This is a genomic window from Paraburkholderia sp. GAS206C (assembly GCF_050435645.1).
GTDB lineage: Bacteria > Pseudomonadota > Gammaproteobacteria > Burkholderiales > Burkholderiaceae > Paraburkholderia > Paraburkholderia phenazinium_B.
The window spans coordinates 574,527-689,589 of record NZ_JBNDKR010000003.1; the positions used below are offsets into that span (position 1 = coordinate 574,527).

The window sequence follows — 115,063 nt, forward strand, 5'->3', positions numbered from 1 at the left end:
TGTGCGGCAGTCTCGTCGGGTGTTCCGATGGTCGCGCAGGCCCAGAGCAGCGTGACGTTGTATGGCGCTATCGATAATGCGATTGCCTACAGCAGCAACCAGAAGGGCAACCACAACATCTACCTGACCCAGGGCGCCCTGAACGCGAGTAAATTCGGCTTCCTCGGTTCGGAAGATCTGGGTGGCGGCCTGTCGACGATCTTCCGGCTCGAAGCCGGCTATAACTCGTTGACGGGTGCCTCCGGCTCGTCAGGCTACATATTCAACCGCCAGGCCTACGTGGGTTTTAACGATCAGCAGTACGGCACGCTGACGGTAGGTCGCCAGTACACTCCGTACTTCAACTTCGTGGGCGCGCTAGGTCCGACGGGTTATCTGACGGGGGCGACCGGCGCACATCCGGGCGACCTCGACGCACTCGACACCACCTTGCGCTTCAACAATTCCCTGACCTACACGTCGCCGCTGATCAGCGGTCTGCAAGGCAGTGTGCAGTACGGTCTGGGCGGTGTGGCGGGCGATTTCACGGAAGGCAATACGCTGAGCGCGGCGCTCAAATACGAGATGGGCGGTTTCAGGGCCGCGGTGGGCTACATCCGGCTGAACGATCTCTCCACCAGCACGGCGCTGGGTACCGTCGCCGACAACTCGCCTGTCAACGTTGCGTACGCAAGCGCCGAAAGCAACCAGATGCTAGCCGCGGCGGCCACGTACAAGTTCGGTGGTGCGATGGTCGGGTTGAACTACTCGAACGTGGTGTATCGCCCGGGTACCGTGTCGGCTTTCAAGCAGACGGCCGTGTTCAACACCTACGGCGCGATCGCAACCTACCAGCTGACGCCAGCAATCGCCCTGGCAGGCGGGTACAGCTACACGCGGGCCAGCGAATCGAACGGCATCTCGGATTCGGCGCGCTATAACCAGGTCTCGTTCGAACAGACCTATTCGTTCTCGAAGCGGACCTGCATCTACTTCCTCGAGGCTTATCAGCACGCAAGCGGGGACGCGCTGGCGTCGAACGGCACTTCGATTGTCAGCGCGGTGGCAGTGGTCGGCGATTCGCAAAACACCACGCCTTCGTCGGGACCCACGCAGTTTGTCGGGACTATCGGCCTGCGTCATTTCTTCTGATTGGAATTTGAGGAAGTGCGCATGAAGTGACCGGATCGGCGCCATCTGTCTGTGCTCCCTATCCGGGACTCACGTAGGTATCGCCGACCATCAGGTGCACGATCTCATCGCCATTGGTCTGCCCGACCTGACGCTCGCCGGCCACTTCGCCACGCCGCAGCACGACGATGCGATCCGCGATTGCAAAGATATCGTGCAGATTGTGCGAGATCAGGATCACGGACACGCCTTGCGTCTTCAGCGTCGCAATCAGTTCCATGACCTTGCGCTGCTCGGGCACGCCGAGCGCGGCGGTGGGCTCATCCATGATAAGCACGCGGGCGTTCCAGTAAATGGCCCGGCCTATTGCAATGGCCTGGCGCTGGCCGCCTGAGAGCATCTTCACAGGACCGCCGAGCTTGCGTTCGGGAATCACGATGTCGAGGCGCTCCAGCACCTCGCGCGCGACCTGCGCCATGCGAGGGCGGTCGATCACGTGGAAGCCGAGTTGCCTGCGTGTCGGTTCGCGTCCAAGGAAGATATTGCTGCCCACGTCGAGGTTGTCCGCGAGCGCGAGATCCTGATAGATCGTCTCGATCCCTTGAGCGCGCGCGTCTTGCGGATCACGCAATTGCAACGGCGCGCCGTCGAACAGCAGCTCGCCCTGATCGGCCCGGTACACGCCCGAGATGATCTTGATCAAAGTCGACTTGCCCGCGCCGTTATCGCCGGCAAGCGCCAGTACTTCGCCCGGCATCAGCTGCAGCGACACGTTCCTGAGCGCCTCGACACCGCCAAAGCGGATCGAGATGTCGCGTACCTCAAGGATGGGCGTGCTCATTGCGCACCTCCGAGACGGTCCTTGTACTGATCGATCAGCACCGACAGGATGATGACGATGCCCACCACGATGAATTGCCAGAACGCGTTGACGTCGATAAACACCAGGCCGAACTGGATCACCGCGATGATCAGCGCACCGATCAGCGTCCCGACAACATTGCCCGTCCCACCGAACAGGCTCGCGCCACCGATCACCACTGCAGCGATCGAATCGAGCAACATCGGCTCGCCGGCGTTGGCTGCGCCTGCAGCAAAACGCGCCGTATAGATGATCCCACCGACCGCGGCGAACGCTGCGGCGATCACATACACCACGAGCAGATGACGTTTGACATTGATCCCCGCCCGCACCGCGGACTGCGGATTGCCACCGATCGCGTACGTATACTGACCGAAGCGCGTTTTCGAGAGCAGCAGATGCATGATGACCAGCAACACGGCAGTGAGCAACACCGGCGTCCAGCCGGCGCCGAGCCAGACGAGGCCGGGGTTGTCCACTGAGACCGTCATGCCGCTGCCGGCAGCGAGAAAGCCTGCACCGCGCGCCACGCCGTACATGCCGAGCGTGCCGATAAAAGCCGGCACGCGCAGCCACGCAATCAGCACACCGTTGACGAGACCTGGAATCAGGCAGACCACAACGGTGAGCGGGATAGACAGGAGCAGGATCCATGGCGAGCCGTTGCCGAACAATGTGAACTGCGCGACGCAGACGGCCGCGAGTCCCATCACGAAGCCCGCGGACAGATCGATGCCGGCCGTGATGATCACGAAGGTCTGGCCAATGGCCAGAAGCAGCGGGGCAGCGGCGGCGAGACCGATCGATTGCAGGTTGTAGGCGTTCAACACAAACGACCGATGTGCCGACACCTGCGCATACACCTCGAAAAAGACCAGCAAGGCGGCGAGGAACAGCCACGGCCATAGCTTGGTGATCAGCGCGATCCGGTCGAGACGCGAGTTATCCATGAAGTGATCCGCTTTATCAGGAGCAATGCCAGGAGCAAAAACCCGCATGCGCTGCAGCGCACGCGGGACGATCTACGACTCCAGCCGGCCTGCTTTGGCTAGTTCGAATAGATGTATTGCTGCATGTCGGGCTGGTCGATATTGTTCTTGTCGAGAACTTCGAAACCCGTGCTCTTGAGGGTGGGGATTTTCTTGCCGTGAATCACGTCGGCGGCGAACTTGACGCCGTAATAGCCGATCTCGTCCGGGCGCTGGGCAATCGCGATGTCGACGAGTCCGCTCTTGATCTGCTTGTCGATGCCCGGAACCGCGTCGAATACGACGACTTTCACCACGCCTTGCTTGCCGGCTGCCTTAACGCCTTGGGCCGCACCGCTGCCCGAGAAGGTGTTGGCGCCGAACACGCCGGCCAGACCCGGATTGCGCGCCAGAACCGCGGCGACGTGAGCAGCAGCCTGGTTCGCGTCGTCTTCGTTATAGAGGGTTTGCAGCACGGTGATATTCGGGTGCTTCTTCATCTCGTCCGCGAAACCTTCAGCACGCGCGTCGGTGCTTGAAATACCCGGCTTGTTGTTTTCGCAATAGACCGTGCCCTTGTCGCCGATTGCTTTGGCAAGTGCGCGCGCAGCCACGCGGCCGCCTTCCAGATTGTCCGAAGCGATATAGGACAGCGGGAAATCCGCATCGCCCTTGCCGGTCTGGTAATGGCCATCGCCGATATAGGTGTCGACGGTAATCACCTTGATGCCGGCGTCGGCGGCCTCTTTGAGCGGTCCGATCAGCTGTTGCTTGTCGACTGGGGAAATCAGCAGGACATCAGGATGCTTGGCGATAAATGCCTTGAGAATCGGCACCTGCTCACTGGTGTTCCATTCTTTGGGAACCTGAAACAGCAATTCGACGTTCTCTTCCTTGGCGGCCCGCTCGGCGCCGCGATGCATTGTGAAGTAGAACGGATCAACCACGCCGGGCAGGAGCGCCACCACTGGATGGGCAGCATCGGCGTGCGCCAGTCCCGACAGCGAACAAACGATGATCGTTGAGACGGCAACCATACAGCGGGAAACGAATCGCTTCATTTTGTCTTCCTCCAGTTTTTTTGAGTCCGACTTGCGACGCCCGAGTTCTTTTGACGCTCCATGGCGACGTTGATCGGCTGTTCGGCAGTATAGGCCCGGGGGATGCCGGTGGCCATGCGAATGACAATGTTGTTCGCGCGGAATCGGCATTGCAGGGCATGGGTCCGACGGGCACCCGGCGTCCGGCAGATGAGCCACGCAGCGCTCGCGGGCAAGGGGGGCTGCCCCAGCGTCGGCGGCTTCGAGCAAGGAAGTGAAGAGGTTCTAACCGTTGATCGGTGGTTGCCTGCGCGTAGTCATTGTGTTGACTTCGCGCGGGCAAGCGCACCTTCCGCCTACGACTTCGAGTTTTCGTAAAGCGTGTCGCGCGGGAAGAACATGCGCGGTTCGAAAGCAGGCATGATCACCGTCGCGCCTCGTGCGGTGACGTTGACATTGCAGGTCTGGTCAATCTGCTTGCCGCGCCGGTAAATGAACGCGCCCGGGCCGCCATCGCATTCGCTGGTGTGCTCCAGCAGGCGCAGTTCGCGTCCGTTCGAAATGGATCTCGTGATGACGAACCCGTCGGCATACGCTGCGGTTACACCGACCAGGGCGGCTATTCCGATTACGACTTTCGCAATCTTCATGATGGGATCTCCGGATTCGGCTGCGTGGCGCCGATGCCAATTTAACTATTTTAGACCGTCCCGCTTTCAAAATCCCACCTTCGATCCACGGCCGGGAGCCTTCAACGTCAGCGGCTGACGGACGTCCCGCAAGCGCTCGTTGTACGATATCGACCCAGAATCATGGGCAACGTCAGAGCGCTTTGCGCATGACGGCCCTGATCGCCAAGGCACCCACCGCTAACGAGGAGACAGTCGCATGATACGTACGAGAAAGCGCACAGCAGGTCTGATTGGCACAATCCTCGTTGCGGCCGCATGCGCCGTAGGACTGGTTGCCTGCGCATCGTCTCCGGTCAATCGCGCCGCGGTGCTGTCCGGCCCGATGTCGATTGCGAAACAGGGCAGCTTTTTCATAGGCGGACGTGACGTGCATTCGGACACGCTTTCGACGCTGCCGAACTACGTGGCCTCGGGCACCGTCACCGTCGACCAGATGTATGTTCATTACCAGGTTCCCACGAGCGCCAAGCCGGTGTCGCTGACGCTAATACATGGTTGCTGCCTGACGGGCATGACATGGGAGACGACGCCGGACGGGCGGATGGGGTGGGAGGAGTATTTCGTCCGGAACGGCTATCCGACGTATGTGATCGATCAGTCCGACCGCGGACGTTCGGCGACTGACATCAGCGCGATCAATGCCGCGCGCAGCGGCAAGGCGCCGGCTTCCCAGCTGCCGAACGTGTTCGCAGCGTCGCACGAATCGGCGTGGGCCATCTTCCGTTTCGGACCGAAATATCCGGAGACCTTCCCCGGCGAGCAGTTTCCCGTCGATGCGCAAGCGGCCCTTTGGCAGCAGATGGTGCCTGACTGGAGCCCGTCGGTCGGCGTGCCCAATCCGACCGTTCCGGCGCTTTCGCAACTTGCGATCCAACTCCGTCATACGGTGCTGATCAGTCACTCGCAGGCTGGCATTTACCCGTTCCAGACGGCGGCTATCAGTACGCAGGGTATTGCTGGCATCGTGTCCATCGAACCCGGCGAATGCCCGTCTGCGACCGGCGATCTCGCGCCGTACACCCGGCTGCCCATCCTCGTGCTGTTTGGTGACTATGTCGACCTGTCTCCTCGCTGGGCTCCGCGGCTCAAAAGCTGCCAGGTTTTCGTCGACGCGGTGGACCGTGCCGGCGGCCGCGCGCAGCTCGTGCTGTTGCCGAACGAAGGCATTCACGGCAATACGCACATGATGATGCAGGACCGGAACAACCTCGACGTCGCGGACTGGATCCTCAAGTGGATCGATACGCATGTGAGTGCGGCGGGGGCGTAAGGGGACGGGGACCGGGTCTTCGACGCTATTTTTTTAGGCGGCATATGCTGCGTCAATCGACTTCCACCTCAAGGAGTATCGCGATGACGCAATCCCTACACAGCCCGGCATCCCGTGAAGCGTTGACCGACACGATCATGGACGCGAAGCTGCGCAAAAACCTGACGTTCGAGCAGATCAACGAAGGCACCGGCCTCAGCCTCGCATTCGTTACCGCGGCGCTGCTCGGCCAGCATCCGCTGCCGGCCGATGCGGCCAAGGTGGTGGTCGACAAGCTCGAACTCGGCGAGGACGCGCTGCGTCTGCTGCAGGCCATTCCCGTGCGCGGCAGCATTCCGGGCGGCGTGCCGACCGATCCGACCATCTACCGCTTCTACGAGATCGTGCAGGTATATGGTTCGACGTTAAAGGCGCTGGTCCATGAAAAACTCGGCGACGGGATCATTAGCGCGATTAACTTCAAGCTGGACTTTCAGGTAATCGACGATCCTGAAGGCGGCAAGCGTGCCGTCATCACGCTGGACGGTAAATATCTGCCGACCAAGCCGTTCTGAGGGCCGCCCTAGCCGTCTTTGGCCAGACGGCTTTCCTCGTATTTATCGGGAGTGCGCGTTGCACCGCAATGCCACGTACTCCCCGGAATTCAGCCGTTTCGACCGAGTATGATACAAATGAGGGTTACGGGCGGTCAGGCACCGCTGATCCTTTCACGTCGCCCAGCATTCTCTCTAACTCGATTTAACGGTTTTTCCACATGAGCACAATCCTTGAAAGTCTTCCGACCGGCCAGAAAGTTGGCATCGCGTTCTCCGGCGGACTCGACACGAGTGCCGCGTTGCACTGGATGCGGATCAAAGGCGCCGTCCCATACGCGTACACGGCTAACCTCGGCCAGCCCGACGAAGACGACTACGATTCGATCCCGCGTCGCGCGATCCAGTACGGCGCAGAAGGGGCGCGGCTCATAGACTGCCGGGCTCAACTGGTCGCGGAAGGAATCGCCGCGCTGCAAGCCGGCGCGTTCCATATCTCGACCGCCGGCGTGACCTACTTCAACACGACGCCGATTGGCCGGGCTGTAACCGGCACGATGCTGGTCGCCGCAATGAAGGAAGACGGCGTCAACATCTGGGGCGACGGCAGCACCTATAAGGGTAACGACATCGAGCGGTTCTACCGCTACGGCCTGCTCGTCAATCCGGACCTGAAGATCTACAAGCCGTGGCTCGACCAGGCGTTCATCGACGAACTCGGCGGCCGCGCGGAAATGTCCGAGTTCATGCGCCAGTCGGGCTTCGAATACAAGATGTCGGCGGAAAAGGCGTATTCCACCGACTCGAACCTGCTCGGTGCGACGCACGAAGCGAAAGATCTCGAAAGCCTCGAAAGCGGCATCAAGATTGTCAATCCGATCATGGGCGTTGCATTCTGGCGCGATGACGTGCAGATCGCGAAAGAAGAAATCACGATCCGCTTCGAAGAAGGACGTCCAGTCGCGCTTAACGGCGTTCAGTACACGGATGCAGTCGAATTGCTGCTGGAGGCGAATCGCATTGGCGGCCGTCACGGTCTCGGCATGAGCGACCAGATCGAGAACCGGATCATCGAGGCGAAGAGCCGCGGCATCTACGAAGCACCGGGCCTCGCGCTGCTGTATATCGCGTACGAGCGTCTCGTTACGGGCATCCACAACGAAGATACCATCGAACAGTACCGCGAGAACGGCCGGCGTCTCGGGCGCCTGCTGTATCAGGGCCGCTGGTTCGACCCGCAGGCGATCATGTTGCGCGAAACGGCGCAGCGCTGGGTGGCACGCGCGATCACCGGCGAAGTCACGATCGAACTGCGCCGTGGTAACGACTACTCGATCCTGAGCACGAAGTCGCCGAACCTGACGTACCAGCCGGAGCGGCTTTCGATGGAGAAGGTTGAATCGACCTTCTCGCCGCGCGACCGGATCGGTCAACTGACGATGCGCAATCTCGACATCACGGATACGCGTGCGAAGCTGCTTATCTATTCGGACGTGGGGCTGCTTACGCCGGGTGAGGCGTTGGCGCTTCCGCAACTGAAGGACGATAAAGAGTAAGGCGGTATTGATCGCGGTCGGCCGGATGAGGATCCTCCTTCGTTCAGCCGTCTTTTGTGATTGGCAGGGCGCGACGAGTTACGCGTCGCGCCTAGCGAGGCCTTCAGGCTTGCAAGCCATCCAGAAGAGGTTGCAACAACACCTCAGCCGGGCGCCAACGCTGCAATGACGATCTGAAAAGCGGTTCGCGAACCTGCCGCGCACTCATGGTCAGGACCTGACGCCTCGTTTGATGAAACGCCATGCAGCGTTCATCCCATTCGAGCCCGCAATGGGCAAGCATCCGCCGCACGTTGCGCTCGAAATCATTGACCAGGTCCTCGTACTCCACTTCGAGCATGACGCCTTCGGGCAAGATGCTTCGCCAGTGCGCCATCAGTTCCTCATAAGCGCGGTAATAGCGGCCAAGTTCACCCAGGTCGTAGGCAAACGGAATACCGCCGAATAGCTTCGAATAGATCGATAGACAGTTTTCCACCGGGTCTCTGTGGATATGGATAAATCTGGCGTTCGGCAACGCGAGATGAATCACCCCCAGATAGATGAAGTTAAACAGGTATTTGTCGGTGATCCGCTGATAGTCTTGAGGATTACTGATAACTGCCTGAATACGGCGCAGGTAGTCGTGGCCAATTGAAGTCAATGGTGTGGCTGCGATTGTGCGCAGGGCGTCGATGTCTATCTTGCTGCCAGGGTGAATCCGTGTCTTCAATGCTTTTTCGAAGTCGGGACGTTCGCCGACTCCGAACACCTGCGGATGGCTGGCCAGGATCTGTTCGATCAGCGTTGAACCCGAGCGTGGCATGCCTACGATAAAGACCGGGGAGCGGGAGAGGGCGCCTGTGCCGCGATTGGCTTCCAGTAGCTCGGACGTTATCAGGCTCGGGATGCGTCTGAGCAGGTCGAGCGCGCCTTGTTCATCGTAGTCGATGCTGGCGCGATATAGGGCATTGGCGCGCCGGAAGTGTTCGAACGATTCCTCATGGTTGCCGTTGTCGTCCAGCGCCTGTGCGAGTGCGAAGTGCAGGTGCATCTGGTTAGTTGGCGATAGCGGGTCAACGCTTTTTACCCGAGCGGCCATGGAGACAACGCATGGATCGGTGACAGACAGACGCTTGCTCTGAGTCAGAAGCCGGTAATAGGAAAAATTCTCAGGGTCTATCGCGATGGCGCGCCGGAAATGCAGTTCCGCTCCGTCCATATCGCCCAACGACATGAGCGTTTTGCCTAGGTTGTTGTGTACCGCCGGAACGTCTGGCGCGAGTTCAAGTGCTTCGCGGACATGCTGCAGAGCCGCCTCCGGATCCCCCAGGTCATTCAGGACAGTCCCAAGATTGTTATGCGCCTCGGAATTGCCCGGATCAAGCTCAATTGCGTTGCGATAGTGGAGGGCAGCGTCCGATAGATTCCCGTCGAACTGAAGGGCCAGTGCCAGATGGTAATGCAGCATGGCGAAATCCGGCTGCCGCGCCAGTCCTTCGCGCGCGGTTTGAGCCGCGGCTGTGAACGCCTTCATCGTCAACTGGACGATGCACAGGCTGTTGTAGAACGCCGGATTGGGGAAGACGTTGATTGCGTGCGAAACCCATGCTTCGGCAGAAGCCTGCTCGTTCGCGTTGAAGGCGGCCAGGCCGCGTAGATGCAACGCGTCGGCATGTGAGGGATTGACGGCGATCAGACGCTCAAGCAACTGCGCTGCGGTGTTCAGGTCGCCGGACTGGTACGCCCGTTGACCTTCCTTGAACCAGACTTCGCAATATTGCTGTATCGAAACGGAATCCATGTCGAAGGCGTCGTCATCGTTTCGGTGGTTGAGGGGAAACGGACGGCACGATGGGGATCGTGGCCGCGATTGGTACGTGTTGGGAGTATATGAGATTGCTCACGCCGGGGTGATATAAAGCACCTGTCCGAGCGGCGTGATGGCAGCCAGAAACCAGTACAGGAAACAGGATGACTACCTCTATCAAACCTGCAGGTTGTATCGCCAGTAGTGTCTTGCTCGCATCGTTACTGAGCGCGTGTGCTACGGACCAGCCGCCAGTCTCTGTGCCCGGCCAGTACAGTGCGCAATCGCCGTTTCCCGGTGCTGAATGGACCCGTGTCGATCCTGCGACAGCAGGCTTCTCACAGGAAGGAATCGACCAGGCCGTCGCCTATGCAAAGCGGGAAGGATCGACCTCCGGCATGATTGTCCAGCACGGCCTTGTCGTCGCCCAATGGGGCGACGTTTCAAGGAAGTCGAATCTTCATTCAGCGCGCAAGAGTTTCGCGAGCGCCCTGATTGGCATTGCAGTCGCACGGGGCCAGATAAATCTTGACGAGACGTTGGCACAACTCGGTGTCGACGACAGCGAGCCATCCCTGACGCCAACCGAGAAGCAGGCAACCGTGCGTATGCTGCTCGAAGCGCGCTCGGGCGTTTATCACCCGACGGTGTATGAAACCGCTGGTATGGAGGCGTCCAAGCCACCGCGCTATAGCCATGCGCCGGGCACGTTCTGGTACTACAACAACTGGGATTTCAACACGGTTGGCGCGATCTACGAAAAGGCCACCGGACAGCGCATCTTCGACGCCCTGAAGACTGAGATCGCAAATCCGATCGGCATGCAGGATTATCGTCCTTCGGATGGGCACTACGTATCGGGCGGCCTTGCCACCCGGTATCCGGCTTATCCCTTCAACATGAGCGCTCGCGATCTGGCGCGCTTCGCCCTGCTGTATCTGCATGACGGCCGCTGGCGCGACCAGCAGATTGTTCCGGCAGCGTGGGTTGCCGAATCGACAGCCTCGTACTCCAACACCCCGACCGGCGGCTACGGATACATGTGGTGGACAAGTACGCCCGCAAGCGGCCCGCGTGGTCCGAAGGTGGCGCTGCTCAGGCCAACCTACTGGGCCGATGGTAGCCACGGCCAATATGCCGTCGTGGTGCCCTCGCTCGACCTGGTTGTCGTCAATCTGGTCGACGACCGGCTGACTTCAAAGAGCATGCACCAGCACAATATGGAGGAACTGGTGTGGCTTGCCGAATCCGCAGGCGGCGCGACGGACATTGGGCCGGAGCCGAGGGACGGCAAGCGCGACCTTGGAGCAGGAAGTGGAGCCTAAGGCGCAGGCTCGCTTTGTTCCGCGTGTCCCTCGGGCGCCGCGGCAGCCGGTGCTCAAGCACGACTGGAAAGCGCAAAGCCGCTGGGATGGAATCGCGGCGGCCATCGCCAGGATGGCGCCGTACCTGTCTCAGCCTGTCCGCCATTCTGGTCAGAGCGGCGGGTTGGTCAGGTGGTTATTTCAACGGCTTATAGCCGTCCTGAGACGCACTAAGCATCCGCTCCACGTACCGTGCGATTATGTTGAGTCTGGCTTGAAACGCTTGCCTCGCAAAGGCGGTCTCGCGAAAAGTCGTCAGTATACCGTCAAAAATACCGTCACTTAACGGTGTCTGTAGCGAGACGCCGGTGGACGGTAATGGATTGACGTCTCCGCTCGAACGCCGGTAGGGGTGACGGAGCGGTGAATCGCTTTGGGCCATGTCAGCCGGCTCATGTCGACCCGGAGCCGCCACAGGCGTTCAGCGAAAGCGGACATCCGAGAGCCATACAGGAAGAGCGGTTGCTTCGGTGAGGCAACGGGGAAGAATCATCCGCGACGGCTTTGCCGCGTAGTCACGAGCTCTCGTCCCCTCTGTGCTCGTAATCAAAGCACGCTGACCGGCGATCCGTGCACATATCGCGAACGCTATTGACGATGGGGCAGACGCACAACGAACACGGTTTCCGTCTCGTCGGAGCGCGCTTCGATGCCGCCCCCATGGGCCTTGGCAATCTCCCGCGCGATATACAGTCCGAGCCCTAGGCTGCTGTCATTATTTCTGTCCTGATAGTCCGGGCCACGCTGCAGCGGATCAAAGATCCTGTCGAGGGTTGAGCGCTCAATGGCAGTCCCACTGTTTTTCACCTCCAGGATGACTTCCGCCTCCTCGCCGGTCAGCGTTACACGCACCGGCGCATCGGGCGACCCGTATTTGATCGCATTCAGGACCAGGTTACCAAGTAACTGCTGCAGCCGGCGGCCGTCCCAAACGCCCTGACAGTCGCCAACGATGTCCAGCGCGAGCTCCCGGTCCGGGTGCACAGCTCGCAACAGGTCCAGTTCATCGGCAAGTTGTTTTGCCAGGTCTCCCTCGGTTGGCGCGATATTGACACCCAAACCCAGCCGGGTTCGGTTGAAATCAAGCATGTCGTCCAGCAGCGCCTGCATACGCCCGCCACTTCTGATTAGTCGGGACGCAGCCATCGACACTTTCTCACCGGCATTCAGCGCTGCGAGGTACGAAGCCGTCATCTGGATAGTCTGGAGCGGACTGCGCATGTCGTGGCCCAGCATTCCAAGCAACAGGTTACGAGCCTGGTCTACCTGCGCACTGAAAAAGGCAATTGATTCGGCAATTGCCTGGTCGATGGCCTCATTGAAACGGATGATGTCCTCCGGATGGGCGGCATCGGGTCGACACTCATCCATCCACAGGCGGAGCACGCTGGCACGCAGAGCCCGGTACTCGGCAGCCAACTGGTTGATGTCAAACCCACCTCGCGCGCGCAGAAGGGCATGCGATTGCGCCGCGGTTTCCTGTGCCCCGGCCGGCTTGAGCGCCTGCCCGATCGATTTCTCGAACTGGGCCTCGCTTGTCTGCGAGGTCGACAGGTCTTTTGCTATGGCCTCCATAATCTGTTGCGCGTGGTCGCGCAAGGCCAGCGATTGCATATGAGCTGCTGCCGGCAATAGCGTACTGGCGAACGCCTCCCACTGCACCAGAATGGCTTCCATGTCACGTAGGATGAAGTCAGCCAGTCGCATGCGTGCCCCGACGTTTCGAAACGAGTCAATGTAGTTCATTTTTGCGGAATCCGTCGCCACACGCAAACTAATTGCGCCATCCCATCTGGGCCCGGCAATTGCTGCTCGAAGAGATCGCCATTGGAGGATCCGATGCCTGCTGGGAACGCAATGCGCATACTTATCGCTGACGACGACCCGAATTTGTTGGATGCATATGTGTTGTTCTTCAATGCGCAAGGCTACGACATTCGAACGGCCGGAGACGGTGTCGAAGCGCTTGACGCATATCGCGCGTGGCGGCCTGGTGTCGTTCTTCTTGATATCCAGATGCCTCGCATGGACGGACGCGCGGTAGCACGGGAGATCCGGCGCTTGCAATCCACACCTTTCCCGCTACTGGTAGCTGCCACCGCGCTGGCATCTTCCGTTGAGCAGGCTGAATCGATCAGGTCGGGGTTCGATCACCACCTTGTAAAACCTATCAACCTGCGCCTCCTTTTGACCACTATTGCGACGGGCCTTCAATCCGGTAAAGACTTATCCCCCTAGGCTGGCGTCTGGCAGTTAATGCTCTTTGCGTTTCATCGTTACCACGCAGCGCAAAGTCCGCGAGCGCGGCGACAACGGCAGTCCTCACATGTTTCGGAACGCATTGCGGTGGCTATCGTTGCAAATTGTTGACGATTGAACTGCCATCGTCGACCGGCGGCTCATGGCCGGTAGTACGCGGTTACGCAAACCGCCGAAAAGCTGCCTATTGAGAATTCCAACATCCTCGCGGCGGCGCGTTTATCGAATTGGAGCTATCGGCGAGGAGTAGTCGCTCGTGTGCCGTGGCTGGGTGACTGCCTTAGCGTCAAGCGGATCCTTGGAGTATAGGCGGCGATAGCAGAAAATTTTGCGGCGCGAGGTGCCACGACTGCCAAGTTACCGTACATAGCAAATCGAAAGGGCCTGCCTGCTAGAGGCGAGGGTCTCCGAAGAGGCGAGGACGTCAAACTCCACGGCTCGACCCGAGGATGGGTCCATAGCACGACTACACTCGAAACCAGTGGCACGCTATCGCGAGGGCTGTTCTTATCTCGACATTCCTCACTCAAACGCGGCCGCGAAGGATCGCGCTTGAAGCACTACGGCATGCGTCACTAAGCGCTCGTACAGAATGTTAAACTCTATTGCAAAAGTCGTTCAATCTGTTGGCGAAGTTCTGGCGCCAGTTCATGCCCCGTTGACACAACGAATCTATCAAGTTTTTTGTCATCGAAGCCATTTGCTTTGACGATGTTTTTAAGCGATTTGTGAAGAGTCTTCCCGAGGATGTTTTTCGAGATATTTCCCACCTGGGCATTCCAGAGTTTCTCTGACTCGGGAGACCCTCCGTCCTCGTAGATAAGTCGATTGATGATTTTCCGTTTTTCGAAAAATACTTTCTTGCCATCGGTATATGATCGCGCCGCGACATCAACCCATCCACTGGCGGTCTCCTCAGAAACGGCATAGAGCGCGGACAGATATGCCGGCGTGCAAAAGTACGCCTCTGCGTCCGAATCCGTCGTAACCCACACCGCTACACCACTAGCGCTGTATTTCTTTCCCCATTTCTCGCTTTCCTGCTCCGTCATAAAGTCGCGATCACGATGTATCACGATTTTAAGATCAAAAGCTTTCCCTCCTAACAATCCTTTCAACAATGCATTCTTGGGTAAGTTGTCGACGCCAAAGCAGCGGCAGATGGTGATTTGCCGGTTTAGTCGTGGCCACTGCCTCAGTAGTGCTCGAATTGCTTGATCATTCTCATCTTCAACGAAGAAAAGAATTTTCCTATCGAGTCCTCCCCATCCCAACAACGAACGGATCGCCTCGTCCTGCTCTTCAACTACTTGACCATTGTTCACCCATAGCAAGCTTGCTGCGGGGGAAGCTGCTCTCGCAATGTGGGGACTGTGGGTCGTCAAAAGCACTTGGACATCAAATTCGTCCGCGGCAAGTTCCAAGGCTTCAATCAGCCGCTCTTGTTTGTCCGGGTGCAAGTGTGCATCAGGCTCGTCGATAAGGATCAGCTTCGGTCGAAACAGAACAAGGTAGGCGAAAATCTGAACGATCTGCAGGACACCAGTCGCGGCAGCCTCGAGCGGGCGCTTGGCACCGGATAGCATCTGATCATCGAACGATGCCTGGATGTGCACGTCCTCCCGCTCATCGAAACTTACCTCGACTCGCACATTAGGATGCACCATCTGGACGAGGCGGTTCAGGTGCTGGAGACGCTCTTCGGCCATGCGATTGTCCGGCTCGGCGGCTTGGCGGCTGGCGATGTTAAACAGCACATTTCGCAAAACGCCCCCAGCATCGCCGCCAGCTGCCTGCCGCCTTAGCAAGGGCTTCACGAGAATAGTTTCCTTCTCGGACAAACCTGCTAATCCCGGAATATATGTCGTAATCAGCTCCTCGCGCTGCTTGAAAGGGGTGACGGCGCTACCGCCCTCAATATGCACCGAGATCCCTCCGCGATTACGCGCTGCCCAAATTCTGACCGTAGCGGTCGAAGACGTTTCGTCCTCGGCTCCGGTGTGCGTGAATGCGACCGAAGTAGGTTGACTCGATCGTTCGGGTGACAGCTCTCCTCGGTGCGCCGTCGTCAAGGGCTCGCTAGACGGCGAATAATCCAGTCTCTCGAACGAGACGACTTCAGATTGGCTCTGCGGAGGAATGTAGCTTGCGGCGCGGGTTGCCCAATGGATTGCCTGGAGTACGGATGATTTGCCCGATCCATTCGGGCCAACCAAGATGGTCACGTCCGAAAGCGGCACGCGAAGGTTTTTTACCGCCTTGAAGTTGGAAATCTCGACGGATGCAAGCTTGCTCCAACGTATCTTCTTAGTCCGCGAGTCTATCTGTGGACTAAGCTGGTCGACAGAGATGTTGGTCACTGCTGCGGGAGCGGGGTCCTGCACTTGCTCGGGCGATTGCCTCCTGACAAAGGTCCTTTTTTTGCGCACTTCGACTTGTATCGTGCGAGGTTTGCCATTAGCGTCTTTTTGAGAAACCTCCGAAACATGTCGCCTGGTCAAGCTTATCTTTCGGCCGGAAGTCTCTGACGAGGCGCGGAAATAATCAAGAAATTTTGCTTTCTCTTTCTCTGAGATGACGTCGTCGGCAGATTCTTTTGCCATATCTGCGGCTCGCATCTGCTCGAGCAAAAGCAGCGCAGGCATCTTCAATTCCGCAGCAAATTGCCCCACCGTTTGACCACCCATTTCTCAGCACCATGTTTTAATAATTGAAAGGGCCTTGCATGTCTCGAACTGATACAACTGATCGCAATAATATCTGTGGCGTGCAGTATAGCGGAGTTCATGTCACGGATTCCTTCGGCGCCCGGACGTGGATCACTCGACACGCGCGGCTGGCGTAAGCGGCCACCCTTACAGTTAGACGTCGTTCGAGTGACGAGCCAGCTTCTCAATATCTCTGAGAATGGCTTTGATGCAACTCTGCAGAGTGGAAGGCGAGTGAAACGATGTGACCTTGGGACAGGTTTCGTACGTCTTGTGGGAGTACTCTAGCTTGATTGGCGACTTCTGAGGGACACGGCTATGCACTCGGTACGACAAACAGCCAGCAAACCAAGAAGACTCACCAACTAATCGCCACCGGCGAGCCCTCGCAATTGCGGAAAATGTACGAATAGCCGGATCAAACTCCACAAAGTGGACTCCGGGAAGTAGCGAGAGCGCCGCATTCACAATCTCGCGCGCACAGCCATTGCCGCGAAGCTTTACCGGAACACGTAGTTCGATCCACACATAGTACCCGCACATCGGCTCGTAAATGACGACCGTGCCGGCAGTGTTCAATCGTATTTGGTGGAACTGGGCTACGTGCGAATCCATCGCCCAGTTCCAGCTATAGTTTCAGCGGTTTCTGGGCTGATGTATAGAAACTGACCTTGCCATGTATGGCCGTTCCCGTCGAGTTGGTAGAAGAAGCTTCCGCAACGGCGCCGTTCGGGCTTGCCAGTTTCAGTGTAGTGACCAATCAAGAGTCTGTTGTTGACAATGAGCCCGGAGCCCTCCAATTTCATGTCTCCATCTTCCAGCCTTAGTTTGACAGGGACCCCTCCCCGATCGGGGGCTAATGGCGAGAAGAGGATAGTAGCTTTGCCGTAGGGCGTTACGATATCGCCATCTATTTGGAACGCATTGTACTCACCGGAGAGCCTCGCTCGCGCGAGATGACGAAAGAACGAAAGAGCAAGAAGCGCCAACAAAAGTGCAGTAAGAACGTTCGAGATAACTCCCAATAACAGTGTGGTTCCGACTGAGTTGGATGTCGCTGCGCTGAGTTGCTTTGCCACAGGTAGGAGTAGGTGATCTAGAAGCGCAGAGCGAAAAATGATTATCAGTAGCAGGAAGGCCGCCAGCAATGGTAGGTCAACGTAAAAGCGGAACAGGCTGGAAACGAACTTCTTCATCTTTGATCCTTCCGGCTGGTGAAAAAGGCGAATGATGATGCCTAGTTATCGTCTTTGTTTGAAAATTCCAAGAATTTGAGTGCCCTAGATGCTGTTGCGGAAGCGGAAATTCTTGCTGGCCCAGTGTCAAAGTGTATATATATTACCGCGCTGTCGGGGCGTTCGTGGATTCGAGCGTTGCCTGATGGATCTGCCGGCGGATGTAGCTCTTGACAGGCCGCGCTTCGCAGCGCCAGAAGGCCACTAGGCGAAAATTCGATTTTTTTGACGTGCCTGGCCAAAGTTATTTGGTCGTTGAGAGGGCGAGTTACCCCTGATAAAATGTCGATACGACTGAAAAACCGACGAAAAGCGGGTTTTCGGCTCGCCGCTCGCGCCGCAGCGCATGCCTGAGTAAATCCGCCGGAAGTTTCGCCGGATTTCGCTTCGAATTTCTCTCCCTGCTTCACCCAAAATGTCCGATGCCGCCAGGCAGGCGTCGCTGCGCGTTTCATTTTCATAAGGATTCCTCTATGCCTGCCATCACCATTCCAATGACGCTCGAGAGCACCCCGACCACCTTTACGCCTGCGTTCACGTTTGTCGCGCAGACCAATGACTTCGACGACGTCTTCGCATGCGCCGCGATGCTCTCGGGCAAGACAATCGAAGAAGTGCGGGATATCGCCATCGCGAAAACAAAGCATCCCGCGCGAGGTCCTTACTACCTTGGCGAGTTGCAGATCGCAGCGCTGCTTGCCCAGCTAGGGCTCGTGGCGACCGTGTACAAGGAGATCGGTCGCGTGGCCGACATTCCCGATGTCGCCTTCCTGATGGTTGACTACAACGCCGACATGGAGGTCGGCCGGCACATCCTTTTCCATCGGGCGAAGGCTAGCCACGCGTCCGGTACGACAATCGAGTACGCACTCGATCCGGCGCCATGGTGCAAACCCGCCGACCGTGTTCGAACCAGCTTCAAGAGTGTTGCCGGTCACTGGGCGATCGGCATCCACGCCATGAACGTCAAGGCGGCCAGCAAGTAGTCGCGCTGCCAGAGCCAAAGTTACCCATCGCGTCATGGGCCAGTGTTGAACGCACTGGCCTTTCGCATTTCTGGCGGTCACTACAGGCGCCCCCAGAAAGCATTCAAGGAGAACCAGATGAATACCGACAATCAGAGTCCCGAACCTGGCGACGCACCGAGCCGCACTTTGCAAAAGCCGCCGCCGCTGTTCCGGCTGGGGCGATTAGTAGCGAGCAGAGGGGTACTCGCGCATCTCGAGCATCATGGCGTTGTGGCCGACCCGTTTCTCAGACGGCACGTAACCGGCGACTGGGGTGACGTGCCGCCCGAAGATGCGAAGGCGAACCGGCTCGCGGTCGTGCACGGTGCACGCATCCTGTCGTCGTACGAAGTCGCAGGTGAGCGGGTATGGCTCATCACCGAGGCTGATCGCAGTTCGACAACCCTGCTGTTCCCGTCGGAGTATTGACGATGCCGGCTATCCCCACCACGGTCACCATGATCGGCGCCGGCTTCGTGCCAGCGTTCCGACGCGTGCAGCAATGCGGCGACTTCGATTGTCCGTTCGCGGTCATCGCCATGATCTGCGGCACGAGCCTTGAAGCCGTACGCAACGTAGCTATCAGGCGGTTTCGGCACCCGGTGCACGGCCCTTACTGGATAACTGGCGACTTCATCGCCCAGTTGCTTGCGCACCACGGCTACAACACGGGCATGTATGAAGAGCCGGCGTCGGTCAGTGAAATACCCGATCTGGCGATTGCCCTCGTCGACTACGACGAGCTCAGCAATCTTGGCCGGCACGTGCTGTTCCACCGCGCCCGCGCCAGCCAGGACCCAGGCGTCAAGGTTGAGTACGTGATCGACCCGGCTTACTGGATCGAGCCGCACGATTACGTGCGAACGAGCCTGCCGGACATCCACTGGTTCATGGAGGTGTATCCGATGGGCGAGCATGGGAGCAAGGTAATCACATTTCCCGGATACGCGGCGAAGGCGACGACTGACAGGCCCGATACCCTCGCGAGTGGTTCGTTGTCGGACGGTGTGCCGCGTCTATGAGCGCGATCGGGACTGGCGAGGTAGCGTTTTGATAGGCGCGGCCCGAACCTGATCGATGAAGTCGTGCGGATCCGCTTCGAGCGCGCCGAGGATGTCAAGCAGCTCCGCGAGATCGACCCGGCGCATCCCGCTCTCGTACTTCGACACAAATGACTGTGGACGCTTTAACCGCGCCGCCACTTCTTCCTGAAGAAGGCCGCGTTGTGCCCGGATGCTCGCGAGCAGCGCGGCGATACGCTGGTTACGGGGATCGTGTATAGGATGGGTCATTGCCATATTCTAGATCTGCATACACAATATCCCATATTGGGATATAAAATATGGCGACGATGCTGGCGTTAACAATGATCTGGCTGCTGACAGCCACGGGGATAGCTGCGGCATTGATAGCCGACATGCGGCGGTTGTGCGTGCATCGCATGGGCCTGTCCCCGGTTGGCTGGTTTTTGGTGTGCCTCTGTACGGGGCCATGCGCGATCGCGGCCTACCTGGTCTGTCGGCGGGCAGCCTGGCGAAGGCTGGTCGATTCGGTCTGGCAGATCGCCGGCGACGCCTCACACCCGACCGATGTCCGCCGAAGGCGTCTGATCACCTTACGACAGAACGGGCTCATCGGCACGCCAGTCTTTCTTGCGTGTATGAAAGCGCTCAACACCCGACAGCGGCGGCATGACTGATTGCCGGGGATAGCGCATCGGTAAAGCTGTGAACAACAGACGGATCGCGAGCGTTGGAGTGCCCACCCGGCGATTCGCACTCGTATCAGGGCAGTGGGTTGAGGTAGCGCATGACCCACAAAACCAACTGACAAGAACATGCAAGCTAAAAAGTCACTAAAGAGTTTCTGCTTCGTTGCGCCCGCTTTCTTCCTCGGCGCGCTGCTGGGCGGTTGCAATGACGGGGATCATTCGACGCCTAATCTGGACGACGTCAAGGCCGCATTGCATGAGCGGTATGGGGAATGTCCGCTCTGGACACTCAGCGGCGTTCGCCGGATCGACGGGGCGCCTAACCAGAACGGATACGAAATCTCATACTCGTTCGTCCTGACGCTGAAAGATATCGGCACGCTGAACCAGCCCGGCGCTTCCGGCGAACTGGTCAAACGTGCCCGCGCATCATTGCTCGGTAATGATCCCTGTTCCTATGGCGCTGCCCTGCTGGCGGAAGAAGTGCTCAGGGAGCAGCAGCCGGTCACCCGCAGCTACCAAGGGAGTGGAGACCGGATATTCGTGCACAGCGAGCGGGGCTGGCATCTGGTCACCTCGCCGACCGATTCACTGAACCCGGCGACCTATGACCCGCTTGCGCCGCTCGACGACGCCACGGCCGCTGCAATGCAGACCGGCTCAGGCGATGCGGATTCGGATAGCTCGGGCGGGAATGACACTTCCGCAGGGCAGCAAAGCATTTTTCATCGCCTGAACCTGATGGTGATGTCGCTGTTCCGTACCGGCTCACACCCGGGTGAACCGGCCAGTGGCGGTAGTCCGGTTGCCGCTGCGGCAATGTTGGCCAGCAGCGAAGCGGTTGCGCCCGACAGCGACGCCGAACAAACGGCGGCTAGCGCGACGACTACCGACGACGCCCCTGCGCCAGCGCCGCTCGTGAGCAGCGATACAGCGGCCGCATCCGCGCCGGTGGCACCAGTATCACCAGCACCGGTGGCGGTTCCGCCAGCGGCCGCCTCGACGGTTATGCCTGCGGTTAATACCGGCACGCAGCCGCCAGCGCAGGGCACCGCAAACACCGATCAGGACACGCCCGCGCCGCCGCCTTCTGCACCTGCCATTGAGCCTCCTGCAGCGCAGCCACCAGTTGCTCGCCCACTGGCCGCAGCAGACCTCGACGGCGACTGGCGGGGCACCTATCAGTGCGGCCCCTACATTGGTTCGGGCTCGGTATCTGACCCGGACGCGTGGACGCGGCACGTCACCCTGACCGTTCGCAACGGTCAGGCGACGCTGGTACGACAGTCTGACGGCGAGCGCGCCTTTCGGGAGGTTCTTTCAGGCAACCTCCTGCCCGACCTGTCGCTGCATCTGGGCGGCACCGGGCAGCACGTTGGGGCGAAGCATCCGTGGAGCGCCGATTTCATGGGGCGCTTCAACGGTACCGGCGACACGGTGACGTTTGAGGCCAGCGGCACGCTGTCGGACTGGCATCGAGAGGAGTTTCGCGCCTGCCGCCTGGCGCTCAGCCGTTGACCTAGCCACTTTCTCTTTCATGGTGCGCGGCTGTTCGGCAGCGCCCAACAAACAATCGGGGGATCACCATCATGGCATTTTGCGACCAGTGCGGCGCGCAGTTGAGCCCGGCAGCCGCCTTCTGTAGTGGCTGCGGCAAACAGGCAGGCTCACCATCGGCGGTTCCGCTGGCGGCTCGGCAAAGCGCTTTCGAGCCGGCGAGCGTACCGGCGGGTGCACCGCCAGCCGATGACCAGGTGGGACTGCCGGAGAAATGGCGGCAGCGCTTTGCGGCTATCGAAAAGGCGGGCGGCGAACGCACCCGCTGGTGGCGATGGCCGCAAGCAAAGCAGTTGACCGGCAAAGAGAAGAGACTGATTACCTCGAACCTGTGGGCCTTCGTGTTCGGGCCGCTCTATTACCTGTACCTGGGCCTGTGGAGAAAGGCGATCACCCTGACGCTCGTGGCGCTGGTGATTGACCTCATCCTCGGCACGGCTGGCGACGCGCTGAACCTGCCCATAGATAACTTCCTCTGGATCGTGTCGGCGGTCATGTTCAGGCAATGCGCGAACGTCGACTACTACCGCAAGACCGTGCTGAACCGGCGCGAGTGGTGGTAGCTGTCGCGATACCCCATAACCGTGTTCATTCGCAGGAGAGAATTCAGATGAAGGCAGCAGAAGAAGTAGCACAGATCGTAACGGACCGGATGAGGGAATCCGGGTTTCACCATGCCGTGCGGATCGAACGCAGCGAGATTGCGCGCATAACCGGTGTTCTTCCGGCCGTTCTGGTCGAGGAAATCCGGAAGGAACTGGCGATGGCGTCACTTGTGTTCGTTGAGGCTCCGGCTGGCGGCTTTATCGTGGCTAGCCCCGCGGTATTCGCAGAAGCGCCGATTTTGACGTTGACGCAGCCGCGCAGGGCGGTTTGAGTGGGTGCTGTGTCGTCTGCGGCCTGACGGTGATCCCACATCGACAAGGAAGTATGGGTTCGGCGGGCAGGGGGCGTTCGTGCGCCGTACGTTCGGGCCGTGCTTTATGGTCGGGGTAGACGCCGTCTTTACGGTCAGCTGCCAGTTTTTCTCTGCGCTATCGGCAAAAATTATTTGGCCTCGCTATCCCACTCATTCCCGAACCCTCCGGCTGGTTTGATATCCAGCGCATTGTGCGTTTCTGGTGCAGGCGTATCGGGACGGGCACATTGTCGCCACGCGCGGTAATCTGGGTACATCGGAAGACCTGGCGGTCACGGCGCGTGTATATGAACGTTGTCCGTGAGTGAAACAGGATGCGCAGTTGTTTGCAGGGCGGCCATATTGGCACGTCTGTCGCCCAATGCTCATCGGTAGATCCAGCACCTGTCGTTCAGGTAACCAGTCGCGATTGGGACATTCATGGTAATTGCTATCCGGAATCTGATTTACGTCACACGCGATCCATGCGCGCAATTGAAGGCGCGTTTCGGTGAGGCTGGTTGGCACGTCACGATAGCGGGTTCTCCGCGCGAAGTGCGGCAAGCTGCGCGAGCCGGTTCGATAATGGGCGGTCTGCTGGATCTGTCGGGCGGTTTCCTGCCGGAGGACATAGCCGCCCTCGAACCCTGTCTCATCATGCCCAACGTTGGCTGGGTCGCAATCGCGCAAGCCGGTCAAATGGACGGCGTGCACACACGCCGACTGGTCCACGACTACTGCTTTGACTACATCACCCTTCCGTGCGCCAGCGAGCGGATCGTCGACGCGCTCGGTCATGCCTGCGGTATGGTTTCGCTGGACGAACCGGCCTCCGATGAGACAACGCTGCTGGGTGCGGAAGTGGAGATGGTCGGATCGAGCGATGCCATGCTGGCGCTGTTCCGGATGATCCGCAAGGTGGCATCAACCGATGCACCCGTGTTCATCTCGGGCGAATCCGGCACCGGCAAGGAACTCACCGCGGTGGCCATCCATGAGCACTCGCCGCGCCACGATGCGCCATTTGTCGCCATCAACTGCGGAGCAATTCCGCCGACCCTGCTGCAATCCGAACTGTTCGGCTACGAGCGCGGCGCGTTCACTGGCGCGAACCAGCGCAGGATCGGCCGGGTCGAAGCCGCGAACGGTGGCACCCTGTTTCTCGATGAAATAGGCGACCTGCCGCTCGACAGCCAGGCGAGCCTGCTGCGCTTCCTGCAGGAGCGCAAGGTCGAGCGCCTGGGCGGGCACGATGCGATTGATGTGGATGTGCGCATCATTTCGGCCACCCACGTCGACATCAACGCCGCGATGGCCGATGGCCGCTTCCGCAGCGATCTCTACCACCGTCTGTGTGTCCTGCAGATCGACGAGCCACCATTGCGCACACGGGGAAAGGACATCGAACTGCTCGCGCTATACATGCTCGAGCGCTTCAGAAAGGACGCTAGCCGGAAGTTACACGGCTTCATGCCCGATGCAATTGCGGCCATGCACAACTACAGCTGGCCCGGCAACGTGCGCGAACTGATCAACCGGGTACGGCGCGCGATCGTCATGGCGGAGGGGCGGCGGATTACGGCCGCGGATCTTGAACTGGCCGGACACGTCGATATCGTTCCGGTGACACTCTCCAGCGCCCGCGAGGCAGCGGAACGCCAGGCCATTGAGCTCGCATTGCTACGGCACCGGGGACGTCTTGGGGATGCCGCCCGTGAACTCGACATTTCACGCGTCACGCTCTACCGCCTGCTCACCGCGCACGGCATGCGGCATGCAGAGGGTGACGTTCCGACGGACGCCGAAGATATCGCCGGGTCGACCTGAACGCTCAGTCCTGAAGTTGACGTCGTTCTCGTCGTGAGCCGACCCGCGTTCCCGAAAACCCTCACCATGACCCCGAAGCCGAGACGCGACGCCTTGGCTTTCTGCGTTTGATAGGTGAAACGGGACTGCACTAAAACCACCGCTGAATTGCCATGTGTATGCTGCATACCCTACACGGTCTTCGCGCGCCAACGCGTACCCCTGATACCGCTAGCGGCTTCGCTCTATGGCATGCCGCGCAGTGAGCCTTAGACGTTGATCAGGAATTTATCGCGGTTCTTCGCATTCTTGATCCAGGCTGGCGCGCGACCCCGGCCAGACCATGTCGTTCCCGTCTTCGGGTCACGATACTTCGCCGCGACGGCCTGCTTTTTCGGACGGCCCGGACCATGTCCGAAAATATCCTTCGGCGTTATCCCATACTCGACGACCTTGATGCGGATGTCGGCGATCACCGCCTCAAGCTCCGCAGCGCGTGCGGCTTCGGCCTGCTCTTTTAGTGAGGCAATCTGAGCCTGAAGTTCCGTGTATGTCGGCATGGTGTATTTCACGTGTCATGGATAAGGAACTGATGATAGCGCCATTCAGGCCGTGCAATTCCACGTCACCAGCGAATGGCTCGTTGAACGCGTCCGGTGTTCTGGAGGGGGTGAAGTGGATATTCGGGCAACAGGCGATGTTGTCGGCGTCGCTGGCATAGCACGCCGGTGGAATTCCCTTTTCTCTACAGCCCCAGGCGATCCGGACGCACGATGGATGGACCAATGAATGCGAGCTTGCGCAATGACGAATTCGGTCCATGTGGCTGCATTCTGAAGTGTGGTCGGCGCCAGTGCCCGCGGACTTCGTGACGTGCTTCATCCGTCAACGATGAATTCATCGAATCCCCGTCGAGAATTGCAGGACCTACAACATGCCGGTCGTACAGTAGCTCGATCTGTGCGAGACGCTCAGCACGTTTGCGTTTGCCGAGGCCGCTAAATTCGCGCGGAGCCTGCGTGTAGGCCCTGTCGTGAACAACGTGCGCTTCGCGAGCGGTCAGATAAAGCAGCATCTTGATCGCGTAATCGAGTGCATGCCGCCAGTGCTGCCGGATTTCACTGTCACCCGGTTGGGGTTGGCTGAACGCGTCATCGAGCAACTGGCGAATCGTTTTGTCGGGATCATCCAGAGACAGGTCCAGCGCGTCAACCACCAGCGACCGTCTGGCATCAACGCGCCGTGAGCAGGTCACGAAGCTGATGATCTGCGATGCACCGCTGGCGGTTCGTTTGGTGCCCCGGAACAGCGCAATCGCCTCGCTCTCACCCGGTTGCGCCCAGCGCGACGGCTCGGGAATGATGCACAGGGTTTCGACCGGTAGTTCAAGCACGCCGATGGGCACGTCGTCTGCGATATATGCCCTGTCCAGCAGTCGATGCAGGGCAGCGGTTGGTTCGTACAGCGCCCCGCGTCGTTCGTCGAACGCCTGCCAGACGACGCTCTGCGATGCATGCACAGCAAGGTCTTCCGGCGACACGCCTTCAACACCATGCGGCAGGAGCCCTCGGGTGATGTCCGCATAGTCCCGAACGAGCGTTGTGGGTGGCGCGGTTTTCAGCATGGAGGTAAGGCTGGACGCTGCGAATGCCTCGGCCTCCTGGCGAAATTCACGCCATGCCGCAAGTGCGCCGGTCGCGCGGTATCGCACAGAGGCGGGCAGACGGGCGTAGAGGACGTCATTGCTCTGAATGCTTTTCTCGAGTGCGGTGACGAGCACACCGCGCAACTGCGTTTTCTGCTGACGCGCCTGGTCGCCCGGTTCGGGTGATCGCTCGACGAGTGGATGCTGTCGACGCCGTTTCGGGTACGCGACCGCAAACACGGGATCGTGCTCGACATCGATCTGCATGGCGCCATCGCGCACGCGATGCCGGTCGTCCCAGCCAAATTCGAGACGGATGTCGGAACCCAGCGCCATCGTCACTCCGGCCGGCGACGTCCGCATGGTCAGCCAGTCGACGAGTCCCGGGCGAATCTTTCCCCAGATATCGTCGATAAGCTGATCCGCCTCGTCGCCATCGCGGGAGCGAAGTACACCCGTGCTGACGAGCAGCGTGACGCCGGGGACCACTCCCGAGCATCGGACGGGCTTTCCGGCGAGCGCCATCGAGCCGAGAATCGCGATTGAGATCACGCCCGCCGTGCTAAGGCTGGAGCCGTCGCGAACAGTGACTCGCTCGCCCTCACGGAACTCTATGCCGTCGTCATCGACAATCCGGGCAGGCTGGTCACGTGTCTTGTGGGTGAACTGCGCCGCGTCGGTCAGGAACGTATCCTGCATGAAACCCTCTATACACACGTGCTGCGATTCCAGTCGGCCGCGCCATACGCGCAGATACCGGGTTGGGCGTGGCGTTACCGGGTTTGGTCTCTACCCGATCGAGAGTGTCGTACCACGACTCACGAGCGTACACCCGCACGCGGCGTGGTGGCCTTGCAGGGCGACCGGCTGGCCGTCGAGCAGGCACGATTCGTCGCCTTCCGAGATGGTCTGCTTGCCGTGCTCCTTGCACTCGACCGTGTCCCCCTTGCGAGAGATCGGTTTGCCATCCACGATGTCGGCATTCGATCCCGTGGTGACAGTTCCTCCGTGCGGGGATAGCGTATCGCCCACTACTATTACCTGACGGACCATCTGTTCACTCCACGAAAAAATGCCCAATGTTGATGCAACCCCGCTATCAGTATTCTCCTGCAAGCGATACATCAACCGCAGGATCCTAGACATTGGACAGAAGACATCGCGATAGCGAAATAGGCCAACCACGCACAGCCTATCGCTGCGACCACAATCACCGGTATGCTGACCACGCGTGGTACGCGCAACAGTCGGATTGCAGCGACCAAGCTGACAAACAAGAGGAAAAGAATTACCAGCTTGCCAATCATGGGCGCCTCCAGTGAGGCGTACTATCGGGCTGTCTCACAAGACAATCTCACGTACGCCGGACATGCCAGTTTCTGCATTCGGGCTACCCAGATATGTCCATTGCACCTCATCGATTGCGACATCAACAAATCGTTCGCCGGGCTTCGGAAAAGCCTGCCCTTTCTCAAGGAAAGCCTGCTGGTTCCAACGGTTGTACAACGCGGCCATCGGGTGGTCGCTAGTAATATGGCCTTCCCAGATGCCGGTCCTGGGACACTGCCGCAGGCCATCGCATTGAAGCGGGGATGGGAGATCCGGAACCTGACGCAGCCAGCCTGCGTGCAGCGCTATCTTCAGAAAATCTTCGCGAACGGGGGAGACGGGGTAAGGTTCACCGAGATAATGCCATTGCACCTGGTCGGCGCTTAACCAGTTCATAAAAGGTGCCTCGAAACGCTCTCCAGTTTTGTAGCGCTCGGGGGTGTTCGCACGTGCCGGGATCAACTCGTTCTTTGGCGTCGATGCCGCACCGTAGAGCGCCAGCCAGTAACCATCGCGGGGCACCACCTGGTTACCGGTGACAGCAAGCGAATTCTGCGCGAGAGGCAGCACGGCGTAGCCGTGCGGGATGTATTCGCGTCCTTGCAGCGCTGTGCCTTGTTGTGCTGTGGGAGGCGGTGTCACGGCCTTTGCAGCATCAATCAACGTTTGCACGTTGCCATCCCACTTTGGCAACGGGGCGGGCGGCAGCGGTAGCACCTTGTCGAGGTTCGGGAGTTTGAGGCGACCTTGGTAATGCTCAAGCGCATCTCCGATTTTGCTATATCGGACAGCGCGTGCTTTGTCTATGGTAGGGGCCAAACTGGTACCATCCGTGAGGTACATGCCATTGAATTCCACCGACAATTTGTTTGCGCACTTGTCGCATCCGAGTTTTACTCCCTCTTGAAGCACGTTAAGGGCGCGGAGTTTGTCTTCAGCGGTATTAGACCGCGCATAAATGAAACCTAGCTTATACGCCGCCGAGCCATAACCTTGTGCTATTGCGCATTCCAACATCTGGGTCGCAACTGGGAGATTCCCCCAAAAATCCCCTTCCGGATCATCATACGTACCGGCGAGCTTTCCCCCCAGGAACGTCATCGCTGAGGGACTACCCATGTCTGCTGCGTGTTGGAAGAACGCATACGCACTCGTTGCGTTGCCGCCTTTGATCATTCCGTTCTGGTGATAGGTACCCATCATGTCATATGCATCAGGTACGCCCAATTGCATCGCTTTCTCGACCCAGCCAATTGCGACTTCGGGGTCGTGCTGGGGCACGCCTGGGTACCCACTTAGGATAAGAGACGCAAGGTTGAGCATGGCTTTCCAGTGACCGCGCTCGGCGGCCTGGACATAGAGCTGGTAAATCTTCGGATAGTCGCGCTTCCGGTAGTACACATCAGGGTCGTCGAGCGCGAGTGCCTGCTGAAACAAAAGTTCTGCCTGAGGATCAACCGGCGGCAGATGCTGATTCTGGTAGACACAGGTGAAGCTCTTCCGGTGTGGATCGAACAACGGCAATTTTTGATTACGAGGCAAATCAGACATAGCGACGGTAAGCCTATTGGTCAATGAGGTAAGCGATCCTGCTTGCACGTTCAGCGTTAGCAAACTCAAAGCTAAAACTAACGTCCAGCGGAAGATTGCGACAGGTGTCATAGCGCGTCTGTTCATGCTGTCTCGGTATTGGAAGACGAGGGCACATCGATAGAAGCGTGCAGAACCGTCTTGGCTCGCTTATCAATAAACGGAAGTAAGAAGCCCTCCATCGGCTTTTTGCTCTGCCGCAGATCGTCGTTACGATTCATGAGGTCGTTCCATGCCTTGAAGACGTCAGCAATCTGATCTCGATCGCCGGTGCCACTAACCTTGCCGTTGGACAACAAGGAAAATACTCGCTCGCGAAGACCCGAAACCCACATCGGTCCCGTCGCTGCAAGATTGATCTCACTGTCGACGGACATGCTGCGCTGGTTCATGTTCGCGCTGCCGACCGTCACAAAGACGTCGTCGATAAGCATCAGCTTCGCATGGATGTAAATCTCGCGATATGCCATCACCTGGTTGACCGTCATACCGCTGGTACGTAACCGTGCGATGCTGACTTTTAGACCGATCGTGTCCTGCAGTTCCTGCGCGCTTTCAGGATGGAATGTGTTTTCGCCTTGGTCATCCGTGTACTTTTCCTTCGTCTTGCCTTTGTCCGACAGGTCACTTTCGTTCTTCCAGGCATCGCCGTGACCCAGTTCGGCCATTGAGTCGTACGTGCGTGGAACCATCCCCGGATCCTGCGGATGAGGTGTGACGACAAACAGGTGTAACATCGGCGCGTCCTGCTGCGGTTTGTTCGCCAGATTCGCCCACGCATCGTGGAACTTCTGTCGCTCCTGCTTCAGATGCCGTGCAAACTCCGGGTAGAAGAAGTACTGGTTCTCCATATAAATGTAGTTGCGGGCGAAACTGGTTGCCTGCAGGTAGACCTTCTTGATGTTTTTCTCGTGTTCATGCGGCTGGGTACGCACGATCTGCACGCGATATGCAGGGTCATCCCGCAGACTCGGAATTTTCGATGGCAGGCCTGGCAGTTCGTGTGTCTGCCATGCGGCAGGGGCAAACGGTTTCCAGCCGCGTTCGAAATTCTGGTGCAGGCGCTTCAACGCCTTGCCGACCACGAGGCATGCATAGTCCTGGTACGGATTCGTATGCTTGTACACGGCCGTGCTGAGGGGCCCACTCGGGTCCTGCGTTTCCTGCTCATGTTTGAGTTCGGCCTGAACGTTTGGATCGGTCCACTCTTCCCGCAGCGGATCATCGATTTCGTGAGCCGTTCTATCCCAATAGTCTGTGATCGAGTTCAGGCCCATCACGTAGCCGACAGCCTTGCTGCCATTATCGTAGTTGTAGTCGATCAGGATCGGCTTTTGATGGTGCGTCGGATATTTTTCAAGCAGACCTTTCTCGCTTGTTCCAGCCGCTGTTTCCTTGAAGCCCTCGGTGTACGTGCTGGGAGCATCTTCTTCCTTCGGAGCAGTGGTTAGTAACGCCTTGACGTCGTTGCTCGAAATACTACGCAAAACTATCTGTAATCGCTGATTTTTCGTCAGGATGCCACTGCGCTTGCTTTCGCCGTCTGGCAGGTTTCGCTTCCACCAGTCGACGCAGTACTGGTTTCGCATTGCATTCGCGTAAGGGGGCGCCTGCTGCAAATTCTCTTCGACCGGACTGGTCCAGCTAACTGGAACGTCCGTGAACCCTGGCATGCTGTTCTGGATCCTCGACCCGTATGGGTCGAACCAGATCATCAACCGTACGGTCACAGGATTTACCTTACGTTGGGTGATTTCTTCGAGCAGTGCGCCATAGACGACCCCGCGTGGCCAGACACCGGAGGGCGGTGGGGAGGCTGTGCAGACGGCATCAGACTGACCACCGGGTTGTGCGGAGTTGGTGGCATCAGGTATTCCATCACTGCCCAGGACTGCCCTGTCGATATCAACTTTTCCCATTTGCGGGTATGGGGCTCCGACACCGGCGGGTGCTGTGGCGCCGCGCCAGATCTCCATGCCGGGATCGAACCCCCAGCAACAGATGTCGACCGTTGCCTGCGCCGCCATGATCTTGGAGGCTATCGACTGGAATCCTTCCTCGCCACAGACGAAGAACTCGAGGTCGTTGCCAGTGGTCGGTTTGACGTCATCGTCTACACCAGTTTCAAGAAGCCATTGAACGGAGCCCTGCGCGCTCCTGCCGGCTTCGTCGATGGCCACGTCCATCGGGTTATGGGTTTGAAGAGGATGCTCTGCCACTTTTTTTCCCTTGGTTGTTATGAGATGCGCCCGTACCCAAATCAGACCAGCCGTTCGCCACGATTGCTTCGCTGATCAACATGATCAGGATCGCCCTGAAGCGCGTCTTTCACTTTCATATCGAACTGCGCGCCGTTGGCGAGCTTGACCTGGTAGGCCGGCGTACCAGGCTGGTGGTCCTTCACGACTACCCGGCCGAATTCGTCCGTGACACCCTCATCAATCTTTGCGCCGCCCCTGTACAGTTCATACGGCTCGCTCACGTACTGGTGCGCCGCACCGGGTAGCGCCCCCAACGCGAAATGCAGTTGTTCCTTCTCCGGTGGCAATGCCGGAATGTTGGGCGTGCTGACGCTGTCCGGCCCGGTGAACGCCCGGCTTGCCGAATGCACCTCGAAGCCGCCCGGCGTACCGCTCTTGATCTGGCTGGCTGTCCAGCGGGTATAGCTCCCTCCGCCATTGATTTCCACCTCCTGCTGGGCGCTGATAGTGATCTTGCTGGCCGTCACCGTGACGTTGAGCTTCGCCAGAAGGTTGATGCTGTCCTTCAGCGTCTTGATATCGATGTCGCCGCTGGCCGCGATGAGACGCATGCCTGCCTGATAGACGAACAGGCGTAGCGCGTTGCGCGCACTGGCGAAGAAACCACCACCTGTGCTCACCGATACATGCTCGCCTGTCGTGATCGCCGTGGTCTTGTCGCTGCTGAGGTGAATCTGCGCAGGCGTGCTGATCGCCACGCCGGCAGGGCTTGCCAGTACGAGTTGCGGTTGCGAAAGCTGCTTGAGCGTGCCGCCGCCCTTGATCGCCGCCGCCTGTGCCTTCAGGGATGTCGCGACACTCTTCTGTTCGCCATCCTGCGCACCTGCGGTTTGCGCACTCTGCGCGATACTGCTGGCAGTATCCTGCGCACCGGCCAGCTGCAGGTTGACCTCATCGACGCTAAATGCGTCGCCGGTTGCCCCCGCGCGGGGATGCGTGGTCAGCAGCAGCCCCTGTGCACCGCGTACCGCCGCATGTCCATCGGTGCGCAATTCAACGCCTTCGCCACGCTTGTCACCGCGGCCGGCAGGTTCCGTCACGCGTGTGAGGTAACCCATGTGCAGACCACTCTCCAGATGATCGCTGCGTATCTGGGTCTGCACCTGGCCCTGTGTGTCGTCCTTCAGCCAGACGTTGTTCTGCTCGCCACCGATTTCCTTGCTGACGAAACCCGACAGCGCCAGCTGGCCGGGCAGCGTCCATTGCGGAGTGTTGGTGCCGTTTCCCACGCGTCCGGTGATGAGCGGGCGGTCCGGGTCGCCGTCAAGAAACGATACGATTACCTCGTCGCCGGCCCTGGGCAACTGGACGCTGCCAAAGCCGCCGCTCGACCATGCCTGTGCGATGCGCACCCAGCAGGAACTGCTTTGGTCCCGCTGGCCGATCCTATCCCAGTGAAACTGGATCTTCACGCGGCCCAGCGGATCCGTATGGACTTCCGCTCCCTGTGGACCAACGACAACTGCGGTCTGCATCTGCATGACCGGCTTGCGATGTTCGAACGGGCTGCGATAGGGAATGTTCTTGCGCTGAGCTTCTATTTCGACAGAGAAGAAACCCTCTGAACCATCTGCGTGTGCTGTGGCTCCGACAGACGCGCTCCCCGTCTGCGCAGTTCTGGCGGCGGCCAGCGTTGCCGAAAGGCTATGGGGAAAATTCGCCTGCGTGGTCGACGTGGGTAGATTGTTCTCGATCAGCCACACCGTCTCGATCACTGCGAATTGCCGTTGATCGGCCGAGTCGCGGCTGTGTTCCGGATGATCGACCAGCTCGAACCAGCGACCCGCATCGATACCGCGTACCGAACCTACGCCAAAGAACCGCTTGGAGATCGATTCCCACTGCTCCATCCGAACCTTCGCAAGGTGGTCGCCGCGCCCCTGTTGCTGGTAGGTGTAGGGTCCGGTGTATTCATACACCTCCAGTTGCTCGGGAAGGTCGCCCTGATTGGGCATCGTTGGCGTCAGTGTGCCTTTGGGATTGTGTACCGATGACGGACTCTTGTAGTCGTAGGTACGCGTGGTCAGCGTCGTGCTTTGCAGAATACGGGTGCCCGCCCACTGCACCAGTGCATCGGCCTCGCTTTGGGTACCGGCCCGATAGAACTGGACCTGCTGAGGCGTCAGGGGATCCAGCGTCTCAAGCCGGTCCGTGATAACGAGCGTGTGTGAATTGCCGCTCGCATCCTGTTTCCAGAAGCCGAACAGCCCTTCGTTCTCCATCAGCCGGTGGGCAAAACTCCAGTCGTCCTCGTACTGCGTGCAGTAGGAACGTGACGGCAGCGGCTGGGAAAGTGCGAACTGGAAGCGGCCTTGTGCCTGCGGATGCCTGTTGAATACATCGGACAGTATCTGGTCTGCCGGCTTGTCCTGCCAGATACGCTGATCGCGACGGAACCTGAGGAAGTACATCCAGGACGCGAAGCTGACCTGATAACTTGTCAGGCCGCCATTTGCGCCAAGCCGGCGTGCCGAATAGACATATCCATGATGCGGGAGGTAGCTCTTGTTGGTTTGCTCGAGCCACAGGGTGACCGGTTGGGCAATCAGTTTCTTGAGCTGGATATCATCTCTCGTCGAGACAAGATCCACCGTGAATTCGAAATCGCGTCCAATGCGCGACCGGCCATACACCCGCTGCGGTAACAGCACATTGCTGCCGAGGGGCGTGTCAAGTTTGACCAGCCGGTCCTGCTGGATTAAACCGCCCCGGATCGCCCCCGCGATATCCTGCGCACCCATTGCCATCCCCTTGCCGTATTATGCGTTTTGGATTATCTGTATTTAAACGATATTCTTATCGCGCGATTCTACAGACTATAAAAATGCGGAATGTTAATCAAGTTGAAACAAAGGGTAAGTTCATACGGCTGGTGCTATCGAGATGCACCGATCGTTACTCCGAAGGCAGGAGACAAAACTGGCTTGCATACCGATGACGAAGCACATCAATGTCAGCGGATAGACTGGCCCCTGGTCCCCGACTACTGCGTGCATCGGGCACAAGCCGGCCAATTTGAGACGTTCGACGTCTTGACTGGAATCGGTGACAATTACTCAACCGGCTACGGCGGCACGTTGCACTTCGCACCGGGAACGCAGACCTGCATCGCAGGTCACGCCACGCAGCGGGCGTTGTCCCCGCTAGAAATGTATCCAGCGCGAGTTAAATTTTGGTCCAAGCAAAAATCGTCGTGCGAAAGGCTCAGCAGGAAGACCGACTTCCTCTCTATCGTATGTTGGAGTTTTATCAGCACGACCTCTCGGACATCTGGGATCAGGATTTAGACCTCCATGGGGAATACGGCTATGCCCTTGACCGATTCTGGCATGACGCGGATTGTCATCCCTTCGTGGCTCTTGTCGATGGGAAATATGCCGGGTTCGCGTTGGTGGATGGTTCCGTAAAAGTCGGCGAATGCGGCCACTGGATGGATCAGTTCTTCGTGATGAAAAAATACCGTCGCCTTGGCGTTGGTAAAGAGTTGGCGATGCAGGTCTTTGCCGCCTTACCCGGACATTGGGAGGTCGGCCAGATGGCGAATAATCTTGCTGCGCAGATTTTTTGGCGTGCGGTAATCGGACACATTACGCGTCGTGATTATGAAGAGCACGCTTTGACCGAAGGGTGGTGGCAGGGACAGGTTCAGGTCTTCGAAGCGAACTAGCAGGATGGCCATGGGACAGAGGAATCTGTCAACAGTCGCTGTTCGGCCACTTTTGGACAGTCAAGACCGGTACGTTGATCGTTGACAATCCGCTGCGTTTTACGCCGGCGCCCTTGTGCAAAGTGCCTTCAAGGGAGGAGTCTTAGTCCTGAAACCATTCGGCCAGCGCTAAGGGGAAGGTCTCCTTAACAGGCCGGGCGAGGCGTGCGTATGCGTCAGGCTTGCTTAGCCATGTGACCAACTCCAGGTCGTCCCCCGGGCGTGCGACGTTCGAAATTGCGCGGCAGCGGAAGAAGTTGAGAGTCACGGTCGCATCGGTAAGGTGCTGCAGATGCTCGCCCAGGTTCTGCTCTATTGTGACCGTCAGACCGGTCTCTTCCTGGATCTCGCGCTGAAGAGCCACTTCAAAGGGTTCGCCGTCCTCGACGCGGCCACCGGGCAGTACCCAAAGGCCGCCGAGACCTGCTGGATGATAGCGATCTACTTTCTTTCCAACGAGGATGCAGTGGCCGTGGATGATCAAACCCAAGACGACATTCACGTATTTCATGTTACTCCCGCTAAAGATGATGAAGCTTGCGCGACGATCATCCGTGTATCACGCGCGCAATGATCTCCACACCCGCATCGATCTCGGTTTCATTCCAGGCCGCAAAGCCGAGAAACAATCCCTGAGCTTGAGCTTCAGCGAAATAATAACGTGACAGCGGACGCACTATTACCCCGGCCTCCGCCAGGCGAAGGCACACGTCATGATCTTTTCGCTGTGGCCTTAATTGGGCTATCACTTGCATCCCGCCATCCGGCGGTGACAGGCTGAGGTCAGTTCCGATAGTTGTCAATGCATGACACAGGTGATCACGTCGTGCACGATAGATGCGCGTCATCTTGCGAATGTGAGCGGCGTAATGTCCCTCGCCAATGAAATCGGACAAGGCATCCTGTAACGTCATGCCGACAATTTGGCCGGTGTGTCTTTGCGCTTTGGCAAATATTTTCACGAAACGTTTGGGCACGACGACGTAACCCACTCGAATATCAGTATGCAGCGATTTCGAGAAGGTGCCGACGTAAAACACGCTGCCGCCTTGATCGGAGCCCTGCAGCGCAGCCACTGGTCGCCCTTCGTAGTGAAATTCACTGTCGTAGTCGTCCTCGATGATCTGGGCACCGACTCGGTCGGCGAACCGCAGCAGCGCTTGCCGACGAGTGGCCGGCATCAGCAATCCGGTTGGGTGCTGGTGCGCAGGCGTGACGAATATCAAACGCGGCGTGTCTGACGACGTTTCGAACGCCAGGCCGCATTGATCGAGTGCAATACCTTGCACCGTCGCGCCGGCAGCCTCGAATGCCGCGCGTGCGCCGCCGTAGCCCGGGCTTTCGATCCATGCCACCTCACCCGGGTCCAGCACCACGCGGGCGATGAGCGCAATGGCAGCCTGAGCGGTGGGCATCAGGAACACCTGCTGCGCATCCGCGTTGACGCCGCGGTATTCGACCAGGTGATGCAGCAGCCCCTTCTGCAATTCGAACCGGTTGCATGCCATGTTTCTTCGAGGGAGCGCGTAGCGCGCGGCGGTCCTCAGGCATCGCCCCCAGATCGCGTGGGGAAACTCCCGAGCGTCGGCCAAACACGGCACGAACGGTCTGGGGCGACCTTGCTCGGTGAACGGCCAATCGCTGCGGCCGATTTGTTGTGCCCACCTCGACATGCCAGTGAGGTTTGCTCGCCGCGGGCTATCCGTTTCGAGCGAGATCAGGTTTGCTGACGGCATGGCCGCCACGACCGGACGCCGTCCTTTCGAGACGTCGAGATACCCCTCCATCGCCAACTGGCCGATCACAGCGGAGATGGTATTCCTCGACACCCTCAGGTGCTGCGCGAGTTCCCGGCTGGATGGCAGACGCCGGCCGCTGGCCAGCCTTCCTGCCGCAATGGCCTGTCTCAGCTGATCGGAGAGCTGCCGCGTGAGGGCAACACCGTTTTGCGGTTCCACCTTGAGATCGATCAGGCCGGCGAGCGCATCACCCATAAAACTGGCCCCATGGTTTTAACAAAACATACCCTTTGAAGCGGTGCCAGTCAAATCTATGATCGTGTCAACTTCTCCCACATCGTGTACCCATGGACCGAACCGCCACTCATCCTCTTTCGCGCCACCTCGCCTGTCTTCTGTTCGCGTTGGTGATTTTGAGTTGGGGGTTGAACTGGTCTGTGACAAAGATCATCGTCCATCAAGTCACGCCGTTGTGGACCACGGCTATTCGGTGCACGATTGCCAGTGCGGCGCTGTTCGTGATCCTGCTGGCGCGTGGCCAACTGATCATCCCCAGGCGCGGCGATCTGCCGGTCGTGCTGGCGATCGCCATGCTCCATATGGTCGCTTTCTCGACCTTGGTCGCACTGGGACTGAAGTTTGTACCCGTGGGCCGGTCCATCGTACTCGGCTATACGACGCCGCTATGGGTTACGCCGGGCGCCTGGCTGTTTCTTCGAGAAAGGCCATCGCCGCGCCAGCTTGCCAGCATTGCCCTTGGTTTGGCCGGCCTGGCACTCATGTTCAACCCATGGGCGCTTGATTGGAGCGATACCCATGCCTTGTTCGGCAATGGCGTGATCCTCCTCGCCGCTTTTTTCTGGGCAGCGAACATTCTCTATGTGCGTGCTCATCAATGGATTTCCACGCCGTTTCAATTGATCTTCTGGCAAGCGTTGCTGGCCAGCGGCGTCTTGTCGATGCTCGCGCTTTGCATGGATGGCGCGCCGCGAATCGCGTGGTCACCTCAACTCGCAGGCGCCTTCCTGTTTGCGGGATTATGCGGCACAGCGCTGGCCTACTGGGCCATGGCGATGGTCAACCGCAGTTTGCCCGCCGTGACCACATCGTTAGGTTTGTTGGCAACGCCTGTCGTAGGTATCGCGTCCTCGACCATAGGGTTGGGCGAGACCATCAATGCCTCACTGGTGATCTCGATGGTGATGATACTTGGTGGCATTGCCGTCGGAACACCTTTGCCGAAAGACCGGGCTTTCCGATTCCGGTCGGGGTTACTCGGGATTTTGTACGGTCGACGCTTTAAGCGGTAGGGAACGGCAAATCGAAGAAATATGGATGCGCCTGAATTCTGGAAGCGGCCGTTCGTCTCGCGAAATATTGAAGGGCAGTTGCGGGTTGTCTACGCAAATTCGGCTCGCGACCACGGTTCGCAGCGTTCGATTCGACCTCGTTTTTCCATCTCGGCCAATTTCGGACGATCGGCACAGACTTTCAGATCGTTAGCAATCAACGGACAAACCGTAAGCGTGGCAGCAGCAACGTCTTGACTGGAGAGCGTGATTGTCAGGCTGGGCGGCGGAACTGATCGGCGACGGCCCACGGTATGAGTTCGTCGATGCGGTTAATCGCATGGTCGGCGATGCGCGTGAGCACGTAGCGCAGATAGGCCGCAGGATCGATGCCGTTGAGTTTTGCGGTGCCAACGAGGCTGTAGATGGCAGCGGCGCGCTCACCCCCGGAATCTGCACCGGCAAACAGGTAATTGCGTCGACCGATGGCCACTCCGCGTAGCGCGCTCGACTGGCAGATTGTCAATCTCGAGCTGGCCATCATCGCAATAGCGTGTGAGCGCTTCCCACCGGTTCACTGCACAGAGGATGGCCTGGCTCGTATCCGATTTGCGCGAGAGCGTTTCCAGTGTCATGGTGAGCCATGCATGGAAGCGATCGAGTAGCGGCCGCGCGTGTTCCTGGCGATACGCCTGGCGCTCATCGGGCGGTTTGCCCCGGATCGTTTCCTCAATCCTGTATAGCGCGCCAATACGCTCGAGCGCTTCGGTGTTCAACGCATTGGGGCGCGCTACGTGCAACTCATAGAACTGTCGTCGGGCATGCGCCCAGCAAGCTGCCTCTGTAACTCGCCCGGTTTCGTAGATAGCCTGGTATCCACCGTACGCGTCGGCTTGCAGTGTACCGTTGAATGCCTCGAGATGCTGTTGCGGATGGATGCCCTTTCGATCCGGCGTGTAGGCAAACCAGACTGCCGGCGGCGTCATGTCGGCCGATGCACGATCATCACGCACGTACACCCACAAGCGACCGGTCTTCGTCTTGCCATTGCCTGGTGCAAGCACGGGAACCGGCGTGTCGTCCGCGTGCAGTTTCGTCGCCGACATCACGTGACGACGTAGTGTTTGAACGAGTGGCTGCAGCAGCGCCGCCGCATGACCGACCCACTTCGCAAGCAGCGAGCGGTCAAGCTCGACGCCTTCTCGCGCGTAGATGACCGACTGCCGGTAAAGCGGCAAGTGGTCTGCAAACTTCGAGACCAGCACGTGTGCCAGCAGCCCTGGGCCAGCGAGACCACGCTCGATGGGACGGCTCGGTGCAGGAGCCTGAGAGATATGATCGCAACACACGCAGGCAAACTTCGGGCGCACATGACGGATGACACGGAAGCTTGCTGGTACGTACTCAAGTTGTTCGGCGACGTCTTCGCCCAGCGACTTCATCAGGCCACCACACTGCGTGCACTTCCCGACGGATTCGGGCAAGTGCGTCTGGATCTCGCGCGGCAGATGTTCGGGCAGCTTGCGCGGTGCCTGTTCCACGACCGTGCGCTGCGTCTTCGGGATTTCGACCGGTGCCGCGCCTTCGTCAGTCTCAAGCTCTTCGAGGCGCAATTCAAGTTGCTCGATCTGACGGTCCAGCTTCTCCGACTTGCGGCCGAACTGCATACGGCGCAGCTTGGCAATGAGCAGCTTCAGGTGTTCGACTTCCGCTGCGCGCGAAGCCAGCGCGGCTTGTTGTGAGTCGACCGTTTCCTGTAGTTTGAGCACTTGCGCGTCGCGCTCGCGAAGTGCCGCCTCCTGGCTGAGCAGCATGGCCTTCAGCGTTTCGACATCATCGGGAAGTGGATTCGCGCGCGTCATGCAGGCAGTTTACGCGCGAGCAGCGACGTTTACAATGCCGACGTCGGTCGTGCCGTTCTCGTCGGTTGCCGCCAGTCGATGCCTTCCAGCAGCATTGATAGTTGCGCCGGGGCTCAGGCAAATAACGCCACCATCGGCTTGTGGCCAGACGAAGCGCCCCTTCTCGAGTCGCTTCATCAGCAGGCACATGCCGTCGCCGCTCCACCACAGTACTTTGAGCAGGTCGCCGCGTCTGCCACGAAATACGAAGACGTGCCCGCAGAACGGATCCCGTTCAAGCACGGTTTGCACCTTGGCGGCGAGGCTGTTGAATCCGGCCCGCATGTCGGTCACGCCGGCAGCCAGCCAGACACGCGTGCCGACAGGAAGACCAATCACGTTTCAGCCTCCGCAGCGGCACGCAACGTACGCAACACAACACGCAGCGTGGCCGGGTCGGGCGTGCCCTCGATACGCACGCGTGCGACGCCTATGCTTACCTCAATCACACCTGCGACGACTGGATGGGCCTTGCTCTGCGACTGAGCCGGCAATACAGCCGCGTTCTCAATTGTGCGCTCCTCGTGCACCACTTCTACGGGCAGCAGTGTCGGCGGCTCATACTGCCCGGCCTGATAGGCTCGGCGCCATTTGAACAAAAGATTCGTATTGAGCCCGTGTTCCAAAGCCAGTCGTGCGACCGAGACACCCGGTTCACATGCCAGCTTCGCGAGTTCACGCCGAAACTCGATGGGGTGGTTGGGGGTACCTTTACGCGTCCGTCTCGCTGCTGTTGCTATCTCAGGTGACAAAGTAGTCTCCACCACTCGTTTGGTGGGGTCTACTGTGTCCATTTTGGCATCATTGGTCTAGACGGTGCGGCGGCAACGCTTACGATAAACCGGTGCCTAGCCGTTACGCTATAAATCGAATCTAAAAGGGGCACCACGCTCTGGCTATGCCTCACCAGGCTGTTTGCCGGGGCTGGCTCGCGTCCCTATCCGGCGACATTCTCGGCTCAAAACGTGCCCTAGACGTAAGCAAGCGCGCTTCCAATAAGGTCGCTCGCATTGCCGGGCGCGTATGTGTGTGCGGCGGTGGCAAATTTAATACGGTGTGCCGGTGTTGAATCTCGTAGTTGCAGTTTCTATCCGCCTGATGCGGGTATATCGATCGCAGCAAACAGCATGGCGATGTCTGTGATGCGCCGAGTGCCTGTTTTCTGCAGGATTGATTTGATCTGACTGCGAACGGTACTGATCTGCACTCCCCGGCTTGCAGCATATTCGCCTGGCGTCAGCCCTGCGGCGATCGCCGCTGCGACGGCCATTTCCGCACGCGACAAGGCAAATGGCCGCGTGGCCGAGTCGGGCCACCCTGTGTTGTGGAACGGTCGGCGCAAGAGAACCATCGCCAGAGGCTGGGTCCGCCCTAACCCGGCTGCAAGTTGTGGTTTTAACGGCACAACACTTATTTCGATGGTAGGTCCGTCGCTTTCTTCGTGCACATAAAGCGCTGTGACTTCTATCTCGGGAACCTTTAGGCAGGCGCGCTTGACCCGATGTGTCAGTTGCTGAGCAAGCCGTTGTCCATTGAGGGTCAATCGATTCATTTGGACGTTCACCGCGGTGGACGTGCGCAGGACGGTTTCTGCTGCGCGATTGAGGTAGTGGACATTGAGTTCCGCGTCAACAATGATGGCAGCGCGAGGGAGAGCGTCAAGCGCGGCGCCGGATATCAATGCGTGATCGGCCGTCTTGGTGGCCAGGTTTCGTACTCGAAAGACATTGGGTAAGTGGCTCAGTACCCGTTGAAGCTCACCGACAATCGCCTCTTCGTAAGGACGATGCCCCACTGGACGATGCACCGCGAGGATAAGGCGTTGGCCTCCTTCCAGGAGCGTGCCGCCACAGGAATAGCGAAGCCCCTCGCGCATGTAAAAGTCCTGGTAATACTCGCTGCGTTGAACTGCGCTGTCGGGTATATAACGATGCATGGGATACATTGTTCCAACTGGTTTGGCGAGTAGTACGCCACGCGCCAGATCGAGACCATGGTAATGACCCGCATAAGCGTGCGCCCAGTTCGAGCCGTATCCCGTGAAGCGATACTCGAGAAAGCTTCCCGAAAGCGCATCGTGTACAAAACAGTTTGCTGCCCGTGCGTCGGCCAAGGTGGTCAATGTGGAGAGGGCTGAATCCCATTGGTTCGGATCGACCGCAGCGGTGTAAAGCGCCGCTATCGCCTCATCTGCTGTACGTTTCATCGCCGTGGCTTCCCCGCCGCGTGTCACATAGCCAAGCCTCTGGGCAATCGATCGTTCTTTATACCGTCGCCAGACAGGCCTCCGTCACTTTCGTTGAACATTTAGTCCAACGATTTTCCCCAATATTGGGGATGCTTCGTTTATTGCGTCAAGCTAATCTTGCGCGTGGAGGTCTACCGGGCTTTTGATGAGGCAGGGTTCTCCCTGATGTCGACTAATCGTGGCGGTGGTCAGGCAAGCATTGAGCGAAAGTTGACCCGACGCAGGCTCAGCCAACAGCGCCGCACTGCGTCGTAATTTTCTTCGCGTCAGGCGTATCGTTCGACGCGTGCGTCAATGTTTATGCGGCGGCTGCGCGTGACAACGAGATCTGCGTCGTTACACCGGTAGTGTCGCCGAGAGCAGCGACCAAGACGAACCTCGCAGCTCATGAAGTTGCTAATCCGGCAGGCAGTATTCAGAAATTAAATATCGAATAAAATTTATGGGGTGGGGAATGAGAATAATCAATCAGTCGATTTTTGTGACAATGCTGGTCTGCGTGGCTGTCAGCGCCAATTCACAACAAAAACCACGGGCGGAAGTGCAACCGGATAACGGTCCGACACTCTCTGCAACGTTGAATTTTATTCAAAAAAAGTGAACGAACAGGGTGCGTTGCACGTTATTTAAATCATCAAGATCCAGATTTGCCAGAACGTACCGAAAGTGTGGAATCAGATTCCATAAAGCTAGCGATATATCAAGAAACAAAAGATGGAATCGTTCCTTATGGAAATTTGTATTTTAAAAATGTAGAAGCAGCCACTCGCGTCGCTAAGGCTTTGACCCATGCGGTGGAGGTATGTGGTGGTGGCGACAACGATCCGTTCTAAGAATTACCTTGGTGCGAGATAGCGGCCAAGTAGCCCGAGACAAGCACAGTCTCAGTTCATTTATCCACTATAAGTGGGAGACCTCAAATGAAAAAAGCAACGCAGTGGACATGCGCGGGCCTGTTGGTCTTGCCCGCAGGTGCGTGGGCTTATTGCCCGCCAACCAATCCTCCGAGTCTTCAGCAGATGTGCGAGAGGGCCGAACAGGCCCAACAGGAAGCTCAGCAACGCCAGCAGGCCCAACAGCAGGAGCAGATGCAGCGTCAGCAGGAAATGCAACGGGCGCAATCTCAGCAACCTCGCTCATCGGGCCAGTCTGCAGGCGTTCAATCCCCGGGCAATGGCTACCGGTCTCCTGCTGCCAATGGTGGGGCGACCACAACCTATACCCCGCACACTTACACGCCGGGCAGCAGCCAGGCACGACAGTCCGAGGAAAGATCTTCTGGCGGAGTGCAGAGCGAAAACGGTGTGACGACCTTTACACCGCATGCGTCAAGTTCGCTGCGGAACAATCAGGTAACAACCGAAACGCGGCCAACCCGATCTTCCGATGAGGGCGTCACGTCCAACGGTGTGACCACGTTTACACCGCATGCAGCGGGCTCCAGTCATGCCGGTTTTGCAGCAAACGGCGGGGGTGACTCTGGCCGTGCATCGGACTCGCAGGCACAAACGTTCAAGCCCGGCCGCGCTGCGCCAGAAGATACACGAGAGGTGCGCCCGGATTTGGCGAGCAATCAAGGCGCCGAGCCTTCGCGGCAGCAGATCAACTCGGTCAGAACGAATCTCACCGGCATCAACCAACACCCGGTACCACACGGCACGGTGACTGCGCAGGCCAACGGTACCGTCACGGTTAAAGCTACTGACGGCCGGCAATATGCTCTTCGGTCCGACGGCACACTGGCGTCCTATGCTGGTCATGGCACACACGCCACGCTGTACTCCGACGGACGCGTCCGGTCGCTTCATACCGCCGCACTCGACATCAACAGGGGACCCCATGACAGCCGGATCGTGGTCGAGCATCGCGCCGATCACACTATCGTTGTCAGTGCAGGCGCGCACGGCGGCTACGTAGAACGCCCAATCCAGTGGCATGGCCGTCCGTTCGTGCAACGGACCTATGTGTCCGGGGCGCACGTGTTTACGCGTGTCTATGCCTCTTATGGCTATCACGGCGTGACGCTTCACAATTACGTTCCGTCCGTTCGCTACGCACCGGCCTTCTACGGCTGGGCGTATTACCCGTGGCCGGGTCCGGTGGCCTATGCCTGGGGCTGGACTGGCAGTCCCTGGTACACCGCCGATACTGGCTACTTCTCGGTATTGCCGGCCTACGGTAGCCCCGCACTATGGCTGGCCGATTACCTGCTGGCCGGCACACTCCAAGCGGTATACGTCCAGCAGCAGGCGGACGCCGAGGCGGCGGCAGATGCCGCAGCAGCACAGTCGGCTGACGCCGATCCGGGGGGCGACGTCGCGTATGCGCAAGCCGATGCGCCGATCACGCCTGAACTCAGGCAGGCGATTTCAAATGAAGTCGCGCAGCAACTGGCGGCTGAAAATGCCGCTGCACAGAAGCCTGAAGCGGCCGAGACATTGACCGGCTTGCCGCAGGCCCTGCAGCCCAATCACCTGTTTGTTGTCGATCACCCGATCAACGTCACGAGTGACGACGGTCATAGCTGTGGCTTGACGCCCGGCGATGTATTGAAGCTGGTCGCTGCACCCGGGGACAACGCAATCACGGCCAATCTGAGCGTGACCGCCACCCGGAAGGCGGATTGCCCAGCCGATGCACAGGTCTCGGTCACGCTGGAAGATCTACAGGAGATGCATAACGGCTTCCGTGCACAACTCGATGCAGGGTTGCAGGCGCTGCACGATCAGCAGGGACAAAACGGCTTGCCGTCAGCGCCGCAGTCCGCGATTGCGCCGCCGCCAAGGCCGATTGAGGATGTGCCTCCGCCCATGGCTAGTGCGCAGACACTGATCAATGGCGCGCAGCAGCAGGCAGATCACGCGGAGACACAACTGTCGCAAGCGGCATTCAGCAACTGAAGTTCAAATTTTATGAGGCTGACAGTGAGAAAAGTCAAACATTGGATGTTGGCGGTTGCGCTGGCTTGCACTCTGGCGAGCAGCGCAAATGCACAGCAAAAATCACAAGCAGTGAGCCAGCCTGATAACGGTCCTTCTCTGGAAGTTACTATGAATTTCATTCGGAATAAACTAAATGAACAAAATCCTCTTGATTTCACGGTTAGCTCGGGCAGCGCGGACGTTTCTCCGTATCACGTGCATTCTGAAAATGAATACAGCACAGACACAAACACGTGCTCGTTGAAAAAACATAGCAAACAGACTTCGGCGAATATCGAAGCATATCCGACTATAATTATAAATTTAAAGGATATTAAAAATATAAAGGTTGAATCTTTAAGTGCGTCGACTACCGATTATATGGTCTACAATGATGAAACTCCGTCCTCCGATGTTACTGCATCCCCGGATCTACCGACTATTTTTTTGTTGCTGAAAAAACCGTTCGCTATGGAGTCGGAACCTTCAAGCTTTAGAGAAATACCACCTCAACAGTTACGTCGAATGAATTCGATACTTCGCATTATCTTTCTCGATGAAGATTCCGCCAGAAGGGTCGCCAAAGCGATTAATCACGCAGCTGAATTGTGCGGCGCGGGAGGTAGCGATGATGAGCCGTTCTAGATTGATCTAATTTAACGTTGAGAAGTAACGCGCGTTCATTTATTGCAAAAGCATTGATCAAAAGCAGCGAACAGCAGCAGGCACATCTCGCCGAAAACGAGGTCGCCCGGACAGCGTTAAGCGACTAGTCAGTGGTGTAGTGCTACGAGCCGGCGATGTGGACGCAAGGTTGGCAACGCCCTAATGGCTGACCAGTTAGGCGTCGGTGAACATGGAAAATCTAGGTTTAAAGAAAAGGAGATCTGAGTATGTACGGTTGTTTGCCCAGCAAGGCGGATTTTCATAAGGCGCTACTCATCCTAGGCGCGTCGCTGCTCCCCGTGATATTGAACGGATGCGGCTTGCCGCCACAAACGCCGCAGGAGCTTCAGCAAAGTTGTTCCAACGATATCAACGCCATGAATGACAAAGTCGGAGCACGAGCCGTGGTGGGGTATGGATATGAGGGCGGGGGAGGGGGAGCCGCATGCTTCCGCAGCTGGAGTAAGGAGACGAAGCAAGGCGCGATTGATGCGGCCGTGGCCGATTGCCGCCGTGCGGGTGCTAATTTTTGCACCGTGGCATGGGCGGCGGACAGCACGCCTGAGCGAGATCAAAAACTGAGGCAGGATGAGGCTGATAAAAAGGAGGCCGAACAAAGGAAAGCTCAGGCAGATCTTCTCGAAGCTCAGCAGGAACAAGCGGAACGTTTGAAGTCGTTAGCTATGACCACAAGGATCAGCGGGCCTTCGATCGAGATAACTTCGAACTTTATCGAACGCAAACTGCAAGAAAACAAAGGATTGACGATTACCATGACACAGCACTGGGTGGGCGGAATTGTCGCTAACCCTGCTGACAGCTCAACATCGTTTCCGGCAAACTCTCAAGCTACCTATGCACCAAGTGTGCCCTGCACAATCGGAGGTCACGATCTCAGAGACCTTTCCAAAATTGAGATCGATAGTTACACGAACGTCGAAGCTCAAATTAAAGGTTTCGGCGGTTCTGGCCTTGTTTCTTCTACTTGGGGCGATGGGTCAAGTCAAAATATTTCTTACGCTCCGGATTATCCCACACTCTTAATCCAGTTTCGAAAAACCACATCTAAATATGATGAGGCAATAAAAGGTAAAAATTACCCCGCAGACACGCTTCGATTGTTGCGAGTTAACGCCAAGCTGCTGCGGGTCTCGGTGAATGACGGCGATGATGGAAATCATCTAGCCAGCGCCATCACCCATGCTGCCGAGCTATGTGGGGCTGCGCAGGAAGATGCAAATTCACCGTTTTGATCCTCGTTAATGTTTCGGTCGAGATGACTTTGGGCTTTAACTTTATTGCGCGGTTTGCCGTCAGTATTGTGGTCCGCAATTGCTCCACCTACGAGACCGAGTGAAGATCCACCGCCGCCGACCGGCGAATGGCAGACACTGGTCAGCGGCGCCCAACAGCACGAAGATCACGCCGAGACCGACGGCCGATTCTCGGTCGACTACAACTTTGAGTTTTCAAATCTGAGCTTGCGTTACCATTTTCTGCCCGCGTCCATCAAACGTCCCGTCTCGCTATTTCTCAGATGCACACGGGCAACAGGGCTAGAGAAAGTCAGACCCACGGTCATCCAAAGTACGCAATGATTCCGCTAGCCAACGACCGCTTGCGGCCGACGCGAGTGTCCCCTAAGGGTCGCTACGCGACTTCCAACGGACGGCTTCACATCGACGGCACAGGCTCTTGCTTCGTCGTGGCCGCCCTGGCACACTGGCGGCACAGCGACAACGAAAACACGGGATAGCTGGCGATTGAAAATCTCGCCACGTATCACGCAAGCCGCTGAATTGATTGATCTTTAGTTATCTCAGACTACCCTCGCCTACCATGAAAAAGCCATTCGTAATGGGGTGGTCCGCTGCTCGACTCCTCTCTCGGGCGTAAAGTATCGAGCAAAGGCGAGCGGCGTCGGGACGCTTTTCGAAGTGCGTGGTTTGAGGATGCGGCGCTCAGTATGCAACCTTGAACGTCGGAGAGTCTTCGGGCCGGCTCTTGCGGCGGTCGTACAGGCGCGTCGTCGCGATGTTCGCGTGACCAAGCCATTCCTGCACTTTGGCGATGTCTGCTTCGTGTTCGAGCGCGTTGGTGGCGGCGGTTGCGCGCAGACTGTGTACGCCAAATCCGTCGACGGCGATCTTCACCCGCGCCGCATAGGCGAGTACGCATTTGTAGATGCCATCAGCCGTGATTGACGCGCCGGTCTTACGCATTGGCTGGAACAGCGGCGCGTCGGGCGTTGTCCCGTGCCCGGCCACCTCCAGGTAGGCGTGAATACGTTCGGCGCTCGCCGGGTGCAGCGGGACGTGGCGCAACTTGTCCCCCTTGCCATGAATGCGCAGGTGCGGCACACCGCGCCGGTCGTGAATGTCGCGAACCTTGAGCAAACACAGTTCTTCGCGGCGTAGACCGTGGTACAGCAGCACCGCGAGCAGGGCGCGGTCGCGTTTGCCCTTCAGCGTATCGGGATCGGGTGCATCGAGCAGCGCACGCGCCTGATGATCGCCGAGTGCCGGCGTCTTGCCCTCGTTGCTGTTACCCCGGGGCCGCTTGACGCCCGCAACCGGATTCAGCAAAACGGCAGCGCGCTCACACAAATAATCGAAGAGCGACGATAAGGCCGCCAGTTTTCTCCTGATCGTTGCGCCGGACAGTTGACGCGCCTCGAGACGTTTGCGCCATGCGAGCACGTGTGCCCGCGTAACGGTGCGAAACTCGTCCGGTTGCTGGATGCCCACAAAACCCATGAAGTCGCGCAAATCAGTCTGATAGGCGCGCCGCGTACGGGGATTGTCGAGATTCGCGAACCATTCGGCCTCGGGCGGGACATTTGATAGCTGATGGAATTCGGCGGCGGTGAGTGCGCGAGAGGTATTGTTGCGCGTTGAAATGATTCTGGTTGACACGGATTCTCCCAGCAGGTTGCGTCGCACGCGATTAACCGGGATATAATGAAGTCAGTCTTTTGTTGAATGCGTCAAAGTTGGCGAATTAAAAGCGTGCAGCGATTATATTGATAATGTATTTTATCAATAGCTGTTTAAGTCGTGTCAGCCGAATAACTTTGTCAATGCTGCTGCTTCGGAAGAATAGGATAAAGGTGTGCTATTAGAAAATATTTCACCAACGCGGCCCACGCCCAAAAGGCGAGCGAGGTATTGGGAGAGGCCGCTGTTTTACGCGCGAGATTCCTACGGTTGCTGAGGCGGGCAGAGAGGGCGCGTCAAATTCCAGTGCAAGCGGACAACCAGCATCCTCGGCTCGAAGTCGGACATAACCTCTGATCACGTTTTCGGAGAATTCATACCAGCCTCTTCGGAAAAGCTTCAATACCTTGTTATGCGCAGGTGTACGTAGACGCCCCAGATAATTCGTCAGTTCCTTCGAGCCTACCGCTGGCATTTGCACGACGCCGGCGATGCGTTTGTATGATTCAAATATAGATGCGAGACTTCTTTGCAAATCCGAGTGATCCGCCGCTGACCACAGTGCCAATTCAAAGTTCTTATCGTCCCTGGCAATGGCTCGATCATAGCCGGGTCGAAGCTTGCCTTCCATGCTCGCAACCGAACTACGGATTGCGCCAAAATAATGATCTGACGTGGGTTCAGTTAATTCCGCCTCGTCCTGAAATATTTCCCAATAAAGATTGCTGCAGATCAAATGGACGTAATGCGGAAATCCGTCACTTATTGCTGCGATCCGGAATTTAATGTTCTCTGGAACCTCTATGCCGAGAGCACCGGCGGACTTTTCTATGATTTCATATCTGCTGCCGAACATGAGTCGCGAAAGCGGAATGCCTTCGAAATAGCGCTGGCTGGATTCATGTGCCGCCAGTAGTTCTTCGAGCGAACTGCCAACGCCACAGAAGATGAACTGGACGGGAGCCTCCTGGTCGCTCACCTGTTTGACGAAATCGGCAAACAGCTTGCGTTCGTCGGCTTTTATGATGCGGTCGAATTCATCAACGACGACAAGAAGGTTGCCAGAAGCCTTCTTCGAAACGCTGCGTAGGTAGGAAACCGCTTGGTTAAGATCGAAGGTTGCTTCGAGGTCGACACGAGGATCGTACTTCACCTCGTACTCGTAGCCCAATTCTGCTCCAACAGTCGGCGAGACCTTGCCGCCGAGCTTCAGCCGGTGAGTCTTGGTCGCTGGTATGGTCTGAGCTGCTCTTTCCTGTACAACGCCCCCGATATTGCTGATGATCTGCTGAAATGTTGTGCTGGGCTGGCAGCCGACCAGAATTGGATCAAAGTCGCCGCAGTTCTCGAATGCAGCCGTGAGCGCGAGAGACGTCTTTCCAACGCCGCGATCGCCATAGATGAAAATATGCCGACCGTCAAAGCCGAGCGCCCGCTTGATCTGCTCGCGTTGTTGCTCCCGGCCCATCAGATATTCCATGCTGCTGATCGGCTTGCTCACATGCAGCCATGACTTCAAGACAGCCTTGAACGTTGCCTCGTCAAATCCATTGATTGCCATCGTGCCCCCGACGGAGTTTTCTAACGTCCTGCAATTCTCCAGGTAGCCGTAAGCCTAGCAGAAGTGGAAAGCCTCTTGCGGCCAGTTTTCTCGAGACAAACCGGTTGTCTTGCAAACTACGGTTGCAATGGCACCGCGACATTCGGAGGGGCTTTTTACGGTCGAACGACGGCCGGCGAGTTACTACGCATAGGGGTTTGGCATGGAACTGGCGGGCATTGTGCGGTAGACCACCGATTGATCGCGAGGCTAGTAGAATCCAAAACTGGGCCAACGATCAAACGGGGTGCGGGGATGCAACTGAAGGAGCCAATTAGCTTTCAGGGCGAATTTGATGTCGTAGAGGGTGGGGAGTTCAAGCTGGAAACCCCTCGGTTCATCGTGGCACCGGACAGACTCAGCTTTGAGCTGATTGGAGAGGATCAGGATGGCAAGTTCCGCGCTTTCGCAGTTGCTTCACCGGTTGCTAACCTGAAATACAAAAGCATCGGTTTCGAAACGCACTATGAACAGTGGCCGGGGCAGCCGACTATCGGCACGCTGGAGTTTGCGTGCACGCTGGACCGAGGCCTAACAAAGTGCGAGGTTGAAGGAGTGTGGACGCAGGGAAGGGGGCGCTGGGTAATAGAGGCTTCTTTGGAGCGCTTCCAGGCGAATCGCAGTTAAAGCTTGGCGTCACAAGCTCGCCGAGGCCCGACATTAGCACGGACGGGAGAGTGTCAGAAACGTTGCTACAGCGCTACAGCGAAATTGTTTCCGGACAGAGCGCTGCGTTGGTTATCGGCGGGCCTATGGTATGCAACATAGGGCGCTACAGCCGCTACGCCGCTACAAATTCGCCGGCAGGGCTAGGTCGTATGGGCCAGAGCCGCTAATCTGCGACAGGGAGCGCGACAGCGGGTTCCCTCTAGGGCGGCATTGGGTTTGTCTGTAGCGGTGTAGCGGTGTAGCGGCTGCGGATGCGACTCACTTGCCAGATGCGAACAACTGGGGGGGATTTCAGCGGGGCTAATGTACGTTCGACCGGTGCCGTCGTGGATTTCCAGTCTGCACAGGCGCCGCCTGGATTTTTCGCGGCGGCGGTCGCTTACGTCGATCAGTTGGCTAAATGCCGCTACGCCGCTACAGGTCAGTCGGCAGCAAAGTCCGGCATTTGAGGGGCATCGCAAGTCGAGGTCTTCGTGGAGGTTGACGAATGCGCTGAAGATTCCACGAGGTAGCCCAATGACGACCGCAGATGCTGTGCCATACCTCATCCGGCCCAGTCAGATCAGGTTGAATGGGGTGAGGAAAGAGAAGAAGGCCGATGCGTGTTTTCGATACTCACGGCGATCTCCAGCAGAGCCTGGTCGCCAGCCATGTCCCTATCCTTGCCTCGCTACCTGGGTGGACCTGACCTCCCCGGCGATACCATACGTAACCCGACGTCCGGGAGCGCAAAACGGCGGGGGTTGTGATGGTTATAATCGCGGCCAGCAGGGCGTGGGGACGCCGGAGAGCGTCACATCCTTACGGCCAGATGCTCCGCCATTTTTCCTTTATTTGAATGAACGTGAGTGACGTCAAGAACCGTGCGGCAATCGGGGGTAAAACCCAGAAGACTGCGCTGCAGGACGTACATAAAGCAACCGGGGAGACGCTCACGAAGGCCGATCTTACGGAGGGGCTATGTGAGCGCGTCGGGCTGAACATGTGCGAAGCGAGCGAGGTGGTCGACGCGTTTTTCGACGTCGTCCGCGAGACGTTGGAAGACGGAGACAATGTCCTGTTATCGGGCTTTGGCAAGTTCCAGTTGCGCGACAAGCGGCCTCGTCCCGGGCGGAATCCTCAAACCGGCGAACTGGCCTTGATCGCAGCACGCCGCGTCGTTACGTTTCTCGCAAGCGGTGGCCTCAAAAACCGGATCGTCTCGGGCGCTGGAAACCGCGACGGTAACTGAGGCAGGCGGTGCGTTTGCATGGGGATGTGCTAGCCCGCACGCGTCGTTACAGGATGTAGAGGAATTTCGTATTGCAGGCTCGTAGGCCGAGACGGACGATCTTCCAGAGCAGCCAGACACGAACGCTGAATGGTAGCCGTTCATGTGATACCGGGGAGTCACCGCCCGTCACCGACCGAATTCTGGCTGCAATCAGGGCTTCACGAAGCGAGCAGTCCAGTCGGGTCAGCAGGACCTCATCGGTCAGGGAATGCACGGTTGATGTCAGGCGAGTCATGCTGGAACCCAACAGACGAACCCTCTCCGCAGTCTCCTCAAGGCGGAGCTGGCGTCGTGCGAGTACACCCGTTAGGTCCTCGTCCTCACCTTCCCCAGCGTTCGACGTCATGCCTGATGCCGGCACGACAACCAGTTCCGGTGCGCCGGGAGAGTTACCTGTGCCAATGCAGAACTCCTGGTGCCGTGCGCGACGCGTTGCTGGATTGCCCATTTTTCAGCCCCCTCGAACCTTGTGCGCAAAAATTGCAGATGAGTTTCGAGGGGGGGGTTACTTCGGCGGAAAAAAGGCAATCTCAGATTCCGGGTGAACCGTCATCGTCCCCCGGTTCCTCGCGGTTCTCTGTCGCTTCGTCATCCGCGCCGGGAAGGACGTACCACGCGAGAGTACCCGGGAAGTCGCAATGCAGTCGCGGCGGTCGCTTTTTCCTCATTTGATTCACTTTCCTCATCCGGGCTGAAGAGTGGCGTTTGTGTCATCGTGGCGTGGGCCGGGTACTGATGTTTCCGGTAAACGAGGCTGTAGGCCAACGGGGAGAATGAGCGAAATGAGTGAGCTATTTTTGTCTTCGCCTGACAAGCGGGCAGTGCGAATAGCAAGAACAATGCATGTAGCTGGGTTGCAAAGCCTGTTCCAAACGACAATAGCGAATCGCTAGCTGTGTAGATGCCATTCGGGCGGCGATTTTTCTCTGCGTCGTTGGGCATTTGACATCGGTCCGTTCGCCGCGCTCTTCGCCCGCGCTCAGTACTGGACCGACGAGCCAACTGTTCGCTCGCCGGCCCTGCCGACATTAGATCAACGGAGCGTAGGTGCGCTCGCGCGGTCGTTTGTCGCTGAGCTGAAGCACTTCCTCGTAGCGCTCGACAAGTGCTCTTTTGACCGGTTGCCAGTTCTCATCGCCGATATACCGAAGGGAGCCGGACACGGATGCCTGCCAGGCGGGGGTATACCGCAGAATCTGCTCCATTTCCTCGCAGCGCAAGGTTGCGTGGTATTTCCACGGGATGTTGATATCGATACGTGTCCAGTCAACAATGAAAGGCGCGAGGTTCGACAGCTCCTTCTCGGGATGCGCGCTTTGTGCGACGTCCTTGAACTGCCGAGGATCGTTCCCGGAGAGGTACCATGAAAGCAACCGTCTGGCGGTTGGTGTTAAATACCTGTACTTGTCGTCTGACAGATCGGGGCGCTGATGGGTCAACCAGTTACCATTAAATCGGAGCTTTTCTCGAACGGCCCCGTCGAACACCGACTCGTACAGATCAGCAGCGTCGGCGTCTCGCCATTCCACCAAACGATGGCATTCGGTGAACCAGTTGCGCAGTTGCACGTCAATTCGGAGAGCGTGAGATGTGCAACCGGTTGCGGCGTCCGATGGCGGGTCACCGACCTGTCCAGGATGAGGCGATTGGCAAGCGGATGCAACGACGGTGAAACCTTGATGCGGCAGCGTCACCGTGAATTCGGTCGTCAGGTTCGATTTGGCACGCGGGTTAAGTACAGTGCCAGCCCGGTCGATATTCTCGAGCAGATGCAGAACATCCAGTCGATCCGAACAAGGGATGAAATACGTGGCGATGGTCTCAAATAGCCTGATGTCTTCCTCATCGAGTCGGTCCAGTTCGTCGCGCGACAGGCCATGTGCCGCGAGCTCCATGCGTAGCAACTCAAGGGCTGCGAGCCCCGCCGTATGCACGCTCAATGCATGTTGAGCGTCGGGGCCGAAAATCGCGAGCGGCACGTTAATCTTTGCGTCGATTCGGGCGTGCGTTCTGTTTTCGTTTTGAGGGCGGATCACAATGCTGGGGTGCCAACGGACGCCATCGATTCGGCAGACAGCACTTGCCGATCGCCATCCGGCGTGGGTTTCGATAACGGTTTCGTCACGGTAGATTCCGGGCCGGAAGGGTGCCCGAATGCGGGAAAGCGCATCCGGCGACAGCTTCGCGAGGTCAAGGGTGAGATGGGTGTTCATGTCAGTAGTGATCAGTCCGGGTCGTTAATGGGCGCGGGAGCGATTGCTTTACGCAATCCGTGTGAGGGTCTGGCAAATGCCCAATGTCCCAAAATGAGGCCTTGATCGGCCCCAGGTCTTGCGGTCTAGCTTCCGATGTCCGCCGTGTCGGGGTCGGACAAGCGAAGCTCCGAAGCGAACCCCGGTTCCGGGGCCGTGGCACCGGAACCGACGAGGCCGCGTCGTCGCATGTGCGTCACGCACCGTTCTCCAGCTCAGCGAGCGAAAGACCGACGAAGAAAGGCAGGTGTCCGCGTTCCTTCTTACGGAATCCCTTTTTTACAAGCGTTTTCGATAACTCCTGCTTGCTCATGCGATGGAACTGCGGGTTGGATCTGGCCCAAGACTCGTAGCACTGGTAGAGAAGTTTGAGCGACGTTTCCGCGTGCCGGTCACGAATCATCGCTTCTTCGAGGAAGACTTCGACGGGGTCGACCGCATGTCGTTGCTGCTGATTCATCGTCATGATCTTTGCGGGAATCCGTAACCCGCCACGAAGATAATCCGCAGCTCCGTCGAGCAGGAGGTTCAGAATGCCCGACGCCTCCGCGCGCAGTTTCTCGATCAGGTCCGGGTCGATCTCGTCGGGGCCAAACTTGCGGTTGAACGGGACGATCTGGATGCGCCGCCAGAGTCCGTTGTCGTCTGCCTTTACCGTCGGCAGACGATTCGTTACCATCAGCAGGACGAATTCGATCAGGATGTCCTTCGGTGGCCCATAGTTGGGTCGCGCATTCATGCGCTGGTCACCAGTCATTTGCTTGATCGCGCCGGAGTCGAGTTCGTGCTTCGGATTCGGCTCTGACACAACGGCAAGACGCTTATGCTGCAATCGCGCCAGGGTCGGCGTGGCTCCGTCGTTCACGTGCGATTTGGTCATGATGGCGGTGGTCGGCAGCACCATCGCATATTCGCCGAGGATGGAGCTGAGCACCTCAGTCAGGACGCTCTTCCCGTTACTGCCGCTCTCCCCGAGGAAAATGAGGAAGATCTGCGCGTTCGGCTTGCCGAGCAGCATGTACCCCATGACACGGCACATGAACGCGACCATCTCTTCGTCTTCCTCAAAAATTTCCCTGACCGTTTTTTCGAAGAGCGGCGCGCGGGCATTCGGGTCGTAGCGGACAGCTGCGCGGAACGGCGAGAGTACGCGATAGCGACCCGTCAAAAGCGTGCGGGTGATGAGGTTAAGCACGCCGTTTTCCACACCGAGGTACGGGTACGACGCGAGCGTGCGGCCTGCGGAGCGGGGTGCCAGCGCTTCCGCGACGTGTTCACACATCTCATCTAGCGGTCGGTTACTGCCCAGCTTGTGACGCAGGCGTTTGGCTGTGTCGCGATCCAGGCCGTTATCGCTTACCAGGCTGCGCAGCACCTCGCCCCCAAGAAGCTCGACAGCGCGCCGCCGGTCAGCATGCCCAAGCGGTGCAAAGGTCTCGCCGTTCCATTGGTGAAGCTGATACAGGAGTTTGGCGTCTGCACCGCCGGGGATCTCCGTCGCGGCGTACTGATCGCTCATTTCTTCGGCGATCATCCGGCCGAAATCACGGTCGGTCAGCACACTGACATCCGCGTTCCTCTCATTGCGGAATCCCGGATTCGTCCAGCCCTCGGCCTGCGCGAGCACGAAAATGGTCGCGACGGTGCCGGGACTGCTTTGTAGCGTCTCCCATTTCCGATCGCACTCTGCTGCGTCATATTTGGCAGCACACTGGTTCGAGAACTCATGCCATATCAGACGGCCTTCCTCTCCGAGCGGGATCAGAGCCATGCCAATACGTACCCAGTTACCGTATTCCTCGGCGTGATGCCCGAGGTAGGTCAGCGCCGACTTTACGTCCTCGATCAGATGTTCCTTGTCGTTCGACGCCTGGCTGACCGCGAGCGACGAGTCAAAATTCGACACGCTCTCGCGCAGCACAGCTTCCACGACAGGTGCGTCAAACGCCCTGAGAAGCTCAGCCAACTCGTAGGGCTTCCGGCGGGAATACTCAAGAACCAGAGTGACCGTCGTATCCTTGTACTTGCGGTTTGGAAACCCTGGTAGCCGCACCAGTTGCCCCTTACGCGCGAAGGCAGGATCGCCGCCCAGGCGCACGGCGAGTACCATGTTGGCGTGACGGGCCTGATTCGGATGGCATGGTTTATCAAGCAGCCAAACGGCGTGGTAGCGGCCCGGCGACGTCTCGATCAGGAAATTGGGTGCGACCGGTGAGTCTGGCCGAATCTCTGGCGGCACCCCGTTGTCGAAATCGACAGCCAGCGCCCACGTGAGCAGGATGTGCTCGTTAGCGTGGCCCTTCCCGTCCGACACAGGCGCTACCACGTATGCTTCCAGCCCCTTACTGGACCAGTCCAGCAGGACCGGCTTGAGCTGTTCAAGCGTGCCATAGCGCTGTAGTGCAGAACGCACCTCGTGCGAGCCATCTTCCCGCTTCATGGCTACCACCATGAACTTCCAATCTCCATGTATCACAGTGCAGACTTCGTCTGCGGCAGTGAGCTTGGTATACTTCCTAGACATAAGTACTCCTTAAATTAAATGAGTAAAACTACAAACTGCTATTTACTTTTTTTACTTTGAACTTGAAAAAGTAAAACAATAAAAGCAACTCAATTCGCTCATACCTTTTGTGCGGGGAGGTACGCGGTCGCCAAGCCACCGTACCCACCGCCCATGGAGCAGATTGAGCAGTTGGAGGACTTTGCTTGCCAGTCGGAACACCGGCAGCCGTCCTCCCTGCTGGAGAGCAAATGAGCTACTTGAGTAAAAATTCACCAGTGCACGCACACAATACTGGTTCACCGCATCGGGATACGGCTAGCCATGAGAGCCGCCACGAACTCCTTCATCTCGAAGCCGGGATTGGCAACGCGGGAGAGGATCGTTGTCGCCTCGACCCAGCCCATGACCTCCGATTCGCGCCAGCCGGTGGACTTGAGCCCGGTCCTGACCTGCGCAGGGAACATTCCGAGAGAAACGTCCTTGCGCATCGCCGCCTTCGAGCGGCCGATAATCGTCAGAACTTCGGGTTCTTTCAGATAGCGGTCGCTGGTACGGGAGCGCACCCAGCCGATCAATTGGCCGAGAAGCGGGACGTCCGTGGAGTACACGTTGCTGGCGGTGGTCTTGGTGGTAGCGGCAGAGTCCGTGTGCATCGGCGAGTGTGCGCTATCGCTCACGTAAGCCGGCAGGGGCTGCCGCCCGCGGCGAATCTGTCCAATCGGCGAGAGTGAATGCTTGGCGTTTGCCGCTGCCCCGGTACCGAGGTGAGTTTTTTGAGTCATAGAAGGCTCCGTTCGTCTATTCAGGTCTGTTCAGGAGTGAACGGAAGCCATTCTCCTGAGGACCGGCGGAACTCGATAACGCCAACTCTCGGGTTTGATTTCGACGCGTTTTCAGTGCTGATTGTTGAGATTTGACAGGTGTTTAAGAAGGTGGTAGTGGCAGCCATGAAGCTGCCCGACGGAGGCTTCCTTCCTGTCATCGCGCCGGGCGCTCGGCGTGATGCTTTCGGGTTGCTGGGATGGCCTTTGTGCGACCGTCGGGATGAGCAGTGAACGGAAAGGAGGTTGCCAGGGGGAGTGCAAACGCGGTGCGGGGACGGGCGGCATATCTGCCAGACCGGGCGGATATGCGCGGTGAACGCATGGGGCCGGTCGGCAGGTCGGACTATGCGTGGAGGAGTTTGAAGCTACTTCGCGTTTTCGTCGTCTTTGGCAAAAGACACTTGCGCGTGAACCAGCCACGCATAGAAATAGTTTACGAGGTGCTTGGCCCGGCGTAGGTGTGTGCCGCGCATGCCCTCATAGAAGACTTTCATCCATTTGGGCGGGTTCGCGCCCTCTCGGGAGATCCCGATTTCCTCTGCGATTTGCTGAGCGAGTTCCGGGTGTTCTGCGTCGATATTGGTGGACTTGAATGCATCAGGTGGCATTCGTTCTGCAATCGACAGGAGAGCTTTCAGATACCGATTGCTTCTGGGCGCAGCCTCGTAGCCGCGCGGTGGTTTAGGCATGGGGAAGCGCTCGCCAAAATGACGAAACAGTTCTCCTTCGTCAACGTCACGATGCTTCTTTCGCAGGTCCCGATACTGACTGTCGAGCTCACGATATATCTTGTCGAGTACTAGGCGACATTGTTCGATCTGCTTCTTGATGGGGCCGAGCGCGTCGATTGTGACGGTCCTGGCCCAATCCCGATTGACGAAATCGTCGGCCCGAAAGATGTCACGCGACTCTATTGATTCAACGATGGCAGTGGGTGTCGTTGTCGAACAAATGCGCTCATTCCAGTATTCGCGATGCTTCTGGACGAGGGCTTCGAACGCCATAAGCTGTCCCTCGATAGGGATGCTGCAATCGAAGGCAACGTGGATTAGCCTAGGCTCGTACTCTTTTTTCTTTTTCCCTTTGGGGCGGGGGAGATTGGGACCTGGCGTGATAACCGGGCCGTATCCGAACGGAGTCTCACGAACGGTTAGCCACGGGTACCAGTCGAGCTTATGGGGCGACAGCCCTCGTCCTCTCAGTGCGTGTGCGCTGTCCTGCTGCTCAACACGCCTGAGTGGAAAGAACCACGAATCCCCATCGTTTTTCAGAGCGGGAAGCTGTTCGCATTCGGGATCAAGCCATGCCGCAATGCCGAATCGCCCGCGACAGGCGTAGTCTTGGGCGCAGGCAATCATCCCGGGATAAGGCACTTTGACGTGGCTAACGATAGCCTCAAATGCCTCGGGATTGCTTTCCTTCTCACGGCGGTCCCGGAAGGCCGCCAGGTATTCCGGGTTCCACCTGAGAAACTGCCATGCGGTATCGTCAGGTCCGAATGACTGCTCGATAGTGGCAAGGGCGAAGACATCCGGGTTGAAGCCGGTGGTGACGGTGACTTTCATGATTGGCTCAGATCTCTTGTCGTTCAATATCTTCTCGCTGCGGGAGAGGCACAGTTAACGTGCCGCCGGTCACGGCCTGATCGGGCAAGACAAAATCTGCCCACATCTGCATCATGGCGATGCGCTCAGGCATATAGTCGGCTCGATTATAAGCACGTCTAACAAAATTTCTTTCGATGTGCGCGAGTTGGCGTTCAATAACGTCCGCACGCACACCGCGATTGTTTAGCCACGTGCTGGCGGTCGCCCGGATGCCATGCGGCGTGAAGCGTCCTCGATAACCCATCCGTTCAAAGACAACGTTAGGCGTCGCGAGGTTAATCGGTCGATAGATGCTGCTTAAGCTGGGGAACAAAAAGTCAGAAACGAACGAGAGAGGCTTCAGTTGCTCCAGCGCGTTGAGCGCCTGCCGGCTGAGCGGCACGACGTGTGCATCGCGCATCTTCATGCGCTCCGCTGGAATCACCCATACTGCGTTGTCCAGATCGAATTCGGCCCAACACGCGTGGGCGATCTCATTCTTGCGCACAAACGTGAGCAACATGAGCAAAATGCAAAGCTTTGTCGCAGCAGACCCCGTATCAGCGTCAAGTCGCTCAACGAAATCGCCGATCTCATTTTCGTGCAGTGGCTCATGGCTGATCTGCGGGGGTACGTCAACCCAGCCTTGAAGAACGCGCGCGGGATTGGCCTGAACTTTCAACTTACGGATAGCGTGCCCGAAGACCTGCACCGCCGTCTGCCGGACACGCTCGGCGGTTTTGGCGCCCCGCGCGCGACGGACCGCTTCGAGCACGTTCAGCAGTGCGCGCGGGTCGATCTGGTCGAGCGGCACATTGCCGAGGATCGGATTCAGGTCGCGGCGCAGGTACAGGCGGTGTGCTTCCTGCCAGGCTTTCGAGCGCAACGCATTCTTGCCATCGTACCAATGCTTTGCCGTGGCCTCGAACGTGTCGCCGAAGGAAGCATTGAGGGCGAGCTTTTCGAGCTTCTTGTGCGTTGCTGGATCAATGCCGCTGGCGAGTAGCTGCTTGGCCTCCCGGTTGCGTTCGCGAGCTTGGGAGAGTGTCATGGCCGGATACTGCCCGTGAACGATCGTGCCTCTGCGCCCACCGATCCGATAGTCGGTCCGCCACGATTTCGACTTCCGATTTACGTACAGGTAGAGGCCGTTGCCGTCGGGTAGTTTCAGAGGTTGGTCGTCCGTTGCGGCGCGGGAGATTGCAAGGAAAGTTAGAGGCATTTGAGTTGTTGTTCAACATGGAAGTTTTCAATGTTGAACAACAGTATCGGATTGCGTTGGAGTCGTGTGAGCTAAATAACTTTGACCAAATCCGGTCATTTTAAATATAGTAAGTGACAATATGTCTGATGGGCGTGCGATGCTATGGCGGAAACAGAGGCGAGGCGGGACTTTGATGCGTTGAGCGAACGCAGGCGGGAAGCAATGGCATTGCTCGATGATGGAATGTCGCAATCGGATGTTGCGCGCGAACTCTCCGTAACTCGCCAGACTGTGTCGCGATGGGCGAAGCTGAAGGCGGTGTATCCGGACGATGAGCCGTGGAGAAAGCGACCAATGGGTCGTCCGGGTGCATTGACGGACGAGCAGAAAATGGAGTTCGCCCGATTGCTGATAGATCGTTACGTGCGTGAATTCGGACCGAGGGGCAGAGGCGCGCCTAAGCGCGTTCGTTGGACGCTCGTGCGCGTAGCTGGATTGTTGGAGGATCGGTTCGGCGTCTCGTACAGCGCAGCGCACGTAAGGAACATCCTGACCAGCCTGGTTGGCCATAACGATTGGCTGTTATCCAGAGCGAGGTTTTGGGCCTGCGTTGTCGAGCTGGCTTACCCGGAATACGAGGGAAAGGCCCTCGTAGACTTCGATGACGGTTGGGAGGTGGACGGGCGGATTATCGGAGAATTGAGACGGCGACTTCAGCCCTGATGGATGGCTGCAGTCAGCGACCACCGATTGGCAGCTTGACGGGAGGATTGTTAGCTTGCTGAGAAGGCGACTGCGGTCCGGATTGGGTTCGACGGAAGATGAAAGCCAAGCCAACCGCTTGCGGATGTTGATGGCTTTTGTGCTACGATTTTTTGCGTCGAGTCTGGGAGGTCACTATGGCCAGAATTCAAACTGAAAGCGGTGCCCGAAATGTCCAGACCGATGATTACAAAGGTTACAAAGTGGAAGTGGTGACCGGCTATGATGCGAGGTCCGACAAGTGGCCCGTGCACGTGTATATCGAGGGAGAGAAGATTGTTGGACAATGGCTCGCGGATCGAATGGACGAAGCATTTGATTTCGGATTTGGCGTGGCTGCCCAAGAGATCGATCAGCGCTAGCAGAGAATCATTAGGCGTGCGAGAACCGAGACGACTCGCGACATCGCGCTAAAGGCGGTGTTTGGAGGTTGTGCATGACAGACCTTACGACGAGAGTGCTGCCTTATCAGATTGGTAGTGATCGCGCGATAGAGGCATTACACGCGGACTTTGGACTCAATGTGATTTGCCAGCAAAAAATCGGCGCTTTTATTGCTTTGATGGCAACGTTCGAGCGTCTTATAGAGCTCGCTGCATGGGCTGTACTTGAGACAGGCGAGATTGCCGGGACTCGTCCGTTCACGGATAAGGTCGGCCTCTCCGAGATCATCCGAAGTATCCGAGGACGTAGCAAGGGAAACATTGGTTCACTCGGTAAGGCGATTGACCTTACCTGTGACGCGGCAGAGGGTATTTCGGCGTATCGAAACGCAATTGCGCATGGTTCGTTGATGCCAAGCTCCGAAGGACAGCCGTACTTTCTGAGCAATACTTCTTGGCATGGCGAAAAGCGAGGTCGGGCTCCGCAGGATGCCCACGTTTCAGAGAACTTGCTCGATCTCGCGGTAGACTCGGCGTACGTGATAGTTTCCGCTGCTAGGGCGATATTCTTGGCGTGTAGTGGTCCAAACGCGTTTGACGAAAATTCTATGACGTGGCACATCGACCACCTCTCGCGGGCCCGCGGACAGGCAAATGAATTGCGTCACCTGACCGCGCTAATGAATCACGAAAAATACTGATCGAGGGTGGGTTCGAATTTGTGGTGGTAATCCGCTGGAAAATACAGAGAGCGGTAACCGGCGGGATGATGACCATCACTGAGCAAAAGCGCCACTATGACTATCGCCGAATTCACGTGTTTTTGCAGCGTGAGGTTCGGCTGACGAATCACAAACGCATCTGCCGCCTGTATGGCAACGCAGGGTCGGAGACCAGCGATGATGGGCCACGCGGCACGTAGCTGGAAAAAAGATGGGATGCCTATGCCTTTGACGGCTGGAGGTCCAGCGCCGCCGCAGGGGAGAACTAAAATCAGGGAAATCATCGGGGGTAAGCCGTGATTCGGAAGGTCGTCATCCGAAACTATAGGAAGTTCCGCAAGCTTGATGTCGATATGTTGCCGGGCACTAACATTCTTGTCGGCAGCAACGACAGCGGAAAGTCCACACTGATCGAGGCGATTAACCTCGCGCTGACCGGACGAGCCAATGGAAAGTTGTTCGCGCAGGAGCTCTCTCCCTACTACATCAACCTAAGCGCCACAAAGGAGTATATCCTGGCGCTGAAGTCCGACCGCAAGGCGGCCCCTCCCACCGTCATCATCGAGGTCTACCTGGAGGACGGTGGTGAGGCAGAGATCCTGCGCGGTACCAACAACCTTATGGGTGAGGACGCGTGCGGGGTTCGCATCCAGGCTAAGCTTTCTGCTGATTTCGAGGAGGAGTACCGCAATTTCGTCGCCAATCCTGATGATATTCGCCTTGTTCCCACCGAGTACTATCGTGTGGACTGGCTTGGTTTCTCCGGGAATGGCGTTACGGCGAGGAGCGTGCCAGCGACGGCATCGGTCGTTGACCCCGCCTCCGTTCGACTCCAGTCCGGCGTCGACTATCACATGCAGCAGATCATACGGACGCACCTGAACCCGAAGGACCGCGTCGAGCTGTCGCGACAATATCGTAGCCTGCGTGAGGCCTTCAGCGAGCAGGAGGCAGTGAAGGCGATCAACGAGAAGCTGAAAGGAGACAGCGAGTCCCTGACACAGCGCGCGTTAAGCTTGGCTATCGACATATCGCAGCGTTACACGTGGGAGAGCGGCCTCGTCGCTCATCTCGACGATTTGCCGTTCCCGTTCGCCAGCAAGGGAGAGCAAAGCGCGCTGAAGACGATCCTGGCTGTGGGCAGAAAGTCCGACGGGGCGCAGATCGTGTTGATCGAAGAACCGGAGGCACACCTGTCGTTTGCGCATCTGAGGTCGCTGATGAAGCGTATCGAGACGCAGTGCGAAGGCAAGCAGATAATCGTCGCAACGCACAGCAACTTCGTTTTGAACAAGCTGGGACTGAAGAATATGGTCTTGCTCGGCGAGGATGGCGCGCATACGCGCATTACGGACGTTCCTGAAGGCACGGTCGATTACTTCAAGAAGCTAGCCGGATTCGACACGCTCAGGCTAGTACTCGCCAAAAGTGCGATTCTGGTAGAGGGGCCGTCCGACGAATTGATCGTGCAGCGAGGATACCTAGATGCCAAGGGAAACTTGCCGATAGAAGATGGGATCGACGTCATCAGCGTGGGCCTTTCACACAAGCGCTTTCTCGATTTGGCTATTCGGCTCAAGCGCCGTGTATGGGTGGTCACTGACAACGACGGCAAGACGAGCGAGGAAGTCAGCAGACGCTTTGCCGACTACACCGGGTATGATTTCATATCGGTGCATACCGGCAGCGATCCGGAGTTGCGGACATTGGAGCCGCAGATTGTGGCGGCCAACGAGTTGGTGACCCTCAACGCCGCGCTCGGGAAGGCCTATACGTCGAAGGAAGAGGCTGTCGAGGCAATGATCGCAGACAAGACAGGTGCCGCCCTAGCGATTTTCGAGTCGGAGACGGTGATCAAGATGCCGGAGTACCTAGCCCATGTCGTCGGCAGCCACTAACTCGGCTATCCTGGCAGCGGCCGGTTCGCGTAAGACTCAGTACGTCGTCGACTCCGCACTGGCGGTGAACGGCGGCCGCGTGTTGATCACGACCTACACGAACGAGAACCAGCGGCAGATAATCCAGCGCATTGAGCAGAAGGTCGGTTTCGTGCCGCCAAACATCTCTGTCGTGGGGTGGTTCTCGTTCCTGATAACACAATGCGCCAAACCCTATCAGCGAGCAAAGGTAGGGCAATCTTTGCTGATCAACGGATTGAACTTCATCGGGAGCAGGAGCAAGTTCGCCAAGAAATCGGAGAACAAATACTTTCTTGATGGCAACAACGATCTGTACCGGGACGGGGTTTCGGATTTCGTCGTTGCACTCAACGGCGTTACCAGTGGCGCAGTCGTGCGTAGACTCGAGAATATATATACGCATATATTTATAGACGAGGTCCAAGACCTTGTCGGTTACGATCTCGATGTGCTGGACATGCTGATGACATCGACGATCAGGTTGACGTTGGTCGGAGACCCAAGGCAGCACACGTTATCGACCAATATCGGTCCAAGAAACAAAAAGTACCGTGGGGCAGGGATCAAGGACTGGTTTGAGGAGCGAGCCGGTATTTGCGAGCTCCAGACACGGGACGTCAGTTACCGATGCAACCAGATCATCTGTGACTTTGCGGACGCCATCTATCCATGCATGCCAAAAACAAGGTCCTCTGACGTCAGCGAGACGGGACATGACGGCATCTTCTTCATACCGTTCGGACGGGTTCAAGAGTACCTGCGAGAATACAGCGGCGTAGTCGTGTTGCGACACGACAAGAGAGCTAACACCTTGGGCATTCCGGCAATGAACATCGGCGTGTCCAAGGGAAGTACGTTCGATAGGGTTGTGATCTTTCCGACCAAGCCCATGGTCGACTATCTCAAGAAGCGTGATCCGGCAGCATTGAAGGCGCCGGAGCGGCTCTACGTGGCTGTAACCCGCGCGAGATTCAGCGTTGCCTTTGTCGTCGATGATCTGTCGAATTTCGAGGCGAAGGTTGTTGCCGGAAACGGAGGCTGACGCAGTTGACCGGCCGAAACATGAGTGAGTTCGGAGAGAATTTCGACGACGGTTGGGAAGTTCCCTTTCTCGCGCTGAGATCGGGAGACGCGGCCAAGGCTAGAAAAGCCATGATTTTTCTGACCTCCGACGCGACCTTGTTGGAAGGGTTGGTGCTTCCGCGTACTCGATCTTGTTGACGCCTAGTGATGGACCGAATTCAACCACAAGCGACACTCGAACTGCTCAATACCGAACATCCGACCTGTCGCGACGGATGCGGTGATTGAACGATTGAACCGTAGCAGGTCGATCAACAACCCCTATCTAACAGGACGCGCGGCAAGCGTCCGACATGCAGCACTGAACACATTCGACCGTTGTCAGGCGTCTTTCAGCCGCCTACCATGAATATTAGCTTTCTTTAGAGGCGGCGCGAGAATTCGGCCAAATCGTCCCGAGCGGAACGATCGGGTACTGCGTCCCACCCCGGAAGATTTTGCGCGAGCCCGGCTTCTAGCGCCAGACGTAGTCTGGGTGCGCCTACCAAGCGCCCAACAGCCAAGGTTGTAGCGTCCGACACCTCAGTCCTAGTGATTTGCCAAAGGCGTACATATTCGACGGTCGGTTCAAGCTGATCGGCAAGAAAGTCGGCGAAGTAGTTGATAGGAAGTACACCACGTTCGACAAGCGCTGCGCCCAACTGAACAGTGACACGCGTGAGCGGTGGCATTGCGCCATTGAACAAGTGCGCGTTTGGATCGATGCGCTGGGTTTCGAACACCGCCGATCCGATTGTGCGCCAGAATTCAGCCGTATCGACAGGTGCCCCCTGTGAGGAATTGAGCCCAATCAGTGCCCAGGCAATAGCTGGATAGGCTGGATTGTCGAGGCCCTGGTGTGCCGGATAGCTTAACTGCTCTCTCAGCTCGTAAGTGTCGCGCCACAAGGCTCCGAACCATTCCGTCATGTCGGGGACGCGACAGAGCACGCGTGCGACAACTATCGCTTCCGGCGAAGTCGTGACGAGTCCCGCTGGTCGACCCGTCGAGCTCACCAGACCCTGCCGCACTGCTCCTGCCAGAATCTCGGCTGCCTCGCCCGCGTCGCCATGGGCCTCCAGAATCGAAGCTTCGGACAAGACCCGATGAACTACCCAAAGAGGTTCCTCCTGGCGTATCCAGTCAAACGCGGTACTGCCAAGAGGTGTGATGCGACCAGACAACTGTACAAGTACTGTATCTCGCAGGGTTCTCTGCATCGTCACGTCGGCTTGTGCCTTCCCTGCTCGCCGCGGAGTGTCTCGCCAGATCACCTGTTGCAGCCATGCCCGAGCGATCCAGTTCCCGTCACGGCGTGCGAATACGGCATCGATAACCGTGTCAAGCCCGATTCGAAAAGTGTCAACGTCGTGAATTGCGACAGAAGCGAAACGTGCTTCAGTCACGTCGAGTAAGCCGAAGACGACAAGTGGCCCAAGGGGCATGCCCTCGCTTGAGAACACGTCTGGGGAAGCGCGAATCAAGGATGCGACCAAATTCAGATCGATTTCCGCGAAACGGCTAGCAAATCCATGCTGAAACGGCGCCGGAAAGCTCGCCAGCATCTCCATGTAGCGATCAGGCCACAGGGTCGCGGCTACTAGGTGAGCCCAGCCGTCGCCGATCCGCATGCCTTGGTAGCGAGCCCAGAGGCTTCGCGACGTCAGCGGCTGCGCGACGGTCGCTTCGGCATAACGCCGCAGGCGGTCGTTGAAGTGGGAGTTCCACAATGTCACCAGACGCGTGCGCAGGATCTCCAAGAGTGGGTAATTCTCGGCTTCATTCGCGATGCGGCTGCAGACGGCCGAAGCTAGGGCGACGTCGCTGACCCCGCCCAACATCTGCAATTCCTCGACGACGCGTAACAGTCCCTGCTGATTCACGTCGACGGCAACCTCAAAGGCTGCTCGACCCATGAGCCAGCTCAGGCGAGCATCCAGATGAAGCGGTTGCCCAGGGCCTGCGGCGACAACGATAGCGTCGCACCAATCTGTGAGGCCTGCGGCCGCGAGCCGTTCTGCAAGAGTGTCATGCGCCCCCGATCCGTCAATCGGTCGCGGCGCGAGCTCCCCGAACTCATTCGTCCGTCCTGGAGCGCGAAGCCAGTCGAGCATCGTGGCTAGGGCCACTTCGCCATCGGGCGGTCGAGAAAAGTTTGAGCTGTCCTCAATCATTCCCCGTCTCCTGAGGTGTGTTGCTCGGTTGCTCTATCCATTTCGCCAAGCGACGCAACTGGTAACCGACCTCTCGTCTCAGCGACCACGGTGGGACTGGACGGTTGGCCCAATAGGTTTCGAAGGACTCAGCTTCGGCAAATGCATCAGCTAACACCTCGCGAGTTTCGACGGGTTCAGCGACCAGCGTCATCAAGCTGATCTCGCCCTTGCCCATCTGGTTGAACGAGTGCCCGGAATGCCAAACCACATCATCGACCTGCAAGAAGCGATCGTGCAAACGACGGATCTTCGAGACGCGAATATCGATGTCTCCGAATTCCTGCGCCGGGTCCCGTAACTCGGCAATTTTCTCGAGCATCTGGTCACCGAACAATTCTCCATTAGTGTCGTGGCGTCGACTACGGTTAGGTCGCGGATTGATCAGCCCTCGTATTGCGACACCCTGATACGACGCCGCCGTCGCAAACTCTTGAAGATCGTCCGCGTCCAGATAGGGATCGACAAAGATAATTTGGGATCGCGCCGATGCAATGAGCTCCCGGATCCAAGAAACCGTTCCCTCTCTATCGCTTTCGAGGAGGCGGACGTTGCGCCGCACCGCTGGAGCCTCCATCGGTCGCAGGTCGCCGATCCGATCAGCGCGAGCCCTTTGCAGCCTCTCAAGTTGACGCAGAGCCGTTGGCGGCGGTGCAGCCGGCAGCGGTTGAGGCGGGCGAACATGAACCGTTCGTCGTGGGGCTGACGGCGTGCGCCGTGGTGGCGCAACCTCGCGCACAGTCCCTTGCGGGACTTGCGTCACGCTGACGCTGCGAAAAAACGGAAACGGCTCCTCGCGATCGAGAAGGCCGCGAAGTTCGCAGGACAGGTCGTGACTTGCAGCCGCAACCTGGGGGTGGGCTGGAGCACGAAAGCGCCCGAGAGCATTAGGGGTGCCTTCGGCACGCCAGGCCGGTACTCCCGCGCGCAGTTCTTCGACGATCAGCCGTAGGGTCGAGAGATCGGCGCCACGACGCGGAGCACCGCCGACTTCAATGGTCTCACCTGCCGTGGACTGCTCAGCGATGCGGGTCGCACAATAACGAAGAAGAGGGTTCGGAGCGATTAGCACAGCGGAGCCCAGCCAGTCGTCGTAAGCCAGCAGGTCAAAGTGAATTTTTTGCCGCAACCATTCCCGAGCGCGGATGAAGGCTTCGACCTCCGTTGATCCGTCGCGCATCGCGCTGACGGGGTCAGCCAACGCCTCCATCGGCACGAGGCGGTGCAACCGCGGCCGGCCGTGCCAAGTGGGTGAAAAGGGCGGCAAATCAGGCAAGACTGTGAATCCGTTGTAATCGGGCTCAGGCGAAAGGCGGGCCGCCACTATTGGGAAGGCCCGACCTGGGACGACCGCCCGACCTTGCTTCAGCGTCTCGTACCAAGCGATCGCGTCTCTCAACGGCAGAACGAATCGACCGACGCAGAGACGATCAGATGCAAAGTTCTGCCACCAACCCCCGTTCGGCGGCGGCGGCGGGACAGTTATTTCCGTCGGCAGGAGTTCAACGGAAGCGAAAAGCAAGTGATTGACTTTCTCTCGAATAAGGGTGACGAGGCGTATAACACCGACAGAGTAATCCCCTTCAATCAGAGTTGGCCATTCCGTAGATACTGGTCTCTGCACGGCAAAATTCGTTTCTGTCATTGCACCCATTCCCATGCTTACCGAACCAACTTCGCGAACCGTCGAAGGTACGAGCGAGGATTTAATCCATCCAGCTTTGTATTGCGGCAACGCGTCAATCAAAGCCTGCCGATATAGTCCGGCAATCGAGGACATCGGCGCGCCAATGGGCTTCGTCGATCTCAGCGCAGACATCGACCGTCCTATGCTTCTGGCCCGTACGCAGTCTCATGTAAACACCATCTACCACGCGAATTCGGCGCGATCGTTATAGGCGGCACGCGAACCCGCTTCTGCCGGTCGATTTGACGCAAAGCGGACCTTTAGCGACGACATCGTGATCATCCGCTTCATGCCAGACGTCAGCGGCCTCGCCTTGTTCGATAGCAGCGTGATCGATCTGATCGGCGTGCCTGCGATCAACCTCGGTCCACCGTTCAGGACGTTGCAAGCAGAGAACGAAGGCCGCGTCGCGGGCATGCCCTATTGATGTCCGTCATCGAGCCTTTTATGCAGATAGTGCCGCTCGTGTTTGCCGCTGAACTCCTCAAGTCGGCCAAACTCGCTATAGCCGCGCTTTTGATAAAAGCCGAGCGCCTGAAAACTGAACGTATCGAGAAAGGCGTGCTTGCAGCCGCGCTGTCGGGCTTCGCTCTCTGCGGCATTCAGTAGTCTCGATGCGTGTCCCGCGCTGCGATGCGCCTTGCTAACCCACACAATGTGGACTTCGAGATATTGCCAGTAGGTATCGGCTAGCAGGCCCCGATGATACTGCCGTCTGGGTCGCGAGCAAACACGCGCAACAACTTGAAGTCTTTTACGGTAAACGCGGCGTTGTAGGCGCGGAGTTGCGATACGACGAAAGCATCATCGTCGGCATTCTGCACGTCGGTGACTTCGATTTTCATGATTGATTGGCACGACACCCGGAGAGCGAAGAGTAGCAAAATGCCCTTGCGCTGCGCAAACCAGTCTCTGGATTGTCGATGGGCCAAGCAAGATCTTTGGAAGGCTGCTTTTGCCGACTTTTGCCCTATATACGGCGCGTAACCTGCAGGCGGTCCCGTTTCGCGTTCAGAGAACCCGTAGATTCCGGATCTTTCCGATGGTCGGCGACCGGCTCAGGATGAGTTCTGTGATGTACTCGGGCAGGAGTGCGCGCGGGATGTTGCCAGGAATCCCGCCAACGAGTTGCGAGGGGACCTGGACGATTAACGCGTCAGGATCGTTCCTCAGGTTGTGTTCGTAACTGACCCGGTAATCCATATTGGTATGTCGCGGCCGCTAGCGTGACGGATAGCAGATGCGGCGTTCAACGTGCAGTCTCAACGTTGAGCGGCGTAACTGGAATACTGGTAAAAACCGCGAATTCTCATGCTCCGCTACATCTCCAATGATCGGCGCCGATCCCAATGCCGGCGCGGCAGACAGCCGGTTCAGGTGCATCAGGGAGGCATTTTTCCAGAGGCGTGACGGTATACTTGGTGCAAAAAACGACGGTATACCGTCAAGTATACCGTCACAATGCTGCAGCTCTGGGTGGATTTGGTGAGACGACGGTAGACAGTCGTTTAGCCAAAAGCTGAATCATTTCAACGGCTTTTAGCCGTCCTGAGACGTGCTGAGCATCCGCTCCACGTACCGTGCGATCAGATCAATCTCCAGATTAACCTTCGCCCCCTCACGCAGATTCTTAAGCGCAGTCACCTCAACCGTGTGCGGAATCAGGTTAATGGAAAACTCACAACCATCATCGCGATCCTTCACCGCGTTGACCGTCAGGCTCACGCCATTCACAGTAATCGAGCCCTTGTACGCGAGATAACGCCCAATCTCCCGCGGCGCCAGCACACGCAATTCGTGCGACTCGCCAACCGGCGCGAAATGCGTCACCGTCCCAAGTCCATCCACATGACCCGACACGATATGCCCACCAAGCCGGTCATGCGCGCGTAGCGCTTTCTCGAGATTGACCTCACCCGGCTCGCCAAGCCCGGCCGTGCAGTTAAGGCTCTCGCGCGACACATCCACTTCGAACGAATCCGCCGTCTTGGCCACCACGGTCATGCAGGCGCCTTGAATCGTGATGCTGTCGCCAAGCTGGACGTCCTCGAGATCGAGGCCACCTGCGTTGACATTCAGGCGGACGCCTGCGTCCCCGTCACTGCCGAGGGGCTTGACTGATTCGATGCGGCCGACCGCCGCGACGATTCCGGTAAACATCGTGCTGGTTCCTTGTTTAATTCCCAGTAGGGCGGGGCGCGGATGGCGGCGCGAAGCGCGCCAGAATCCGCAGGTCGTCGCCAATCCGGTCGACGGCGTGAAAGTTCAGACGTACACGGTCTTCGAGCGCGAGCGGTGCGATCAGGCTGAACATGCCCATCGAGTCGGTGCCGAGCAGACTCGGCGCCAGATAGACCAGCAACTCGTCGACACAGCCTTCGCGCAACAGCGAGCCGTTCAATTTATAGCCAGCCTCGACGTGCAACTCATTAACCTGGCGTTCGCCGAGCACCTTCAGCATGGCAGGCAGATCCACCTTGCCGGTGGCGTTCGCCATTTGAATGATTTCCGCGCCACGATCGCGCAATACGCTAGCGCGCTCGGTGTGACGCTCATCCAGGTTGCCGCAGAAAATCAGCGTCGGTGCGCCGGCCAGAATTTGCGCCGTAGGCGGCACATCGAGCTGGCTGTCGATCAACACACGTTGCGGCTGGCGCGGTGTATCCACGGCTCGCACCGTCATGCGCGGATCGTCTTCCCTCACAGTACCAATGCCCGTGAGGATCGCCGATGCGCGGGCGCGCCACGCATGGCCATCGGCGCGTGCGGCTTCTCCCGTGATCCATTGGCTTTCACCGGATGGCAGTCCGGTGCGGCCGTCGAGCGAGGCGGCCACTTTCAATCGCACCCATGGCCTGCCGCGCGTCATGCGCGACACAAAGCCGATGTTCAGTTCAGCGGCTTCATTGGCGAGCAGGCCGCAGCGCACTTCGATGCCCGCATCGCGCAGCATCTTGAGACCGCGCCCCGACACCTGGGGATTCGGATCTTCCATGGCCGCGACCACGCGTTCCACTTGCGCCTCGATCAGCGCGTTGGCGCACGGTGGCGTGCGGCCGAAGTGGCTGCATGGTTCGAGCGTTACGTAGGCCGTAGCGCCGCGCAGATCGTGGCCGCGCGAACGCGCATCCTTCAGCGCCCGCACTTCGGCATGGTCCTGTCCTGCCGGCTGCGTGAAGCCCTCGCCAATCACCTCGCCGTTCTTGACCAGCACGCAGCCGACGCGCGGGTTCGGATCGGTCGTGTACATGCCGCGCTTCGCGAGAGCCAGCGCGCGTTCCATATGAACGAAATCGGTTTGCGAGAACATCGGCGTCCGTTAAGTGCTGTGGCGTGTTCTGTCGTGAGTAGTGGTGACCTGAAGCATGCTTCTGGCGCCTCAGACGGTCAGCGCGGCGAAGGCGCGGCGTGCCGCATCGATCGTGGCGTCGAGGATCGCATCGTCGTGAGCAATCGATACGAAGCCTGCCTCATAAGCCGACGGCGCGAAGTACACGCCCGCGTCGAGCATCTTGTGAAAGAACGCGTTGAAGCGCGGTACGTCGCTCTTCGTGACTTCGGCAAAGCTCGCCGGAATCTTGTCCGCGAAGTAGAGGCCGAACATGCCGCCGAGCGAATCCGCCGCGAACGGCACTTTTGCTTCGCGCGCTGCGTTGCTTAGCCCCTGCACGAGACGCGTGGTACATGCGCTGAGCGTCTCGTAGAAGCCCGGTGCCTGGATCAGTTGCAACGTCTTCAGACCAGCCGCCACGGCGATCGGGTTGCCCGACAGCGTGCCCGCCTGGTAGACGCCGCCGAGCGGCGCGAGGTGGGCCATGATGTCGCGGCGACCGCCGAATGCCGCCGCCGGCATCCCGCCCCCGATTACTTTGCCGAGGCACGTGAGGTCCGGCGTAATGCCGTAGATCTGCTGGGCGCCGCCGAGGGCGACGCGGAAGCCGCACATCACTTCGTCGAAGATCAGCACGGAGCCGTAATCGGTGCACAGCCGCCGCAGGGTGTTCAGGAACTCGGGCGTGGCGCGCACGAGGTTCATGTTGCCCGCCACCGGCTCGACGATCACCGAAGCGATCTCGTCGCCGAACGCCTTGAACGCTTCTTCGAGCGCGGCGACGTTGTTGTATTCGAGGACGGTGGTGTGCTTGGCGATATCTACCGGTACGCCTGCCGAAGTCGGGTTCCCGAACGTCAGCAGGCCCGAGCCGGCTTTGACGAGCAGGCTGTCCGCGTGTCCGTGATAGCAGCCTTCGAACTTGACGATACGGCTGCGGTTCGTGAAGCCGCGGGCGAGACGCAGCGCGCTCATGGTGGCTTCCGTGCCGCTCGACACCATGCGCACCTGTTCGATCGACGGCACCAGCTTGCAGATTTCCTCGGCAATCTCGACTTCGGATTCGGTTGGCGCGCCGAACGAAAAACCGTTGACCAGTACCTTCTGCACGGCTTCGAGCACTTCGGGATGGACGTGGCCGAGGATCATCGGGCCCCACGAGCCGATGTAGTCGATATACCGCTGACCGTCCGCATCCCAGAAGTAGGCGCCTTGCGCACGCTCGATGAAGCGCGGCGTGCCGCCGACCGAACGGAAAGCGCGCACGGGCGAGTTGACGCCACCCGGGATGGTGAGCTGGGCGCGCTCGAAAAGCGCTTCGTTCCGGGAATTGCTGGACATGGACGTTGGACCTGTCAGAAAGGGATGCACAGGGGCGAGCAGGGTCGACCGGCAGCCGGAGGAGACTCCGGCCCGCATGCTCGTTTCCCTGTTTCGCGGCGGCTGAATGGTTATCTGAAATTGTACCGGAGTCGCGCACAGTCGGCGGGCGGCGGGGCGCAGCGGGGGTTGGGGAGATTGGCCGGGCGTGCGGTGCGGCGAGGCAATGCCGCTTTTGAAGCGCCGATATTTATTGGTATCCTCGTCCATCATGCGCGACACCCTTATTTCCGCAGCGGCCGCGACCGCCGAACCCGAGACCCCAGCCGCTCCTGCATCGGCAACCACGCCGCCGGGTGCGGGCGCGTCGCGCGCGAACTACGTTTATGCACAACTGCGCGACGACATCTTCGAATTGCGGCTGCTGCCCGGGGACCGTCTGACCGAAGGCGGCATCGCGGAGCGTTTCAACGTCTCGCGTACACCTGCGCGCGAAGCCTTGCAGCGGCTGCAGGGCGACGGTCTGATGCAAGGTTACGTGCGCGGCGGCTGGGAAGTCGTGCCGATCGACTTCAAGCGCTTCGACGATCTGTACGAGATGCGCGAGCTGATCGAAACCTTCGCGATTCGACGCCTTTGTCAGCGCGATGGGCCGCTTTCCGCCGCGTTGAGCGGTCTCCTCGATCAACTTGATGTGATCTGGCAGGCGCCAGCGGGCGAACGTCTCACTGACGGCCGCGAAGTGGCGGCGCTCGACGAAGCGTTTCATCTGGCGCTGGTGTCGGCAACCGACAACGACGAACTGGCAGCCGCCCTGCAGCGCGTCACGGACCGTATTCGCGTCGTGCGACGGCTCGATCTCGTGTACGGCAATTGCATCGACGAAACCTACGAGGAGCACGCCGCCATCCTCGCGGCGATCCGTGCGGGCGATACCAACGCGGCGGTCGACTGCATCGCCCGGCACATTCACGGCAGTCAGGCCGAAGTCCGCAAGCTGACCGTGCACCGGCTCCATAGCGTGCGCACCAAGGCGGATCGCGCCGCAGTGACGGGCGCACCGCCGAAGGGCCGCGGCACCATCTAGATTCACCTGGGACTCACCCGGCGGCAACGCGATGCCCGCGGCCGGCTTTGTTCCTCCGGCTGGAAACCCCCGTCCCCTAAGGATCTTCTCTCGATCGGACCGGCTCGGGCATTCAATCGGCATGTTTCTCGCTAATGTCGACGAGCTTGTATACATAGGGCGCCGGCTGTAGTCCAAGCGAATCCGGGGTGATTCGAGCGGCTCGCGCCATTCGAACCGGAGAGCACCAATGAATAGCCGCACGCATGCGTTGGACGGCACGGCCACGCCAATCGCGCCGTCAATCGCACGCACCCGCTGGTTTCAGCTTGCCCTCGGGCTCGTCTGCATGATGACGATCTCGAGCCCGCAGTATGTCTGGACCCTGATGACCAAACCGCTTGCCGCCAAGCTCGGCATCGCGTTGCCGGAGTTGCAGGTCACCTTCTCGATTCTTGTGTTGTTGCAGGCGTTCTTTTCGCCGTTTCAGGGCGCGCTCATCGATCGCTTCGGCCCGCGCCTGCTGATCTCGATCGGCACGCTGCTGGCGGGCGTGAGCTGGGTGCTGGCTTCCTACGCGCACAGCACGCCGATGCTGTATCTCACCTATGGCGGCGTCGGCGGTCTCGGTACCGGCATCGTCTATGTCGGCGTGGTGGGACTGATGGTCCGCTGGTTTCCCGACCGACGCGGTTTCGCGGCCGGCGCGGTGGCGGCCGGCTACGGCATGGGCGCGATTGTGACGACCTTTCCGATCGCGGCATCGCTGGCTTCGCGCGGCGTAGAGTCGACGCTGTGGCTGTTCGGGATCGTCTTTGCCGCGGTCGGGTTCATCGCTTCACAGGGGCTGCGCGTGCCGCCGGCGGATCTGGGCGCGAGCGTGCCGAGTGCGCTCACGGGGGTCGCTCCGCGCGACTTTCGACCGTCTGAGATGCTCAAGCAGCCGCTCTTCTGGTTGATGTTCCTGATGATGACGATGATGGCGACCTCCGGCCTGATGGTCACATCGCAGATGGCGACTTTCGCCGCCGACTTCGGCGTGAGCAAAGTCATGGTGTTCGGGCTGGCGGCGTTGCCTCTGGCGTTGACCATCGACCGCTTCACGAACGGTCTGACGCGGCCGTTGTTCGGATGGGTCTCGGATCGGCTGGGCCGTGAAAACACAATGGGATTCGCCTTCGCGCTGGAGGGCGTGGCCATGACGCTCTGGCTGCTGACGCGCGATAACGCGGTGCTGTTCGTGCTACTTTCGGGCCTCGTGTTCTTTGGCTGGGGAGAAATCTTCTCGCTGTTCCCGTCGACCTTGACCGATACATTCGGTACCCGTTACGCAACCGCGAACTACGGTTGGCTCTATATTTCGTTCGGCGTGGGCTCGATTTTCGGCGGTCCGCTGGCCGCACTGCTGCATCAGCATACGGGTAGCTGGATCCCGGTGTTTGGCTGCGCGATTGCGCTCGACCTCGGCACGGCCGCGCTGGCGATGCTGGTGTTGAAACCGGCACGTGGACGCTTCCTGAAGGCGTTGGCACGTTAAGCGTTTTGGAGTTGCTAGTGGTGGGGCGCTCGCGAGGCCCCGCAACGCGCCTCGTGAACGCAGCAGGCAAACCCGTCAGGCTGCAGGTTTGCTTCGACGCGGGCTTTTACGCGTCACGCTGGCGGACTTCAGCTTCGCTTCTGCGGCTTGTTTCGCCGCCGCATGAGCCGAGACCTTGCTGGAGTGGGTCGGACCCGCCGGCGCATCGAGCTTCGGCGGTTTGCGCTTGCCTGTCAGCTCGGCCCAGCGTTTCTCTAGCGCGCCTTCGGCGACCGGCTTGATCGAGGTTCCCGATGCCTGCGCATCCCACGTCTGCACGGAGAACGGGTGTACGCGCAAAGCCTCGCGCGTGACGACGACTTCCTGATTCGCGTCGACGAGCCAGTCGTAGACGAAATCAATGCAAAGACGATAGCCACGTTTCGAATGGACATCGGGCACCTCGTACGGAGCGCGCGTGACGTAGCCGGAGCCGAATACCCCGCGCGGTTCCTGACTGACGCGATGAACGAACACGCGATCGCCCGGCAGGATGCTGCGCGCGACGCCACAGCCCCAGACATCAGTTACCGCTTCGCCGGCGGCGACACGTTTGGCGATATCGGGCAGTTCTGGCCAAGGCCATTTCTTGGGGCTCCAGATCAACAGGAAGGCGGTCATAACGGGCTAGAAGCGGGTGCGTTGGAATGGCCGTGACGGGCTCAGGCGGGAGCTTAACCGATTGACGGCATAGCTGCGTTCGTCGTCCGCTGCGCGTGCCGAAGGTCTACTGCACCCAGGCGAGAGGGCGACGCCCCGTTAACCGTCGCGTACAATTACATCTGTAATACCGCAATCTTTGCTGTTTCCCTGCAGTCCGACGCGTGGTTGGCGGGCTGCCTCTTCTGGATTCCCATGTCTCACGTCACCCGACGCCGGCCCGATGGCCGGCTGATCCTGTTGCTCGGCGCGCTCGCCGCGTGCGGGCCGATTTCGATCGACATGTACCTGCCGAGCCTGCCATCAATTGCGCAGGCGTTTCTGGTCAGCACGAGTGCCGCACAGACGACGCTCACGAGTTTCATGCTTGGCTTTTCGGTCGGGATGTTGCTGTACGGACCGCTCTCCGACTCCTACGGACGACGGCCGGTGTTGCTGGGCGGCATCATCATGTATGCGCTTGCGAGCATCGCATGCGGGTTTTCGTTTTCGATTGGATCGCTGGTGACGTTCCGTTTTGTGCAGGCACTTGGCGCGGGTGCGGCATCCGTGCTCTCACGTGCGATTGCGCGCGACGCACACGAACCGGCCGATGCGGCGCGGGTGTTGTCGATGCTATCGATCGTGACTTCTATTGGACCGTTGTTGGCGCCGCTGATTGGCGGGCAGTTGCTGTTGCTGGGTGGATGGCGCGTGGTGTTCGTTGCGTTGACTTTGTTTGGCACGGTGTGCGCGGTGACGGCTTATCTGAAGGTTCCGGAGACATGGCCGCCTGAGAAGCGCAAGCACTCGGCGGTGCTGCAATCGTTTGGGGTGTACGGGAAGTTGCTGAGGGATCCGGTGGCATGGGGGCTGATGTTATGCGGCGGGATGGCATTTGCATCGATGTTCGCGTACATCACCGCGACGCCATTTGTGTATATCGAGTATTTCCACGTTTCTGCGCAGCATTATGGGTTTTTGTTTGGGCTCAATATTGTTGGGATCATGTTTGGCAATTTTCTCAACACACGGTTGATTGGGCGGTTGGGGTCGTTGCCGATCATTTCCTTTTCGGCGATCGTCAGTTGTGTGGCTTCGTTGTTTGTTTGTCTGGTTTGCCTGACGGGGTGGGGTGGGTTGTGGTCGATCGTTGCCGGGTTGTTTTTTGTGGTCGGGGTGGTGGGGTTGTTGTCGGCCAATTGCACGACGGATTTGATGCATCGGTATCCTCATAATGCGGGGGCGGCTGCGGCGGTTTTTGGGGCAGTGCAGTTGGCGCTTGGCGCGGCTTCTAGTCTTGCTGTGGGGCTTTGGCAAGGGGTTTCGCCTACCGGTATGGGGGTTACTGTTGGGGTTGCTGGGGTGCTTTGTTTTTGTGGAAGGGGGTTGGTTTTGCGGTGGCATAGGAGTGGGGTTTAGGGGTTTTTTTGCCTGCGCGGCGCTTGTCGGTGTTCTTGCTGCTTTGGCCTTTCCTTGCTTTGTTAGTGGTCTATTAGCGTTGCCCCTGTGCGGGGCGGCACCTACTTTTCTTTGCCGCCGCAAAGAAAAGTAGGCAAAAGAAAGCGGGCTTCCAACCGCTAGCCTGTAGGTGTCCACCACTGGCATGAAGCCGGAGAGGTCCGCGCACGGGACCGTCCCTCGCACCACTCCCCTCAGTGACAAAGCGCTCATCCACCCCACTCCGCACTACGTGCGTCGCGGATGGGTCTGCAAGGGAAAGCGGGGTTGTGGGAATGCTTAGAGCGCCGCGCTTTACGGCGTCCCGGAAGCGAGATGAAGAAACGGCTCAAGCTGCCGAACAAAGGCTGCCTAATATAGTTAGCTTTCCTACAGAGTTTCCTGGGGCGTTGTGCCCGACGGCGGGGTGCGCAGCGCGACGCTGGAACGGATGACTGCCTTGTCACTAACGGACGCAGCGCGAGGGCGGAACGCGTGCGCGGACCACTCTGGTTTCATGCCAGTGGTGGACACCTACTGGCTAGCGGTTGGAAGCCCGCTTTCTTTTGCCTACTTTTCTTTGCGGCGGCAAAGAAAAGTAGGTGCCGCCCCGCACAGGGGCAACGCTAATAGACCACTAACAAAGCAAGGAAAGGCCAAAGCAGCAAGAACACCGACAAGCGGCCGCGCAGGCAAAAAACCACCCACCTTAGTCCGGCGCCGAAGAAGCCGCCCCATGACTAAGCCAGTCGAGCACAGCAGTCGCATCATCATCAGCCCCGCTACGAGCCTTAGCGACAGCCTCCGCCACATCCTCTCTAGGCATGGCACGCCGAATGGCGACACCAACAGCAAGAATATCAATCATCACAAGATGCAAAATCCGCGAAATCATCGACAACTGTGACTCGCGAATCTCGATGTGATCAGTCTCAAGCGCCACCGTCGCACGCTTAGCCAGCGGCGTGTTACTAGACGTAATAGCAATCACCTGCGCCCCAGCCTGCATCGCCACATCCAGCACGCGCAGCAACTCCGGTGCACGCCCCGACTTCGACACGGCAACAATCACATCCCCCTTGCCAAGCAGCGCCGCCGACGCTGCCTGCATGTACAGATCGCCATAAGCAATCGTTGGGATGCCAAAGCGGAAGAACTTGTAGTGCGCATCTTGCGCGACAATATTCGAATTGCCGAGCCCATAAAACTCAATGCGTCGCGCGCCGTTCAACAGGTCGATCGCCCGCTCGACATGCTCGAAGTTCAAATGCTCGCGCAACTGCAAAATCGCAGAGATCGTGTTGTCCAGTACCTTCGCGCCAAAGTCCGTCGCGGTGTCACCCAGGTGCACCTGGCTATGACTCACCGGAATCGTTCCGGTCAACCCCGTCGCCAGCTTCAGCTTGAAATCGGATAAGCCCTGGCAGCCCAACGAGCGGCAAAAACGGATCACCGTCGGCTGACTCACGTCGGCCTTGCGCGCAATGTCCACGATCGGGTCGTTGATGATCGAACGCGGATGATTCAGCGCCAGATCGGCCACGCGGCGCTCTGCCGGTGTCAACGCGTCGCGCATCTGGCGGATGCGCTCGAATACTGCGGATGAGCTGCCGCCCGCGCGGTTCGACAACTGTTCCGCCAGAATCGCCGAGACGCCCAGGAACGCCGGGTACTCCGCTGTGATCACGTAAGTCGGTACGCTCTGCAGATACGCCTCGAAGCGGCCCTTCGCCTCAAAGCGCTCGCGGAACGACGAACGCTCGAAGAATTCGCCCAGCCGCGGCACCACGCCGCCGCCGATGTAGATGCCGCCCAGCGCACCCAGCGTCACCGCGATGTTGCCGGCGAACGTGCCCAGGATGCCGCAGAACACATCCACCGATTCCGCCGCCAGCGGCTCGCCCTCGAGCGCGCGTTTGACCACCTCGGAGGTGTCGAAGCTGGCAGGCACGCGTTTCTTGTCGCGCGCCGCCAGCGCCCGGTAGATCACCTCGATGCCCGGACCCGCCGACACGCGTTCGAACGATACATGTGACCACTTTTTGCGTGCGTACTGTAGCACCAGGTCTTCGCGTTCGTCAGCCGGTGCGAAGGTGGCATGGCCGCCTTCGCTGCCCAGCGCAATCCAGCGGTCGTCTGCCGGAATCAGACCGGAGACGCCCAGACCCGTGCCCGCACCCAGCAGTCCGATCACGCTGTTCGGGCGGCGTGCGCCGCCGCCCACCTGCACGCGTTGCGTGTCGGTCAGGCCCGGCAATGCCATCGCCAGCGCCGTGAAATCGTTGACGACCAGCAGTGTGTCGAAGCCCAGCGCGCGGCGCGTGGCTTCGATCGAAAAGGTCCAGTCGTGGTTGGTCATGCTGACCTGGTCGCCGTCGACCGGGTTCGCAATCGCAATCGCCGCGTGGTTCACGCGACCAATCTTCGTATCTTTCAGGTACTTCTTGATGACGTCAGCGACGCCCGGGTAGTCGGCGCAGGGATACACCTGCACCTGGCCAATTTCGCCCGGCCCCGTCTCCAGTGCAAAACGCGCATTGGTGCCGCCGATGTCGGCCAGCAGGCGCGGTCCGTCGGCGTGCTGGCCCGCGCCCGGGACAGCGTTACTTTTCACACCAGTAGACATCGAGTCTCACTCCCTTGTCGTTTGCCAACTGTGAGATGGCATTTTTTTGTGGCGCAGCGGCGGCAGCGTTGAGCACGTCCAGCTTGCGCGGTCCTGCAATCAACAGAAATAGCCGGCCCATCTGCTTTAACGCGGACATGGACCAGCTCACGCGTGCATGCGGCGCAGCGCCCGGATGCACGGCAACAAAATGTTCCTGCGTCGTGATGGCGAAGTCCCACTCGGGCGCATCCGCAAAGATCGACGCTGTGTGACCGTCCTCGCCCATGCCGAGCACGGCGACATCCGGCAGCGTGCGACGCGCGTCGGCGTTCAACGCCGCAACGTGCGCCTCGAGCGATTGACTGGTGTCCACCAGCGGCCAGAATGCGGCAGCTTTCGCGGCGTTCTGCAACAACGTCTCGTGCGCAAAACGCGAATTGCTGTCATTGTCCGTTTCGGGAAGCCAGCGGTCGTCGACCAGCGTCACAGCAATGCGCGCCCAGTCGAACGGTTGTGTGGACAGCGTTTGCAGGAACGGACGCGGACTGCTGCCGCCCGACACTGCGAGCGTGACGTGGTTCGGCCCATTACCGGCCGAGGCCGCGCGAGCGGTCAGGGACGCCTGTAACGCGTCGCCCACCGCTTTCGCCAGCGCGTCCGATTGGGCGCGCTGGTCGTCGAAAGTGTGAAGCTCGATCATTTCTCCTCCGTACTGCTTTTTTGTCGGGTCTGCGGAATATGCCGTCACGCTGGACAACTGCTGCCTAAGGGACCGGTTCCTTACGCTGCCGTTGCCGCTGTTACGGCGCCACCCCGTTCAGTCGATCGGTATATCGCATACGGTGCACGCGGCGCGGCTTTTCAGATGCGCTGCGTCACCGCAGATCAGTTTTCTTCTTCGAGCCAGCAGGTGCCGTGCTGCGCCAGCATCGCGCTCGAGGCCGCCGGCCCCCACGTGCCTGCTGCATAGGGCTTGGGCGGCTTGTTAGCGGCTGCCCATTCGTTCAGGATCGGTTCGACCCAGCGCCACGCGGCTTCCTGTTCGTCGCGCCGGACAAACAGCGCGAGCCGGCCGTTGATCACGTCGAGCAACAGACGCTGATAAGCCTCCATCTGTCCTTCGCGGAAGAACTGGTCGAACGCGAGGTCGAGGTGAACGCTAGCGAGGTTCATGCCCTCGCCAGGCTGCTTGGCGAGGCAATACAGACGGATCGTTTCGTTCGGTTGCAGGCGGATCACCAGCCGGTTCGCGCCCGGACGCAGGGCTGTCGGTCCGAGCGCCGAATGCGGCACTGCACGGAAGTTCACCACGATCTCGGCGACGCGATCCGCCAAACGCTTGCCGGTGCGCAGGAAGAAGGGCACGCCGGCCCAGCGCCAGTTTTCGATTTCCACCTTCAGCGCGACGAAGGTCTCGGTGTTGGTGTTCGCCTTGACGCCCGGTTCCGTGGCATACGCCGGCACCGAGGTGCCGCGGATGCCGCCCGCATGATACTGGCCGCGCACTGCGATCTTGCTGATGTCGCGCTGATCGATGGGCTTCAAGGCCCGCAGCACGCGCAGCTTTTCGTCGCGCACCGAGTCCGAATCCATCGAGTGGGGCGGCTCCATGGCCACAATCGAGAGCAACTGCAGCAAATGGTTCTGCACCATGTCGCGCAGTGCGCCGGTATTGTCGTAGAAGTCGCCGCGCGCTTCCACGCCCAGTTCTTCCGCGATTGTGATCTGGATGCTCTCGACCCACTCGCGGCGCCACAGCGGTTCGAAGAGCGCATTGCCGAAGCGCAGCGCGAGCAGGTTCTGCACCGGCTCCTTGCCGAGATAGTGGTCGATGCGGTAGATCTGTTCTTCGGCGAAGATTTCGCCCACTGCGTCGTTGATCGCGTTGGACGACTTCAGGTCGTAACCGAGCGGCTTTTCCAGCACGATGCGCGAATTCGTATTGAGGCCCACCGCGGCGAGCGCACGGCAGATAGGCACGAACAGCGACGGTCCGGTGGCGAGATAGAACACACGGATACCGGGCAACTCGCTCACTGCATCGCGCAGCAGCGCGAAGTCTTCGGCTTTGCCCAGGTCGAGCTTCACATACTGGATGCGTTCGAGGAAGCCAGCCCACGCCGCTTCATCGAGACCGTTCTGCGAGACGTACGGCTTGACGTGTTCGTTGACCCACTCGATATACCCTGCGCGATCTTCGACATGACGCGTCACCCCAACGATCTTGCCGCTTTCCGCCAGCATTCCCGCACGGTGTGCTTCATACAGTGCAGGAAGGATCTTGCGCATCGACAGATCGCCGGTTCCGCCGAAGAGCACGAAGGTGAAACTTGAATCGGTAAACATGAGTCTCCGTCGATGTCCTGAAGGCCGCCCGCAGCGACCGTAGTCCGATAAAATTTTTTTTGACACTGAATTGTAGTTTAACTACAATCCAAATCAAGAGGTAGCGCTAAATCGATGAAAAAAGCGGGCATGGTCAGACGAGATGCGCGTTTCCCGAGTCGGCTGGCGTCCCCTGCATGTTAACGGACATTGCCTTTTCGCATGTGTTGGCTGCCGCGGGGCGGCAAACAGCCATGCGGGTGTCAGGGTTAACGTGTGAGGTGCCTCGAGTCTGCCGCGCGCGACGCGGGCAGGCAAAAATCAAAAGAGGAGACAGTCAGTTGCATCCCGAACCACTCATCTTCTGAGCTTCCAGCGGCCGAACGTCGGCTTGCCGGCACATGCATGCGCATGCGTCTGCCCGAGGCTCGATCGCCGCCCAGTGTTTTGCCTGTTTGAACCAACCACAGCGCCCTGGAGAGTCAGGGGCCATTCGTTTTTTGTTCAGGTGTCTGGAGGAGATAAGCAATGAAATTTCGCGCGATCATGGGCGCTTTGTGCGCCGCAGGTCTGATGTGTGGTGTATCCGCAGCGCAAGCTGCCGAGTCGATCGAAGTGCTGCACTGGTGGACGTCAGGCGGCGAATCGAAAGCCGTCGGCGTGCTGAAAGACGACATGCAGAAGCAGGGCTACACCTGGAAGGACTTCGCGGTTGCGGGCGGCGCAGGTGCGGCGGCCATGACGGCACTGAAGACGCAGGTGATCTCGGGCAACGCGCCGAGCGCTGCGCAGATCAAGGGTCCGCTGATCCAGGAATGGGCGGAGCAGGGCGTGCTGGTGCCGATCGACTCGGTCGCGGGTGACTGGAAGAAGAACCTGCCGCCGCAGATCGACAAGATCATGCACGCAGACGGTCACTACGTGGCAGCGCCGTTCTCGGTGCACCGCGTGAACTGGATCTGGATCAACAAGGCAGCACTCGACAAGGTCGGCGCCAAGCCGCCTACCACGTGGCCGGAATTCTTCGCCCTCGCTGACAAGCTGAAGGCCGCCGGCATCCAGCCGGTTGCTGCCGGCGGTCAACCGTGGCAAGACCTGACGCTGTGGGAAGACGTCGTGCTGTCGCAAGGCGCTGACTTCTACAAGAAGGCGATTGTCGACCTCGACCAGAAGACCCTGACGTCGCAGCAGATGGTCGGCGTGTTCGACACGGTCCGCAAGATCGAGTCGTACATGGACACGGGCCGCACGGGCCGTGACTGGAACCTCGCAACGGCCATGGTCATCAACGGCAAGGCCGGCATGCAGTTCATGGGCGACTGGGCGAAGGGCGAGTTCGCGAACGCGAACAAGCAGCCGGGTACGGACTATATCTGCGCACCGGTGCCGGGCACGTCGAAGGGCTACACGTTTAACGTCGACTCGTTCGTGTTCTTCGCACAGAAGGGCGCGAAGGATGCAACCGCTGGTCAGCTGGCACTCGCCAAGACGATCATGAGCCCGGAATTCCAGGAGCAGTTCAGCCTGTACAAGGGTTCGATTCCGGTCCGTCTGGGCGTGAACATGGACAAGTTCGACGCTTGCGGCAAGCAGTCGTACGCGGATGAACAAACGGCGATCAAGGCCGGCGGTTATGTTCCGTCGCTCGCGCACGGTATGGCTCAGCCGGATGCAACGGCTGGCGCGATCACCGACGTCGTGACGAAGTTCATGAACTCGGACCAGGATTCGAAGAGCGCAGTTGAAGCGCTCGCGAAGGCTGCGAAGACGAAGTAAGCAACGTAGCAGGGCGCCCGGTTGCGACTCCACGCGCAACCGGGCGTTCGCTTCAGGCATCACCGGGCATGAAGATGTACCCAGAGTCACAGCCTATGCCAGCCCAGTGTCGCGCGCTCGCCGCGCTGCTCCCGGCGGCACAGTTTCAGGAGTCGAGTAGTGACTGCTTCTCTTAGCGGAAACGGAAAGGCCACGGCCACCGCGACCCGCCGCACGTCGCCAATGGCGGCGCTCGCCGACCGCTGGATTCCGAAGCTGGTGCTTTCTCCCAGCATCGTGATCAGTCTGGTCTTCGTTTACGGCTTCATTTTTATTACCGGCTATCTGTCGCTGTCGAATTCGCGATTGATGCCGCGCTACGAATTCGTCGGCCTCGACCGTTATCGCGAGCTGTTCGATAACGACGTCTGGTGGACTTCGGCCGCTAACCTCGGCTGGTTCGGCATTCCGTTCATTGCGATCTGCGTTGCGCTCGGGCTGTTCCTTGCGATCCTGCTGGATCAGCGCATCCGTAACGAAGGTGCATTGCGCGCCGTGTTCCTGTATCCAATGGCGCTGTCGTTCATCGTGACCGGCACGGCATGGCAATGGATTCTCAACCCCAATCTTGGCATGCAAAAGGTGCTTCACGACTGGGGTTGGACGAGCTTCCAGTTCGACTGGCTCGACAATCCGGACCGCGCGATTTTCTGTATCGTGATCGCGGCCGTCTGGCAGTCCACTGGCTTCGTGATGGCGCTGTTCCTCGCCGGCCTGCGCGGCGTGGATGCGGAAATTTTCAAGGCGGCACAGGTGGATGGCGCGACGCTGCCCACCATCTACCGCAAGATCGTGATTCCGAGCATGCGCCCGGTGTTTTTCTCGGTGCTGCTGATTCTCTGCCACATCACGATCAAGACCTTCGACCTCGTCGTCGCGTTGACGGCGGGTGGCCCGGGTACCTCGTCGTCGCTGCCGGCGATGTTCATGTACACGTTTTCGTTTAACCGCGGGCAACTGGGCGTCGGCGCTGCATCGTCGATGATGATGCTCGCGACCGTCGTGGCCGTGCTCGTGCCGCTGATGTATATGGAATCGAGGAGCACGCGTAATGCAGCCTAAGATGACGATCAGCCGTGCCGTCATTTATGCGGCGCTGATTCTGTTTGCGTTGTACTTCCTGTTTCCGCTTTACGTGATGCTGTCCACGTCGTTCAAGGACATCGATCAGCTGCGCACCGGCAACCTGCTGACGCCGCCGTCGCATCCGACTTTCGCGCCGTGGATCAAGGCGTGGAGCCAGGCATGTACCGGCGTGCGTTGCGACGGTATGGAACCGTTCTTCATGAACTCGGTGCGCATGGTGATTCCGGCCGTGCTGATTTCGTCGATCATCGGCGCCTTCAACGGTTACGTGCTGACGCACTGGCGCTTCCGTGGCGCGGACATCCTGTTCACGATGTTGCTGGTGGGCTGCTTCATTCCGTTCCAGGCCATCCTGTTGCCGATGGCGCGTTTCGAAGGCTTCATGGGCCTGTCGAACACGGTGGGCGGACTGGTGCTGGTGCACGTGGTGTACGGGATTGCGTTCACGACGATGTTCTTCCGCAACTTCTACGTCAGCATTCCGGCGGAACTCGTGAAAGCGGCGCGTATCGACGGGGCAGGCTTCTTCCTGATCTTCTCGAAGATTCTGCTGCCGGTTTCGTTGCCGATTTTCATGGTCTGCCTGATCTGGCAATTCACGCAGATCTGGAATGACTTCCTGTTCGGTATCGTGTTCTCGGGTGTCGATTCGATGCCGATCACGGTGGCGCTGAACAATCTCGTCAATACGTCGACCGGTGTGAAGGAATACAACGTCGACATGGCAGGCGCCATTATTGCCGCACTGCCTACGTTGCTCGTCTACATCATCGCCGGCCGATACTTCGTGCGTGGCCTGACGGCAGGCGCAGTGAAGGGCTAACCCAAAACGATTGCCGCAGCGCGCTACCTGGCGGCTGCGGTGCGAACCGGCATCCGGCCTGCGCCGCCTGAGTGTGACGCAGCTGAAGCTGTACCAGAGACAAGAGGATTCACAGCATGGCAAGTCTTTCCATCCGTGACGTGTACAAGACCTACCCGAATGGGGTGCCGGTCCTGAAGGGTGTCAACATCGACATCGAAGATGGCCAGTTCCTGATCCTGGTGGGCGGCTCGGGCTGCGGTAAGTCGACGCTGCTCAACATGATCGCCGGTCTCGAGACCGTGACGAAGGGCGATATTCAGATCGACGGCAAGACGGTGAACAACCTGTCGCCGAAGGATCGCGACATCGCGATGGTGTTTCAGTCGTATGCACTGTATCCGTCGATGACGGTGCGTGAAAATATTTCGTTCGGCCTGGGTATCCGCAAGGTGCCCAAGACGGAGCAGGCGCAGATTGTCGATCGGGTTTCCAGCATGCTGCAGATTCAGCATTTGCTGGACCGGAAGCCGGGGCAACTCTCCGGTGGTCAGCGGCAGCGTGTGGCGATGGGACGTGCGCTGGCGCGCGACCCGGTGATGTTCCTGTTCGATGAGCCGCTGTCTAATCTGGATGCCAAGCTGCGGATTGAGATGCGCTCGGAAATCAAGCTGCTGCATCAGCGTCTTGGGACGACCATCGTTTATGTGACGCACGATCAGATCGAAGCTATGACGCTGGGCGATCGGATCGCGGTCATGAAAGATGGGGTGGTGCAGCAGTTTGGCGCGCCGCAGGACATCTACGATTCGCCTTCCAACCTCTTCGTAGCCGGGTTTATTGGCGCGCCGCCGATGAACTTCATCCAGGGCAAGCTGGTTGAGCAAGGATCGGGTGTGGGCGTTGAGATCGATACCGGCATCAAGCGTAGCGTGCTGAATCTGCCGTTTACGTCGGCCAAGGTTAAGGCGCAGGTCGGCAAGGAAGTTATCCTGGGTCTGCGGCCTGAGCGGATTACGGATGCTCGCAGTGCGCATAATGTCGAAGATGCGCAGTTGCAGCCGATCGAGGTCAAGGTCGATGTGATCGAGCCTACCGGGCCCGACACTTTGGTGTTTGCTCAGGTCAACGGTAAGCGCGTGGTGAGCCGCGTGCATCCGGCTTCGAATCCGCAACCGCTTAGCAACATGACGCTGCTGTTTGATGTTTCCAAGGCAGTGCTGTTTGATCCGGCTAATGAAGAGCGGATTGCTTAAGGGTTTTTCGCGGTAGGTTTAGCGAAGAAAAGAAAGGCCCCATGCGTCGGAAGACGTATGGGGCCTTTTTGCGACTGCTGCGAGTGTCCGCTTTCGAAAGATGCGATCGACGCTAGTCCACTCACATGAGGCGGTCGGGATTCTCCACAGCAATCACACGCCGCGACCGGATTTGGCCAACAGGTGCGAGGCAGGGACTCCGCTTGCGATCAGTGAGCTTCGCCAGCGGACGACGGTGCGCCCGATTGCGATCCCGTGCTGTCGCTGCCACCGTAAGCCGCGTTCGCATTGCGTTGGGCGGCTTGACGTTCAGCCCGTTGAGCCCAGGCTTTTTGTACCTGCTGACCTTGCGGCGTAGCGCCCCAGTCGTAACCAACCGGGCCGGCAGGGCCGGTGCCACCCGCGAAAGCAGGTGCGGCGATGGCGGTCGAAGCCGCGATCAGGACAGCGGCGATAAGTTTGGTGTTCATGAGATACCTCCAATAGATTTTCGGCGTTCGGAAGAGGCTGCGGAAGGAACCAGAACTTCGCGTCGCAGCACAGTCGAACGGAGTGTATACCCGTACTATTGGAATTTTATGTTGATAACCCGAATTTACTATTCTTCGAGGGACAACAATCTTGGGAGCGTTCGCGGACGGGCGTTTCAATGGGGCGCAATCGGCCCTTCGCAGACCGCACCAGTGTATGCCGTAAAGTGAAAGAGTCTTGATCAGTTCTTCATGGGGTTCGCCCAGCGCTCCCTGATTCACGCCCGTTCCAGCCGCACGTCTGGCTTCACGCCATTCTGCAGGACCGACTTCATGCGGGAATCCTTGGCGCAGACAGCCGCTCCATGACTGAGCCAATCGAGCGCTGCAATGGCATCATCATCCGCGCTACCGCGCACCTTGGAGAACGTCTCGGCCACATCCTCGCCAGGTACAGCGCGCCGGATAGCCACCCCAACCGCAAGAATATCAATCATCACGAGATGCAAGATTCGCGAAACCATGGAGAGCTGCGACTCACGAACCTCAATATGATCCTTCTCCAGCGCCACGGTAGCGCGCCTGGCCAACGGCGTATTGCTAGACGTAATGGCAATCACCTGCGCTCCGGCCTGCATCGCGGCCTCCAGCACTCGTAGCAACTCCGGCTCACGCCCTGACTTCGACACGGCAACAATCACGTCGTCCTTCCCAAGCAGCGCCGCGGACGCCGCCTGCATGTACGGATCGCCATAAGCAATCGTAGGAATGCCAAACCGGAAGAACTTGTAGTGAGCATCCTGCGCGATGATGTTCGAGTTGCCGAGCCCGTAGAACTCGATCCGGCGCGCACCGCTCAACAGTTCGATTGCCCGCTCGACATGCTCGAAGTTCAAATGCTCACGCAACTGCAGAATCGACGAGATCGTGTTGTCCAATACCTTCGCGCCAAAGTCCGTCACGGTGTCGCCCAGATGCACCTGGCTGTGACTCACAGGAATCGTTGCGGTCACTCCGGCCGCCAGCTTCAGCTTGAAATCGGACAATCTCGGCCAGCCCAGCGAGCGGCAGAAACGGATTACCGTCGACGGGCCCACGTCGGCCTTGCGTGCGATGTCGACGATCGGGTCGTTGATGATCGAACGCGGATGATTCAACGCCAGATCCGCCACGCGCCGCTCTGCGGACGTCAACGCGTCCCGCATCTGGCGGATGCGTTCGAACACCGCCGTCGAATTTCCGCCCGGGCGATTCGACAACTGTTCCGCCAGAATCGCCGAGACTCCGAGGAACGCCGAATACTCAGCGGTGATCACGTAAGTCGGCACGTCCTGCAGATACGCCTCGAAGCGGCCCTTCGCCTCGAAGCGCTCACGGAACGACGAACGCGCAAAGAATTTGCCCAGCCGCGGCACCACGCCGCCGCCAATGTAGATGCCGCCCAGCGCGCCCAGCGTCACCGCCATGTTGCCGGCGAACGTACCGAGGATGCCGCAGAACACATCAACCGATTCCGCCGCCAGCGGTTCGCCCTCGAGCGCAAGTTTGACCACGTTGGCGGTGTCGAAGTTGGCAGGCACGCCTTTCTGGTCGCGTGCTGCCAGCGCCCTGTAAATGACCTCGATGCCGGGCCCCGCCGACACGCGCTCAAACGACACATGTGACCACTGCATGCGCGCATATTGCAGCACCAGATCTTCGCGCTCATCAACCGGTGCGAAGGTGGTGTGGCCGCCTTCACTGCCGAGTGCAATCCAGCGGTCGGCAGTGGGAATCAGGCCACAGACACCGAGATCCGTGCCGGGGGTCAGCAGTCCGATCACGCTGTTCGGGCGGCGTGCGCCGCTGCCCACCTGCACGCGTTGCGTATCGGTCAGGCCTGGCAATGCCATCGCCAGCGCCGCGAAGTCGTTGACCACCAGCATGGTGTCGAAGCCCAACTCGCGCCGTGTCGCTTCAATCGAAAAGGTCCACTCGTGATTGGTCATGCTGACATGGTCGCCGTCGACGGGATTCGCAATCGCGATCGCCGCGTGGCTTACGCGGCCAATCCTCAAGTCTTTGAGGTATTTCCTGATGACTTCGGCGACGCCCGGAGAGTCGGCACAGGGGTAGATCCGCACCTGACAAATCTCTCCCGGCCCTGTCTCCAGCGCAAAGCGCGCGTTGGTGCCGCCGATGTCGGCTAGCAGCCTCGGTCCGTCAGCGTGCTGGCCCGCACCCGGGGCAGCATTACTTCTCACACCAGTAGACATCGAGTCTCACTCCGTTGTCGTTTGCCAGCATTGAGATGGCATTTTTTTATAGCGCAGCGGCGGCGGTTTTCAGCACGCCGAGCTTGCGCGGTCCCGCAATCAACAGAAATAGACGACCCATTTGCCTCAGCGCGGACATCGACTGCCTTACACGCGCATGCGGCATTGACCCGGGACGCGCAACTACGAAACTGAACCGCTCGAGTTTGGTGGAGGCTTGGACTCCTCAGCAAATGGGGCAATGAACAAGTCGAACAAATCGTTCTGGATGCACCTGAACCGGCGCGGCACGCTCGCCGGGCGGGCAATGATGGAGCGCTGATCTATCGCTCCGACAGCGGTTCCTGGTACATCGACATTAGCTACAGCGAACGGCCGGCCCACGCAGGCATCGAGCTGTCGATCGACAGCCGGGAAGGCGGCGACGACAACACGCTGACTGAAACGATCAACGGCCTGTAGAAGGCGGAACTGATTCATCGTCGTGCGCCGTGAAAAACACGTGAGTCTGTTGGACTGGCGATGCCGGGATAGTTGGCCTTGCTCGACCACCCTCGGCTGATGGAGCCGCTCGGCTATATCTCGTCTGCAGAAGCTGAAGCAAACACTACTGACCTGCAACTCGGCAATCTTTCCGCTGGACCGATATCGACTTAAACCTATCAGCCTCCACCATTACCGGGCGTGTTTAAACTGAAATTCTGTATTTCAATTTGCGCATGTGGGTGTTGCTTTTGCCCTGTTCATCAACGAACGGCACACAAAGATGAGGTGTGATTTGAGGTTCGTATAACGCGCATCAATGGGCATGCTACAGCAAATTGATCGCTGCTTATATTGCCGGTCTGTTGCATGGTTTTACTTGTTCGCCCGTGACCGCTCATCGCCATGTGAATTTTTGCAGAAAATGGTCAATATCATGATATTGAGCAAAAGACTTTTATCTATAATGATAACAATCGGCAGCGTCGTGTTTTGCGAACTACATCTGCCTTTCTTCGAAAAATCTCAACTCCTTTATGCATAAGGCCTCCAGCCCGATTGAGGTCCTGCGGGACTCGCCGAGTCGTATTAAATGGCGACCCGAAAGGTGTTTCGCGGCCTAGCGAAGCCCTGATATGAGGATTGGTGGGGTGGAGCATTACTCATATTACCTGTTTGTTACGTTATTTTACTGAGCTGTGCATTATTGCCATTGTCTGAATAAATTTCCCATCGAAATTTCATTATCTGCATTAATCTCTTGCTGAGTGAGCGATACTCTCATCGATTTTGAGTGTCAATAGTGACAATCCTTGTCGTTAGCCCCTGAGAACTTTAATTCCCTTGTTATATGAGGTTCTGGCACTTTTCGACGATCCGCTTACACGGATCAATATGGCAATTTCGCCACACCAGTCTGGCCGACATCGATTTTTTTATCCGAGTCTCAGGTATTCTTGACAAATCAGTAGGCAAAGTACGAAAAGAAAGTAATTTGAAAGTAGTTTGACTACGCCGCGCAGGGGGAGAGACCGGTCGACGCAAGATCCACGTGACGCAAAGATGGCCCCCAAGGCTATGGTCAGGACAACACACCAGGATCGGTCTGACTGTCTCCCTCGTATGAGATGTCTGTTCGGCGCCTCCGGTGCCCGAGCACCATTAGTAGTACTTCCTGTTTTTTCTTTTTGATAAGGTATGGAGGAGACGATGAAAAAAGCTTTACTCGCCGCTGCGTTGATGTCGGCTGGCGTCATTGCCCACGCTCAAAGCAGCGTGACGCTGTTCGGCCGCCTGGATGCGGGCGTTGAATACATGAGCGGCATACCTAGTGCGACTGGCACGGGTTCCACGTCTCGCGTCAAACTGGAAAGCGGTGACTGGGGTACCAGCCTCTGGGGTATGAAGGGCGTGGAAGACCTGGGTGGCGGCCTGTCGGCGGTGTTCCACCTGGAAGGTTCTTTCAGCACAGCGACGGGCGCCCTCGGCGGCCCTAACAACCTCTTCAATCGTTATGCATTGGTTGGGATCCAGGACAACCAGGTCGGTACCCTGACTTTGGGTCGCGAGCTGACACTCGATGGCGAGGACCTGTGGGCATATGACCCGTTCGCCCAGTCGTCGTGGTCGTCGGCATCGCTTGTACGTGGCCGCAACTGGCAGGCTTCGAGCAACAACATCAATTTTGACTCGCAAACCTTCGGCGGCTTCGCTGCGCGCGTCCAGTACTCACTGGGTAACACAACGAACTTTAACGATGGCGCTACGGGCAACGGCGGTCAACTGAACAATGAAGGCCGTTCAGATGCTGTGGAGCTCAAGTACAACAACAGTCTTCTCCAGCTTCGCGCTGTGTATGACGAAGTTCGCAATGTGAACGGCGGCCTTGGTGACACAACCAACGGCGTGTGGGGCTCTTCGCGCGAATATATGGCTGGCGGCAACGTGATCCTGGGACCATTCACGCTGAACGCGATGTATGACGGCCTGCGTAGCTCGGGGGTGAGCGGTGCCCCGACTGGCATTCCGACGACAGCAAACCAGGAATACGGCGGTGTGACATGGCATGCTACGCCGGCCGCACAGCTGATTGCAGCCGTGTACCACGTCAATGCGAACAACGGCGCGGGCAATGCCACGATGTACACCATTGGCGGTTCGTACAACCTCTCGAAGCGCACTTTGCTTGACGTCCAGGTGGCTACCGTGCGTAACAGCAACAATGCTGACTTCAGCCTTGAAGCCAACCTCCCGGGCAATTCGGATAACCCGCTCCCAGGTCACAGCCAGAGCGGCGTGTACGCCGGTATTGAACACTCATTCTGATCGACCCGTGTCAATATAAGACCCGAGAGGAATCACGACGAATCATGATAAAAGGAGATAGCTAAATGAAAGCATTCCAGGTGATCAAGGCCATCAGCGGCGCGCTCATCGTAATGGCCTCGCTCAACGCCTATGCGCAAAGCAGCGATGCGACGGCGGCGCCCGCCATGTCAGCTGCCCCGAGCGCCAAGGCGACCAGGGCTTCCAACCGGGCTCTGCAACGCAAGGTGCTTAAGGCACTGGCCAAGGCGAAGGGCTTGACCGCTGAAAACATCACGGTCCGTGCACGCGGCGGTGTCGTGACGTTAGAAGGTCGGGTGTCCGATCAAGGGCAAAGCGACATTGCTACGCAAACCGCTCAAGGCGTAGCGGGCGTGACGTCGGTGACCAACGCACTGCAGGTCCGCGAACAGTAAGCCTGCCTGAAACCGGGCACAACCCTGCATGCCAGAGGGTTGTGCCCGCTTCGATTCGGACGTGTGCAAAGACTGCGTTCGCTTCAACTCCCCAACTTGTTCGGATCCCGCCAGGCCCGTTCGAACGGTAGCCGCCACGCCCGCGGCGCGACGAGCTGATGAATAGCGTTCGGCCCCCACGACCCCGGTGAATAGAACCGGACAGGCGGAGGAGATTCCAGCAACGCGGTCGACACTTGCCACAAGCGCTCGATGCCCTCAGCGGTTGTGAACAGCGTACGGTCGCCTCGCATGGCATCAAGAATCAGCCGCTCGTACGCCTCAAGCACGTCGCCAATCATCCCCGTGTCACGCATGGCAAACTGCAGGCTCAGCTTGTCCAGCCGCATCCCGGGACCCGGCCGCTTGCCATAGAACGACAGCGACATCTTCGACGCATCCGCCAGGTCGAACGTCAAATGATCCGGTCCCTGGGAACCGACACCGGACCCAGCGGGAAACATGCTCTTGGGCGGTTCGCGAAATGCGATGGAAATGATTCGTTGTCCTTCAGCAAGCCGCTTCCCGGTACGGAGATAGAACGGCACACCGGCCCAACGCCAATTGTCGATAGAGCACTTCAACGCAATGAATGTCTCCGTCTCCGACTCAGGACTAACACCTTCCTCGGCCCGATAACCGGTGTATTGCCCTCGCACGACATCGGAGGGTTGAATCGGCAACATACTGCGAAACACCTTGTTCTTTTCCTCGCTGATCGGCGCTGGTTCGAGCGAGGTCGGAGGCTCCATCGCCATGAACGCGAGAATCTGGAACAGATGCGTGACCACCATGTCGCGAAACGCTCCGGTCTGCTCATAGAACCCTGCGCGCTTGCCGAGCCCGAGCGTCTCGGGCACGTCGATCTGCACGTGGTCGATAAAGTTGCGATTCCAGATAGGTTCGAATAGCCCATTCGCAAAGCGGAACGCGAGAATGTTTTGCGCCGGCTCTTTCCCCAGGAAGTGGTCGATGCGGAAGATCTGCTCTTCTTCGAACACTTCGTGCAGCCTGGCATTCAACGACACCGAGCTTGCCAGATCGGTCCCAAACGGCTTTTCCATAATGATCCGGGAACGCTCGACCAGTCCCGCGTCCTTGAGCATCCCCACTGCGGACAAGGCCGCGTTTGGCGGCACGCTCAGATAGTGCAGCCGCTGGCATTGAGCTTCGAGGCTTTGTTCGGCGCGTTCAACCGCGACCTTGAGCGCCTCGGCACCTGCGGCCAGCGACAGATAGTCGAGATGCGCGGAAAAGGTCTCCCATTCCGCCTCGACGATCGGGCGACTGGAAAACTCTTCGAGCGCTTCCCGCGCAATACGGCGAAAGTCATCCAGCGTGATGTCATCGAGCGCGACCGCAATCACCCGGCAGCCGGGAATAAAGCCCGCACTCGCCAGATGGAACAAACCGGGCAAGAGCTTGCGTCGCGCCAGATCGCCGGTGGCGCCGAAGAGGACGACTACTTGGGGAAACCGCGGACCCACTCCTGGGGAGATCTTCGCCATCGTGCTGATCCTTGTTGGTTAGCGACGTCAAACGAAAGGGCGATACGCCAGGGCGAAGCCCCGCTGGATTTCAGCAAGCAATTCTACGCGGCGAAAAGTTAAAAGAGCCGCCCGAGCACGGGGCGGATTCGCCAAAAACGCGCGAGGCTTTCGCGCTTCGAGCATTCCGGAGCCGCGAGGCACAGTGAAGTCAGGCTGGCGTATACCCCATTGCAACGATTTTTTTCCCGTGAAACACTCTGTCCATCTGCTGTGTCGGACTGTTATCCGATATACCAGACAAATGAATTCTGGCGTGCGATTGCCTTTGAGCTCCTCGATTGGAGCGCGCCGCGAAGGCTAGGCTGATCGCCGTTTCCGTCCATGCGTGGACTTCTCACTTCAGATCGGGATTGAAAAATGAGAATCGTCAGGGAAAGCGCAAGAGTCGCGTGTTTGCTCGCAGTGGCCGGTCTGATGGTATTCGCCGGCTGCACGAAAATCGCCCAGTCAGATCAGGGCGGCGCGGCTGATTCGGCGCTCAAGCAGGTTCTGCAGCGCGGCACCTTGCGCGTAGGCGACTGTTTGACCTTTGCACCATTCGGCTTCTACAACAAGGATGGCCAGCCCGACGGTTACGACGTTGACCTCGCGAAAGAACTGGCCAAGCAGATGGGCGTCAAGCTCGAAGTCGTGAATACGACGAGTGCCAATCGCATTCCGAATCTGCAAACGAGCAAGGTCGACGTGGTGTTCTGCAACTTCACCCGCAACCTCGAGCGTGCCAAGGAAATCTCCTTTACGAATCCGTACGTGGTGGCGAGCGAAGCGCTGCTGGTGAAGAAAAGCAGCGGCATCAAGTCCATTGCCGATATGTCGAATCGCACGATTGCCACCGTCAAAGGCTCGACGAACGGTGATGAAGTGCGCTCGTTGAACATGCAGGTCAAGATTCAGGAGTTCGACAGCTCGGAGGCCGCGATCCTGGCGGTCAAGCAAGGCCAGGCCGACGCCATGATCGAGGACAACAACTTCCTCGCGTATCAGGCAACGCTCGATCCGGATCTGACCGTGACCAACGAAGCATTGGTGCCGCTCGAATACAACGCGTTCGGCGTCAAGCAGGGAGATCAGGTCTGGCTCGATTATCTGAACCTGTTCCTGTTCAACACCAACGCCTCCAAGCTGAACGCGCAGCTTTACAAGAAGTGGTTCGGCACAGATCCGCGCTTCCCGCTGAATCCGCAGTATTGAATCCGCGCGTGCTCCACGTCGGCTCAACGTCGTCTCAAGGACGGAGGAACCATGAGCTATGAATGGCTGACCCTTGCGGGTTACTGGAACGATTTTGTTCGAGCAGCGTGGCTGACGCTTCAGATCACGCTGCTGGCCTTCATCCTCGCGATGCTGCTCGGCTTGCTGACCGCGCTGGCGAGCGCGTCGCGTGTCGGACTGTTGCGCGCCATCGCAAGTGTCTATATCGAAGCGATCCGCAATACGCCAGTACTGCTACAGATATTCATCGTGTTCTTTGGGTTGCCATCGCTCGGGGTTACGCTGAATGCCTATACGGCGGGCGTTATTGCGTTGGGCGTGAACGTCGGCGCATACCTCGCCGAGGTGTTTCGTGCGGGCATTCAGTCGGTGCCGCGCGGTCAACTGGAAGCTGCGTCGATTCTCGGCTTGGGGCGCTCGCAGATCTTTGTAGAAGTGATTTTGCCGCAGGCCGCGCGTGCCGTTTTTCCGGCGATCGTCAATAACCTGATTCAACTGCTGCTCGGCACGTCGCTTCTGTCGGCGATTGCGTTGCCGGAGTTGAGCGGGACGGCGACGGTGATCAACGCACGCACGCTGCTCTATCTCCAGACCTTCACGATCACGTTGATCGCCTATCTGGTGTTGAGCGGCGTGCTGTCGTGGATCGCAGGCCAGATCGGTACGCGTGTTTTCCATCCTCCGCTGGTCATGACGAAACGCTCGCGTCGCCCATTCTTTATGGCGCGACAAAGCGATCGCACGTGAGCGCGCAACCAGGAGACCGGACATGTCAAGCGAATTGCTAACCACGAGCCTCGCGATCCTGATTCAGGGGCTGGTGGCAACACTGCTGCTATCTGTGGCGTCGATTATTGGCGGAACGCTGATTGGACTGCTCGCAGCCGTACTGCGGTCATTCGGACCGTGGGGGACGCCGCGCATTGCCAGGCTCTATACCGAACTGTTTCGCGGTACACCTGTGCTGATCACGCTGATGTTTATCTATTTCGGCGTGTCGTATTTCGGCTATGCGATCGATGTCTTTGCAGCAGGCGTGGTGGGCCTGAGCGTCTATCAAGGTGCCTACATTGCCGAGATATTCCGCTCCGGCATCGAGGCCGTGCCCAAAGGACAGTGGGAAGTCTCGCAGATCCTCGGGCTCAGCAAGACGCAAGCGTTCTTTTCGGTGGTTCTGCCGCAGACCGGAAAGATCGTGATGCCGCCGCTCATTGGTCAGTATCTATCGCTTATCAAGGACACGTCGATCGTCAGCATGATCGGCATGTCGGAATTGATGCATGCGGGTCAGGCTATTGTCGATCGGGTAGGCAAACCGGTTGAAATCTATGGACTCGTTGCCGTGCTTTATTTCGTTGTGTGCTTCCCACTGTCGCAGTGGGTGCGCCACCATGATCGAAGAAGGAGCCTGTTGTCATGACCGCTACTACCTCTACCACCGCTTCTGCTGCGTCCAGGCCGATCATCAATCTGACTGGCGTCAGCAAGTCCTTTGGTGCCACGCAGGTGCTCAAGGAGATCAACCTGGATGTGCGGCCGGGTGAGGTGCTCGTGCTGATCGGCGCATCAGGGTCCGGAAAGAGCACGGTGCTGCGCATCATGAGTGGTCTGGAAACGGCCGACGCCGGCGAAGTCTGGGTCAACGAAGTGCCGCTGCACGACGCCCGTCGCGCCAAGGAAATCCGCGGGCACGTGGGTATGGTGTTTCAGCAATTCAACCTGTTTCCCCACAAGACTGCGCTCGGCAACGTTACGCTTGCGCTGATCAAGGCGCGCAAGATGAGCCAGAGGGATGCGCGCAAACGCGCGATCGATGCCCTCGATCGTGTGGGCCTCGCCGATCGCGCCGATCACTATCCGAGCCAGCTCTCCGGCGGCCAGCAGCAGCGGGTGGCGATTGCCCGGGCGCTGGCGGTCGAGCCGGGCATCATGTTCTTCGACGAAGCCACTTCCGCACTCGACCCGGAACTGGTCGGCGAGGTGACGGAGGTCATGCGCGGCTTGGCGCGCGACGGTATGACGATGGTCGTCGTCACGCACGAGATGGGCTTTGCGCGCAAAACCGCCGACCGCGTCGTGTTCATGGACAAAGGCGTGATAGCGGAGCAGGGCGCGCCTGAGGATATCTTCGTGAACCCGCAGAATGATCGCACCCGGCAGTTCCTGCATCGCGTGCTCGACCATTGACCATTCACCGTGCGCTAAACTGCGAACCCTATCGCCGACGGAGTTGAAGGAATGTCAGCACCAGAGTCATCGAGAGCGCGAGGCGTTGACCGCGTCGTCGGTATTCTCAAGCAATTGCATATCGCGCGCCGTCCGATGACGATGCGCGAACTGATCGAGGCGACTGGCGCGCCGCGCTCGAGCATTTACGAGCTGGTCACGATTCTGACGGAAGCGGGGTGGCTCGAGATAGCGGCCGACGGTAGCGTATTTTTCGGTCGCGAGATGCATTACTACGGCGCCGACTACGCGGTGCATAACGATCTGATCAGCCGTGCTCATCAGACGATCCTCGCGCTCGTCAGGAACCACGACGAGACCGCGCAGTTGTGCATGCTCGAGGGCAACAAGTACACCGTGGTGCTGTCGGAGAATAGCTCGCGGCCGTTCAACATCAGCTCGGACATCGGCGTGAAAGTGCCGATTCCGTGGACCGCGACGGGCCGGCTGCTGCTCGGACATCTGCGTCCGGACGAGATTCGCGCGCTGATTCCGGACGAGGACTTTGTCCTCGACAACGGCAGCCGGGTTGAATTCGGGGATTTCCTGCGGGACGTCGAAAAGGCCGCCGAACAGGGCTACTGTTGTACCGAAGGACTGTCGCACACCTTTCGATACTGCATGGCGGCGCCGATACGCGACCGGACCGGTCTGCCGGTCGCTGCGCTTTGCTTCATGACGAGCCGCGATACGGCGCCGGAAAAACGCACCACGATGCTGGAAGATCTGATCCGATCGTCGAAAGCGCTTTCGCAGCCTTATGTTCGTATGTAGACGCGAGTGAAGTTACTCTCGCATGACCTGGCTCAGTGCGGCAACCGTACGTTGAACTTAAACGTGGCGAGTCTCGTGAGCAGGATGAACGCGGTGGCGATCAGTACGCTGTAGACCGTATCGAAGTTGAAGTAATCGAGCAGTAGATACAGCCAGCATCCAAGAAACGCGCAGGTCGCGTAGGGTCTTGAATCGCGCAGAATCAGCGGCACTTCGTTGCAGACCACGTCGCGGATCACGCCGCCGAACACGCCCGTCAGGACACCCAGCATCACCGATGTGAACCAGGGCATCTGCGCATCGAGCGCCAACGATGTGCCGGAGATGCTAAAAAGGCCAAGCCCGATTGCATCCGCCACCAGTAGTACGCGCTCGGACAGCAGCTTCGACGTCATCTTCAACAACGTCGGCGCGAACAGCGACATCACGAAGATCGCTATCACGTACGGCTGATGCTCGACCCAGTAGAACGGCCTGCGCTCCAGCAGCACATCGCGTACGGTCCCACCGCCAAATGCCGTTGCCATCGCCACGAGAAATGTTCCGACGGCATCGAGCCGTCGCGTACGTGCCTCAATAAAACCGGAGATGGCATAGGCGAAAATCGCCAGCGCCTCCATGATGCCAAGCGCGAGGGTCAGCCTCGGATGCATTGATGAAGCCCTGTCACGGTTTGGAGTGAGCGGCCTGCGCGCCCGGTTGCAGCAGCACGAGCACCGCGCCAGCGCCGCCGTCATGCGCCCTTGCCTGGCAGAACGCGATGACTTCTTCCTTTTGCACCAGCCACGCCCGCACTTTGCCCTTCAACACCGGTTCCTTGCCGATAGATCCAAGCCCCTTGCCATGAATCACGCGCAGGCAACGCAGTCCGCGTTTGACCGACTCACGAATAAACTCAGCCAGCGCCTCACGTGCCTCGTCGCGCCGCATTCCATGCAGATCCAGTTGGGCTTGCACGATCCACGCCCCGCGCCTCAGTTTGCGTACGACCTCCTGACTCACTCCAGGTCGGCAATAGGAAAGCGTCTCATCGGTCTCGAGCAAGACCTCAGGATCGAACTCATCCGAAATCGCTTCGTGCAGCACGGCCTCTTCATCCAGCTTTGTCTGCACCGGCATAGGCGATGGAGGCGTGCGTGTCGGTGGCACCCTTGCCGGCACCACCAAGGGTGCCACGGCGCCCACTTCCCGCCGGAACAGATCGGCATCCGCCGACGCCTCCCGCTGAGCTTGCGCCGCCGCCGCGCGCTCGCGTTCACGCCGCTCGGCATCGCCTTTCAGCGCGGCACGCAAGGCACCCAAACCGGCAAGCCCAGCCGCCGGCTCGATCACCGGTTTGGGCGGCGCAACTGGCGCGGGCGTCGGCTCAACAGCGGCCGCGCGTGGGCGTTTAGGTTCGCTAGGGTGGGGCAGATTCTTTGCCATAACGGTGATACGGTGGAAAGTCGATCGTCGCGTGAGGCCATCGCGCGTCTCGCAGTGCATCTGATGCTCGAAACAACCGGCCGCACGGTCGCGACACGGCGCAAAAGCAAAAGGGCCGCCAGCTTGCCAGCCGCGGCCCTTCGTATGCTGCCAGCGGTATCCGGTAAGCGTTCAGGCCTGAGGTCTGCCGCCATTTTACCTTTGCCGCTTCATCAAGCCGGCGTGCTTGCCCGGCTTGATCGCCATCGCACCGCTTAACGCTCTGCTTCGGCGCTCATTGCGTGCTCGCCGGCCATTTCATCAATGGTCTCGAGGTAACGCTGGGCGTCCAGTGCAGCCATACAACCCGTACCGGCGCTGGTAATCGCCTGGCGGTACACGTGATCCTGCACGTCGCCGGCGGCAAACACGCCCGGCACGCTGGTGCCCGTCGCATTCCCCGAGAGCCCGCCATTGGTGATGATGTAGCCGTTCTTCATCTCCAGTTGACCTTCGAAGATATCGGTATTCGGCTTGTGACCGATGGCCACAAACAGGCCTTGCAGCGCGAGATCCGTCGCTTCACCGGTCTTAGTGTCCTTGATGCGTAGACCGGTCACGCCCGACTGATCGCCAGTCACTTCGTCCAGCACATGGTTCCACTTGATGTCGACGAGGCCTTCCTTCTGCTTGGCCAGCAGACGGTCGATCAGGATCGGCTCGGCGCGAAACTTGTCGCGGCGATGGATCACCGTCACCTTTTTAGCGATGCCGGAGAGGTAGAGGGCTTCCTCGACCGCGGTATTGCCGCCGCCGATCACCGCCACATGCTGCTGCTTGTAGAAGAAGCCGTCGCAGGTCGCGCAGGCCGACACGCCCTTGCCCATGAACGCCTCTTCCGACGGCAGGCCAAGGTACTGCGCCGACGCGCCGGTCGCGATGATCAGCGAGTCACAGGTGTATTCAGCCGAGTCGCCAATCAGGCGGATCGGCTTCTCGTCGAGCTTCGCCGTGTGGATGTGGTCGAAGATGATCTCGGTGTTGAAGCGCTCGGCGTGCTCCAGGAAACGCGTCATCAGTTCCGGGCCCTGCACGCCGTTTGCGTCCGCGGGCCAGTTTTCGACGTCCGTCGTGGTCATCAGTTGGCCGCCTTGGGCCAGACCCGTGACGAGGACCGGATTCAGGTTTGCGCGCGCCGCATAGACGGCGGCCGTGTAGCCTGCGGGGCCGGAACCGAGAATCAGGACTTTGGCGTGTTTCGTGGTGGATGCGGGCATGATCAGAATCCGTTAAAAGCGCCCGGCTCGCCCATGCGAGGCCGCGCGACTACAGCTGAACGTGAGCTGAAACTGTAGATGGGTATCAGACCAGCATTATAAAGGGCGGGCCGCAGGGCTGCTTCATGAAGCTTCCTGATCGTTCCGATAGCCTGTTGCGGCAGTTTTGGCCCGAAAACCACGCTGCCCGGCAGCAGTTACCGTCATTTACAGCCTTGTGCGCGACACTACGTTTACAATAGCCCGGATCGAACGACCCGGCGGCCACGACCGGGCGCCCAGCACCGCCTGGGGGCGCGCATTTGGGCCGCACCCGCAACAGGATCAATGGCAAAAGCTCCTTATTCCGCGAGCGCGCAGGCATTGCCCCACCGCATGTCGCGCCTCTTCACCGAAATCCGCTGGATCCTGCAGGTCGCGCTTGGCGTTTTCCTGCTGATGGCGCTCGTCAGCTACAGCCGGCACGACCCGAGCTGGACGCATGCTGCCCAGGTCGACCGTATAGCCAACTGGGCCGGCCGGGTCGGCGCCTGGACCTCCGATATTCTTCTCCTGCTGTTCGGCCTGTCCGCCTACTGGTGGGTGGTGCTGCTCGGCCGCAGCATCTCGGCCAACTACCGGCGCATCACCCGTCACGAAGAACTCAACGAGGACAAGCCACGTGATGCGAGCTGGCTCGCCGAGGTATTCGCTTTCGTTCTGGTCCTGCTCGCTAGCGACGGCATCGAAGCGCTGCGCATGTGGTCCCTCAAGGTGCAGTTGCCGCGCGCGCCGGGCGGCGTGATCGGTGAGGCGGTGGCTCGGGGCGTTTCGCACGCGCTCGGCTTCACGGGCGGCACGCTGGCGCTGATCGTGGCGCTGGCCATCGGTTTATCGCTGTACTTTCGTTTTTCGTGGCTTTCCGTGGCTGAACGGGTCGGCGAATCGATCATCTCTGCCGTCACGTTTGCCCGTCTGCGCCGCGAGGCTGGCCGCGACCGCAAGCTGGGCGAGGCCGCCGCCGTGAAGCGTGAGGGCAAGGTGGAGCAGGGTCGCGTGCGCATCGAAGAGCACGAGCCGGTCATGATCGTGCCGCCGGTGGTCACGCCGGCCAAGTCCGAGCGCGTCGAGAAAGAACGTCAGGTGCCGCTGTTTACCGATCTGCCAGGCGACTCGACACTGCCGCCCATCTCGCTGCTCGACCCCGCGCCGGCCGCACAGGAAACCATTTCGCCCGACACGCTCGAGTTCACCTCCCGTCTGATCGAGAAGAAGCTGAAGGATTTCGGCGTCGAAGTGAGTGTGGTGGCGGCTTATCCAGGCCCGGTTGTTACGCGCTACGAAATCGAGCCGGCCACTGGTGTGAAGGGCAGCCAGATCGTTAATCTGGCGAAGGACCTGGCGCGGTCGCTGTCGCTGGTGTCGATCCGTGTGGTCGAAACGATTCCCGGCAAGAATTTCATGGCGCTGGAGTTGCCGAACCAGCGCCGTCAGACTGTGAGCCTCTCCGAGATTCTCGGCTCGGCTGTGTACGCAGACGCTGCTTCGCCGCTCACCATGGGCCTCGGCAAGGACATCGGCGGCAAGCCGGTGTGCGCCGACCTTGCCAAGATGCCGCACTTGCTGGTGGCCGGCACAACCGGTTCGGGCAAGTCCGTGGGGATCAACGCGATGATCCTCTCGCTGCTCTACAAGGCGAGCGCCGAGCAGGTCCGGATGATCCTGATCGACCCGAAGATGCTGGAAATGAGCGTCTACGAAGGCATACCGCATCTGCTGTGTCCGGTGGTTACGGACATGCGTCAGGCCGGTCATGCGCTGAACTGGGCCGTTGCGGAAATGGAGCGCCGCTACAAGCTGATGAGCAAGCTTGGCGTGCGTAATCTCGCCGGCTACAACAACAAGATCGACGAAGCGGCCAAGCGCGAAGAAAAACTGCCGAATCCGTTCAGTCTGACGCCGGACGAACCCGAACCGCTCACGCGCTTGCCGAATATCGTGGTCGTAATCGACGAACTGGCTGACCTGATGATGGTGGTCGGCAAGAAGGTCGAGGAACTGATCGCGCGGATCGCGCAGAAGGCGCGGGCGGCCGGCATCCACCTGATTCTGGCGACGCAGCGGCCTTCGGTCGACGTCATCACCGGCCTGATCAAGGCCAACGTGCCGACGCGGATGGCCTTCCAGGTGTCGTCGAAGATCGACTCCCGGACGATTCTCGATCAGCAGGGCGCCGAATCGCTGCTCGGCATGGGCGACATGCTCTACCTGCCGCCTGGCAGCGGCCTGCCGGTGCGCGTGCATGGCGCGTTTGTGTCCGATGAGGAAGTGCACCGCGTCGTCGAGAAACTCCGGGAACAGGGCGAGCCGAACTATATCGAGGGCATTCTCGAAGGTGGAGTGACCAGCGACGGCGACGAAGGATCTGCAGGCGCCGAGGGAACTGGCGCGGGCGGCGGCGAGTCGGACCCTCTGTACGATCAGGCGGTGGAAGTCGTTATCAAGAATCGCCGTGCGTCGATTTCGCTGGTGCAGCGGCATTTGCGTATCGGCTACAACCGCGCAGCGCGCCTGCTCGAGCAGATGGAGCAATCCGGGCTCGTGTCCGCGATGTCGTCGAACGGCAATCGCGAGATTCTCACCCCGGCGCGCGAAGCCGAGTAGGCGGCCTCACCCGCGTGGTCCGCTTAGGGAACATCTTAGATGAACATTCAAGTGGCCCACGCCCCAACATAGACGGCCGGCGACGCTGACCTTGCGCGTCGCCACCCCGTCGCCGGTCCGATTCAATTCACGGAGAATGATATGCAGCAATACGCTGGGCACCGCGCCCACCCTGACCGTCTCGGACATCTGGTTCGAACGCTCGTGCGCGGGATTGGCCGCGTCGCGATCGGTGCGTCGCTGCTGGTCGCGCAACACGCATTCGCGAGCGGAACCGAGCAGTTGAAGGCGTTTGTTTCACAGGTGCATTCGGCGCGCGGCGATTTCGTGCAGCAGGAAGTGCGCGCGCCGAGCAAGGCACAAAGCGCGAGCGACGCTGTGCAGGTCATGCCGAAAAACAGTACGTCCAGCGGCACGTTTGTGTTCGCGCGACCAGGCAAGTTCATCTGGTCGTACGAGAAACCCTATCAACAGATTCTGCAGGCAGACGGCGACAAGCTCTACGTATACGACAAGGATCTGAATCAGGTTACGGTGCGCCCGCTTGGGGGTGCCTTGGGCGCTAGCCCTGCCGCGATCCTGTTCGGCAGCAACGACCTGGACAAGAATTTCACGCTGCGCGACGCGGGTGTGAAGGCTGGGATCGATTGGCTCGAGCTGATTCCGAAGGCCAAAGACACGCAGTTTCAAAGCGTGGGTATCGGTTTTCGCGACGGCAATCTGCAAGCCATGGAGTTACACGACGTGTTCGGCAACGTAACCTTGCTGACCTTCTCGAACATCCAGAAAAATCCGCCGCTGCCCGCGGATGCGTTCAAGTTCACCGTGCCGAAGGGCGCGGATGTGATCAACGGCTAAGCGCGCATCGCAGCTGTTGGTCGGGTATTGCCCGGGGCCGCGCAGGTTTGCGCGGCCTTTTTATTGGGTATCTGCCATTTGGCGCGGAATATCGGCCTGTCAAACACTTAGGATGGCCCAGGCCTTACGCAACCAGGTTCTCGAGCTGTCGATTGACCAGAGGCTCGAGTTCTCGCGCTTCTTTCGCGAGGTTGACCTGCTTGGCTGACTTCGCCACTTCGAGCACGTCCGGCTTGATGTCATAACCTCCTCGCGTGTTCAACCACGCGAGAACGTCCCACAAATGCCAGACCGATGGATTGCCCTCGTGGACCGGGATGGGGAAATCGGCGGTATGGCTCAGCATGAGTTTGCGCATGTTCTGGCGCGAGACACCCGCTACGTCGGCCACGTCCGTCAGGCCGACGAAGTCCGGCGCGGCTTCGACAAGGCGGGCCGACGGCACGGCGCGCTTCACGTCCGCGAGCGCGCTCATCAGCGCGCCAAGCGCACTGGTACCCTCGCGAGCGAAGACAAGGGCGATGCGCCCCGGCTGCCCGATACCGATCGTTGCATCATCGCATCCTGCTTCCGCCAGACGTTCCACGATCTCGTCGTGGTCACTGTCGGCTGCTGTGAGCTGGTATTTCAAGGTGAAGTCGTATTCCATCTGTTACTCCTGCTTTTCGGCGTTCTTGTTCGTGCTTTGAGGCACGCGCTTTTGCCGGTGTGTCGTGCAATTGTCGACTACCCTTTTGAGAAGTCGAGCGTGATTCCCTGGATTCTTAGGCGTACTCCAGACACTGGTGATGCAGAACTCTCCGCACCGGCATTCCGAGTCGTTGTACGGACAGTACATTTTTCCCCAGGCGTGCCCTTTGCCACCGCTGCTGATGCGCCAGCCGGATGCTTCGGCATAGGCCAGTGCGTCTTCAACTTCCTTCTTTGCGTGTGTCCCTCGAATCATCAATAGCCTCATCATAAGTTCGTTGAATCTGGTTGTCAAGTGACAACCAAATGGATGTAGGCATGCTCGAGATATGTCGGCGATTCGTTTTCGGAAGTGTTAAGTGGTGAGGAAATCTATCTCGAAAATATGCATGCCAGATAGTAACTACATCATTCAGGCGTGGATTTCGCAATAGAAATGCCCCTCCGCCGGAAGCCATAGGACGAACGTAAAAGTCGAGGGAGAGGTTGCGAGTGGAGGCACAGACGGAGGGCGGGAAGACGCGAAAACGGCCCGCCTTGCACGGGCCGTCGAATCGTCGAATGGCTTCTGCTTACGCGTATTCCGTTTTACGTGTCGACACCATGACGAAATAGCAGAGGGCGCCGATTGCCAATGCAGGCAAGGTCGCGCCGAGATTTGGCAGCCATTGATTGATGGCCTGATACGCGGCGATCCCGATTGCCCACGAGATGAAGGCGCTCAGATGCCAGCCACCCGAGAAACCGTAACGTCCCTGCAGATCGGCGAGCGCGGCGGCCTCGATTCGGCGTTTGCGCACGATGAAGTGGTCCACCAGCACCACGCCGAACAGCGGTGCAAACACCGAGCCGATCAGCAGCAGGAAGTTTTGATACTTCGCCATCGGCACGAGCAGTGCGATCGCCGTGCAGAGCGCACCGAACGCCGCGGACAGCAGCGGCACCGTTGCGCGCGTCCAGAACGTGCCGGTCGAGACGGCGGCCGAGTGGATATCGGCGAAGGCGTTGTCGACTTCATCGATCAGGATCAGCAGCAACGCGAAGCCGCCGCCCGCTTGCGCGAGCGCACCGGTCAGCAGCGCGTCGCCGCCGCCCGCGGCGAGCCCATAGATTGCCCCGAGCGCATAGAACCAGATGTTGGCGATGCCGTAGCCGAGCAGCGTGCCGCGGAACGACTCGCCGGCGCGGCGGCCAAAGCGCGTGTAATCGGCGATCAGCGGCAGCCACGACAGCGGCATCGCGACGACCAGATCGATCGCGCCGCCGAACGACATATCGCCGGTGCCCGGACGGCGCATCAGCGCGGCCAGATCGTGCCTGGCAAGCAGATTCCACGAGAGCCAAACGGCGCCTGCCAGCAGCAGCCAGATTCCCCAGGTCCGCAAAAAGCGCCGTACGAACGACAGCGGGCCGCTAATCGCGAGCATTGTCGCAAGCAGGCCGAAGACGATCGTCCAGATGAGCGGTATCGAGAGACCGAACGCCTGCTTGGCGAGGGCGTCGGCGGAATCGCGCATCACGATCACTTCGAATGAGCCCCAGCCGACCAGTTGCACGGCATTGAGCACCGCGGGCACGGAGGCGCCGCGTACGCCGAGCGTCGGCCGCAGCGAGGACATGGCCGCGAGGCCCGTATCCGTGCCGATCACGCCGGCGAGCGCCAGCAGCACGACACCGATCACGCTGCCGATGCCGATGGCCGCCAGCGCACACGGTAGCGACAGCCCCGGCACCAGCAGCGCGCCCGCCTGCGCGACCAGCAGGCCGATGCCGAGCGAGAACCACAACGCGAACGCATCGCCGGTGCGGAACGCGCGACGCGCGTCGGGCACCGGCGTGAGCGGTGCGTAGGTGGAACCGGCGTCGCCGGCGAGTGGATCTTGTGCCATCAGGTGATATCCCTGTCGTTGTCTATGTTTGGTCGTGAATTTTGTGCTTGCACACGCTTCAGGCTCGTCGCGGCGCACTGACTGTCATAATGCAGGACCGTGCCGCAGATCGCGCGCCGGCTGTTTCGCTGGCCGGGCGCGCGTCGTGCTGGGTTTGCGTCATATTGCCGAACCAAGCCCGGAAAGCCGAGATTATCCACAAAACGCCATGTTTGAAGAAACCCGTGCCAACGTCCCGCTCGCTGAGCGTCTGCGCCCCCGCAATATCGATGAGGTGATCGGCCAGAAACATCTGCTCGGTCCGAACAAGCCGTTGCGGGTCGCTTTCGAATCGGGCGAGGCCCATTCGATGATCCTCTGGGGGCCGCCCGGCGTCGGCAAGACCACGCTCGCGCGCCTGATGGCCGATGCTTTCCACGCTGAATTCATCGCGTTATCGGCCGTGCTCTCGGGCGTCAAGGATATCCGCGAAGCTGTCGAGACCGCGCAAGTGCATCGTGCACATGGACATCAGACGCTGGTGTTCGTCGACGAAGTGCATCGCTTCAACAAGAGCCAGCAGGATGCGTTCCTTCCGCACGTCGAGTCGGGGCTGTTCGTATTCGTGGGGGCGACCACCGAGAATCCGTCATTCGAGGTGAACAGCGCGTTGCTGTCGCGGGCGGCGGTCTATGTGTTGAAGAGTCTCGATGACGACGAGCAGCGTGAGCTGCTCGATCGTGCGCAGAAAGGACTCGGCGGGCTAACGTTCACGGACGAGGCCCGCGATGCGCTGGTCGGCTCGGCCGACGGCGATGGCCGCAAGCTGCTCAACAACCTCGAAATCGTCGCGCGGGCCGCGGCGCAGCAGAAGACCACGGAGATCGACGGTGCGTTGCTCGGCAGCGCGCTCGCTGAGAACCTGCGCCGCTTCGACAAGGGCGGCGACGCCTTCTACGATCAGATCAGCGCGCTGCATAAGTCAGTGCGCGGCAGCAATCCTGACGGTGCGCTGTACTGGTTCTGCCGGATGCTCGATGGTGGCGCCGACGCACGCTACCTCGCGCGGCGTATCGTGCGCATGGCGTGGGAAGACATCGGCCTCGCCGATCCGCGCGCCGCCCGTATCGCGCTCGACGCCGCCGAAACCTATGAACGCCTAGGCACACCCGAAGGCGAACTCGCGCTGGCCCAGGCGCTCATCTATCTGGCGGTGGCGCCCAAATCGAACGCCGGTTACATGGCATATAACGAGGCACGGCGTTTTGTCAGCAAGGACCAGTCGCGCGGCGTGCCGGTGCATCTGCGCAACGCCCCGACCAAGTTGATGAAGGAACTCGGCTACGGCCACGAATACCGTTACGCTCACGACGAACCCGACGCATACGCGGCCGGAGAGACCTATCTGCCCGACGGCATGCGTGAGCCGCATTGGTACGAACCGACGCCGCGCGGTCTTGAAGGCAAGATCGGTGAGAAGCTGGCGCGTCTGTCCGAACTCGATGCGCAATGGCGCAGCGAGAACAAGCCGAAAAAGAACTGAACCGCCGATCAGTCGGCAGCCCGCGCCGGTGCGCTAAAATCCCAGACTCATACAACGAACTTCCGCTCCCACCCCATGCTTGACATCCAGTTGCTGCGCAAAGACCTCGACGGCGTGGCGAAACGCCTCGCCGACCGCGGCTATACCCTCGACGTGGCGGCTTTCACCGCACTCGAAGCGGAACGCCGCGCCGTGCAAACCCGTACCGAAGAGCTGCAGGCTCGCCGCAACAGCCTGTCAAAGCAGATTGGCGGGATGAAAGGGCGGGGCGAGGACACCTCGGCGGTGATGGCGGAAGTGGGCGGCATTGGCGACGAAATGAAGGCATCGGCGCTGCAACTCGAAGACATCCAGAAACGCGTGTCCGACCTGATGCTCGGCATGCCGAACCTGGCGCACGAAAGCGTGCCGGTGGGCAAGGACGAGGCCGGCAACGTCGAAGTGCGCCGCTGGGGCGCGCCGCGTCAGTTCGACTTCGAGGTGAAGGACCACGTGGATGTCGGCACGCCGCTCGGTCTCGATGCCGAGACGGGTGCGAAGCTCTCCGGCGCGCGCTTTACGATGCTGCGCGGACAGATTGCGCGTCTGCATCGCGGACTCGCGCAGTTCATGATCGACACGCATACGCTGCACCACGGCTATACCGAAATCTATACGCCGTACATCGTTAATCCAGAGATTCTGTACGGCACGAGCCAGTTGCCGAAATTCGCCGACGACATGTTCCGCGTCGAGAAGGGCGGTGCCGAAAATACGGTGACGCAATATCTGATTTCGACTTCGGAAATTTCGCTGACCAACACGGTGCGCGAGAGCATTGTCGAAGCGGACGCGCTGCCGATCAAACTGACGGCGCATTCACCATGCTTCCGCTCGGAAGCGGGTTCGTACGGCCGCGATACGCGCGGAATGATTCGCCAGCATCAGTTCGACAAGGTTGAGATGGTGCAGATCGTCGCGCCGGAAACGTCGTATGACGCGCTCGAGCAAATGGTCGGCCATGCAGAGACGATTCTGCAGAAGCTTGAGTTGCCGTATCGCGTGATTACGCTGTGCACCGGCGACATGGGTTTTTCTGCAACGAAGACCTATGACCTCGAAGTCTGGTTGCCGGCGCAGAACACGTATCGCGAAATCTCGAGCTGCTCGAATACCGAGACGTTCCAGGCGCGCCGCATGCAGGCGCGTTATCGCAACGCGCAGGGCAAGCCTGAACTGGTGCATACGCTGAACGGTTCGGGGCTCGCCGTGGGCCGGACGTTGGTCGCCGTGCTGGAGAACTTCCAGAACGCCGATGGTTCGGTAACGGTGCCGACGGCGCTGCGTCCGTACGTCGGCGGCATGGAGCGGCTGGAAGTTTCGGCTGCCTGAAACTGGGCCGAAGGTTTTCCAGGCCATAGCTTCACAGATTCTATGAAAAGGGGCTTGGAAACCTGTTTCAAGTGTTCTATAATCTTCGCTTCGCCAAGCAACGACCCGCTTGGTTTAGGTGGTGGAGCGTAGTTTAGCAAGCCGTCGCCGATGCCGGAGAGGTGGCAGAGTGGTCGAATGTACCTGACTCGAAATCAGGCGTACGGTTTCCCGTACCGTGGGTTCGAATCCCACCCTCTCCGCCAAAATTCAAAAGAGCCCTGCAGAAGAAATTCCGCAGGGCTTTTTGTTTGTGCGGCTGATTTGCGATTCGTTTGCAACGGTTTGCAAGCCGATCCGTGGCGCGCCCACGACCTGCTCATCGTCTGCCCACCGGAGTAAAATTGGAGCGTGATTGACCCGCAACAAAACCCTCTGGTCCTGCGATGAAAACACCCCCCACCGATCAGCGTTCGCGTAAACGTCCGTCAAACCGGACGCTGACTATCCTGACCTGGCTGGTCGCCATCGCAACGCTGGGCGCAGGGGTCGGCTGGCTCGTCTACAGCTATTTCGTCGATATGGAAGTGCCTTACTTCGCCATTCCGCTCGTGCTGTGCGTACCGGTAATCGTGGCTGTCGCATTCCGGAATATCTGGGACTAGCTAGCACGCCTAGCCGCCACCATCCAAACCCAGCGCCTCTACCGCTTGCGGCGACCCGAACATGGCCGCCGCGTCGTGCCCAACCCCAGGCACTTCGATCAGCCTCCATCCGAACGCCCAGCCATTGCGTCTGGCGACTTCCTCTGCAGCGTGAAACGCATGTGTCCCACGGTCGTAGCGGTTGTCCCCTTGAGCTCTCGCGTGCTTGCCTTGTGCGAGCCAGCGTTGATGGACGTCGTCTTGCCCGAGCAATACGGTCAGCGGCTCAGCCAGATATGCGCGTAGAGCTTTCTCTTCCACTTCATCCGTGCCGAGTCCGTCAAAGCCAAACGGTATTGCAGTTTTCGTATCGGGCAGCACCCAGGTAGACGGGTTGGCAACGACCACACGCGCTGCCGGCACGGGCGCGTAGGCGGCGACCCGGTCCACGAACTGCGCGCCAGCGGAATGCCCAAGCAGGATATAAGGCAATTCAGTTTGTCCCGCTGCGTCCCGTGCCCAGCGCACAAGTCCCGGTATCAGGTCGACGGTGCGACGCCCGGCTGCGGACGTAGCCGAAGCACCAGAAGCAATAGACGCGGACGTCATCCCACCATACTGATACTCGTCACGTGGAAACCGCTTCCGATCGAACTGCGGCGCCACCACGATCGCACAGACGCGGTCCGCGAGTGGCCGGGCGTGATCGCGGTACGGACCGCCGTCGCGTCCGACGCCATGAAACACCAGCAGCAAAAACCGCGGCTGGCAGCCGCTTGGCCGGTAAGTAAATACCGGCAAATCGACGCCGTCTACCAAAGCAATCTGTTGCGCATTGCCTGGCCCAATTGGTTCGGCAAGCACCTGTGCCGCGCCAGCGGAAAACACAAGCGCGCCGAGTAACGGCAGCGCCATCCGCCAACCGTTTACGCGTCCCGATTGACCGCTTTCATTTCCACGTCTGCGCACGTTTTCCGCCCACGCCGGTTTACCTGTCAGCGGCCAATTATGCCGGTCCGCGTCTAACTCACGCAGCTTCCCAGCTTTTCCCCACGTCTAGCCCAGGCGCGACGCTCCCCGAACCCCACCCCCATTTTCACGACGCCTCTGCATCCGATTCCACACCTGCTGCGTATTTCGATCATGGGTGCGCAAATCCAACCAAATCCCACTTTTACGGGCGCCCTTTCCAAGCTGGAGACCTGCTAATGAGTCACCCCGTTTCGAACCCACAGCCACACGGTCAACGGATCGCGGTCGTCGGCGCCGGCATTTCGGGCTTGGCGAGCGCCTACCTGCTGTCGAAGCACAATCAGGTGACGCTCTTCGAAGCCGGTTCGTACCCCGGCGGCCACACGAACACGGTGGACGTGAAGCTCGAAGGCCATGTCCATCCCGTCGACACCGGCTTTCTGGTCTTCAACGATCGCACTTACCCGAATCTGATTGCGCTGTTCGCCGAACTGGGCGTGCAAGCGCATCCGAGCGAGATGACGTTCTCGGTCTCGCTCGATGAAGGCCGTCTCGAGTGGGCGGGCACGAATCTCAACACTGTGTTTGCGCAGCGCCGCAACATGTTCTCGCCGACCTTCATCGGCATGCTGCGCGACATCATGCGCTTTAACGGCAGCGCTGAGCGCAATCTCGATGTCGCGGCGCAGACCGGCGCCTCGATGGGCGATCTCCTCGCGGCCGGCGGCTACGGCGGCGCGTTTCAGCAGCACTACCTGTTGCCGATGGCCGCCGCAATCTGGTCGAGCGCTACCGCGGACGTGCTGAGCTTTCCCGCCACCACGTTCCTGCGCTTTTGCCTGAATCACGCGCTGCTGCAGGTCAATCGCCGTCCGCAATGGAAGACGGTGATGGGCGGTGGCCGCGAATACGTGCGGCGGATCGTCGGCAAACTCGACGACGTGCGTATCGGCACCCCCGTGCGTGGCGTGCGACGCGATGCTCAAGGGGTCGACGTGTTGACCGATACCGGTCCGCAACGCTTCGACGCAGTGGTGCTGGCCACGCATGCACCCGACACGCTCCGCATGCTCGACGACGCCGACGAAGCCGAACGCAGCGTACTGCGCGCCGTGCGCTATCAACCGAACATCGCCGTGCTGCATACCGACACGAACCTGTTGCCGCGCTGCCGCCGCGTCTGGTCGGCGTGGAACTATCTGGGCGGCCGGCATCTGGACGGTTCACGCCCGGTCTGCGTCAGCTATCTGGTGAACCAGCTGCAGCCGCTGCCGTTCGACACACCGCTAGTCGTCACGTTGAATCCGGTGGTCGAACCGGCGCCGGGCACCGAGTTGCGCCGCTTCGTCTACGACCATCCGCTATTCGATCTGGCCGCGATCGACGCGCAGCATCGCTTGCCGTCGCTGCAAGGTCGTCGTCGCACCTGGTTCGCGGGTGCATGGACCGGTTACGGCTTCCACGAGGACGGCCTGAAATCCGCACTGCGCGTCGCGGCCGATTTCGGCGCTTCGCCGGCTTGGGCCAAGCTATGAACAGCAG

Annotated in this window: 98 protein-coding genes, 1 tRNA gene and 4 pseudogenes (2 of these 103 only partly in view); 51 read left to right on the forward strand and 52 right to left on the reverse strand. The window is 59.1% G+C overall.

Features of this window, described 5'->3' with window-relative positions:
- On the forward strand, positions 1 to 1,131 hold the 3' portion of the coding sequence (locus P3T20_RS10960) for a porin (RefSeq protein ID WP_074263600.1). It extends 48 nt beyond the left edge of the window; the window shows 1,131 of its 1,179 coding nt (coding positions 49-1,179); its start codon lies beyond the left edge, outside the window; the stop codon is at positions 1,129 to 1,131.
- Positions 1,132 to 1,189: 58 nt separating this feature from the next.
- Here P3T20_RS10960 and P3T20_RS10965 read toward each other — a convergent pair whose 3' ends face one another.
- From P3T20_RS10965 to P3T20_RS10980, 4 genes are all read right to left on the reverse strand, one after another.
- Positions 1,190 to 1,951 carry an ATP-binding cassette domain-containing protein gene (locus P3T20_RS10965; protein ID WP_074263601.1) on the reverse strand — a complete coding sequence of 254 codons (762 nt, stop codon included), beginning with the start codon at positions 1,949 to 1,951 and terminating at the stop codon, positions 1,190 to 1,192.
- Entirely contained in the window at positions 1,948 to 2,922 is a 975-nt protein-coding gene (locus P3T20_RS10970) for an ABC transporter permease subunit (protein WP_083611355.1), read from the reverse strand. The genes P3T20_RS10965 and P3T20_RS10970 overlap by 4 nt, the downstream gene beginning before the upstream one ends.
- Before the next feature lie 98 nt (positions 2,923 to 3,020).
- A complete protein-coding gene (locus P3T20_RS10975; RefSeq protein WP_217272798.1) occupies positions 3,021 to 4,250 on the reverse strand; it encodes an ABC transporter substrate-binding protein in 1,230 nt (409 codons plus the stop codon).
- Between the two features lie 86 nt (positions 4,251 to 4,336).
- Positions 4,337 to 4,630, reverse strand: a complete 294-nt coding sequence (locus tag P3T20_RS10980; RefSeq protein ID WP_074263604.1) for a hypothetical protein — start codon at positions 4,628 to 4,630, stop codon at positions 4,337 to 4,339.
- A gap of 238 nt (positions 4,631 to 4,868) precedes the next feature.
- Here P3T20_RS10980 and P3T20_RS10985 point away from each other — a divergent pair, with 238 nt between their 5' ends.
- The 3 genes from P3T20_RS10985 to argG all read left to right on the forward strand — a co-directional run bounded on the left by P3T20_RS10985 (position 4,869) and on the right by argG (position 8,031).
- A complete protein-coding gene (locus P3T20_RS10985; protein ID WP_074263605.1) occupies positions 4,869 to 5,942 on the forward strand; it encodes an esterase in 1,074 nt (357 codons plus the stop codon).
- A gap of 83 nt (positions 5,943 to 6,025) precedes the next feature.
- Positions 6,026 to 6,496, forward strand: coding sequence for a cyanase (gene cynS, locus P3T20_RS10990; RefSeq protein ID WP_074263606.1), 471 nt, complete (start codon positions 6,026 to 6,028; stop codon positions 6,494 to 6,496).
- A 200-nt stretch (positions 6,497 to 6,696) separates the two neighbouring features.
- On the forward strand, positions 6,697 to 8,031 hold the full coding sequence (gene argG, locus P3T20_RS10995) for an argininosuccinate synthase (protein WP_074263607.1): 1,335 nt from the start codon (positions 6,697 to 6,699) through the stop codon (positions 8,029 to 8,031).
- A 103-nt stretch (positions 8,032 to 8,134) separates the two neighbouring features.
- On the opposite strand, the gene P3T20_RS11000 is transcribed toward argG, so the two are convergent.
- Complete coding sequence (locus P3T20_RS11000) at positions 8,135 to 9,814, reverse strand: sulfotransferase family protein (protein WP_083611356.1); 1,680 nt, start codon at positions 9,812 to 9,814, stop codon at positions 8,135 to 8,137.
- A gap of 170 nt (positions 9,815 to 9,984) precedes the next feature.
- Between P3T20_RS11000 and P3T20_RS11005 the strand changes: the two genes are divergently transcribed.
- Positions 9,985 to 11,145 (forward strand): serine hydrolase domain-containing protein, encoded by a 1,161-nt coding sequence (locus P3T20_RS11005; RefSeq protein ID WP_083611357.1) that lies wholly within the window; start codon positions 9,985 to 9,987, stop codon positions 11,143 to 11,145.
- Positions 11,146 to 11,772: 627 nt separating this feature from the next.
- Here the strand turns inward: P3T20_RS11005 and P3T20_RS11010 are convergent.
- Entirely contained in the window at positions 11,773 to 12,891 is a 1,119-nt protein-coding gene (locus P3T20_RS11010) for an ATP-binding protein (protein ID WP_429286982.1), read from the reverse strand.
- A 150-nt stretch (positions 12,892 to 13,041) separates the two neighbouring features.
- Between P3T20_RS11010 and P3T20_RS11015 the strand changes: the two genes are divergently transcribed.
- The gene (locus P3T20_RS11015; RefSeq protein ID WP_429286875.1) at positions 13,042 to 13,422 is read left to right on the forward strand and encodes a response regulator; all 381 of its coding nucleotides are present in this window, start codon (positions 13,042 to 13,044) and stop codon (positions 13,420 to 13,422) included.
- Positions 13,423 to 14,045: 623 nt separating this feature from the next.
- Here the strand turns inward: P3T20_RS11015 and P3T20_RS11020 are convergent.
- Entirely contained in the window at positions 14,046 to 16,130 is a 2,085-nt protein-coding gene (locus P3T20_RS11020; RefSeq protein WP_429286876.1) for a translation initiation factor IF-2 associated domain-containing protein, read from the reverse strand.
- Positions 16,131 to 16,750: 620 nt separating this feature from the next.
- A complete protein-coding gene (locus P3T20_RS11025; protein ID WP_429286877.1) occupies positions 16,751 to 17,347 on the reverse strand; it encodes a hypothetical protein in 597 nt (198 codons plus the stop codon).
- Between the two features lie 512 nt (positions 17,348 to 17,859).
- On the opposite strand from P3T20_RS11025, the gene P3T20_RS11030 reads away from it, so the two are divergent.
- The 3 genes from P3T20_RS11030 (at position 17,860) to P3T20_RS11040 (ending at position 19,415) form a co-directional block, all read left to right on the forward strand.
- Positions 17,860 to 18,372: a hypothetical protein gene (locus P3T20_RS11030; protein ID WP_429286878.1), complete on the forward strand. Its 513-nt coding sequence runs from the start codon at positions 17,860 to 17,862 to the stop codon at positions 18,370 to 18,372.
- Between the two features lie 117 nt (positions 18,373 to 18,489).
- On the forward strand, positions 18,490 to 18,822 hold the full coding sequence (locus P3T20_RS11035; RefSeq protein ID WP_429286879.1) for a hypothetical protein: 333 nt from the start codon (positions 18,490 to 18,492) through the stop codon (positions 18,820 to 18,822).
- 2 nt (positions 18,823 to 18,824) lie between these two features.
- Positions 18,825 to 19,415 carry a hypothetical protein gene (locus P3T20_RS11040; RefSeq protein WP_429286880.1) on the forward strand — a complete coding sequence of 197 codons (591 nt, stop codon included), beginning with the start codon at positions 18,825 to 18,827 and terminating at the stop codon, positions 19,413 to 19,415.
- On the opposite strand, the gene P3T20_RS11045 is transcribed toward P3T20_RS11040, so the two are convergent.
- Positions 19,410 to 19,685 (reverse strand): helix-turn-helix domain-containing protein, encoded by a 276-nt coding sequence (locus tag P3T20_RS11045; RefSeq protein ID WP_429286881.1) that lies wholly within the window; start codon positions 19,683 to 19,685, stop codon positions 19,410 to 19,412. The genes P3T20_RS11040 and P3T20_RS11045 overlap by 6 nt on opposite strands.
- Positions 19,686 to 19,735: 50 nt before the next feature.
- Between P3T20_RS11045 and P3T20_RS11050 the strand changes: the two genes are divergently transcribed.
- The 5 genes from P3T20_RS11050 to P3T20_RS11070 all read left to right on the forward strand — a co-directional run bounded on the left by P3T20_RS11050 (position 19,736) and on the right by P3T20_RS11070 (position 24,386).
- Positions 19,736 to 20,092, forward strand: coding sequence for a hypothetical protein (locus P3T20_RS11050; RefSeq protein ID WP_429286882.1), 357 nt, complete (start codon positions 19,736 to 19,738; stop codon positions 20,090 to 20,092).
- A gap of 138 nt (positions 20,093 to 20,230) precedes the next feature.
- Positions 20,231 to 21,622: a hypothetical protein gene (locus P3T20_RS11055; protein WP_429286883.1), complete on the forward strand. Its 1,392-nt coding sequence runs from the start codon at positions 20,231 to 20,233 to the stop codon at positions 21,620 to 21,622.
- A 71-nt stretch (positions 21,623 to 21,693) separates the two neighbouring features.
- Positions 21,694 to 22,224, forward strand: a complete 531-nt coding sequence (locus P3T20_RS11060) for a DUF2628 domain-containing protein (RefSeq protein ID WP_429286884.1) — start codon at positions 21,694 to 21,696, stop codon at positions 22,222 to 22,224.
- 47 nt (positions 22,225 to 22,271) lie between these two features.
- Entirely contained in the window at positions 22,272 to 22,538 is a 267-nt protein-coding gene (locus tag P3T20_RS11065) for a hypothetical protein (RefSeq protein WP_429286885.1), read from the forward strand.
- Between the two features lie 462 nt (positions 22,539 to 23,000).
- A complete protein-coding gene (locus tag P3T20_RS11070; protein ID WP_429286886.1) occupies positions 23,001 to 24,386 on the forward strand; it encodes a sigma 54-interacting transcriptional regulator in 1,386 nt (461 codons plus the stop codon).
- 248 nt (positions 24,387 to 24,634) lie between these two features.
- Here the strand turns inward: P3T20_RS11070 and P3T20_RS11075 are convergent, their stop codons facing one another.
- From P3T20_RS11075 to P3T20_RS11100, 6 genes are all read right to left on the reverse strand, one after another.
- Positions 24,635 to 24,925: an H-NS family nucleoid-associated regulatory protein gene (locus P3T20_RS11075; protein ID WP_429286983.1), complete on the reverse strand. Its 291-nt coding sequence runs from the start codon at positions 24,923 to 24,925 to the stop codon at positions 24,635 to 24,637.
- 185 nt (positions 24,926 to 25,110) lie between these two features.
- The gene (locus P3T20_RS11080; RefSeq protein WP_429286887.1) at positions 25,111 to 26,709 is read right to left on the reverse strand and encodes a hypothetical protein; all 1,599 of its coding nucleotides are present in this window, start codon (positions 26,707 to 26,709) and stop codon (positions 25,111 to 25,113) included.
- A 90-nt stretch (positions 26,710 to 26,799) separates the two neighbouring features.
- Positions 26,800 to 27,063 (reverse strand): PAAR domain-containing protein, encoded by a 264-nt coding sequence (locus P3T20_RS11085; protein ID WP_429286888.1) that lies wholly within the window; start codon positions 27,061 to 27,063, stop codon positions 26,800 to 26,802.
- 288 nt (positions 27,064 to 27,351) lie between these two features.
- Entirely contained in the window at positions 27,352 to 29,016 is a 1,665-nt protein-coding gene (locus P3T20_RS11090; protein WP_429286889.1) for a DUF6396 domain-containing protein, read from the reverse strand.
- Positions 29,013 to 31,148, reverse strand: a complete 2,136-nt coding sequence (locus P3T20_RS11095) for a phospholipase D-like domain-containing protein (protein WP_429286890.1) — start codon at positions 31,146 to 31,148, stop codon at positions 29,013 to 29,015. Before P3T20_RS11095 ends, P3T20_RS11090 begins: the two co-directional genes overlap by 4 nt.
- 41 nt (positions 31,149 to 31,189) lie before the next feature.
- Positions 31,190 to 33,931, reverse strand: a complete 2,742-nt coding sequence (locus tag P3T20_RS11100; protein WP_429286891.1) for a type VI secretion system Vgr family protein — start codon at positions 33,929 to 33,931, stop codon at positions 31,190 to 31,192.
- A 431-nt stretch (positions 33,932 to 34,362) separates the two neighbouring features.
- Here P3T20_RS11100 and P3T20_RS11105 point away from each other — a divergent pair, with 431 nt between their 5' ends.
- Positions 34,363 to 34,857 (forward strand): GNAT family N-acetyltransferase, encoded by a 495-nt coding sequence (locus P3T20_RS11105; RefSeq protein ID WP_429286892.1) that lies wholly within the window; start codon positions 34,363 to 34,365, stop codon positions 34,855 to 34,857.
- 142 nt (positions 34,858 to 34,999) lie between these two features.
- Here P3T20_RS11105 and P3T20_RS11110 read toward each other — a convergent pair whose 3' ends face one another.
- Positions 35,000 to 35,407, reverse strand: coding sequence for an NUDIX domain-containing protein (locus P3T20_RS11110; protein ID WP_429286893.1), 408 nt, complete (start codon positions 35,405 to 35,407; stop codon positions 35,000 to 35,002).
- Positions 35,408 to 35,444: 37 nt separating this feature from the next.
- The gene (locus P3T20_RS11115; protein WP_429286894.1) at positions 35,445 to 36,890 is read right to left on the reverse strand and encodes a PLP-dependent aminotransferase family protein; all 1,446 of its coding nucleotides are present in this window, start codon (positions 36,888 to 36,890) and stop codon (positions 35,445 to 35,447) included.
- A gap of 92 nt (positions 36,891 to 36,982) precedes the next feature.
- On the opposite strand from P3T20_RS11115, the gene P3T20_RS11120 reads away from it, so the two are divergent.
- On the forward strand, positions 36,983 to 37,945 hold the full coding sequence (locus P3T20_RS11120; RefSeq protein ID WP_429286895.1) for a DMT family transporter: 963 nt from the start codon (positions 36,983 to 36,985) through the stop codon (positions 37,943 to 37,945).
- Positions 37,946 to 38,198: 253 nt separating this feature from the next.
- Here the strand turns inward: P3T20_RS11120 and tnpC are convergent.
- From tnpC to P3T20_RS11140, 4 genes and pseudogenes are all read right to left on the reverse strand, one after another.
- Positions 38,199 to 39,786, reverse strand: a pseudogene (gene tnpC / locus P3T20_RS11125) (IS66 family transposase).
- 9 nt (positions 39,787 to 39,795) lie between these two features.
- Positions 39,796 to 40,164 (reverse strand): IS66 family insertion sequence element accessory protein TnpB, encoded by a 369-nt coding sequence (gene tnpB / locus P3T20_RS11130; RefSeq protein ID WP_429286896.1) that lies wholly within the window; start codon positions 40,162 to 40,164, stop codon positions 39,796 to 39,798.
- On the reverse strand, positions 40,161 to 40,619 hold the full coding sequence (tnpA, locus tag P3T20_RS11135) for an IS66-like element accessory protein TnpA (RefSeq protein ID WP_429286897.1): 459 nt from the start codon (positions 40,617 to 40,619) through the stop codon (positions 40,161 to 40,163). Before tnpA ends, tnpB begins: the two co-directional genes overlap by 4 nt.
- A gap of 293 nt (positions 40,620 to 40,912) precedes the next feature.
- Positions 40,913 to 42,031 (reverse strand): helix-turn-helix transcriptional regulator, encoded by a 1,119-nt coding sequence (locus P3T20_RS11140; protein ID WP_429286898.1) that lies wholly within the window; start codon positions 42,029 to 42,031, stop codon positions 40,913 to 40,915.
- A 689-nt stretch (positions 42,032 to 42,720) separates the two neighbouring features.
- On the opposite strand from P3T20_RS11140, the gene P3T20_RS11145 reads away from it, so the two are divergent.
- From P3T20_RS11145 to P3T20_RS11160, 4 genes are all read left to right on the forward strand, one after another.
- Positions 42,721 to 42,906: a hypothetical protein gene (locus P3T20_RS11145; protein WP_429286899.1), complete on the forward strand. Its 186-nt coding sequence runs from the start codon at positions 42,721 to 42,723 to the stop codon at positions 42,904 to 42,906.
- Positions 42,907 to 43,635: 729 nt separating this feature from the next.
- Positions 43,636 to 44,973 carry a hypothetical protein gene (locus P3T20_RS11150; protein ID WP_429286900.1) on the forward strand — a complete coding sequence of 446 codons (1,338 nt, stop codon included), beginning with the start codon at positions 43,636 to 43,638 and terminating at the stop codon, positions 44,971 to 44,973.
- A gap of 24 nt (positions 44,974 to 44,997) precedes the next feature.
- Entirely contained in the window at positions 44,998 to 45,639 is a 642-nt protein-coding gene (locus P3T20_RS11155; protein WP_429286901.1) for a hypothetical protein, read from the forward strand.
- 398 nt (positions 45,640 to 46,037) lie between these two features.
- Positions 46,038 to 46,913 carry a hypothetical protein gene (locus P3T20_RS11160; RefSeq protein ID WP_429286902.1) on the forward strand — a complete coding sequence of 292 codons (876 nt, stop codon included), beginning with the start codon at positions 46,038 to 46,040 and terminating at the stop codon, positions 46,911 to 46,913.
- A 708-nt stretch (positions 46,914 to 47,621) separates the two neighbouring features.
- On the opposite strand, the gene P3T20_RS11165 is transcribed toward P3T20_RS11160, so the two are convergent.
- The gene (locus P3T20_RS11165) at positions 47,622 to 48,575 is read right to left on the reverse strand and encodes a tyrosine-type recombinase/integrase (protein ID WP_429286903.1); all 954 of its coding nucleotides are present in this window, start codon (positions 48,573 to 48,575) and stop codon (positions 47,622 to 47,624) included.
- A gap of 214 nt (positions 48,576 to 48,789) precedes the next feature.
- A complete protein-coding gene (locus tag P3T20_RS11170; protein WP_429286904.1) occupies positions 48,790 to 50,157 on the reverse strand; it encodes an ATP-binding protein in 1,368 nt (455 codons plus the stop codon).
- A gap of 294 nt (positions 50,158 to 50,451) precedes the next feature.
- Here P3T20_RS11170 and P3T20_RS11175 point away from each other — a divergent pair, with 294 nt between their 5' ends.
- Positions 50,452 to 50,823: a hypothetical protein gene (locus P3T20_RS11175; RefSeq protein WP_429286905.1), complete on the forward strand. Its 372-nt coding sequence runs from the start codon at positions 50,452 to 50,454 to the stop codon at positions 50,821 to 50,823.
- Positions 50,824 to 51,703: 880 nt separating this feature from the next.
- Positions 51,704 to 52,096: an integration host factor subunit alpha gene (locus tag P3T20_RS11180; RefSeq protein ID WP_429286906.1), complete on the forward strand. Its 393-nt coding sequence runs from the start codon at positions 51,704 to 51,706 to the stop codon at positions 52,094 to 52,096.
- Between the two features lie 1,070 nt (positions 52,097 to 53,166).
- Here P3T20_RS11180 and P3T20_RS11185 read toward each other — a convergent pair.
- From P3T20_RS11185 to P3T20_RS11205, 5 genes are all read right to left on the reverse strand, one after another.
- Positions 53,167 to 54,351: a hypothetical protein gene (locus P3T20_RS11185; RefSeq protein WP_429286907.1), complete on the reverse strand. Its 1,185-nt coding sequence runs from the start codon at positions 54,349 to 54,351 to the stop codon at positions 53,167 to 53,169.
- Between the two features lie 235 nt (positions 54,352 to 54,586).
- Positions 54,587 to 56,830 (reverse strand): phage/plasmid primase, P4 family, encoded by a 2,244-nt coding sequence (locus tag P3T20_RS11190; protein WP_429286908.1) that lies wholly within the window; start codon positions 56,828 to 56,830, stop codon positions 54,587 to 54,589.
- 362 nt (positions 56,831 to 57,192) lie between these two features.
- Entirely contained in the window at positions 57,193 to 57,678 is a 486-nt protein-coding gene (locus P3T20_RS11195; RefSeq protein ID WP_429286909.1) for a helix-turn-helix transcriptional regulator, read from the reverse strand.
- Between the two features lie 407 nt (positions 57,679 to 58,085).
- Positions 58,086 to 59,285, reverse strand: coding sequence for a hypothetical protein (locus P3T20_RS11200; RefSeq protein WP_429286910.1), 1,200 nt, complete (start codon positions 59,283 to 59,285; stop codon positions 58,086 to 58,088).
- Positions 59,286 to 59,292: 7 nt separating this feature from the next.
- Complete coding sequence (locus P3T20_RS11205; RefSeq protein WP_429286911.1) at positions 59,293 to 60,528, reverse strand: tyrosine-type recombinase/integrase; 1,236 nt, start codon at positions 60,526 to 60,528, stop codon at positions 59,293 to 59,295.
- Between the two features lie 144 nt (positions 60,529 to 60,672).
- On the opposite strand from P3T20_RS11205, the gene P3T20_RS11210 reads away from it, so the two are divergent.
- The 3 genes from P3T20_RS11210 (at position 60,673) to P3T20_RS11220 (ending at position 62,356) form a co-directional block, all read left to right on the forward strand.
- Positions 60,673 to 61,233 carry a helix-turn-helix domain-containing protein gene (locus P3T20_RS11210; RefSeq protein ID WP_429286912.1) on the forward strand — a complete coding sequence of 187 codons (561 nt, stop codon included), beginning with the start codon at positions 60,673 to 60,675 and terminating at the stop codon, positions 61,231 to 61,233.
- A gap of 176 nt (positions 61,234 to 61,409) precedes the next feature.
- Complete coding sequence (locus P3T20_RS11215) at positions 61,410 to 61,634, forward strand: hypothetical protein (protein WP_429286913.1); 225 nt, start codon at positions 61,410 to 61,412, stop codon at positions 61,632 to 61,634.
- A gap of 74 nt (positions 61,635 to 61,708) precedes the next feature.
- Positions 61,709 to 62,356, forward strand: a complete 648-nt coding sequence (locus P3T20_RS11220; protein WP_429286914.1) for a hypothetical protein — start codon at positions 61,709 to 61,711, stop codon at positions 62,354 to 62,356.
- On the opposite strand, the gene P3T20_RS11225 is transcribed toward P3T20_RS11220, so the two are convergent.
- The gene (locus P3T20_RS11225; RefSeq protein WP_429286915.1) at positions 62,341 to 62,661 is read right to left on the reverse strand and encodes a hypothetical protein; all 321 of its coding nucleotides are present in this window, start codon (positions 62,659 to 62,661) and stop codon (positions 62,341 to 62,343) included. The two genes, P3T20_RS11220 and P3T20_RS11225, sit on opposite strands and share 16 nt — an antisense overlap.
- A 12-nt stretch (positions 62,662 to 62,673) precedes the next feature.
- Here P3T20_RS11225 and P3T20_RS11230 point away from each other — a divergent pair, with 12 nt between their 5' ends.
- Positions 62,674 to 64,275 (forward strand): ATP-dependent nuclease, encoded by a 1,602-nt coding sequence (locus P3T20_RS11230; protein ID WP_429286916.1) that lies wholly within the window; start codon positions 62,674 to 62,676, stop codon positions 64,273 to 64,275.
- Entirely contained in the window at positions 64,256 to 65,338 is a 1,083-nt protein-coding gene (locus P3T20_RS11235) for a UvrD-helicase domain-containing protein (protein WP_429286917.1), read from the forward strand. Before P3T20_RS11230 ends, P3T20_RS11235 begins: the two co-directional genes overlap by 20 nt.
- 403 nt (positions 65,339 to 65,741) lie before the next feature.
- Here the strand turns inward: P3T20_RS11235 and P3T20_RS11240 are convergent, their stop codons facing one another.
- Both P3T20_RS11240 and P3T20_RS11245 read right to left on the reverse strand, forming a co-directional pair.
- Complete coding sequence (locus P3T20_RS11240) at positions 65,742 to 67,274, reverse strand: hypothetical protein (protein WP_429286918.1); 1,533 nt, start codon at positions 67,272 to 67,274, stop codon at positions 65,742 to 65,744.
- A gap of 250 nt (positions 67,275 to 67,524) precedes the next feature.
- The gene (locus P3T20_RS11245) at positions 67,525 to 69,351 is read right to left on the reverse strand and encodes a VPA1262 family N-terminal domain-containing protein (protein ID WP_429286919.1); all 1,827 of its coding nucleotides are present in this window, start codon (positions 69,349 to 69,351) and stop codon (positions 67,525 to 67,527) included.
- A 196-nt stretch (positions 69,352 to 69,547) separates the two neighbouring features.
- Between P3T20_RS11245 and P3T20_RS11250 the strand changes: the two genes are divergently transcribed.
- Positions 69,548 to 69,685: a hypothetical protein gene (locus tag P3T20_RS11250; protein WP_429286920.1), complete on the forward strand. Its 138-nt coding sequence runs from the start codon at positions 69,548 to 69,550 to the stop codon at positions 69,683 to 69,685.
- On the opposite strand, the gene P3T20_RS11255 is transcribed toward P3T20_RS11250, so the two are convergent.
- The 6 genes from P3T20_RS11255 to hemL form a co-directional block, all read right to left on the reverse strand.
- Positions 69,679 to 69,912 (reverse strand): GNAT family N-acetyltransferase, encoded by a 234-nt coding sequence (locus P3T20_RS11255; RefSeq protein ID WP_429286921.1) that lies wholly within the window; start codon positions 69,910 to 69,912, stop codon positions 69,679 to 69,681. The two genes, P3T20_RS11250 and P3T20_RS11255, sit on opposite strands and share 7 nt — an antisense overlap.
- Before the next feature lie 35 nt (positions 69,913 to 69,947).
- On the reverse strand, positions 69,948 to 70,103 hold the full coding sequence (locus P3T20_RS11260; RefSeq protein WP_429286922.1) for a hypothetical protein: 156 nt from the start codon (positions 70,101 to 70,103) through the stop codon (positions 69,948 to 69,950).
- Positions 70,104 to 70,269: 166 nt separating this feature from the next.
- Positions 70,270 to 70,461: a hypothetical protein gene (locus tag P3T20_RS11265; RefSeq protein ID WP_429286923.1), complete on the reverse strand. Its 192-nt coding sequence runs from the start codon at positions 70,459 to 70,461 to the stop codon at positions 70,270 to 70,272.
- Between the two features lie 336 nt (positions 70,462 to 70,797).
- Positions 70,798 to 71,418 (reverse strand): riboflavin synthase, encoded by a 621-nt coding sequence (locus P3T20_RS11270; protein ID WP_429286924.1) that lies wholly within the window; start codon positions 71,416 to 71,418, stop codon positions 70,798 to 70,800.
- Between the two features lie 16 nt (positions 71,419 to 71,434).
- Positions 71,435 to 72,568, reverse strand: a complete 1,134-nt coding sequence (gene ribD / locus P3T20_RS11275; protein WP_074263610.1) for a bifunctional diaminohydroxyphosphoribosylaminopyrimidine deaminase/5-amino-6-(5-phosphoribosylamino)uracil reductase RibD — start codon at positions 72,566 to 72,568, stop codon at positions 71,435 to 71,437.
- A gap of 69 nt (positions 72,569 to 72,637) precedes the next feature.
- On the reverse strand, positions 72,638 to 73,930 hold the full coding sequence (gene hemL / locus P3T20_RS11280; protein WP_074263611.1) for a glutamate-1-semialdehyde 2,1-aminomutase: 1,293 nt from the start codon (positions 73,928 to 73,930) through the stop codon (positions 72,638 to 72,640).
- Between the two features lie 250 nt (positions 73,931 to 74,180).
- Here hemL and P3T20_RS11285 point away from each other — a divergent pair, with 250 nt between their 5' ends.
- Together P3T20_RS11285 and oxlT are read left to right on the forward strand one after the other, a co-directional pair.
- A complete protein-coding gene (locus P3T20_RS11285) occupies positions 74,181 to 74,996 on the forward strand; it encodes a GntR family transcriptional regulator (protein WP_074263612.1) in 816 nt (271 codons plus the stop codon).
- Between the two features lie 229 nt (positions 74,997 to 75,225).
- Entirely contained in the window at positions 75,226 to 76,512 is a 1,287-nt protein-coding gene (gene oxlT / locus P3T20_RS11290; protein WP_074263613.1) for an oxalate/formate MFS antiporter, read from the forward strand.
- A gap of 75 nt (positions 76,513 to 76,587) precedes the next feature.
- On the opposite strand, the gene P3T20_RS11295 is transcribed toward oxlT, so the two are convergent.
- On the reverse strand, positions 76,588 to 77,172 hold the full coding sequence (locus P3T20_RS11295; RefSeq protein ID WP_074263614.1) for a hypothetical protein: 585 nt from the start codon (positions 77,170 to 77,172) through the stop codon (positions 76,588 to 76,590).
- A 234-nt stretch (positions 77,173 to 77,406) separates the two neighbouring features.
- On the opposite strand from P3T20_RS11295, the gene P3T20_RS11300 reads away from it, so the two are divergent.
- On the forward strand, positions 77,407 to 78,612 hold the full coding sequence (locus tag P3T20_RS11300) for a Bcr/CflA family multidrug efflux MFS transporter (RefSeq protein WP_074263615.1): 1,206 nt from the start codon (positions 77,407 to 77,409) through the stop codon (positions 78,610 to 78,612).
- Between the two features lie 727 nt (positions 78,613 to 79,339).
- Here the strand turns inward: P3T20_RS11300 and P3T20_RS11305 are convergent.
- The 3 genes from P3T20_RS11305 to zwf (P3T20_RS11315) form a co-directional block, all read right to left on the reverse strand.
- Positions 79,340 to 81,256 (reverse strand): bifunctional transcriptional regulator/glucokinase, encoded by a 1,917-nt coding sequence (locus P3T20_RS11305; RefSeq protein ID WP_074263616.1) that lies wholly within the window; start codon positions 81,254 to 81,256, stop codon positions 79,340 to 79,342.
- On the reverse strand, positions 81,234 to 81,938 hold the full coding sequence (gene pgl / locus P3T20_RS11310) for a 6-phosphogluconolactonase (protein WP_074263617.1): 705 nt from the start codon (positions 81,936 to 81,938) through the stop codon (positions 81,234 to 81,236). Before pgl ends, P3T20_RS11305 begins: the two co-directional genes overlap by 23 nt.
- A gap of 185 nt (positions 81,939 to 82,123) precedes the next feature.
- On the reverse strand, positions 82,124 to 83,584 hold the full coding sequence (zwf, locus tag P3T20_RS11315; protein ID WP_074263618.1) for a glucose-6-phosphate dehydrogenase: 1,461 nt from the start codon (positions 83,582 to 83,584) through the stop codon (positions 82,124 to 82,126).
- A gap of 507 nt (positions 83,585 to 84,091) precedes the next feature.
- Here zwf (P3T20_RS11315) and P3T20_RS11320 point away from each other — a divergent pair.
- From P3T20_RS11320 to P3T20_RS11335, 4 genes are all read left to right on the forward strand, one after another.
- Entirely contained in the window at positions 84,092 to 85,339 is a 1,248-nt protein-coding gene (locus P3T20_RS11320) for an ABC transporter substrate-binding protein (RefSeq protein WP_074263619.1), read from the forward strand.
- A gap of 159 nt (positions 85,340 to 85,498) precedes the next feature.
- Positions 85,499 to 86,440, forward strand: a complete 942-nt coding sequence (locus tag P3T20_RS11325; protein ID WP_074263620.1) for a carbohydrate ABC transporter permease — start codon at positions 85,499 to 85,501, stop codon at positions 86,438 to 86,440.
- The gene (locus P3T20_RS11330; protein ID WP_143787468.1) at positions 86,430 to 87,287 is read left to right on the forward strand and encodes a carbohydrate ABC transporter permease; all 858 of its coding nucleotides are present in this window, start codon (positions 86,430 to 86,432) and stop codon (positions 87,285 to 87,287) included. The genes P3T20_RS11325 and P3T20_RS11330 overlap by 11 nt, the downstream gene beginning before the upstream one ends.
- Before the next feature lie 116 nt (positions 87,288 to 87,403).
- Positions 87,404 to 88,522: an ABC transporter ATP-binding protein gene (locus P3T20_RS11335; protein ID WP_074263622.1), complete on the forward strand. Its 1,119-nt coding sequence runs from the start codon at positions 87,404 to 87,406 to the stop codon at positions 88,520 to 88,522.
- A 209-nt stretch (positions 88,523 to 88,731) separates the two neighbouring features.
- On the opposite strand, the gene P3T20_RS11340 is transcribed toward P3T20_RS11335, so the two are convergent.
- The 3 genes and pseudogenes from P3T20_RS11340 to P3T20_RS11350 form a co-directional block, all read right to left on the reverse strand.
- On the reverse strand, positions 88,732 to 88,992 hold the full coding sequence (locus P3T20_RS11340) for a hypothetical protein (protein WP_074263623.1): 261 nt from the start codon (positions 88,990 to 88,992) through the stop codon (positions 88,732 to 88,734).
- Between the two features lie 341 nt (positions 88,993 to 89,333).
- Positions 89,334 to 91,247, reverse strand: a pseudogene (locus P3T20_RS11345) (bifunctional transcriptional regulator/glucokinase); the annotation flags it as partial.
- A pseudogene (locus P3T20_RS11350) lies at positions 91,225 to 91,464 on the reverse strand (6-phosphogluconolactonase); the annotation flags it as partial. The pseudogenes P3T20_RS11345 and P3T20_RS11350, both read right to left, overlap by 23 nt.
- 44 nt (positions 91,465 to 91,508) lie before the next feature.
- On the opposite strand from P3T20_RS11350, the pseudogene P3T20_RS11355 reads away from it, so the two are divergent.
- The 3 genes and pseudogenes from P3T20_RS11355 to P3T20_RS11365 form a co-directional block, all read left to right on the forward strand.
- Positions 91,509 to 91,904: pseudogene (locus P3T20_RS11355) on the forward strand (IS3 family transposase); the annotation flags it as partial.
- A 1,035-nt stretch (positions 91,905 to 92,939) separates the two neighbouring features.
- Entirely contained in the window at positions 92,940 to 94,055 is a 1,116-nt protein-coding gene (locus tag P3T20_RS11360; RefSeq protein WP_074263626.1) for a porin, read from the forward strand.
- Between the two features lie 65 nt (positions 94,056 to 94,120).
- Positions 94,121 to 94,471 (forward strand): BON domain-containing protein, encoded by a 351-nt coding sequence (locus P3T20_RS11365; protein ID WP_074263627.1) that lies wholly within the window; start codon positions 94,121 to 94,123, stop codon positions 94,469 to 94,471.
- Positions 94,472 to 94,554: 83 nt separating this feature from the next.
- Here the strand turns inward: P3T20_RS11365 and zwf (P3T20_RS11370) are convergent, their stop codons facing one another.
- A complete protein-coding gene (gene zwf / locus P3T20_RS11370) occupies positions 94,555 to 96,018 on the reverse strand; it encodes a glucose-6-phosphate dehydrogenase (protein ID WP_217272799.1) in 1,464 nt (487 codons plus the stop codon).
- A 399-nt stretch (positions 96,019 to 96,417) separates the two neighbouring features.
- Between zwf (P3T20_RS11370) and P3T20_RS11375 the strand changes: the two genes are divergently transcribed.
- Genes P3T20_RS11375 through P3T20_RS11395 form a run of 5 tightly spaced genes read left to right on the forward strand, consistent with a single transcriptional unit; the run spans position 96,418 to position 100,272 of the window.
- On the forward strand, positions 96,418 to 97,251 hold the full coding sequence (locus P3T20_RS11375) for a transporter substrate-binding domain-containing protein (RefSeq protein WP_074263629.1): 834 nt from the start codon (positions 96,418 to 96,420) through the stop codon (positions 97,249 to 97,251).
- 51 nt (positions 97,252 to 97,302) lie between these two features.
- Positions 97,303 to 98,019 carry an amino acid ABC transporter permease gene (locus P3T20_RS11380; RefSeq protein ID WP_074263630.1) on the forward strand — a complete coding sequence of 239 codons (717 nt, stop codon included), beginning with the start codon at positions 97,303 to 97,305 and terminating at the stop codon, positions 98,017 to 98,019.
- Positions 98,020 to 98,041: 22 nt separating this feature from the next.
- Positions 98,042 to 98,692, forward strand: coding sequence for an amino acid ABC transporter permease (locus P3T20_RS11385; RefSeq protein ID WP_074263631.1), 651 nt, complete (start codon positions 98,042 to 98,044; stop codon positions 98,690 to 98,692).
- Positions 98,689 to 99,459: an amino acid ABC transporter ATP-binding protein gene (locus P3T20_RS11390; RefSeq protein WP_074263632.1), complete on the forward strand. Its 771-nt coding sequence runs from the start codon at positions 98,689 to 98,691 to the stop codon at positions 99,457 to 99,459. The genes P3T20_RS11385 and P3T20_RS11390 overlap by 4 nt, the downstream gene beginning before the upstream one ends.
- A gap of 51 nt (positions 99,460 to 99,510) precedes the next feature.
- The gene (locus P3T20_RS11395; RefSeq protein ID WP_429286925.1) at positions 99,511 to 100,272 is read left to right on the forward strand and encodes an IclR family transcriptional regulator; all 762 of its coding nucleotides are present in this window, start codon (positions 99,511 to 99,513) and stop codon (positions 100,270 to 100,272) included.
- A gap of 32 nt (positions 100,273 to 100,304) precedes the next feature.
- Here the strand turns inward: P3T20_RS11395 and P3T20_RS11400 are convergent, their stop codons facing one another.
- From P3T20_RS11400 to trxB, 3 genes are all read right to left on the reverse strand, one after another.
- Positions 100,305 to 100,925, reverse strand: coding sequence for a trimeric intracellular cation channel family protein (locus tag P3T20_RS11400; protein WP_074263633.1), 621 nt, complete (start codon positions 100,923 to 100,925; stop codon positions 100,305 to 100,307).
- Positions 100,926 to 100,938: 13 nt separating this feature from the next.
- Complete coding sequence (locus P3T20_RS11405) at positions 100,939 to 101,697, reverse strand: Smr/MutS family protein (RefSeq protein ID WP_074265948.1); 759 nt, start codon at positions 101,695 to 101,697, stop codon at positions 100,939 to 100,941.
- 254 nt (positions 101,698 to 101,951) lie between these two features.
- Positions 101,952 to 102,953 (reverse strand): thioredoxin-disulfide reductase, encoded by a 1,002-nt coding sequence (gene trxB, locus P3T20_RS11410; RefSeq protein WP_074263634.1) that lies wholly within the window; start codon positions 102,951 to 102,953, stop codon positions 101,952 to 101,954.
- 327 nt (positions 102,954 to 103,280) lie between these two features.
- Between trxB and P3T20_RS11415 the strand changes: the two genes are divergently transcribed.
- Together P3T20_RS11415 and lolA are read left to right on the forward strand one after the other, a co-directional pair.
- A complete protein-coding gene (locus P3T20_RS11415) occupies positions 103,281 to 105,596 on the forward strand; it encodes a DNA translocase FtsK (RefSeq protein WP_074263635.1) in 2,316 nt (771 codons plus the stop codon).
- A gap of 141 nt (positions 105,597 to 105,737) precedes the next feature.
- Positions 105,738 to 106,454 carry an outer membrane lipoprotein chaperone LolA gene (lolA, locus tag P3T20_RS11420; RefSeq protein ID WP_074263636.1) on the forward strand — a complete coding sequence of 239 codons (717 nt, stop codon included), beginning with the start codon at positions 105,738 to 105,740 and terminating at the stop codon, positions 106,452 to 106,454.
- Between the two features lie 124 nt (positions 106,455 to 106,578).
- Here lolA and P3T20_RS11425 read toward each other — a convergent pair whose 3' ends face one another.
- The 3 genes from P3T20_RS11425 to cytX form a co-directional block, all read right to left on the reverse strand.
- Positions 106,579 to 107,103 carry a helix-turn-helix transcriptional regulator gene (locus P3T20_RS11425; RefSeq protein WP_074263637.1) on the reverse strand — a complete coding sequence of 175 codons (525 nt, stop codon included), beginning with the start codon at positions 107,101 to 107,103 and terminating at the stop codon, positions 106,579 to 106,581.
- A gap of 3 nt (positions 107,104 to 107,106) precedes the next feature.
- Positions 107,107 to 107,400: a hypothetical protein gene (locus tag P3T20_RS11430; RefSeq protein WP_074265949.1), complete on the reverse strand. Its 294-nt coding sequence runs from the start codon at positions 107,398 to 107,400 to the stop codon at positions 107,107 to 107,109.
- A 316-nt stretch (positions 107,401 to 107,716) separates the two neighbouring features.
- On the reverse strand, positions 107,717 to 109,033 hold the full coding sequence (cytX, locus tag P3T20_RS11435) for a putative hydroxymethylpyrimidine transporter CytX (protein WP_074263638.1): 1,317 nt from the start codon (positions 109,031 to 109,033) through the stop codon (positions 107,717 to 107,719).
- 208 nt (positions 109,034 to 109,241) lie between these two features.
- Between cytX and P3T20_RS11440 the strand changes: the two genes are divergently transcribed.
- The 4 genes from P3T20_RS11440 (at position 109,242) to P3T20_RS11455 (ending at position 112,570) form a co-directional block, all read left to right on the forward strand.
- Entirely contained in the window at positions 109,242 to 110,555 is a 1,314-nt protein-coding gene (locus tag P3T20_RS11440) for a replication-associated recombination protein A (RefSeq protein ID WP_429286926.1), read from the forward strand.
- A gap of 75 nt (positions 110,556 to 110,630) precedes the next feature.
- Positions 110,631 to 111,926 (forward strand): serine--tRNA ligase, encoded by a 1,296-nt coding sequence (serS, locus tag P3T20_RS11445; protein WP_074263640.1) that lies wholly within the window; start codon positions 110,631 to 110,633, stop codon positions 111,924 to 111,926.
- 155 nt (positions 111,927 to 112,081) lie between these two features.
- A tRNA-Ser gene (locus P3T20_RS11450) sits at positions 112,082 to 112,171 on the forward strand.
- A 180-nt stretch (positions 112,172 to 112,351) separates the two neighbouring features.
- A complete protein-coding gene (locus tag P3T20_RS11455) occupies positions 112,352 to 112,570 on the forward strand; it encodes a hypothetical protein (protein WP_074263641.1) in 219 nt (72 codons plus the stop codon).
- A gap of 9 nt (positions 112,571 to 112,579) precedes the next feature.
- Here the strand turns inward: P3T20_RS11455 and P3T20_RS11460 are convergent, their stop codons facing one another.
- Positions 112,580 to 113,464, reverse strand: a complete 885-nt coding sequence (locus tag P3T20_RS11460) for a hypothetical protein (RefSeq protein ID WP_143787469.1) — start codon at positions 113,462 to 113,464, stop codon at positions 112,580 to 112,582.
- Positions 113,465 to 113,757: 293 nt separating this feature from the next.
- On the opposite strand from P3T20_RS11460, the gene P3T20_RS11465 reads away from it, so the two are divergent.
- Both P3T20_RS11465 and P3T20_RS11470 read left to right on the forward strand, forming a co-directional pair.
- The gene (locus P3T20_RS11465) at positions 113,758 to 115,056 is read left to right on the forward strand and encodes an NAD(P)/FAD-dependent oxidoreductase (RefSeq protein WP_074263642.1); all 1,299 of its coding nucleotides are present in this window, start codon (positions 113,758 to 113,760) and stop codon (positions 115,054 to 115,056) included.
- Positions 115,053 to 115,063, forward strand: the 5' portion of a protein-coding gene (locus P3T20_RS11470; RefSeq protein ID WP_074263643.1) for a DUF1365 domain-containing protein. 853 nt of this gene lie beyond the right edge of the window; 11 of the gene's 864 nt are visible here — the first part of the coding sequence; the start codon lies at positions 115,053 to 115,055; the stop codon falls past the right edge of the window. Before P3T20_RS11465 ends, P3T20_RS11470 begins: the two co-directional genes overlap by 4 nt.

What these genes read in the sequence shown, in the direction of transcription:
- P3T20_RS11185 (WP_429286907.1), bottom strand. Translation starts at nt 54,351, where the DNA reads ATGAACACCCATCTCACCCTTGACCTCGCGAAGCTGTCGCCGGATGCG.
- P3T20_RS11070 (WP_429286886.1), top strand. Translation starts at nt 23,001, where the DNA reads ATGGTAATTGCTATCCGGAATCTGATTTACGTCACACGCGATCCATGC.
- P3T20_RS11110 (WP_429286893.1), bottom strand. Translation starts at nt 35,407, where the DNA reads ATGAAATACGTGAATGTCGTCTTGGGTTTGATCATCCACGGCCACTGC.
- P3T20_RS11415 (WP_074263635.1), top strand. Translation starts at nt 103,281, where the DNA reads ATGGCAAAAGCTCCTTATTCCGCGAGCGCGCAGGCATTGCCCCACCGC.
- P3T20_RS11340 (WP_074263623.1), bottom strand. Translation starts at nt 88,992, where the DNA reads ATGAACACCAAACTTATCGCCGCTGTCCTGATCGCGGCTTCGACCGCC.
- P3T20_RS11065 (WP_429286885.1), top strand. Translation starts at nt 22,272, where the DNA reads ATGAAGGCAGCAGAAGAAGTAGCACAGATCGTAACGGACCGGATGAGG.
- P3T20_RS11330 (WP_143787468.1), top strand. Translation starts at nt 86,430, where the DNA reads ATGCAGCCTAAGATGACGATCAGCCGTGCCGTCATTTATGCGGCGCTG.
- P3T20_RS11005 (WP_083611357.1), top strand. Translation starts at nt 9,985, where the DNA reads ATGACTACCTCTATCAAACCTGCAGGTTGTATCGCCAGTAGTGTCTTG.
- P3T20_RS11380 (WP_074263630.1), top strand. Translation starts at nt 97,303, where the DNA reads ATGAGCTATGAATGGCTGACCCTTGCGGGTTACTGGAACGATTTTGTT.
- P3T20_RS10970 (WP_083611355.1), bottom strand. Translation starts at nt 2,922, where the DNA reads ATGGATAACTCGCGTCTCGACCGGATCGCGCTGATCACCAAGCTATGG.
- P3T20_RS10980 (WP_074263604.1), bottom strand. Translation starts at nt 4,630, where the DNA reads ATGAAGATTGCGAAAGTCGTAATCGGAATAGCCGCCCTGGTCGGTGTA.
- P3T20_RS11260 (WP_429286922.1), bottom strand. Translation starts at nt 70,103, where the DNA reads ATGAAAATCGAAGTCACCGACGTGCAGAATGCCGACGATGATGCTTTC.
- P3T20_RS11365 (WP_074263627.1), top strand. Translation starts at nt 94,121, where the DNA reads ATGAAAGCATTCCAGGTGATCAAGGCCATCAGCGGCGCGCTCATCGTA.
- P3T20_RS10965 (WP_074263601.1), bottom strand. Translation starts at nt 1,951, where the DNA reads ATGAGCACGCCCATCCTTGAGGTACGCGACATCTCGATCCGCTTTGGC.
- P3T20_RS11405 (WP_074265948.1), bottom strand. Translation starts at nt 101,697, where the DNA reads ATGGCAAAGAATCTGCCCCACCCTAGCGAACCTAAACGCCCACGCGCG.
- P3T20_RS11190 (WP_429286908.1), bottom strand. Translation starts at nt 56,830, where the DNA reads ATGAAGCGGGAAGATGGCTCGCACGAGGTGCGTTCTGCACTACAGCGC.
- pgl (WP_074263617.1), bottom strand. Translation starts at nt 81,938, where the DNA reads ATGATCGAGCTTCACACTTTCGACGACCAGCGCGCCCAATCGGACGCG.
- P3T20_RS11430 (WP_074265949.1), bottom strand. Translation starts at nt 107,400, where the DNA reads ATGATTCGAGGGACACACGCAAAGAAGGAAGTTGAAGACGCACTGGCC.
- P3T20_RS11295 (WP_074263614.1), bottom strand. Translation starts at nt 77,172, where the DNA reads ATGACCGCCTTCCTGTTGATCTGGAGCCCCAAGAAATGGCCTTGGCCA.
- cytX (WP_074263638.1), bottom strand. Translation starts at nt 109,033, where the DNA reads ATGGCACAAGATCCACTCGCCGGCGACGCCGGTTCCACCTACGCACCG.
- P3T20_RS11395 (WP_429286925.1), top strand. Translation starts at nt 99,511, where the DNA reads ATGTCAGCACCAGAGTCATCGAGAGCGCGAGGCGTTGACCGCGTCGTC.
- P3T20_RS11465 (WP_074263642.1), top strand. Translation starts at nt 113,758, where the DNA reads ATGAGTCACCCCGTTTCGAACCCACAGCCACACGGTCAACGGATCGCG.
- hemL (WP_074263611.1), bottom strand. Translation starts at nt 73,930, where the DNA reads ATGTCCAGCAATTCCCGGAACGAAGCGCTTTTCGAGCGCGCCCAGCTC.
- P3T20_RS11180 (WP_429286906.1), top strand. Translation starts at nt 51,704, where the DNA reads ATGAACGTGAGTGACGTCAAGAACCGTGCGGCAATCGGGGGTAAAACC.
- P3T20_RS11090 (WP_429286889.1), bottom strand. Translation starts at nt 29,016, where the DNA reads ATGAACAGACGCGCTATGACACCTGTCGCAATCTTCCGCTGGACGTTA.
- P3T20_RS11175 (WP_429286905.1), top strand. Translation starts at nt 50,452, where the DNA reads ATGCAACTGAAGGAGCCAATTAGCTTTCAGGGCGAATTTGATGTCGTA.
- P3T20_RS11390 (WP_074263632.1), top strand. Translation starts at nt 98,689, where the DNA reads ATGACCGCTACTACCTCTACCACCGCTTCTGCTGCGTCCAGGCCGATC.
- P3T20_RS11170 (WP_429286904.1), bottom strand. Translation starts at nt 50,157, where the DNA reads ATGGCAATCAATGGATTTGACGAGGCAACGTTCAAGGCTGTCTTGAAG.
- P3T20_RS11335 (WP_074263622.1), top strand. Translation starts at nt 87,404, where the DNA reads ATGGCAAGTCTTTCCATCCGTGACGTGTACAAGACCTACCCGAATGGG.
- P3T20_RS11320 (WP_074263619.1), top strand. Translation starts at nt 84,092, where the DNA reads ATGAAATTTCGCGCGATCATGGGCGCTTTGTGCGCCGCAGGTCTGATG.
- P3T20_RS11040 (WP_429286880.1), top strand. Translation starts at nt 18,825, where the DNA reads ATGCCGGCTATCCCCACCACGGTCACCATGATCGGCGCCGGCTTCGTG.
- serS (WP_074263640.1), top strand. Translation starts at nt 110,631, where the DNA reads ATGCTTGACATCCAGTTGCTGCGCAAAGACCTCGACGGCGTGGCGAAA.
- tnpA (WP_429286897.1), bottom strand. Translation starts at nt 40,619, where the DNA reads ATGGACACAGTAGACCCCACCAAACGAGTGGTGGAGACTACTTTGTCA.
- argG (WP_074263607.1), top strand. Translation starts at nt 6,697, where the DNA reads ATGAGCACAATCCTTGAAAGTCTTCCGACCGGCCAGAAAGTTGGCATC.
- P3T20_RS11440 (WP_429286926.1), top strand. Translation starts at nt 109,242, where the DNA reads ATGTTTGAAGAAACCCGTGCCAACGTCCCGCTCGCTGAGCGTCTGCGC.
- P3T20_RS11035 (WP_429286879.1), top strand. Translation starts at nt 18,490, where the DNA reads ATGAATACCGACAATCAGAGTCCCGAACCTGGCGACGCACCGAGCCGC.
- P3T20_RS11220 (WP_429286914.1), top strand. Translation starts at nt 61,709, where the DNA reads ATGACAGACCTTACGACGAGAGTGCTGCCTTATCAGATTGGTAGTGAT.
- P3T20_RS11020 (WP_429286876.1), bottom strand. Translation starts at nt 16,130, where the DNA reads ATGGGTGGTCAAACGGTGGGGCAATTTGCTGCGGAATTGAAGATGCCT.
- ribD (WP_074263610.1), bottom strand. Translation starts at nt 72,568, where the DNA reads ATGTTCTCGCAAACCGATTTCGTTCATATGGAACGCGCGCTGGCTCTC.
- P3T20_RS11285 (WP_074263612.1), top strand. Translation starts at nt 74,181, where the DNA reads ATGCGCGACACCCTTATTTCCGCAGCGGCCGCGACCGCCGAACCCGAG.
- P3T20_RS11085 (WP_429286888.1), bottom strand. Translation starts at nt 27,063, where the DNA reads ATGGTCCGTCAGGTAATAGTAGTGGGCGATACGCTATCCCCGCACGGA.
- P3T20_RS11235 (WP_429286917.1), top strand. Translation starts at nt 64,256, where the DNA reads ATGTCGTCGGCAGCCACTAACTCGGCTATCCTGGCAGCGGCCGGTTCG.
- P3T20_RS11050 (WP_429286882.1), top strand. Translation starts at nt 19,736, where the DNA reads ATGGCGACGATGCTGGCGTTAACAATGATCTGGCTGCTGACAGCCACG.
- P3T20_RS11250 (WP_429286920.1), top strand. Translation starts at nt 69,548, where the DNA reads ATGCCAGACGTCAGCGGCCTCGCCTTGTTCGATAGCAGCGTGATCGAT.
- P3T20_RS11120 (WP_429286895.1), top strand. Translation starts at nt 36,983, where the DNA reads ATGGACCGAACCGCCACTCATCCTCTTTCGCGCCACCTCGCCTGTCTT.
- P3T20_RS11360 (WP_074263626.1), top strand. Translation starts at nt 92,940, where the DNA reads ATGAAAAAAGCTTTACTCGCCGCTGCGTTGATGTCGGCTGGCGTCATT.
- P3T20_RS11225 (WP_429286915.1), bottom strand. Translation starts at nt 62,661, where the DNA reads ATGATTTCCCTGATTTTAGTTCTCCCCTGCGGCGGCGCTGGACCTCCA.
- cynS (WP_074263606.1), top strand. Translation starts at nt 6,026, where the DNA reads ATGACGCAATCCCTACACAGCCCGGCATCCCGTGAAGCGTTGACCGAC.
- P3T20_RS11375 (WP_074263629.1), top strand. Translation starts at nt 96,418, where the DNA reads ATGAGAATCGTCAGGGAAAGCGCAAGAGTCGCGTGTTTGCTCGCAGTG.
- P3T20_RS11385 (WP_074263631.1), top strand. Translation starts at nt 98,042, where the DNA reads ATGTCAAGCGAATTGCTAACCACGAGCCTCGCGATCCTGATTCAGGGG.
- P3T20_RS11060 (WP_429286884.1), top strand. Translation starts at nt 21,694, where the DNA reads ATGGCATTTTGCGACCAGTGCGGCGCGCAGTTGAGCCCGGCAGCCGCC.
- P3T20_RS11010 (WP_429286982.1), bottom strand. Translation starts at nt 12,891, where the DNA reads ATGCGACTGGCTGACTTCATCCTACGTGACATGGAAGCCATTCTGGTG.
- P3T20_RS11045 (WP_429286881.1), bottom strand. Translation starts at nt 19,685, where the DNA reads ATGACCCATCCTATACACGATCCCCGTAACCAGCGTATCGCCGCGCTG.
- zwf (WP_217272799.1), bottom strand. Translation starts at nt 96,018, where the DNA reads ATGGCGAAGATCTCCCCAGGAGTGGGTCCGCGGTTTCCCCAAGTAGTC.
- P3T20_RS11305 (WP_074263616.1), bottom strand. Translation starts at nt 81,256, where the DNA reads ATGTCTACTGGTGTGAAAAGTAACGCTGTCCCGGGCGCGGGCCAGCAC.
- P3T20_RS10985 (WP_074263605.1), top strand. Translation starts at nt 4,869, where the DNA reads ATGATACGTACGAGAAAGCGCACAGCAGGTCTGATTGGCACAATCCTC.
- P3T20_RS11455 (WP_074263641.1), top strand. Translation starts at nt 112,352, where the DNA reads ATGAAAACACCCCCCACCGATCAGCGTTCGCGTAAACGTCCGTCAAAC.
- P3T20_RS11425 (WP_074263637.1), bottom strand. Translation starts at nt 107,103, where the DNA reads ATGGAATACGACTTCACCTTGAAATACCAGCTCACAGCAGCCGACAGT.
- P3T20_RS11195 (WP_429286909.1), bottom strand. Translation starts at nt 57,678, where the DNA reads ATGACTCAAAAAACTCACCTCGGTACCGGGGCAGCGGCAAACGCCAAG.
- P3T20_RS11200 (WP_429286910.1), bottom strand. Translation starts at nt 59,285, where the DNA reads ATGAAAGTCACCGTCACCACCGGCTTCAACCCGGATGTCTTCGCCCTT.
- P3T20_RS11160 (WP_429286902.1), top strand. Translation starts at nt 46,038, where the DNA reads ATGAATGACAAAGTCGGAGCACGAGCCGTGGTGGGGTATGGATATGAG.
- P3T20_RS11100 (WP_429286891.1), bottom strand. Translation starts at nt 33,931, where the DNA reads ATGGGTGCGCAGGATATCGCGGGGGCGATCCGGGGCGGTTTAATCCAG.
- P3T20_RS11460 (WP_143787469.1), bottom strand. Translation starts at nt 113,464, where the DNA reads ATGGCGCTGCCGTTACTCGGCGCGCTTGTGTTTTCCGCTGGCGCGGCA.
- oxlT (WP_074263613.1), top strand. Translation starts at nt 75,226, where the DNA reads ATGAATAGCCGCACGCATGCGTTGGACGGCACGGCCACGCCAATCGCG.
- P3T20_RS11115 (WP_429286894.1), bottom strand. Translation starts at nt 36,890, where the DNA reads ATGGGTGATGCGCTCGCCGGCCTGATCGATCTCAAGGTGGAACCGCAA.
- P3T20_RS11270 (WP_429286924.1), bottom strand. Translation starts at nt 71,418, where the DNA reads ATGTTTACCGGAATCGTCGCGGCGGTCGGCCGCATCGAATCAGTCAAG.
- P3T20_RS11055 (WP_429286883.1), top strand. Translation starts at nt 20,231, where the DNA reads ATGCAAGCTAAAAAGTCACTAAAGAGTTTCTGCTTCGTTGCGCCCGCT.
- P3T20_RS11245 (WP_429286919.1), bottom strand. Translation starts at nt 69,351, where the DNA reads ATGTCCTCGATTGCCGGACTATATCGGCAGGCTTTGATTGACGCGTTG.
- P3T20_RS11205 (WP_429286911.1), bottom strand. Translation starts at nt 60,528, where the DNA reads ATGCCTCTAACTTTCCTTGCAATCTCCCGCGCCGCAACGGACGACCAA.
- P3T20_RS11025 (WP_429286877.1), bottom strand. Translation starts at nt 17,347, where the DNA reads ATGAAGAAGTTCGTTTCCAGCCTGTTCCGCTTTTACGTTGACCTACCA.
- P3T20_RS11240 (WP_429286918.1), bottom strand. Translation starts at nt 67,274, where the DNA reads ATGGGTCGAGCAGCCTTTGAGGTTGCCGTCGACGTGAATCAGCAGGGA.
- P3T20_RS11075 (WP_429286983.1), bottom strand. Translation starts at nt 24,925, where the DNA reads ATGCCGACATACACGGAACTTCAGGCTCAGATTGCCTCACTAAAAGAG.
- P3T20_RS11215 (WP_429286913.1), top strand. Translation starts at nt 61,410, where the DNA reads ATGGCCAGAATTCAAACTGAAAGCGGTGCCCGAAATGTCCAGACCGAT.
- P3T20_RS11030 (WP_429286878.1), top strand. Translation starts at nt 17,860, where the DNA reads ATGCCTGCCATCACCATTCCAATGACGCTCGAGAGCACCCCGACCACC.
- P3T20_RS11080 (WP_429286887.1), bottom strand. Translation starts at nt 26,709, where the DNA reads ATGCAGGATACGTTCCTGACCGACGCGGCGCAGTTCACCCACAAGACA.
- P3T20_RS11400 (WP_074263633.1), bottom strand. Translation starts at nt 100,925, where the DNA reads ATGCATCCGAGGCTGACCCTCGCGCTTGGCATCATGGAGGCGCTGGCG.
- P3T20_RS11210 (WP_429286912.1), top strand. Translation starts at nt 60,673, where the DNA reads ATGGCGGAAACAGAGGCGAGGCGGGACTTTGATGCGTTGAGCGAACGC.
- P3T20_RS11140 (WP_429286898.1), bottom strand. Translation starts at nt 42,031, where the DNA reads ATGAAACGTACAGCAGATGAGGCGATAGCGGCGCTTTACACCGCTGCG.
- P3T20_RS11265 (WP_429286923.1), bottom strand. Translation starts at nt 70,461, where the DNA reads ATGGATTACCGGGTCAGTTACGAACACAACCTGAGGAACGATCCTGAC.
- P3T20_RS11000 (WP_083611356.1), bottom strand. Translation starts at nt 9,814, where the DNA reads ATGGATTCCGTTTCGATACAGCAATATTGCGAAGTCTGGTTCAAGGAA.
- lolA (WP_074263636.1), top strand. Translation starts at nt 105,738, where the DNA reads ATGCAGCAATACGCTGGGCACCGCGCCCACCCTGACCGTCTCGGACAT.
- P3T20_RS11015 (WP_429286875.1), top strand. Translation starts at nt 13,042, where the DNA reads ATGCGCATACTTATCGCTGACGACGACCCGAATTTGTTGGATGCATAT.
- P3T20_RS11300 (WP_074263615.1), top strand. Translation starts at nt 77,407, where the DNA reads ATGTCTCACGTCACCCGACGCCGGCCCGATGGCCGGCTGATCCTGTTG.
- zwf (WP_074263618.1), bottom strand. Translation starts at nt 83,584, where the DNA reads ATGTTTACCGATTCAAGTTTCACCTTCGTGCTCTTCGGCGGAACCGGC.
- trxB (WP_074263634.1), bottom strand. Translation starts at nt 102,953, where the DNA reads ATGCCCGCATCCACCACGAAACACGCCAAAGTCCTGATTCTCGGTTCC.